The organism is Streptomyces sp. NBC_01381, assembly GCF_026340305.1.
GTDB lineage: Bacteria > Actinomycetota > Actinomycetes > Streptomycetales > Streptomycetaceae > Streptomyces.
Map to the genome: position 1 here is coordinate 3,190,955 of NZ_JAPEPI010000001.1, position 115,343 is coordinate 3,306,297.

87 protein-coding genes and 1 pseudogene (2 of these 88 running past the window's edge) are annotated in these 115,343 nt (G+C 69.0%); 49 read left to right on the plus strand and 39 right to left on the minus strand.

What is annotated here, in order from left to right; genetic code table 11:
- Positions 1–1,215, minus strand: partial view of an MFS transporter gene (locus OG453_RS14980; protein ID WP_266868143.1) — the 5' portion only. 123 nt of this gene lie to the left of the window's left edge; 1,215 of the gene's 1,338 nt are visible here — the first part of the coding sequence; it begins with the start codon at positions 1,213–1,215; its stop codon lies off the left edge, out of view.
- Between the two features lie 9 nt (positions 1,216–1,224).
- Positions 1,225–2,241 carry a metallophosphoesterase gene (locus OG453_RS14985; RefSeq protein ID WP_266868144.1) on the minus strand — a complete coding sequence of 339 codons (1,017 nt, stop codon included), beginning with the start codon at positions 2,239–2,241 and terminating at the stop codon, positions 1,225–1,227.
- Between the two features lie 285 nt (positions 2,242–2,526).
- On the opposite strand from OG453_RS14985, the gene OG453_RS14990 reads away from it, so the two are divergent.
- The 4 genes from OG453_RS14990 to OG453_RS15005 all read left to right on the plus strand — a co-directional run bounded on the left by OG453_RS14990 (position 2,527) and on the right by OG453_RS15005 (position 8,579).
- Entirely contained in the window at positions 2,527–5,478 is a 2,952-nt protein-coding gene (locus OG453_RS14990; protein WP_266869869.1) for a DEAD/DEAH box helicase, read from the plus strand.
- A 60-nt stretch (positions 5,479–5,538) separates the two neighbouring features.
- Positions 5,539–5,853: a hypothetical protein gene (locus OG453_RS14995; RefSeq protein ID WP_266868145.1), complete on the plus strand. Its 315-nt coding sequence runs from the start codon at positions 5,539–5,541 to the stop codon at positions 5,851–5,853.
- Positions 5,854–5,987: 134 nt separating this feature from the next.
- Positions 5,988–7,451, plus strand: coding sequence for an SWIM zinc finger family protein (locus tag OG453_RS15000; protein WP_266868146.1), 1,464 nt, complete (start codon positions 5,988–5,990; stop codon positions 7,449–7,451).
- Positions 7,452–7,592: 141 nt separating this feature from the next.
- Positions 7,593–8,579 (plus strand): DUF4073 domain-containing protein, encoded by a 987-nt coding sequence (locus OG453_RS15005; RefSeq protein WP_266868147.1) that lies wholly within the window; start codon positions 7,593–7,595, stop codon positions 8,577–8,579.
- A 300-nt stretch (positions 8,580–8,879) separates the two neighbouring features.
- Here OG453_RS15005 and OG453_RS15010 read toward each other — a convergent pair whose 3' ends face one another.
- Entirely contained in the window at positions 8,880–10,760 is a 1,881-nt protein-coding gene (locus tag OG453_RS15010) for a DUF2075 domain-containing protein (RefSeq protein WP_266868148.1), read from the minus strand.
- A 193-nt stretch (positions 10,761–10,953) separates the two neighbouring features.
- Positions 10,954–11,157 carry a hypothetical protein gene (locus tag OG453_RS15015; protein WP_266868149.1) on the minus strand — a complete coding sequence of 68 codons (204 nt, stop codon included), beginning with the start codon at positions 11,155–11,157 and terminating at the stop codon, positions 10,954–10,956.
- Between the two features lie 501 nt (positions 11,158–11,658).
- Here OG453_RS15015 and pglW point away from each other — a divergent pair.
- From pglW to pglX, 4 genes are all read left to right on the plus strand, one after another.
- Complete coding sequence (pglW, locus tag OG453_RS15020) at positions 11,659–16,095, plus strand: BREX system serine/threonine kinase PglW (protein ID WP_266868150.1); 4,437 nt, start codon at positions 11,659–11,661, stop codon at positions 16,093–16,095.
- 188 nt (positions 16,096–16,283) lie between these two features.
- Positions 16,284–20,951 carry a DUF4011 domain-containing protein gene (locus OG453_RS15025; protein ID WP_266868151.1) on the plus strand — a complete coding sequence of 1,556 codons (4,668 nt, stop codon included), beginning with the start codon at positions 16,284–16,286 and terminating at the stop codon, positions 20,949–20,951.
- Positions 20,952–20,995: 44 nt separating this feature from the next.
- Positions 20,996–23,035, plus strand: coding sequence for a DUF3320 domain-containing protein (locus OG453_RS15030; RefSeq protein WP_266869870.1), 2,040 nt, complete (start codon positions 20,996–20,998; stop codon positions 23,033–23,035).
- A 105-nt stretch (positions 23,036–23,140) separates the two neighbouring features.
- Positions 23,141–26,779, plus strand: a complete 3,639-nt coding sequence (gene pglX, locus OG453_RS15035; RefSeq protein WP_323178632.1) for a BREX-2 system adenine-specific DNA-methyltransferase PglX — start codon at positions 23,141–23,143, stop codon at positions 26,777–26,779.
- Positions 26,780–26,850: 71 nt separating this feature from the next.
- Here pglX and OG453_RS15040 read toward each other — a convergent pair whose 3' ends face one another.
- Together OG453_RS15040 and OG453_RS15045 are read right to left on the minus strand one after the other, a co-directional pair.
- Positions 26,851–27,057, minus strand: coding sequence for a DUF397 domain-containing protein (locus OG453_RS15040; protein WP_266868152.1), 207 nt, complete (start codon positions 27,055–27,057; stop codon positions 26,851–26,853).
- Positions 27,054–27,875, minus strand: a complete 822-nt coding sequence (locus OG453_RS15045; RefSeq protein WP_266869872.1) for a helix-turn-helix transcriptional regulator — start codon at positions 27,873–27,875, stop codon at positions 27,054–27,056. The genes OG453_RS15040 and OG453_RS15045 overlap by 4 nt, the downstream gene beginning before the upstream one ends.
- Before the next feature lie 292 nt (positions 27,876–28,167).
- On the opposite strand from OG453_RS15045, the gene OG453_RS15050 reads away from it, so the two are divergent.
- Both OG453_RS15050 and OG453_RS15055 read left to right on the plus strand, forming a co-directional pair.
- The gene (locus tag OG453_RS15050) at positions 28,168–28,680 is read left to right on the plus strand and encodes an ATP-binding protein (RefSeq protein ID WP_323178653.1); all 513 of its coding nucleotides are present in this window, start codon (positions 28,168–28,170) and stop codon (positions 28,678–28,680) included.
- A gap of 95 nt (positions 28,681–28,775) precedes the next feature.
- Positions 28,776–30,689 (plus strand): ATP-dependent endonuclease, encoded by a 1,914-nt coding sequence (locus OG453_RS15055; protein ID WP_266868154.1) that lies wholly within the window; start codon positions 28,776–28,778, stop codon positions 30,687–30,689.
- Between the two features lie 99 nt (positions 30,690–30,788).
- Here the strand turns inward: OG453_RS15055 and OG453_RS15060 are convergent, their stop codons facing one another.
- The gene (locus OG453_RS15060) at positions 30,789–32,285 is read right to left on the minus strand and encodes a hypothetical protein (protein ID WP_266868155.1); all 1,497 of its coding nucleotides are present in this window, start codon (positions 32,283–32,285) and stop codon (positions 30,789–30,791) included.
- Positions 32,286–32,668: 383 nt separating this feature from the next.
- Here OG453_RS15060 and OG453_RS15065 point away from each other — a divergent pair, with 383 nt between their 5' ends.
- The 6 genes from OG453_RS15065 to OG453_RS15090 all read left to right on the plus strand — a co-directional run bounded on the left by OG453_RS15065 (position 32,669) and on the right by OG453_RS15090 (position 44,900).
- A complete protein-coding gene (locus OG453_RS15065; protein WP_266868156.1) occupies positions 32,669–34,018 on the plus strand; it encodes a PIN-like domain-containing protein in 1,350 nt (449 codons plus the stop codon).
- A 94-nt stretch (positions 34,019–34,112) separates the two neighbouring features.
- Positions 34,113–34,748, plus strand: a complete 636-nt coding sequence (locus tag OG453_RS15070) for a hypothetical protein (protein WP_266868157.1) — start codon at positions 34,113–34,115, stop codon at positions 34,746–34,748.
- A 126-nt stretch (positions 34,749–34,874) separates the two neighbouring features.
- Positions 34,875–38,714, plus strand: coding sequence for a PglY protein (locus OG453_RS15075; protein WP_266868158.1), 3,840 nt, complete (start codon positions 34,875–34,877; stop codon positions 38,712–38,714).
- A complete protein-coding gene (pglZ, locus tag OG453_RS15080) occupies positions 38,714–41,446 on the plus strand; it encodes a BREX-2 system phosphatase PglZ (protein WP_266868159.1) in 2,733 nt (910 codons plus the stop codon). Before OG453_RS15075 ends, pglZ begins: the two co-directional genes overlap by 1 nt.
- Positions 41,443–42,774 carry a BREX system ATP-binding protein BrxD gene (gene brxD, locus OG453_RS15085; protein ID WP_266868160.1) on the plus strand — a complete coding sequence of 444 codons (1,332 nt, stop codon included), beginning with the start codon at positions 41,443–41,445 and terminating at the stop codon, positions 42,772–42,774. The genes pglZ and brxD overlap by 4 nt, the downstream gene beginning before the upstream one ends.
- Positions 42,771–44,900 carry a DEAD/DEAH box helicase gene (locus OG453_RS15090; protein WP_266868161.1) on the plus strand — a complete coding sequence of 710 codons (2,130 nt, stop codon included), beginning with the start codon at positions 42,771–42,773 and terminating at the stop codon, positions 44,898–44,900. Before brxD ends, OG453_RS15090 begins: the two co-directional genes overlap by 4 nt.
- A 187-nt stretch (positions 44,901–45,087) precedes the next feature.
- Here the strand turns inward: OG453_RS15090 and OG453_RS15095 are convergent, their stop codons facing one another.
- Complete coding sequence (locus OG453_RS15095) at positions 45,088–45,591, minus strand: DUF4291 domain-containing protein (RefSeq protein ID WP_266869873.1); 504 nt, start codon at positions 45,589–45,591, stop codon at positions 45,088–45,090.
- 212 nt (positions 45,592–45,803) lie between these two features.
- On the opposite strand from OG453_RS15095, the gene OG453_RS15100 reads away from it, so the two are divergent.
- Positions 45,804–47,864 carry a restriction endonuclease gene (locus tag OG453_RS15100; protein WP_266868162.1) on the plus strand — a complete coding sequence of 687 codons (2,061 nt, stop codon included), beginning with the start codon at positions 45,804–45,806 and terminating at the stop codon, positions 47,862–47,864.
- 70 nt (positions 47,865–47,934) lie between these two features.
- On the opposite strand, the gene OG453_RS15105 is transcribed toward OG453_RS15100, so the two are convergent.
- From OG453_RS15105 to OG453_RS15140, 8 genes are all read right to left on the minus strand, one after another.
- The gene (locus tag OG453_RS15105) at positions 47,935–48,726 is read right to left on the minus strand and encodes a nucleotidyl transferase AbiEii/AbiGii toxin family protein (RefSeq protein ID WP_266868163.1); all 792 of its coding nucleotides are present in this window, start codon (positions 48,724–48,726) and stop codon (positions 47,935–47,937) included.
- The gene (locus OG453_RS15110) at positions 48,710–49,369 is read right to left on the minus strand and encodes a type IV toxin-antitoxin system AbiEi family antitoxin (protein WP_266868164.1); all 660 of its coding nucleotides are present in this window, start codon (positions 49,367–49,369) and stop codon (positions 48,710–48,712) included. The genes OG453_RS15105 and OG453_RS15110 overlap by 17 nt, the downstream gene beginning before the upstream one ends.
- A gap of 151 nt (positions 49,370–49,520) precedes the next feature.
- Positions 49,521–50,018 (minus strand): DUF4291 domain-containing protein, encoded by a 498-nt coding sequence (locus OG453_RS15115; protein ID WP_266868165.1) that lies wholly within the window; start codon positions 50,016–50,018, stop codon positions 49,521–49,523.
- A gap of 98 nt (positions 50,019–50,116) precedes the next feature.
- The gene (fxsT, locus tag OG453_RS15120) at positions 50,117–52,924 is read right to left on the minus strand and encodes an FxSxx-COOH system tetratricopeptide repeat protein (protein WP_266868166.1); all 2,808 of its coding nucleotides are present in this window, start codon (positions 52,922–52,924) and stop codon (positions 50,117–50,119) included.
- Positions 52,921–53,223 (minus strand): hypothetical protein, encoded by a 303-nt coding sequence (locus OG453_RS15125; protein WP_266868167.1) that lies wholly within the window; start codon positions 53,221–53,223, stop codon positions 52,921–52,923. The genes fxsT and OG453_RS15125 overlap by 4 nt, the downstream gene beginning before the upstream one ends.
- 903 nt (positions 53,224–54,126) lie before the next feature.
- Positions 54,127–54,828: a hypothetical protein gene (locus tag OG453_RS15130; RefSeq protein ID WP_266868168.1), complete on the minus strand. Its 702-nt coding sequence runs from the start codon at positions 54,826–54,828 to the stop codon at positions 54,127–54,129.
- Between the two features lie 297 nt (positions 54,829–55,125).
- A complete protein-coding gene (locus OG453_RS15135; protein WP_266868169.1) occupies positions 55,126–57,204 on the minus strand; it encodes a caspase family protein in 2,079 nt (692 codons plus the stop codon).
- A 14-nt stretch (positions 57,205–57,218) separates the two neighbouring features.
- On the minus strand, positions 57,219–57,626 hold the full coding sequence (locus OG453_RS15140) for a hypothetical protein (protein ID WP_266868170.1): 408 nt from the start codon (positions 57,624–57,626) through the stop codon (positions 57,219–57,221).
- 1,058 nt (positions 57,627–58,684) lie between these two features.
- Here OG453_RS15140 and OG453_RS15145 point away from each other — a divergent pair.
- Positions 58,685–59,605, plus strand: coding sequence for a phosphotransferase enzyme family protein (locus tag OG453_RS15145; RefSeq protein ID WP_266868171.1), 921 nt, complete (start codon positions 58,685–58,687; stop codon positions 59,603–59,605).
- A gap of 3 nt (positions 59,606–59,608) precedes the next feature.
- Here the strand turns inward: OG453_RS15145 and OG453_RS15150 are convergent, their stop codons facing one another.
- On the minus strand, positions 59,609–60,979 hold the full coding sequence (locus OG453_RS15150; RefSeq protein WP_266869874.1) for a sporulation protein: 1,371 nt from the start codon (positions 60,977–60,979) through the stop codon (positions 59,609–59,611).
- 297 nt (positions 60,980–61,276) lie between these two features.
- Here OG453_RS15150 and OG453_RS15155 point away from each other — a divergent pair, with 297 nt between their 5' ends.
- On the plus strand, positions 61,277–61,753 hold the full coding sequence (locus tag OG453_RS15155) for an ATP-binding protein (protein WP_266869875.1): 477 nt from the start codon (positions 61,277–61,279) through the stop codon (positions 61,751–61,753).
- Positions 61,754–62,082: 329 nt separating this feature from the next.
- A complete protein-coding gene (locus OG453_RS15160) occupies positions 62,083–62,379 on the plus strand; it encodes a hypothetical protein (protein WP_266868172.1) in 297 nt (98 codons plus the stop codon).
- 406 nt (positions 62,380–62,785) lie between these two features.
- Here the strand turns inward: OG453_RS15160 and OG453_RS15165 are convergent, their stop codons facing one another.
- Complete coding sequence (locus OG453_RS15165) at positions 62,786–63,568, minus strand: GntR family transcriptional regulator (protein ID WP_266868173.1); 783 nt, start codon at positions 63,566–63,568, stop codon at positions 62,786–62,788.
- Between the two features lie 163 nt (positions 63,569–63,731).
- On the opposite strand from OG453_RS15165, the gene OG453_RS15170 reads away from it, so the two are divergent.
- From OG453_RS15170 to OG453_RS15185, 4 genes are all read left to right on the plus strand, one after another.
- Positions 63,732–64,079, plus strand: a complete 348-nt coding sequence (locus OG453_RS15170) for a hypothetical protein (RefSeq protein WP_266868174.1) — start codon at positions 63,732–63,734, stop codon at positions 64,077–64,079.
- A complete protein-coding gene (locus OG453_RS15175) occupies positions 64,079–65,380 on the plus strand; it encodes an FtsK/SpoIIIE domain-containing protein (RefSeq protein ID WP_266869876.1) in 1,302 nt (433 codons plus the stop codon). Before OG453_RS15170 ends, OG453_RS15175 begins: the two co-directional genes overlap by 1 nt.
- Entirely contained in the window at positions 65,377–65,574 is a 198-nt protein-coding gene (locus OG453_RS15180) for a hypothetical protein (RefSeq protein WP_266868175.1), read from the plus strand. Before OG453_RS15175 ends, OG453_RS15180 begins: the two co-directional genes overlap by 4 nt.
- Before the next feature lie 295 nt (positions 65,575–65,869).
- Positions 65,870–67,234: a replication initiator gene (locus OG453_RS15185; RefSeq protein WP_266869877.1), complete on the plus strand. Its 1,365-nt coding sequence runs from the start codon at positions 65,870–65,872 to the stop codon at positions 67,232–67,234.
- Between the two features lie 181 nt (positions 67,235–67,415).
- Here the strand turns inward: OG453_RS15185 and OG453_RS15190 are convergent, their stop codons facing one another.
- Both OG453_RS15190 and OG453_RS15195 read right to left on the minus strand, forming a co-directional pair.
- Complete coding sequence (locus OG453_RS15190) at positions 67,416–68,933, minus strand: recombinase family protein (protein WP_266868176.1); 1,518 nt, start codon at positions 68,931–68,933, stop codon at positions 67,416–67,418.
- Positions 68,934–68,951: 18 nt separating this feature from the next.
- Positions 68,952–69,128: pseudogene (locus tag OG453_RS15195) on the minus strand (DUF4291 family protein); the annotation flags it as partial.
- Positions 69,129–69,246: 118 nt separating this feature from the next.
- On the opposite strand from OG453_RS15195, the gene OG453_RS15200 reads away from it, so the two are divergent.
- Positions 69,247–69,669, plus strand: coding sequence for a hypothetical protein (locus OG453_RS15200; protein WP_266868177.1), 423 nt, complete (start codon positions 69,247–69,249; stop codon positions 69,667–69,669).
- Positions 69,670–69,883: 214 nt separating this feature from the next.
- Positions 69,884–71,743, plus strand: coding sequence for an FUSC family protein (locus OG453_RS15205; RefSeq protein ID WP_266868178.1), 1,860 nt, complete (start codon positions 69,884–69,886; stop codon positions 71,741–71,743).
- A gap of 31 nt (positions 71,744–71,774) precedes the next feature.
- Here OG453_RS15205 and OG453_RS15210 read toward each other — a convergent pair whose 3' ends face one another.
- A complete protein-coding gene (locus OG453_RS15210) occupies positions 71,775–72,269 on the minus strand; it encodes a DUF3574 domain-containing protein (RefSeq protein ID WP_266868179.1) in 495 nt (164 codons plus the stop codon).
- 274 nt (positions 72,270–72,543) lie between these two features.
- Here OG453_RS15210 and OG453_RS15215 point away from each other — a divergent pair, with 274 nt between their 5' ends.
- A complete protein-coding gene (locus OG453_RS15215; RefSeq protein WP_266868180.1) occupies positions 72,544–73,623 on the plus strand; it encodes a phosphatidylinositol-specific phospholipase C domain-containing protein in 1,080 nt (359 codons plus the stop codon).
- A gap of 3 nt (positions 73,624–73,626) precedes the next feature.
- On the opposite strand, the gene OG453_RS15220 is transcribed toward OG453_RS15215, so the two are convergent.
- Positions 73,627–74,121, minus strand: a complete 495-nt coding sequence (locus OG453_RS15220) for a helix-turn-helix domain-containing protein (RefSeq protein ID WP_266868181.1) — start codon at positions 74,119–74,121, stop codon at positions 73,627–73,629.
- 139 nt (positions 74,122–74,260) lie between these two features.
- Between OG453_RS15220 and OG453_RS15225 the strand changes: the two genes are divergently transcribed.
- Complete coding sequence (locus tag OG453_RS15225) at positions 74,261–74,698, plus strand: nuclear transport factor 2 family protein (protein ID WP_266868182.1); 438 nt, start codon at positions 74,261–74,263, stop codon at positions 74,696–74,698.
- Positions 74,699–74,729: 31 nt separating this feature from the next.
- On the opposite strand, the gene OG453_RS15230 is transcribed toward OG453_RS15225, so the two are convergent.
- Complete coding sequence (locus tag OG453_RS15230; RefSeq protein WP_266868183.1) at positions 74,730–75,689, minus strand: endonuclease/exonuclease/phosphatase family protein; 960 nt, start codon at positions 75,687–75,689, stop codon at positions 74,730–74,732.
- A gap of 114 nt (positions 75,690–75,803) precedes the next feature.
- On the opposite strand from OG453_RS15230, the gene OG453_RS15235 reads away from it, so the two are divergent.
- The 4 genes from OG453_RS15235 (at position 75,804) to OG453_RS15250 (ending at position 79,646) form a co-directional block, all read left to right on the plus strand.
- Positions 75,804–77,204, plus strand: a complete 1,401-nt coding sequence (locus OG453_RS15235) for an amidohydrolase (protein ID WP_266868184.1) — start codon at positions 75,804–75,806, stop codon at positions 77,202–77,204.
- 37 nt (positions 77,205–77,241) lie between these two features.
- The gene (locus OG453_RS15240; protein ID WP_266868185.1) at positions 77,242–78,477 is read left to right on the plus strand and encodes a cytochrome P450; all 1,236 of its coding nucleotides are present in this window, start codon (positions 77,242–77,244) and stop codon (positions 78,475–78,477) included.
- 150 nt (positions 78,478–78,627) lie between these two features.
- On the plus strand, positions 78,628–79,317 hold the full coding sequence (locus OG453_RS15245; RefSeq protein WP_266868186.1) for a DUF899 domain-containing protein: 690 nt from the start codon (positions 78,628–78,630) through the stop codon (positions 79,315–79,317).
- Between the two features lie 140 nt (positions 79,318–79,457).
- Complete coding sequence (locus OG453_RS15250) at positions 79,458–79,646, plus strand: hypothetical protein (RefSeq protein ID WP_266868187.1); 189 nt, start codon at positions 79,458–79,460, stop codon at positions 79,644–79,646.
- 3 nt (positions 79,647–79,649) lie between these two features.
- On the opposite strand, the gene OG453_RS15255 is transcribed toward OG453_RS15250, so the two are convergent.
- Positions 79,650–81,587, minus strand: coding sequence for an ABC transporter ATP-binding protein (locus OG453_RS15255; RefSeq protein WP_266869879.1), 1,938 nt, complete (start codon positions 81,585–81,587; stop codon positions 79,650–79,652).
- A 165-nt stretch (positions 81,588–81,752) separates the two neighbouring features.
- On the opposite strand from OG453_RS15255, the gene OG453_RS15260 reads away from it, so the two are divergent.
- Genes OG453_RS15260 through OG453_RS15275 form a run of 4 tightly spaced genes read left to right on the plus strand, consistent with a single transcriptional unit; the run spans position 81,753 to position 84,969 of the window.
- Positions 81,753–82,757, plus strand: coding sequence for a thiamine pyrophosphate-dependent dehydrogenase E1 component subunit alpha (locus OG453_RS15260; protein WP_323178633.1), 1,005 nt, complete (start codon positions 81,753–81,755; stop codon positions 82,755–82,757).
- Between the two features lie 42 nt (positions 82,758–82,799).
- Entirely contained in the window at positions 82,800–83,813 is a 1,014-nt protein-coding gene (locus OG453_RS15265; protein WP_266868188.1) for an alpha-ketoacid dehydrogenase subunit beta, read from the plus strand.
- Positions 83,814–83,824: 11 nt separating this feature from the next.
- Positions 83,825–84,826 carry an acetoin dehydrogenase dihydrolipoyllysine-residue acetyltransferase subunit gene (locus OG453_RS15270; protein ID WP_266868189.1) on the plus strand — a complete coding sequence of 334 codons (1,002 nt, stop codon included), beginning with the start codon at positions 83,825–83,827 and terminating at the stop codon, positions 84,824–84,826.
- A complete protein-coding gene (locus OG453_RS15275) occupies positions 84,805–84,969 on the plus strand; it encodes a hypothetical protein (protein ID WP_266868190.1) in 165 nt (54 codons plus the stop codon). Before OG453_RS15270 ends, OG453_RS15275 begins: the two co-directional genes overlap by 22 nt.
- Positions 84,970–85,308: 339 nt before the next feature.
- On the opposite strand, the gene OG453_RS15280 is transcribed toward OG453_RS15275, so the two are convergent.
- Both OG453_RS15280 and OG453_RS15285 read right to left on the minus strand, forming a co-directional pair.
- Complete coding sequence (locus tag OG453_RS15280; protein WP_266868191.1) at positions 85,309–85,770, minus strand: hypothetical protein; 462 nt, start codon at positions 85,768–85,770, stop codon at positions 85,309–85,311.
- Between the two features lie 111 nt (positions 85,771–85,881).
- Positions 85,882–86,352, minus strand: coding sequence for an ATP-binding protein (locus OG453_RS15285; RefSeq protein WP_266868192.1), 471 nt, complete (start codon positions 86,350–86,352; stop codon positions 85,882–85,884).
- 156 nt (positions 86,353–86,508) lie between these two features.
- On the opposite strand from OG453_RS15285, the gene OG453_RS15290 reads away from it, so the two are divergent.
- Positions 86,509–87,369, plus strand: a complete 861-nt coding sequence (locus OG453_RS15290; RefSeq protein WP_266868193.1) for a helix-turn-helix transcriptional regulator — start codon at positions 86,509–86,511, stop codon at positions 87,367–87,369.
- 93 nt (positions 87,370–87,462) lie between these two features.
- The gene (locus OG453_RS15295) at positions 87,463–87,678 is read left to right on the plus strand and encodes a DUF397 domain-containing protein (RefSeq protein ID WP_266869881.1); all 216 of its coding nucleotides are present in this window, start codon (positions 87,463–87,465) and stop codon (positions 87,676–87,678) included.
- A gap of 30 nt (positions 87,679–87,708) precedes the next feature.
- On the opposite strand, the gene OG453_RS15300 is transcribed toward OG453_RS15295, so the two are convergent.
- From OG453_RS15300 to OG453_RS15325, 6 genes are all read right to left on the minus strand, one after another.
- Complete coding sequence (locus OG453_RS15300; protein ID WP_266868194.1) at positions 87,709–88,419, minus strand: dual specificity protein phosphatase family protein; 711 nt, start codon at positions 88,417–88,419, stop codon at positions 87,709–87,711.
- Between the two features lie 20 nt (positions 88,420–88,439).
- A complete protein-coding gene (locus tag OG453_RS15305) occupies positions 88,440–89,342 on the minus strand; it encodes a hypothetical protein (RefSeq protein WP_266868195.1) in 903 nt (300 codons plus the stop codon).
- The gene (locus OG453_RS15310; protein WP_266868196.1) at positions 89,339–91,483 is read right to left on the minus strand and encodes a PEP/pyruvate-binding domain-containing protein; all 2,145 of its coding nucleotides are present in this window, start codon (positions 91,481–91,483) and stop codon (positions 89,339–89,341) included. The genes OG453_RS15305 and OG453_RS15310 overlap by 4 nt, the downstream gene beginning before the upstream one ends.
- 505 nt (positions 91,484–91,988) lie before the next feature.
- Positions 91,989–93,479 carry a glutamate synthase subunit beta gene (locus OG453_RS15315; protein ID WP_266868197.1) on the minus strand — a complete coding sequence of 497 codons (1,491 nt, stop codon included), beginning with the start codon at positions 93,477–93,479 and terminating at the stop codon, positions 91,989–91,991.
- A gap of 93 nt (positions 93,480–93,572) precedes the next feature.
- Complete coding sequence (locus OG453_RS15320) at positions 93,573–94,052, minus strand: DUF1772 domain-containing protein (protein ID WP_266868198.1); 480 nt, start codon at positions 94,050–94,052, stop codon at positions 93,573–93,575.
- 531 nt (positions 94,053–94,583) lie between these two features.
- Positions 94,584–95,297, minus strand: coding sequence for a DUF2293 domain-containing protein (locus OG453_RS15325; protein ID WP_266868199.1), 714 nt, complete (start codon positions 95,295–95,297; stop codon positions 94,584–94,586).
- A 48-nt stretch (positions 95,298–95,345) separates the two neighbouring features.
- Here OG453_RS15325 and OG453_RS15330 point away from each other — a divergent pair, with 48 nt between their 5' ends.
- The 3 genes from OG453_RS15330 to OG453_RS15340 all read left to right on the plus strand — a co-directional run bounded on the left by OG453_RS15330 (position 95,346) and on the right by OG453_RS15340 (position 96,992).
- The gene (locus tag OG453_RS15330; RefSeq protein ID WP_266868200.1) at positions 95,346–95,987 is read left to right on the plus strand and encodes a uridine kinase; all 642 of its coding nucleotides are present in this window, start codon (positions 95,346–95,348) and stop codon (positions 95,985–95,987) included.
- A 71-nt stretch (positions 95,988–96,058) separates the two neighbouring features.
- Entirely contained in the window at positions 96,059–96,463 is a 405-nt protein-coding gene (locus OG453_RS15335; protein ID WP_266868201.1) for a PPOX class F420-dependent oxidoreductase, read from the plus strand.
- Positions 96,464–96,572: 109 nt separating this feature from the next.
- Positions 96,573–96,992, plus strand: a complete 420-nt coding sequence (locus OG453_RS15340; RefSeq protein WP_266868202.1) for a CBS domain-containing protein — start codon at positions 96,573–96,575, stop codon at positions 96,990–96,992.
- A gap of 24 nt (positions 96,993–97,016) precedes the next feature.
- Here OG453_RS15340 and OG453_RS15345 read toward each other — a convergent pair whose 3' ends face one another.
- Positions 97,017–99,239 (minus strand): PQQ-binding-like beta-propeller repeat protein, encoded by a 2,223-nt coding sequence (locus OG453_RS15345; protein ID WP_266868203.1) that lies wholly within the window; start codon positions 99,237–99,239, stop codon positions 97,017–97,019.
- A gap of 75 nt (positions 99,240–99,314) precedes the next feature.
- The gene (locus OG453_RS15350) at positions 99,315–100,451 is read right to left on the minus strand and encodes a magnesium and cobalt transport protein CorA (protein WP_266868205.1); all 1,137 of its coding nucleotides are present in this window, start codon (positions 100,449–100,451) and stop codon (positions 99,315–99,317) included.
- Positions 100,452–100,599: 148 nt separating this feature from the next.
- Here OG453_RS15350 and OG453_RS15355 point away from each other — a divergent pair, with 148 nt between their 5' ends.
- Entirely contained in the window at positions 100,600–101,412 is an 813-nt protein-coding gene (locus OG453_RS15355; protein WP_266868207.1) for a methyltransferase domain-containing protein, read from the plus strand.
- A 107-nt stretch (positions 101,413–101,519) separates the two neighbouring features.
- Here the strand turns inward: OG453_RS15355 and OG453_RS15360 are convergent, their stop codons facing one another.
- Both OG453_RS15360 and OG453_RS15365 read right to left on the minus strand, forming a co-directional pair.
- Positions 101,520–102,443 (minus strand): carbohydrate kinase family protein, encoded by a 924-nt coding sequence (locus OG453_RS15360; protein ID WP_266868209.1) that lies wholly within the window; start codon positions 102,441–102,443, stop codon positions 101,520–101,522.
- Positions 102,440–103,345, minus strand: coding sequence for a pseudouridine-5'-phosphate glycosidase (locus tag OG453_RS15365; RefSeq protein WP_266868212.1), 906 nt, complete (start codon positions 103,343–103,345; stop codon positions 102,440–102,442). The genes OG453_RS15360 and OG453_RS15365 overlap by 4 nt, the downstream gene beginning before the upstream one ends.
- A 128-nt stretch (positions 103,346–103,473) precedes the next feature.
- Here OG453_RS15365 and OG453_RS15370 point away from each other — a divergent pair, with 128 nt between their 5' ends.
- The gene (locus tag OG453_RS15370; RefSeq protein WP_266868214.1) at positions 103,474–103,839 is read left to right on the plus strand and encodes a cupin domain-containing protein; all 366 of its coding nucleotides are present in this window, start codon (positions 103,474–103,476) and stop codon (positions 103,837–103,839) included.
- Here the strand turns inward: OG453_RS15370 and OG453_RS15375 are convergent.
- From OG453_RS15375 to OG453_RS15385, 3 genes are all read right to left on the minus strand, one after another.
- Complete coding sequence (locus OG453_RS15375) at positions 103,826–105,088, minus strand: MFS transporter (RefSeq protein WP_266868216.1); 1,263 nt, start codon at positions 105,086–105,088, stop codon at positions 103,826–103,828. The genes OG453_RS15370 and OG453_RS15375 overlap by 14 nt on opposite strands.
- 429 nt (positions 105,089–105,517) lie before the next feature.
- Positions 105,518–106,087, minus strand: a complete 570-nt coding sequence (locus tag OG453_RS15380) for a methylated-DNA--[protein]-cysteine S-methyltransferase (protein WP_266868218.1) — start codon at positions 106,085–106,087, stop codon at positions 105,518–105,520.
- Positions 106,088–106,141: 54 nt separating this feature from the next.
- Positions 106,142–107,050, minus strand: coding sequence for a glycerophosphodiester phosphodiesterase family protein (locus tag OG453_RS15385; protein WP_266868220.1), 909 nt, complete (start codon positions 107,048–107,050; stop codon positions 106,142–106,144).
- Between the two features lie 248 nt (positions 107,051–107,298).
- Here OG453_RS15385 and OG453_RS15390 point away from each other — a divergent pair, with 248 nt between their 5' ends.
- The 6 genes from OG453_RS15390 to OG453_RS15415 form a co-directional block, all read left to right on the plus strand.
- The gene (locus OG453_RS15390) at positions 107,299–108,168 is read left to right on the plus strand and encodes an MHYT domain-containing protein (RefSeq protein WP_266868221.1); all 870 of its coding nucleotides are present in this window, start codon (positions 107,299–107,301) and stop codon (positions 108,166–108,168) included.
- Between the two features lie 40 nt (positions 108,169–108,208).
- Entirely contained in the window at positions 108,209–110,347 is a 2,139-nt protein-coding gene (gene uvrB / locus OG453_RS15395) for an excinuclease ABC subunit UvrB (protein WP_266868223.1), read from the plus strand.
- 169 nt (positions 110,348–110,516) lie between these two features.
- Complete coding sequence (locus tag OG453_RS15400) at positions 110,517–111,095, plus strand: TerD family protein (RefSeq protein ID WP_266868225.1); 579 nt, start codon at positions 110,517–110,519, stop codon at positions 111,093–111,095.
- 71 nt (positions 111,096–111,166) lie between these two features.
- Positions 111,167–113,125, plus strand: coding sequence for a TerD family protein (locus OG453_RS15405; RefSeq protein WP_266868227.1), 1,959 nt, complete (start codon positions 111,167–111,169; stop codon positions 113,123–113,125).
- A gap of 298 nt (positions 113,126–113,423) precedes the next feature.
- The gene (locus OG453_RS15410) at positions 113,424–114,413 is read left to right on the plus strand and encodes a TerC family protein (RefSeq protein ID WP_266868229.1); all 990 of its coding nucleotides are present in this window, start codon (positions 113,424–113,426) and stop codon (positions 114,411–114,413) included.
- A 119-nt stretch (positions 114,414–114,532) separates the two neighbouring features.
- A protein-coding gene (locus OG453_RS15415) for a calcium:proton antiporter (protein ID WP_266868231.1) crosses the window boundary here: on the plus strand, positions 114,533–115,343 show its 5' portion. 287 nt of this gene lie beyond the right edge of the window; the window shows 811 of its 1,098 coding nt (coding positions 1–811); it begins with the start codon at positions 114,533–114,535; its stop codon lies beyond the right edge, outside the window.

The following is a 115,343-nucleotide window of genomic DNA, read 5'->3' on the forward strand; positions in this document are numbered from 1 at the left end:
CCACGCCGCGCCGAAGCCGGCCGCGGCGACAAGGCGGGCCAGGGCCTGGCCCGTCTGGAGCACCGCCATGCCGCTCGCCCTGCGCCCCCGCGGCAGCACGGGCGTGGCGAGCGCCATCAGGACGCCGTCGGTGGCGGCGTAGAAGATGCCGAGCAGCAGCAGTACGCCGACGAGCAGAGGCAGGCCGTCGGTGGGGCAGAGCAGCAGGACGTACCCGCCGAGCAGCGCCGCGTGCCCGGCCAGGAACGGGACGCGGCGGCCCACACGGTCGGCGAGCCGCCCCGCGGGCACCGCGAGCAGCAGATAGACGGCGGCGGCGCCCAGGGGCAGCAGCGGGAACCAGCTGACCGCGAAGTCGAGCCGCCGCTGGAGCAGCAGATACAGGAAGGCGTCGCCGATGGTGGCCGCGCCGAGCAGCGCCGCCGCCCCGAGGACGCGCCGGAACGCGGGGATGCGCACGAGGTCAACGACCCTTCCCCGCTTGGTGGTTGAAGGCTCCCGGCGGGTGGCGGCGACGAGGGTGGCGTCGTGCCGCCCCGGTACGAACGCGACCAGCATGAGCACCCCGAGCAGCCCGAAGCAGAAGCTGACCACGAACACGGCGTCGTACGCGTCCGCCGTCGCCCACAGCAGCGCGAACGCGGCGAGCGGACCGAGCAGCGCGCCCGTCGTGTCCATCGCCCGGTGCACGCCGAAGGCGCGGCCGAGGGTGTCCGGCGGGCTGCTGAGCGAGATCAGCGCGTCGCGCGGCGCGGTGCGCACCCCCTTGCCGATGCGGTCCGCCGCGAGCGCCGCGCCGATCCCGGCCGTGGCCCCGCCCGCGAGGAGCAGGCCGAGCCGGGAGAGCGCGGAGAGCGCGTAACCGCCGCCCGCGACGAGCTTGTGCCGTCCGCCGCGGTCGGCGGCGTAACCGCCGAGGAGCCGCACGAAGGCGGTTACGCCGTTGTAGAGGCCGTCGAGGAAGCCGAACTGGAGGGGAGAGAGCCCGAGTTGGAGCACGAAGTAGAGCGGAAGGACCGCCGTGACCATCTCGGAGGAGATGTCGGTGACCAGGCTGACCGCGCCGAGGGCGATGACGGGCCCGGCGACGCGGCCGCGCTTGGCCTTGCCCTCGGCCTTGGCTTCCGCCGCCCCTTCGGGGGCGGCTTCGGCTTCGGCTTCGGGCTTGGTTTTCGCTTTGGCCTTCGCGACCGCGTCGGTGGATGCCAGATACATCCCGCCGGTTCAGTGGCACTCGTAGGACGGGCTGCTGTCCTTCGTCGCGCCGTCCGTGCCGACGAGGTCCCAGGAGAAGCCGGTGTCGGTGAAGTCCAGCTTCACCACGCCGAAGGTCTTGGTCAGCCGCTTCTCGCTGTTGGGCTGCACTTCCTCGATCTTGTACGGGTTGGCGCCGCCCATGCCGCCGAGCAGCTCGACGATGCCGTTCTCGTCGGCCTCGCCGTCCGCGTTCTGCGGGGCGAACCGCTCGTAGTGGTGGTCGTGGCCGTTGAGCACCAGCTCGGCCTTGTTGTCGTACAGGATCTTCCAGATCGGCCTGCTGACCGGGTCGTTGCCGTGCTCGCCGGAGGAGAAGAGCGGATGGTGCCAGTAAGCGGCCACGCACTTCTTGGAGTTGGCGGCGAGGTCGGCCTTGAGCCACTCGATCTGCGCGTCGTCGTCGAAGCTGTTGGAGTCGAGCGCGATGAAGTGCCAGTTGTCCTGGTCGTAGCTGTAGTAGCTCTCGCCCTTGGGGTAGGCCACGTCGCCGAAGTACGACTTGTAGCCGGCGAGCGCGCCTTCCGGGTCGTACGTCTCGTGGTTGCCCGGGGTCGGGCGGGTCTTGTCCTTGAACGCGCCCCAGCTGGTGTCGTAGTACTTCTCGAAGTCCCGCAGCCGGGCGTCGTCGTACTGGTTGTCGCCCATCGTCATCACGAAGGACGGGTTGAGCTTCTCGACGAGCGCGGCGGTCTTGGGGTGCTCGCAGCCGCTGTCGCCCTCGGTGCACTGTTCGGCGATGTCGCCGGCGGCGACCGCGGTGAACGCCGCCTTCGCGCCCTTGCCGGTCGGTGCGGCGTCGGCCTCGTCGGCCGGGGACCAGAGCAGCACCCCGCCGACCAGCGCGAGCGACGCGCCTGCGGCGAGGGGGATGGCCCAACGGGCCTTCTTCGTACGGGTCTTGCTTGTGCGGGCCGTGTTTGTACGGGCCTTGTTTGTACGGGCCTTGTTTGTACGGGTGTTCATGGCGCGGGGGGTGGGCGGCATGTCCGTCTCCTAGATCGGCGTGGGGGCCGTGAGCGGTGTGGGGACCGTTCCGCAGGCATCTTGTCGAGACGACATGTGCGCGTCAATATCGCGGGGCGAACTATTGTTAGGAAAGTTTCCTACCAGCGTTCATCCCGAGGTGGTCGACCTGCTGACTTAGGGTGGCTTTCGGGAATGACGTGAGGGTGGCTGAGGGTGAGCGAGGCGGTGAACGTGAGGGCGGTGCGGGTGCGGGACGCTGCCGCGGGCGCCGGCGACACCCTCGTGCCCCCGGAGGTCCGTGAGCTGCTGAGGTCCTGCGCTGCTGTCTTTCTGCCGGCCGAGGTGCCGCGGGAGGGGCGGATCGCGTTCTGGGCGCCGGAGGGGGAGCTGCCGGTCGGGGGTGCGGGGGCGGGGCTTCCGAGCGGGGGTCTTCCGGCCCCAGGGGTGGACGCGGGCCTGTCCCGCGCAGCCGAGGATGAGATCCGCGTCGTACGCCGACACGGCAAGGGTGTCCGTACGCGCACCGTTCCCGCGCTGATCCTGCCCGTGGCGGACGCGGTGCCGCTGCTCCTGCGGGCCGAGCCGGTGGCCGCGCACCCGCACCCGCACCCGCACCCGTACCCGTACCCGCGCCTGCACCCCGCCGTCGCCTGCTGGGCCGCCGCCGCCCGGCACGCGATGCACCTGGCCGCGCGGGGGCGGCTGCTGCCCGGTCTCACCGGCGGCGATCTCGACGCCTGGCGGGCGGGACCCCTTGACGAGGCCGACGTCACGCAGCTGCGGGCGATCGCCGCGGCCATGCCCGCGCAGGCGCACGCCGTACCGCTGCCCGGCAGCAGGCCCCTCTTGCTGCCCGAGCGGCTCGCCCTGGTCAGGGCCTTCGTCGACGCGGTGGTGGACGCCCTGCCCCGTACGCCCGCCGCGGCGCACGCCGTCGGGGCGCCCTTCGCCGCGCGCGAGCCGCAGCGGCTGCCGGGTGCGCGGGAGTGGGCCGCGGAGGTGGCGGCCGGGATGGACGCCGGGGTGCGGGTGTCGCTGCGGCTCGATCTGCGGGCGCACGAGGTGTTCGACAGGGCGGACCCTGCCGAGGGCGAAGCCTCCGGTGGCGGTGAGGGCGCGGCCGCGGCGGTGGTTCAGGTGCACAGCCTCGCCGACCCCACGCTCGTCGCGGACGCCGCCCAACTCTGGGCGGGGGCCGACCACTTCGGGCCGCGCGCCCGCGTCGACACGCTCCTCGCCGTGCGCCGCGCCGCCCGCGTCTGGCCGCCGCTCGCCCGGCTCCTCGAACGGCCGCTGCCTGACGTACTGCCGCTGAGCGAGGAGGAGTTGTACGAACTGCTCGGCGCGGCCACGGCCCGGCTCGGCGCGGCGGGCGTGGCCGTGCACTGGCCCCGCGAGCTGACGCGTGGCCTGACGGCGACGGCTGTCGTACGCCCCGCGCCCGGAACCGCGGCCGACAACTTCGACTTCTTCAAGACCGAGCAACTCCTCGAATTCCGCTGGCAGTTGGCGCTGGGATCAGAGGGGGCCGACGGAGCAGACGGATCCGGCGGGGCCGGTGATCCGCTCACCGAAGCCGAGATGGACGTCCTCGCGGAGGCGCACCGCCCCGTCGTACGCCTCCGTGACCAATGGGTTCTGGTCGACCCCGAACTCGTACGCAAGGCACGCAAGCGGGACCTGGGCCTGCTCGACCCGGTGGACGCGCTGTCCGTCGCGCTGACGGGCGGCGCCGAGGTGGACGGCGAGCGGGTCGATGCCGTGCCGATCGGCGCGCTCGCCCGGCTGCGCGGACGCCTGACCGACGAGCTGCACCCCGTCCCCCAGCCACCCGCCCTCGCCGCGACCCTGCGCGACTACCAACTCCGGGGCTTGTCCTGGCTGGACCGGATGACATCGCTCGGCCTCGGCGGCTGCCTCGCCGACGACATGGGCCTCGGCAAGACGGTCACCCTGATCGCCCTCCATCTGCACCGCGCCCGCCCCGAGCCGACCTTGGTGATCTGCCCGGCCTCACTGCTCGGCAACTGGCAGCGGGAGATCGAGCGCTTCGCGCCGGGCGTGCCGGTGCGCCGCTTCCACGGCGCGGGCCGCAGCCTCGAAGGCGACCTGGGGGGCGGCTTCGTCCTCACGACGTACGGAACGATGCGTACGAGCGCGTCCGAACTGGCGTCCTGCTCCTGGGGTTTGGTGGTCGCGGACGAGGCCCAGCACGTCAAGAACCCGCACGCGGCGACGGCGAAGGCGCTGCGTACGATCCCCTCGGCGGCGCGCGTCGCCCTGACCGGCACCCCCGTCGAGAACAACCTCTCCGAACTCTGGGCCCTGCTCGACTGGACCACACCGGGCCTGCTCGGCCCGCTCAAGGCGTTCCGCGCGCGCTACGCCCGCCTGGTGGAGGGCGGCGAGACCGCCGAGAACGACGAGGCGCTGGACCGCCTGTCCCGCCTGGTCCGCCCCTTCCTTCTCCGCCGCAAGAAGTCCGACCCGGGCATCGCCCCGGAGCTGCCGCCGAAGACGGAGACGGACCACCCCGTCAGCCTCACCCGCGAACAGGCGTCGCTCTACGAGGCGGTCGTACGCGAGACCCTGGCCCACATCGAGGCGTCGGAGGGCATCGCACGCCGCGGCCTGGTCATGAAGCTGCTCATGGCCCTGAAGCAGATCTGCAACCACCCGGCGCAGTACCTGAAGGACGCCGCGATCATGACCCGCGCAGGCCGCCCGCGCTCGGGCAAACTGGAACTCCTGGACGAACTCCTGGACACGATCCTCTCCGAGGACGGGGCGGTGCTGATCTTCACGCAGTACGTGGAGATGGCCCGCCTCCTCGAATCGCATCTGGCGTCGCGCGGCATCGGCACCCAGTTCCTGCACGGCGGTACGCCGGTGCCGCGGCGCGAGGCGATGGTGGACCGCTTCCAGTCGGGCGAGGCCCCGGTGTTCCTCCTCTCCTTGAAGGCGGCGGGCACGGGCCTGAACCTGACCCGTGCGGGCCATGTCATCCACTACGACCGCTGGTGGAACCCGGCGGTAGAGGACCAGGCAACGGACCGCGCCTACCGCATCGGCCAGACCCAGCCGGTCCAGGTCCACCGCCTGATCGCCGAGGGCACGGTGGAGGACCGCATCGCCGAACTCCTCTCCCACAAGCAGGCGTTGGCGGACGCGGTACTGGGCGGCGGCGAGGCGGCGCTGACGGAGCTGACGGATGCGGAGCTTTCGGATCTGGTGTCGTTGCGGAGGTCGGTGTGAGGGGCGGCGCTGCCGGGGGCGCGGGCGAGGGCGAGGCTGCGGGCGGGGCGAGGGCCGCCGGTGCCGGGGAGGGTCCTGCCGCTGGAGCCGATCGTGCGGGTGCGGGTGTGGGTGCTGATGTGGGCGGCGGTGCGGGCGTGGGCGTACGCGGCGCGGGGGGTGCGGGGGGAGCGCGGGACGCTGCCCGCGCAGGCATCGTGCGGTCTGCCGCTGCCCGCACGGGTGATGGGCGGTCTCCCGGTGCTCGCACGAGTGATGCGCAGTCCCCTGGTGCTCGCACGAGTGATGGGCGGTCTGCTGCCGCCCGCGCGGGGATCGTGCGGTCGGCTGGTGGCGCGGGCTCGGGTGATGGGCGGTCTGCTGCTGTACGGATAGGTGATGCACGGTCTGCCGGCACTGGCACTGGCACCGGCAATGGCACCGGCGCTGGCTCGGGTGAGATGACTGCTGGCCGCTCGGGTGATGCGGGGTCCGCTGGTGGGGCGCGGGATGCTGCGCGCGCAGGGATCGTGCGGTCGGCCGCTGGTCGTTCGGGTGATGCGGGGGCGGCCGGCGCCGGCTCAGGTGATACGCGGTCCGCCGCTGCCCACGCGGGCGACACGCGAGCATCCGCCGTCGGCACGGGCGACACGCGCGCCCCCGCCACCCGCACGGACGCCACGCGCGCCCCCGCCACCCGCGCGGGCGGAGGCACCCGCACCGCCGCCACCCGTACCGGCGGCACCGGCCGGGTCTTCCCCCCACTCCCTCAATACCCCGACCCCCAGGCCCCGTTCGCGACCTCCTGGTGGGGCAACGCCTGGATCGCCGCCCTGGAGGGGACGTCGCTCGACCCGGGCCGGCTCAGTCGCGGCCGTGCCTACGCCCGTGAGGGTCACGTCGACACGATCACCGTCGCACCGGGCCGCATCGTGGCGTACGTACACGGAAGTCGCCCGCGCCCCTACCGCGCCGAGATCCGCATGCGCACGCTCACCCCGGAGGACTGGGACACCTTCCTGGACGCGGTGGCCACGGAACCCGCGCACATCGCGGCGCTGTTGGACAAAGACATGCCGCACGCGCTGGCGGAGGCGGCGGAACGAGCCAACATCCAACTCCTCCCCGGCCCAGGTGACTTGGTCCCATCCTGCAGCTGTCCGGACCACGGCCGCCCCTGCAAGCACGCGGCGGCCCTCACCTACCAGACGGCCAGGCTCCTGGACGCGGACCCCTTCGTACTGCTCCTCCTGCGCGGCGGAGACGAGGCGGCGCTCCTTGACGAACTGGCGCAGCGCAACGCGCACGAGGCGGCCCGCGAGCAGTCCGAAGCGGCGACCGAGGCGGGCCCCGAGAACCTCCCAGGAACCCTGGCCCGAGAGGCCCTCGCCACGGACCACCGCCCCCCGCTCCCACCCCCTCTCGCCGCCCCCGCCCACGCGGGCGACCCCCCGCTCCTCCCCTCCCTCCCCGGCGCCCCCGACCCCACATCCCTGGAGTTCCTGGCAACGGACACGGCGTCCCGAGCCCACGCCTTCCTCACCACAGGCGCGGACCCCTTCGCGGCCGCCGACCCCTGGCACGACGCGGTACGCCTGGCCGCATCACACCCCGGCCTCACTGGCCGCCGCAGCTTCAGCCGCCAATTCACCGAACTGGCAAGGGCGGTGGGCCACACCCCCACCGACCTCTCCCGTGCGGCAGCGGCGTGGCGCCAGGGCGCGGAGGAGGGCTTGTCCGTCCTCGAATCCCCCTGGGACCCCCCGGCGGGCCCCTTCGACCGGGCCCGAGGCGCCCTCATCACGGCAGACCTCCCCCGCATGACCATCCACCGCAACCACCTCACCAACGCCTCCGGCTCCCTCCAACTCCGCTACGGGAGGGACGGCCGCTGGTACCCGTACCGGAGCGAGCCGGGGCGGGACGACTGGTGGCCCGAGGGGGAGCCGGACGAGGATCCGGTGGGGGCGGTGACGGGGATGATCGGGACGTAGGGGAGCGGGCGATCCGCAGGTGCTGGGCACCGCCCGGCCTCGGGGGCGGGAACCGCAACACCCAAAAGATCTCCAACAGTCCAACAAGTGGCCGCGGCGAGTCCAACTCCCCTTCCCTGCACCCCCATTACTCTCCCGGCCATGAAAACTCCCCCCACGTTCCCAGAGGCGAAGCCCCCCTCCCGCAGAACCTTCCTAACCGCCAGCGGCATAGCCCTGGCCACCATCCCCCTCGGCGGCCTCATCGCCGCCGAGGCGCGAGCGGCCGGAAGGGTAAAGGCCCCCGTCACCGCCCTCGACGTCATCTCCGACATCCAGGGCGACCTGGCCGACTTCGGCAACGCGCTGGACGACCTCAACTCCTTCGGCGGCTCCGACGCCCTCGTCATCGCCGGTGACCTCGTGGCGCAGGGCACCGCCCAGCAGTACGACGACCTCTACGCCACGCTCGCCGACCACCCCCACCCGGAGCGGGTCCTCGCCGCGCTCGGCAACCACGAGCAGTACAACGCCGACCCCTTCGACACCCAGGTCAAGCGTTTCCTCGACTACACAGGCATGCCGGACGTCTACTCCCAGACGACGGCGGGCGACCTCCCCCTGCTCTTCATAGGCACCACCGCGCCGGCGGTGAACGGCACCAACCCGCCCTTCGTGACGCTCGGTTCCTCCCAGCTCTCCTGGCTGGACGGCGCCCTCAAGTCCCACGCGGACAAGCCCTACGTACTGATCTTCAGCCACCACGTCCTGCCGGGCTCGGTCTCCGGCACCACGGGGCCGGACGCCGCCCGCTTCTACGACCAGGACTTCGTCGACGAGGCCGACCTGCTCACCATCCTCGGCGCGCACCCGAACGTCGTCTTCTTCTCCGGCCACACCCACTGGGACCTCAACCGCTCGGACTGGGCGGCGAAGAAGATCGTCGAGGGCGGCGACCCGAAGGGGTTCACCGTCGTCAACACGGGCTTCATCCAGACCATGTACGGCCCCGACGGCAACGGCGGCGAGAAGCCGGGCTCGGGCGCGGAGTCGCAGGGCCTGCGCGTACTCCTCGGGAGCGACGGCAAACTCACCGTCGAATCCCGCGACTTCAAGGCCAACAAGCTGATCCGCAGCCTCGCCGTCTGAGCATCCACGGATGCTCCGGCGGACACTGAAGTACTCGGTTTCGACGTTCCCGGCTTGGGGGAGCAACACCTGCGCCGCTCCGGCCGAGCACGACGCACATCTGGTGATCAGCCTGAGAATTGGCTTTATAGGTACACGGGTGAGCGGAATTGCCGCTAACTATATGCGGCACGGCCGGAGTCGGTGGTCAATCTGTCTGGCACCGTCAGGGGCTTGCCCCCTGCCTCAGGCTTGCTTCCAGTTGGAGACCGCAGGTGCGGTCGACTGTGTGCACTGGACTGGTCCCTTCGGCATTCCGCGTCAGCCGGATGGTACGACTGCCTTCGAGGCCCCGACGAGCTCCCGCAGCTTCTCGCGCGTCTCGGCATCGGTCGAGTAGATGACTGTGCCGACCATGCCGCGGGTCAACAGGACCTTGTACGTATTCCGGATCAGCTGGTCCACGTCCTCATCGGGTGTGGACTTCTTGAAGGCAGGATCCTTCGATGCTGTGCGGTCGGTGACCCAGCGGTCTCCTCGCCAGACCAGATCGGGGCCGATGATGACACCGCTCCAGTCGTACTCGAAGCCCTGAGCTGTGTATACGCATCCGACCTGGTCGAAGCCTGCCGGATCAGTGGCCCACAGCGCGGCCGGCGGAGCTCCCGCGACCCCGCGATCGCCGAAGACATTCCACGGCCGCGCCCAGTCGCCGATCGCCACATCCGTAGGCAGGGCCTGCCCGGGTGGATACTTCGTGGTCCACTTCCAGCAGTAGCCGGCCGACATGCGTGCGCTGTAGTCCTGGGCGCGGCGAGCCTGAAGGAAGTCCTCCATCTCCTGCGGGCTGTCTGCGACCAGGAGCTGCATCCTGTCATCGGGAGTCCAGGTCACGGCTCCGCCTGGTTGAAGTCCGAGGAGACGTACCACCCATTGCAGATACGTATCGCTGCCGCCGCTTCTGAACTGGCCCTCCAGGGACACCACTCGGCAGTCGAGTCCCTTTCTCGCCGCGGTCGCCTCGATCTCCTCGACCCTCCCCATTTCTCCGGGCCGTACCACTTGGTGCTCGTCGAGCAAGAAGACCGGCACTCTGGCTGCGTCGACCAGTTCTTCCACTTGGGGCTTGCCCGTTCGGTTCTCGGCGCGCGTGTACCTATTGGCTGACGTGAGCCGGATGCGGTGTGCCTCGTCGCAGATGAGTACGTCCAAGCCGTTCCGCTCGGCCGTGATGAAGCTGTTGAAGTACTTGAACAGATCCTGCACTTCACGCTTCCGGGCGCCTGCGACCTTCCTCATGGTCTTCGTGAACGACTGAGAGCCTGTGGCGTGGAGCGCGGAACGGCCTTGGCGGTACAGCTCGCCGAGCAAGGATAGGGCGATGACGCTCTTGCCGCTGCCGGGGCCGCCGGTGATCACGAGGACTTCCTTGTGGTCGGCTTGCGAGGCCCGGTGTACTGCGCGCATGACGAGCTCATAGGCGACTCGCTGTTCGTCCAGGAGGACGAACTGCTCGCGGTCGCGGATCTCGTTCGCGGCTACGGCGATCAGCTGCTTGGAGGGGCGGGCCTTTCCGGCGAGCAGTTCGTCGGCGGCGATGGCTCCGGAGACAGGCGCCAGCCGTGACTTGAGGAACTCGATGAACAGTCCTCGGCGCTCTTCGCTGAACAACCGACCCCGCTCGCTCTGTTCAACGGCGTAGAGGCCGTTGATGCCGAACTCTGTCGCATTGTGCAGGTACGCGGCGCCGGTGACGCGTTGCGGATGCTCGGCCAGGGCGCCGTTGAACGAGACCAAGTAGTCGCAGTAGCCCCGGACCTGTTCGATCGGGTTCAGTACGGGGCGGGAGTAGGCGTCCACTCGGCACAACAGGGCATCGTCGTCATCCGGTTCGGCCTGGCTCCACTGTTTCAACTCCACGATGACGTAAGACGGTTCGCCGGTGTCGGGATGTACACCGGCGAGTATGACGTCCGTGCGCTTGCTGGTCAGCGGCAGTTGGTATTCGAAGAGCGCGTGGACGTGATCGAGCCCCGCTTCCACCAGTACGTTGAGGAGCGCAGGCAGGCTCTTCTCCCACGACCTGGCTTCCGAGGCGCTGGGCCGGTAGCCGTGATCATTGACGAAATGATCGTGCAGCCGCAGGAAGAGCTGGCTGCTGTGGGCCTGTTCGAGGGCCGTGGAGACGGATTCACGCAGCAAGACGGGCTCCCGGGCAGCACGATATGAGTCGCGCGGGTGAGGGCGTGTCCTGCAGAGGAAGCCCGGCGGGCCGCACCGGTGATCGGCAGAAGCCTATATCGGTGTACATCGGTCTCCTTTCGCCAGGATGGAAGGGGCGCGCGGGGCGGGCCGCCACGCTGAACCCGGCCCGCGTCCCCCCGTCACTACCGGCTTACTTGCGCCGCCAGCGGAACACGGACAAGTGCCGCAGGATGGCGCCGACTTCGTTGAGGATCTGCGCGCGGTCGGCGGAGCGGCTGCCGTCCAGCGCAGCCTTGGCGATCTTGTTGGTGGTGAAGCATGCGAGGGCGTAGCACACAGTCACAGTGAAGGCTGTGGCGATGACGGCGACGATGGTCGCGTCCGAGGTCTGCACGGAAACACCTTCGGGGAAGAGGTGCCGGACAATCGGCGAAGAATCGATTCGCCATAATCCGGGCACGGTTGTCGTCTGGTTGGTCGTGGCCGGATCAGGCCGAGAGGTGGCGTGTGGAGCCACCGACGCAGAAGACGCGGTCTTCCCCGAGTGGGAGCGATGCGGATGAGCCGGGCGCAAGTGGCGCCACGGAAGATGGTGAGCCGCTGAGAACGGGCATGTGAAAGCTCCTGGTACGGGTGGAGGCGTTCCTGAAGCGGACGCCTGGCGGGCCGTAAAGCAGTGCATTCGAACGTTAGCACGGCTGATGTGATCTCTGGCCAGAGGGTTTTGATCTGGCGCTCGCCGGGCTGGAACCGTGTCGTTGGGCGTGGCCTGAACCTGCTTCCCGTGCCGGTCTGAGCAGCGCGGATCTCTGGGCCGTGTGCCTGCTCAGCGATGTAGGGTCAGCCAGGCACAGCACACCCACACGACGGGTCGGAGACCCGTGGAGGTTGGACCGTGACGGCAGCAGGAACGCCCTCGCCCCCCAAGCCGGGCCCACCTCCGCGCAAGCAGCGCTGGTTCCAGCCACGCCGCTCGAGCCATACGTGGGAACAGGAGGGGCTCGAACACATCCGGCAACTGATGCCGGCGAACGAGCCGTATCGAGCCTGGGCGACCTTCTCCTTCACAGCTGCTTCCGGCCGTACGAACGAGTGCGATCTCTTCATCGCGGTGCCGGGCGGCCTCTACCTCCTGGAGCTCAAGGGTCACCCCGGCCGTGTGGCCAACCATGGGGACACCTGGCAGTTCCACGCTGACCGTGTCCGGACCATGAAGAACCCGCTGCACCTCACAGACTTGAAGTGCAAGGAACTCAAGGGCCAGCTGGAACGAGCCGCCCGGGCCGCCGGCGTTGATCCCCGCCGGGTCCCGTTCATCAAGCCCGCAGTCTTCCTCCACGCCTCGGGTCTCGCCAGCGATCTTGACGAGTTCCAGCGCATCAACGTCTACGGGCGGAACGACGGATCCAGTGGTCTCGACAAGGTCTGGGACGACCTGCTCGGCCGGCCGCCTGAGAGGGAGAGCTGGCGGGTCACACCGCAGACCGCCCAGCTCCTTGAGCAACTGATGCAGAAGATCGGCATCAGCCACTCCATCGCCCACCTTCGTTTCGGCGACGACTGGAAGCTCGAGCCGCGCGCCTTGGACGCAGGCCCTGGCTGGGAAGACCGCCTCGCCGCACGCGACGACGGCCTTGTCCAGGAAGAGGGCAGGGTCCGTCTCTACCTCGTCGAGCAGATGGCGACGGAAGCGGCCAAGCAGGCCGCCGACCGCGCAGCCCGCCGTGAGTACCAAGTCCTGCAAGGCATCACCCATCGCGGGATCGCGCAAGCCGTGCAGATCCGCGAGCACCAGGGCGGACCGGCGATCCTCTTCCGGCACCGCCACACAGACCCGCGCCTTGACGCCTACCTCGACGCATACGGAGGCAGGCTCACTCCTGAGATCCGCCTCGACCTGGTCCGCCAACTCGCCGAAGCACTCCGGTACGCCCACAACCGGTCCCTGTACCACCGGGCTCTGGCCGCCCGCTCGGTGTATGTCTCCGCCAAGGAGGACGGCCGCGATCCCGTCGTCTGCATCACCGACTGGCAGACAGCGGCGCGCGACTTCGACACCACGTCGATGCGATCCATCGGCGATACCCCGCTTGATCCGAACCTCATCGAGGACGCCGCTCAGGTGTTCCTCGCCCCGGAGACGGACCGGGAGTTCGCTGATCCGGTGGACCTGGACTTGTTCGGGCTCGGTGCGCTCTCCTATCTCCTGCTCACCGGCGAGCGCCCGGCTGCTCAGCGAAGCGCCCTGATCGAGCGTCTGTCGGCGGAAGGCGGCCTGCACCCCTACGCCGTCGCCGACGGGCTCTCCGACAAGCTGGACGACCTGGTCTTCCAAGCCACTCGGGCCGAGGTGAACGACAGACTTCCGTCGGCAGAGCGCTTCCTGGACCTCCTCGACGAGGCTGAGCAGGACACGGCAATTCCGGAGCGGGCCGCCACCGCGGAGAGCGACCCCCTCACGGCTCTGCCCGGCCAGCCTCTGGATGCCGAGTGGAGCGTCAAGCGCGTCCTCGGTACGGGAGCTACTGCCAGAGCCCTGCTCGTAGAGCGGGTGGTGGACGAACTCGAAGGCCCGGCGGGCGAACCAGCGTACGAGGAGCGGGTCTTCAAGGTCGCGCTCGATCGCGACAAGGACGCGCGCCTGTACGCGGAAGCCCATGCGCTCAAGGCAGTGGGCGGCGGGCGGATCATCCGTCTCCTGGACGAGCCCCGCGAGATCGCGGGCCACGCCATTCTGGAACTGGAGTATGCGGGGGAAAGCTCCCTCGGCGCGCGACTGCGCGGCGAAGGGCGGCTCACCTATGACCAGTTGGAGCGCTACGGCAACGACCTCTTCATTGCCCTGGACCAGCTTTCCGCCAAGGGCATGCGGCACCGCGACATCAAGCCGGACAACCTCGGCCTGCACAAGCGCAGCGACGGCTCATGGCAGCTGATGCTGTTCGACTTCTCCCTTGCTGACGCTTCCGAGCGCGACATCAGCGCCGGGACTCGGGGCTATCTGGACCCCTTCCTCGGCAGCGTCCGCCGCTCCCTCTACGACGATCACGCCGAGCGGTACGCCGCCGCCGTCACGCTTCACGAGATGGCCTCCGGCGAGCGCCCGGTGTGGGGGGACGGACAGACCGATCCGCGCATGAGTGAGGACGTCGGGCTCTATGTCGCTGCCGAGCTGTTCGAGCCCGGACTGCGCGACGGCCTGACGGTGTTCTTCCAGCGCGCGTTGCACCGGGATGTGGACCGTCGCTTCGATACCTTCCAGCAGATGGAAGACGCCTGGCGGCGCATCTTTCGGACGGCGGATTCGGCGAAGCCGGCCACGACCCAGGCCACCGTCGGAGCCGCGGCTGCCACCACGGAGGAGGCACGCGAGACAGCAGCCGCGGCGGCGGAACTCAGCACGGGACTGGAGGCTGCAGGCCTCTCCCTGCGCGCGGTCTCCGTCGCGGGCGGCCTGGGCGCAGGCACCGTCGAGGAACTTCTTGACATCCCTCCGCACACGATCTCCCGCGCGCGTGGCGCCGGCGCCCTGGTCCGCAGGGAGCTGAACCGTCGGCACAAGCAGTGGACGGCGATGCTGTCCCGCCGTGCTGCGGAGCCCGAGCCCTCCGCCCCGTCGACGACGGATAGCCCGGTGTCCGAGACCGCGGATCCGGAGGCCGAGGCGCAGCGCATCGCGCGTGAGTCCGTGGACTCCCTCGCCGCACGGCTCGCCCCGGCCCCGGCTCGCAAGGGAAATCTCCGTCCCGAGGTCGTAAGGCTCACACTTGGTCTCCCACGGTCCAAAGAGGAGGGCGGCGGACTCTCACCACTCGGCCCCTGGCCCCCGCAGACGGCCGTCGCCAAGCACCTCGGCAGCAGTCAGCCGACCGTTTCGCGCCACCATGTGGCCGCGATCGAGGAGTGGAGCGCCACTGGTTGGCTCACCGCAGTCCGTGATGAGCTGGTGCAGACGCTCGTCCAGGCGGGACGCGTGCTCACTGTGCAGGAGGCGGCGGCCGAACTGCGTATCCGGCATGGCGCCGGCGATGACGCTGCAGGTCGAACTCTCGCCAAGGCCTTGGCAGTTGTACGTGCCGCTGTCGACGCGGAAGTCCTCCAGCGCGGAACTGACACCGACCACGAGCCGCGCCTGGCAGTCCTCCGCCGCGGCCCGCGCGTGCTTCTCGCCCTGGAGTCGCTGCCCGGTACCGACGACCCCACTCCGCAGGAGCTCGCCGACTACGCTGCTGCGCTTGGCACGGCTGCCGACCGCCTGGCGGACGAGGATCCTCTGCCGGGTCGGGGCACGGTCGTGCGAACCCTGCGCGCGGTGGCCGCACCGGAGGGCATGGCGCCGCTCGCCGACACCCGCCTGGTGGCCCTGGCAGCGGCGGTCGCACAGGACGCAGCGGCCTCTCCCCGCCTCGAGCTCTACCCTCAGGCTCTGGGCCTCGCCCGTGCTCTGCGCATTTCCCAGGCCGCGGCCGGGGTGCGTCGCGAGACAGGCATCTCGATCACCGAGCTGCTGTCCAGGGTCAACGCACGCTTCCCGTCACTGGCCATCACCGACGCACCCACCCACATCGAGGTGGAGGACGCACTGGCCGAGGCAGGATTCCCGCTCGAATGGGACGCCGGGCGAAAGCGTTTCTTCCCGCCGGCCGTAGAAGGCGCACGCTGGACGAGCTCCACCTATACGCGTACGAGTGTGCTCGTCTCCGAAGCGCAGGCCGCGGTGGCGGCGGGGCGCGATCCGCAGATGGTGCTGCGCGCCAAGCTTGCGACGGCAGCCCAGCGAGGTGGCTTCCTCGCTCTTACGCTCAAGGGTGTCGATCTGCCGGGCGCGGCCGGGATGCTGGCCGCCGAATTCGGCGTGGTTCCGGTGGACCTCAACGCCGAGTTCCTGCATACATTCCGTGTGCTCGCGGGCGAGTTGGGCACGGACTGGTCGAAGGTCCTGAGGGCGGACGCGGTGTTCACAGAGTCGGGCGAGCTGAAGCCCGGACTGCGTTCGTACAGCCAGCGCGTCACGGACAGACTTGCCGAGCGGCTGAGGTCGATGGCGGAGGATTCAGGCCCGAAGGCGGTGCTCTTCGCCCACAACGCGGGCCTGATCAGCCGCTACTACGAAGGCGGCGGACACGACCTCCTGGTCGGCCTGCAGCAGTCTGCCCGCCGCCCCGCTGAGGTCCCGCACGGGCTGTGGTGGCTGTGCCCCATGGAGGACCCGCAGCAGACGCCGTCCTTGGACGGCCGGACGGTCGAGGTCGTGGACCGGGCCACGGAGTGGGCTGTGCTGGACTCGCTCTTCCTCAAGGGACTTCGGACACGCGTGGACGTAACGACCTAGGTGTAGTTGGCACTTCACTCAGTGGAGCGATGGTCGTAGGATTCTACGACTGTGCGGGACCAGCGGGACTTACGCGGCCGGTGTGCGGGATGAAGGTCCCTGGTTGCGGTGATGTCCCGGTCGCACATTGGACGTTGGGGATGTCTGCGCTTCGGCGACCCCAGAGATGACAACAAGCAAGGACGAACGTGACTACTCCGGGCGCCTTTGGTGGCGGCGAAGATCTGGCTCGGCTCAGAGAAGTCCTTGCGGGGTGGCGCACCTCCCTTGTGGACCTCAGTGGACGCAACCGCCTGTTGAACTTCCGGCACACCCGGAGCGCGACCCTCGAGATCTCCTCCCCCTCCGCCGAGGTTCTCGCAGGGGGACTGGACCGCGGATGGGACTTCGCTCCGCTGCCGGACGAAGAGCCTGAGGTGGAGGAGGGGGACGGCGAGCAGGCTCAGCGGCCGGTCGAACGCGTCGACCGCGGTGGCGGGATTGTCACGCAGAAGACCACGAGCCCTGCACTGCACCGTGCGCTGCTCAGCCTGCGCAGCAAGTCGACGCAGTTGTTCAACGACTACGGTCTGTGGACCCTCCACCTCGGTGTCGGCATGCTCCACTGGTGTGAGGACGGGGCCGAGGCAGGCAGCGACGCACCGCTGATCTTGTTGCCGGTCCGGGTCGAACGCACCGCGAACGGCCGCGTCCGGCTCATCGCGAACGATGAAGAGGAACCGAGGCTCAACCCGGCTCTCAAGGTGAAACTGGAGCAGTTTCACATCGACTGGGGTCCAGTCACCGAGCAGGAGCCGACAGACATCGCCGGAGTGCTCAAGGCAGCTGCCAGCACGGTGGCGGGTAAGCAAGGTTGGCATGTTCTGCCCCGAGCGGTTGTGTCGCTGTTCGCTTCTCACAAAGAAGCGATGTACCAGGACCTGCTGGAGAACGAGAACCACGTCCTGGGCAGCGACTTGGTGAAGGCGGTGGCCCTCGGGCCGCGTGCCGGGCTGGCTCCTGACCGTTTCGACTTCGAGGAGATCGAGCTCGACCGGATCGACGAACTGAGTCCACCCGAGGACAGCCCGCTGGTTCTCGACGCAGATGCGTCCCAACGGCAGGCTGTCGCCGCCGCCGTGGCGGGGCAGTCCTTCGTTCTCGATGGCCCCCCTGGAACTGGGAAGAGCCAGACGATCACCAACATGATCGCCGGTCTGATGCATGCGGGCCGCAGCGTGCTCTTCGTCAGTGAGAAGGCCGCCGCCCTCGATGTGGTGCTCGACCGCCTGCGCTCGGTCGGCCTCGATTCGTACGCCCTCGCCCTGCACAGCCACAACACCAGCCGCAGGGCCGTCGCTCAGGAACTCGGGCGCGCGTTGGAGGAGGAGCCGCGTGCACCACAGCTCTCGCAGCAGGCCATCGCCGAGGCGCGGGAGGCGCGCGTGGCCCTCAGCGGTTACGCCGAGGCGATGAATGAGGCTCGTGAACCGCTCGGGCGGAGCCTGCACGATGTGATCGGCCAGGTGGGGCGCCTGTCCGAAGCCCCGGTGGCCTACCTGACGGCATCGACCGAGGACACTGAGCAGCGGGAAGCTTTCCAGGCCGAGCGACTGACCGCCCAGGATCTGCAACTGGTCATCAACGCGACGGAGGCCATCTCCGCTGCGTGGGAAGCGGTCGCCGATCCGTCATTCCCGTGGCGCGACCTGCGTACGGGCATGACACATCCGCGGCCCGCTCTTGATCAGGCCAAGGCTGCGCTTGACGGACTCACCTCAGCAGTGGCCCGCTACCCGGACCTCGCCCCCGACGGCGAACCGGTATCCGACGAGGCAGGCATCAGCAGGCTGAAGGCACTGCTGCGGCTGCTCGACTCACGGAGCGCGGTCCCTCAACACTGGCTGACAACAGACGACTTCGCCGACACGGTGGACAACCCGGTCGATGACTTCACCACAGAGTTGAGGAAGGTCCACCGAACTCAGGCCGCCGCCCGCGCAGCAGCGGGCGAACGGTGGGAAGAGCTGTCGACACGGCTGACGGCCGAGGCGGGCGACGGCGAGAAGGCGCTGCAGGCGCTCTCGCCCTGCGGAGTCGACCCGTTGGCGTTCACCGAGGAAAAGGCAGGGGAGCTCTCGCGGAAGTTCGAAGCCATGGCAGAGGTGCTCGACCGAACACACCAAGGCTTGGCAGGCATCAGCCAGTCTCTCGGGCTCGACGTCCCCAGTGGGTTCGAAGCGGCCCAGGACGTCTGCCATGTTGCCGAGCTGGCAGGCGGCGCGCATCGCCCCTTGGAACGGTGGCTGCATCCGGAGGGTTCGGCCGAGGCCGACCGGGCTGCGGCAGGTGTGGTCGCGGATGCCCTTGGCGCCTTCTTCTCCCGACGTGAACAGGTGCTGTCCGCCCAGGCGCGGGCAACCGCACAGGCTGGTCCCGGGTGGGCGGACCTCGGCCCTGATCTGAGTGCACAACCACCGGCGAGCGAATGCGCGCTTGCTGAACTGCAGCCCGCCGGCATCGATGTGCCGTTGCTGTCGCGACGGCAGGCCGGAGAGCTCGCCGAATGGTTCGGCGGGCTGTCCCGGACAGTGGAGTCGGCCGGACAGCGCGCCGCATCGGTTGCCGCGATGCTCGGCTGCGCGGAACCGGCAACCACAGCCGAGGCCGAGGATCTGGTCGCACTCGTCGAACTGGCCACCGCCCCGGACCGAGCGCTGGCCGACTGGCTCGACCCTCAGACGCTGCTGCTCGTACGGGAAGCAGCCACCGAAATCGAGTCGGCCAAGCGCGAGTTGGCGGAGGCCGAGCTGGCGGCCCGTGACACATTCCGGCCCGAGACGGTCTCTGCTCCTGAACTGGAGGAGACGGTCCAGCGATTGGTGGACGGCTCCAGGGGCATCGGCGGCATGTTGTCCGGCAGCGTCCGTGCGGATCGAAAGGCCATCGCCGGTCTTACGGTCAAGGGCGATTGGCGTGGCGAGCTCTACGAGAAGCTGCCGCTGGCCCTCGCCTGGCACACCGCCTACAGCCGTCTGCGATCGCTCTCCCTCGCCCACGCCCAGTTGCTCGGCCGATATGCGGGAACAGAGCTGCCCGACGACGCCGGACTGCAGGCGGCCCTGGCGCATGCCGAGTCCGTCCATCGACTGGCCCCGCGCGCGGTGGCGAACCCGTACCGCCGTGGTCTGCTCGCGGCCCAGGTGGCGTACGGTCACGCTCCGACTCCTGGACTGCTGGAGCAGGGCAGGGCATTGCGTGGCGAACTCGGTACTTGGCAAGAGGACTTGACCCGTCCGTACTTGTCGGCGTACGCGGCTGAGCTCACGAAGACTCCTCTGGGTGATGCCGCTACCTGGCTGCGCAGCCATCTTGATCCTCTTCGGCAGGCCATCGCTCTCCTTGACACAGTCACGGCCGTAGGCCGTCGCGATGCTCAAGCCGGTGCCGAGCACACGCTGTCCACTGCCCGGAGCGCGATTGCGCTTGCTCACGCGGCTCAGCAGGAATCCGCGGCGTTCGCCGCCCGGCAGACGACGGACCAGCAGCTGCTCGGCCCCTGGTATCAGGGGTTGGACACAGATCCGGCCGGACTGGGCGCCGCCGCACCCGGTGGCGTTGCCGGCTGGGAGTCCGCCCAGGAACTGCTCTACCGTTCCCACGACTTGACCCGCCGGCAGCAGGGTCCGAATGCGACTGAGCAGCAGCGCGAACTGCTGGGACGCTACGTCATCGACGGCTGCCCCGACACGCACGCACTGTGTAGCGCCTTGGATGCGGCGCAGACGGTCGCCCGTCTGGCGCCCGCGACACTCGCCGATCCCGCGCGCCGGACGCGTCTTGCCGAATCCCTCGCTGACGGCCGACCGGCGCCGAGTGAACTGCTGCGTCAAGTGGACGGGTTGCGAACCGAACTGGACGCCTGGAACCAGCAGGCGCGGGAGCCGCATCTCGCAGCGGCGGCGTCCGAGCTCCTCGCGTGCCCTCTCGATGAGGTGGCACGGTGGTTCCGCGCGCACGTCGAGCCTTTTGAGGATGCAGCCGATCTCATCCACTCTGTGACACGTGTGACCGACGGGGGGGTCGGTTTGACCCTCTCCCGGGCCCGTGAAGCGGTGGCGGCGGTCGTGGTCGCGCGTGCCGCAGAGGCGGGCCTTGCGGGGAACGAGGCCGCGCACCGGGAGTTGCTCGGTGACCTCTATCAGGGGGCGGGGACGGATCGTGATCTGGTCCTGGATGCCTTGGACTGGGCACAGAAGGTTCGCCGGACTGTGCAGGGCGGCCGGTCGGCGGCGATGTCCCCCGGAGCCGCGCGCACAATGCTGACCGCGGCTCCCGATGCGTCCGTTGCCCGTCGTCATGGGGAGTGGCTACGGCAGAGCGCCACGCTTGCCGGGTACTTCGATGATCAGCGGGAGGAGGACGTCCGCCGAGAGCTCGCTCGATCAATGCCGTCGGCCGAGGAGTTGCTCTCCCGGCTGGACAACGATCCCTACGGTCCGGAGGCCTGGACTTCCTGCGCCGACGCGCTCGACAGGCTGCGACGATATGGGCTGGACGGGCTGCCGACACAGCTCGCGCAGCGTGACGTGTCCGCGAGGACTTCCCGGCCGCGATGGAGCGTGCGGTCCTCACGGCCTGGGTGGAACACCAGCTGGCCGTCGACGCCCGGCTGCGGCCCATGCGTGCCGTCGAACGCGACCAGCTGGTGGAGCGTTTCCGTACGGCGGACCGTGACCTGGTGGAGGCGGCCCACGCCGACGTCATCGCGGTGTGCAACTCCCGCCGCCCGCGCCGCACTTCGGTCGGACAGGCGGCCATACTCCGGCGTGAGTCGGAGAAGCAGCGCCGGCACATGCCGGTGCGTCGACTCCTGAGCGAGACTCGTGAGGTGACCCGCCTCGTCAAGCCCTGCTTCATGATGAGCCCTTTGACGGTCAGTCAATTCCTGCCGCCCGACTTCCGTTTCGACGTAGTCATCTTCGACGAGGCGTCGCAGGTGCTGCCGCAGGATGCGGTGAACTCCGTCTATCGCGGCAATGCGCTGATCGTCGCAGGCGACCAGAAGCAGCTTCCGCCCACGTCGTTCTTCAGTGCCGCCAGTGAAAGCGACGATGACGACGAGTGGGACGAGGACGGCAGCGACGGCTTCGAGTCCGTTCTCGACGCCTGCAAGGCCAGCGGAGTACTGCGCGGTCTGCCCTTGCTATGGCACTACCGCAGCCGTCACGAGAACCTGATCGCCTTCAGCAACCACGAGTTCTACGACAACTCCATGATGACGTTCCCTGGTGCGCTGGAGCAGAGCCCGGACGTAGGGGTGGAATTCTTCAAGTCGGACGGTGTCTACGACCGCGGCGGGCGCAGCAACAACCCGGGCGAAGCCGCGATGGTGGCCCAACGGGTCATCCACCACTTCGCGACCCGCCCCGGCCGCACACTCGGTGTCGTCGCCCTCTCGAAGGCGCAGGCCGAGGCGATTGAGGAGGCGGTACAGAAGGCGCGAGCAGCCCGCCCCGACCTGGACCGCTTCTTCACCGACGACCGTCTCGACGGCTTCTTCGTGAAGAGCCTCGAGACCGTCCAGGGCGACGAGCGAGACGTCATCATCCTGTCGGTCGGCTATGGCCCCGATCAGCAGGGCAAGTTGCGCTCGACGTTCGGCCCGATCAACAGGGACGGGGGTTGGCGGCGCCTCAATGTCGCCGTCACCCGTGCGCGGCGGAGGATGGAGGTCGTCACCTCGTTCTACGGCGGCGACCTGCCGGACAGCACCAACAAGAGCGTCCAGCATCTCAAGCGCTACTTGCAGTACGCACAGCACGGCCCGCAGATCCTCCAGACCGAGGCGGCCGACTTCGACGCGGAGCCGGAGAGCCCCTTCGAGGAAGAGGTCCTTGCTGTGCTGCGGGACTGGGGATACTCGGTCCAGCCGCAGGTCGGTGTCGCCGGCTTCCGTATCGACATGGCTGTACGTCACCCCGGCGCTCCCGGGACGTACGCCCTGGGTATCGAGTGCGACGGCGCGATGTACCACTCGTCGCGGGCTGCCCGAGACCGTGACCGGCTGCGCGAGTCGGTGCTGCGAGACCTGGGCTGGAAGCTGCACAGGATTTGGGGCACGGACTGGTACCGGAATCGGCGGGACGCGATGGCGCGGCTGAAAGCTGCCGTGGAGGCGGCGTGTACGGAGGATCCGCATGAGGTGAGGGCGGGGGCGGCGGATGCGCCCGTGTCGTCGCCTGAGCCTGTCCTGTTTGGGGAGGGGGCGGCTGAGTCTGGCGTCTTCCCTGCCCCGGCTGCTTCGTCTGCCTCGGTGTCTGTGCCGTCGCCGCGGGTGGAGTTCGTGACGGTGGACGAGGAGCCGTCGGCGTGGAGCCGGGAGTACGAGGAAGCGAAGACCGCCGAGCTGCGCAAGGTGCGGACCGCATCTGCTCGTAGCCGCATGCTGCACAGGATCGAACTGCAGGATCCCGAGGCCGCGGACGTCGTCGCCGATGTCGCCCTGCATGCGATCCAGGTGGAGGGCCCGATCGAGGAGGACCTGATCTTCACGCGGGTTCGCTCGGCGTGGGGCCTTGCCCGTTCTGGGCAGGTCGTCCAGGGCCGCATCCGCCAGGTTCTCCGGGATCTGGTCAGCAAGGGCACGATCGTCCAGATCGGTACGGCGTACGACCGGCCGGGGCGTGCGGTGGAGTTCGCGCGTACGCCGACGCGGTGGTGTGAGCGGAGGGTCGCGCTGGTGCCGGCGGTCGAGCGGCAGCTTGCGCTGCGGAGTGTGGTTGAGGAGCAGCTTGGTGCGCAGCGTGAGGATCTGCTGCGCGAGGTGGCTCGCTTCTTCGGATGGGCTCGCCTGGGGGCGGACATCAGGGAGGTGCTGACAGGCGATGTCGACGAGCTGGTCGAGCAGGGTTTCGTGGTGGAGACGGACGCCGGATTGATGCCCGCGGAGGGTGACTGAGATGTGACCGTGGGTTGTCTCCAGCCGCCCGGAGATGACTCGCTGAGCTGGCACGATTGGGTGAGCAGCCATGCGATGGAACGTGAGCGAAGGTGGGACTCCCCGGTGGACAAGGCCGCACTGCTGAAGGATCTGCGGAAGCAGGTCACCGTGCTGGAAGACGATCTGCGAGAGCGGACCGAGTCGGTCGACGAATTCCGTGCGGATCTTGAGCGGGAGTATGCGGCGGCGCGGGAGGGCAGTCGTACGGCGGCGACGTACGGGGCGTGGCGCGACGAGCGGGTCATTCAGGCTGCTGCTGCGTGGGTCCTTGCGACGGTGTTCGTGCGGTTCTGCGAGGACAACGGGCTGGTCGAGGATCCGTTCATCGCTGGGCCGGGGGAGCGGCTTGCGGATGCGGAGGAGCTGCAGGCGGCGTTCTTCCGGAAGAGTCCTGAGCTGAACGACCGGGACTGGTTGGTGGCGGGTTTTAAGGCGCTGGCCGAGTCGCATGAGGCTGTGGGCGGCCTTTTTGACCGGGAGCACAACCCGCTGTGGGAGTTGACTCCTTCGTACGAGGCGGCGACTCGGCTGCTTGCGTTCTGGCGGGAGCGGGACGCGGACGGTGAGATCCGGTACGACTTCACGGACCGGGAGGAGCTGGATACGCGGTTCCTCGGTGACCTGTATCAGGACCTGAGTGAGCATGCCCGGAAGACGTATGCGCTGCTGCAGACGCCGGAGTTCGTCGAGGAGTTCATCCTTGACCTGACGCTGGAGCCTGCGGTCGAGGAGTTCGGCCTGGACCCGGAGTGGAAGCACAAGCCGCGGGGGTGGGTGGGCGACGAGGCTGTGGTGCGGGGGCTTCGGTGTATTGACCCTGCGTGCGGGTCGGGGCACTTCCTGCTGGGGATGTTCGAGCGGCTACTGAGGAAGTGGCGGGCGGCTGAGCCGGGGACCGAGGACTGGACACTGGTGCGGCGGGCGCTGGACTCCGTCCATGGGTGCGACAAGAATCCGTTCGCAGTGGGGATCGCCCGCTTCCGGTTGCTTGTTGCAGTGTTGAAGGCTTGCGGCGACGAGGAGCGGCGGTTGGCGGTGCTTCCTGGGTTTCCGATCAACGTGGCGGTGGGGGATTCGCTGCTGCACGGGCGCGGGATTGAGTCCGTGACGGAGACGCTGGACACGTTGTTCGCGGGGGACGGGGACGAGCGGACGTTCGCGTATCGGACCGAGGACGTCTGGGACTTTTCGGACGGGGTCGATCTGCTGGGGAGGGACAGCTACCACGTCGTGGTGGGCAATCCGCCGTACATCACGGTGAAGGACAAGCAGGAGAACGCGAACTACCGCAAGGCCTATGGCGCGTGCGCGGGGACGTACGCGTTGTCGGTGCCGTTCGCTCAGCGGATCTTCGAACTGGCCGTGCGTGCAGAGGGGTTGCAGCCTGCGGGGTTCACCGGGCAGATCACGGCGAACTCCTTCATGAAACGGGAGTTCGGCAAGAAGTTGATTGAGGAGTACTTCGTCAGCGACCGTGTGGGTGTGACGCTGACGCATGTTGTCGACACGTCGGGTGCCTACATTCCCGGGCACGGCACGCCGACCGTGATTCTTGCGGGGCGTAACCGCCTGCCCAGCGAGAAGAACACGATCCGCGCGGTGCTGGGAGTTCGCGGCGAGCCGGATCAGCCCACGGTCGCCGCCAAGGGGCGGGTCTGGAAGGCGATCCGTGAGCAGATCGGCGAGCCGGGAAGTGAATCGGAGTGGGTATCGTCGATCGACGCTGCCTGGAAGACGTTCGCGACACATCCCTGGTCGCTGAGCGGTGGCGGTGCCGGTGAGCTGGCTGAGCGGATCACTCGGTCTTGCGAGCCGCTGCGTAACCGCATTGAGAAGCCGATTGGGAGGGCGATCCGGGCGGGTGCGGACGAGGCGTTCATGCGGCCATTGCGGCCGACTCTCCGGACGGTCCTTGATCGGCGGGCTCTCAGGCCGCTGATGGTTGGGGAGGTGGTGCGTGACTGGGCCGCCAGTCCGATGGACGGAATCTGGTATCCGTACGACGGTGTAGTGACGCCTGCGGCGATTGAGGCGGAGCTCTTCCCGTGGCGGACGTTTCTGGCTGCGCGGCGGACGTTTCAGGGGGATATGGCGGCGGCGGGGCTGCGGTGGTGGGAGTACATGCAGCACACGGCTTCGGCGTATGAGACTCCGCTGTCGATCACGTTCGCCGAGGTAGCGACGCACAACCACTTTGTGCTTGATCGGGGCGGGAATGTGTTCAAGCAGACGGCGCCAGTGATCAAGTTGCCGGAGGGGGCGACCGAGGAAGAGTATCTGGAGTTGCTGGGGGTGCTGAACTCGTCGGTGGGGTGTTTCTGGCTCAAGCAGGTGAGTCACGATAAGGGAAGCCAGTCGGGAACTGGTGGCTTCATGCATGACGAGTGGGAGAGGTTCTATCAGTTCAATGCGACCAGATTGCAGGGATTCCCTGTACCTGCCGAACTGCCTCTCGACCTCGGGCGCGGTCTTGGTTCTCTGGTGCAGGAGTTGGCTGCGCACGAGCCATCCGCTGTTGTTACAGAAGGCGCACCCCTCCGGATGGCTCTGGACGAGGCCCGTGCTGCGCACGCCAGCATCCTTTCTCGGATGATCGCTCTCCAAGAAGAGCTGGACTGGACCGTCTATGGTTCGTACAACCTCCTCACCCCTGACGAACTGGCCCGTACAACCCTGTCCAGTACAGCCGAGGTTCCCGAAGTCGCGTTGGGGGAGCGGTCGTTCGAGATCGTGCTGGCCCGCAAGGTGGCTGCGGGCCAGACCAGGACCGTCTGGTTTGACCGGCACGGTTCCGAACCGATCACGGAGATTCCCGCCCACTGGCCGGGCGACTACAGAGCCGTCGTTCAAGCCCGCATCGACGTCATCATGTCCCGTGAGGACATCGCCCTCATCGAGCGCCCCGAGTGTAAGCGCCGATGGGCCTCGGAACCCTGGGAAAAGAGGGAGAAAGGAGCCCTCCGCGCTTGGCTGCTCAACCGGTGCGAAGACGAGAAGCTCTGGTTTGCCCTGCGGGACGGGATGCTCCAGCCCCGCACCTCGACCGTGTCCCAACTTGCCGACGCCCTCCGGCAGGAAGGAGACGTACAGACCGTTGCCGAGCTGTACGCCGCCGATCACCTTGGCAAGCGGGACGCGACCCTTGTGACCGTGCTCGCCGAGGTCCTCTCCAGCGAGCACGTGCCGTACCTCGCCGCGCTTCGTTATAAGGAATCGGGCCTGCGCAAGCGCGAGCAGTGGGAAAACGTGTGGGATCTGCAGCGCCAAGAAGGTGAGCCGGAGGAGACGCTAGGCAACCGTGTACCGCCGAAGTACAGCTCCGGCGACTTCTCAAAGACCTCTTACTGGTCTCGCCGCGGCAAGCTCGACGTCCCGAAGGAGCGGTTCATCTCCTACCCGGACGCATCGTCGGACTCCGACCCCACCCTCCTCCTCGGCTGGGCGGGGTGGGACCACAAGGACCAGGCTCAGGCCCTGGTCAACCTCGTCAACGACCGTACAGAGCAAGCTGCTTGGGATGCGCCGCGCCTCGCTCCGCTGCTGGCTGGCATTCAGGAACTCATGCCCTGGGTGCACCAGTGGCACGGTGAGCACGACGAGGAATGGGGCGGTATCCCGGCAGAGGAGTACCAGACGTTCCTCGACGAGCAGTGCACGAAGCACGGGCTGTCCGCCGACGAGCTCAAGGCGTGGCGCCCCTGACGTCTCCGACCTGACACAGCTTGCGGCTCACCGGGTATCTTCAGTGAGCTGCAAGCTGATGGTCATTCACCTCAATCCTGCGCGGCGAAGCCTATGAAAGTCGTCCAGCCTCGGGGGGAAACGGACAAGGATGGCCGCGCCGTGTCCTTCGAGTCGCGGATGTACACGCCGTTGGAGCAGACCGCCACCTCTATGCATTGGCCACCTTCGGCGCCGCTGTAGCTGCTCTTGACCCACGCCTGTTCATCGAGGGCACGAGTCGTCAGTTCGGCGTTCATAGCTCTCCCAGTAACTTCTCGATGTAGGCCAGCGACTCACTCGGGGTGAGGGCCTGCGCTCGGATGATGCCATAGCGGGCCGAGAGCGCACGTACCTCTTCTCGGTCCGTCACCAGCGTGCCCTTGCCCTGCGCTTCCGTGTACCCGAACTGATTGCCACCCTGCCGTGTCAGGACTGTGAAAGCTCCGTCCACGCCGGCGTTGTCCTCGCGGTCGAGCGGCATGATCTGGATCTCGACGTTGCGCTTCTGGCCGATCAGCAGGATCTGTTCAAGCTGTCCATGCTTTGCGGCTCGTCCTCCTAGCCCGCGTTTCACCACCGACTCCTCCATGACGAAGCTGAGCAACGGTGCGGGCCACTTGTTGAAGACCTCCTGCCGGATCAGTCGAGCCGCGACGCGTTGCTCGATGGTGTCCTCATTCAGCAGAGGTCGGCGCATGCCCAGCAGGGCCCGGGTGTATTCCTCGGACTGTAGGAGGCCGTTGACGATGTGGGTGTCGTACGCACGCAGCTCAACCGCCTCCGCCTCCAACCGCGCCGCATCCCGAAAGAACGCCGGATACTGGGCCCGAGCCACCTCCTCCTTCCCGGCCTTCAACACCCCACCCGCATCCAGCACTTCATCGGCTCTGTCGATGAACTTCGGCGACGAAATCCTCCGCCCCTGCTCAAACGACGCAATAGTCGACGCCGAGTACCCCGTCAACGCCCCGAACTCCGCCCGCTCCATCCCCACCCGCACCCGGAACAACTTCAACTGCCGCCCGAACACGTGCAGAATCCCCGCCCCGAACTCGCTCTCCGCCCCCAAGCCCATGGCGCCCACAGGGCCCTCCGAGTCGAGCTCCGCCCCAGACTCCGCCCGCCCCTGCCCCTGCTCATCCACACCCGACACCTCCCGCACCACCACCGCACCGGAACCCCGAACCCCGCACCTCGCACCTCGCGCGCCCAACGCGGCACGCCGGAGCCGGTCACGCCCCACCCCACGTACAAGCGCACTGCCAATGCGTACAACCCGCACCCGTCAGCGCATTCCTCCTGGTCAAAGCTACGCACACACCGGGACCGTCGACCCCATGAAACAAGCAACTCACTCCGACAGGCATATGCCGCAACAGCCAACACCTGCACGGGAGTTCGCCATGCGCTTCACATCAACCCCACGCGGCGCACGACTCGCCCGACGCCTCGTCTCCCACAGCCTCGACGCCTGGGGCCACCCCTACGACTCCGAGGCGAACACCACCGTCACGCTCATCTCCGCCGAACTCACCGCCAACGCGGTCCGCCACGGCCACGTCCCCGGCCGGGACTTCAACCTCCGCCTGACCGCGACCGACGACTCAGGCGCACCCGACGTCCGGATCCTCCGTACCCTCCGCATCGAAGTCACCGACACCCGAACCGAAAACCAGCCACCCCATGGAGCCCCCAGTGCCCCACCCGACGCAGAAGCGGAGTCCGGCCGAGGTCTGCTCCTCGTCGCCCACCTCGCCACCCGCTGGGGCGTCGAACCTCGACCCGCAGCCCCCGGAAAGACGGTCTGGGCCGAGTGCTCGTTCAGTCAGCCGTCGAATTTCAGACGGGGCGGCTCCGCCCCAAATCCCGTACGTCAATAATGACCTGATAGGTCGTCACCTTCACCACTAGCATCACAGTCGTCACAAGGGGCCCACCGGCCCTCCGTATCGAACTCTCAGGACTTCAGACGACCGTGAAGATCAAGCGCGTACGCATCGAGAATTTCTGCTGTCTACACAAAGTGGACATTGCCTTCGAGGAAATATCCTGCTTCATCGGCCCCACCGGTGTCGGCAAGTCCACCGTGCTGCGCGCACTCGATTGGTTCTTCAACGGCGAAAGGTCCCTCGCGCTCAGTACCGACGACGTCCACTCGGCCGCGGAGAGCGAGCGCATCTCCGTGGAGGTGGAGTTCGACGGGCTCACCGACGAGGACCGTGAGGCTCTGCAGCGGTACGCGCCCCAGGGCGCCGAGAGCATGAGTATCTGGCGGACCTGGCAGGACGGCGAGGACAAGATCACCGGCAAGGCTCTGGCCTACGCTCCCTTCGAGGAGGTCCGTCGGCACGAGAAGGCCATGGACCTGCGCCGCGCCTACAAGGAGCTCATGGAGAGCGACCCGAGCCTCGGCCTCAGGTCGGTCGGCAGCGCGGCCGCCGCCGAGGAGTCGATGCGCGTCTGGGAGTTGGCGCACCGCGACCAGCTCACCGAGACGGAGATCGAGGGCACCCACTTCTTCGGCTTCGCCGGCCAGAGCAAGCTCGCCGAGCTGATCGACTTCGTCTTCATCTCCGCCGACCTGCGTGCACACGAGGAGGCCGACGACCGCAAGAAGTCGGCGCTCGCCCGGATCCTCGACCACACCGTGGACCGCACGGAGGCGAACGAGCAGCTCGAGGCCATCGAGGAGAACGCGCACCAGGAGCGTCTCGACGTGCACTCCAAGGTGTACGGGCCCGTACTGGAGGACATTTCCGCCGCCCTGTCACGGGAGGTGGCCCAGTTCACCGTCGGACGCGAGATCGTCGTGTCGCCTGTCGTGCAGGCGCCGAAGCTCGCCCGGACAACCTTCCAGATCAGTGTCCAGGATGGGGCCGCGCAGACCTCCGTCCACCGGCAGGGGCACGGATTCCAGCGTGCTCTGATCATCGCCGCGCTCAAGCTGCTCGCCGAGCGTCGGCGTCCGGGCGGTGTGACGCGGACGCTGTGCCTCGCCATCGAGGAGCCGGAGCTCTTCCAGCACCCGCCGCAGGCGAGGGTCTTTGCCGAGGTGTTGCGCGGTCTCGTGGTATCCCCGGCCGGCCGGACCCAGGTGATGTACGCGACGCACCACCCCGTCTTCATCGAGTCGCGCAGCTACCACGAGGTCCGCCGGCTCAGCCGCGACGGTGGTACGGAGCATCCGGTCACCCGGGTGTCGCAGGTGTCCGAGGCCGAGCTGTGCCGGGACCTCTCGGAGCTGGTGAGTGAGGCGTCCATCCGGCGCAAGGCGGGCATCATGTGCGCCGGTACCTTGGCCGAGGGATTCTTCGCGCGAGCGGTGGTGCTCGTCGAGGGCAACACCGACGGGGCCGTCCTGACCGGCTGCGCTGAGCGGATGGGGCTGAGCCTCGGTGCGCAGGGCGTGAGTGTCATCGACGTCGGAGGCAAGAGCAACATCTTCCTCTGCCATGCGATTCTCACCGCCTTGGGCGTGCCCACCTACGTCGTCTTCGACGGGGATGCGGGCAAGGCAGAGCGCAGCAGGTCAGGGGTGCAGCAGCTTCCGGAGCCGGAGCGGCTTACCAAGGAGGCCAAGATCGAGGAGCAGACGCGCAAGGACGCCGAGGAGAACGCCAACCTCCTGGGGTACTTGGGTGCTCCGCGGACGCCCTGGCCTGCGACCGCCTCCGCTGCCACGCACGCAGTCTTTGAGGACACCTTGGAGGTCTTCCTCAACGACGCGTGGCCGTCTTGGGGCAGTAGGCGTCGGGAGCTGATCGACTCGGGGCACGGCTTCGGCGCAAAGAACACCGCCACCTATCGGGAGGCGGCGTTGAAGGCCGACTCCGGGCCTCCGTTCGAGCTGATCGCGATGCTTGAGAACGTGACGGCGATGGCTGGGTGACGGACTGGCGGCGGCGCCAGGTCAGTGGGGGATGACCATCACTGACCTGGCACCGTCATCGGTACACAACGCGTGAGCGCAACTGGGGCTGCGCTCGCTTCAGCGGCAGTTGCGTCCCGTCGATTCGCTGATCACTACGTCCTCCAGTCGAACGGAAAGTGATTCCGCTCGCCGTGGATCCCAGAGCCACACCCGGTCGCCGGACGGCCCAAAGGTGAGCAGAGACCTCTTGCTGTCCATCGGGCCGTTGAAGACAGAGAACTTCTTCTCCAAAGGCTCGACGCACACAAGCTTCCCCTCAAGCCCGTAGTACGTCGCTGGATTCGTCCCCGAGCGGGCGGCCACCCAGGCGCGTCCCGCGGCGTTTTGCGCGCCGGCCATTCCTGCGAGCATGGACATGCCGACGATGAAGATCGCCATCAATGGGACTCCGACCTTCACCATGCCCCGCGAGTGAACCAACTGGTGGTAGTGGCGCATCCACCCGGCAATGGCGAGGACGAGCAGTGCGAAGGCGAAGGCAGCGCCAAGAGGTTTGAGGGAGGCGGCATATCGCCAGTAGAGCGACGCTGGTGCAGCATCCGCGGGCATGCCGAAGCCGGTCCTGAGATAGACGGTGTGCAGCAGGCCCCCGAACCATGGCAACGCCAGAGCGAGCGCGGGGACCAGCGCCGGGATGGCCCAGTTGGCATTCCGGCTGAACCAGGAGTGGACCAGGGCGTATGCCAACCCATAGAGAACGAAGGCGAGAACTGTTATGCCCATCGCTGCGTATGTCAGGACGCGCGCTGCCTGAGCCGGTGGCCCAGGTGCAGAGATGGCCAGGAGGAAGCCAGAGGCTGTAGCCGCGCCGACGGCCATTGCTCCCCAGGCTAGTTGGGTCCGGAATGGCCTGGGACCGCGCGTAGCAAGGAGAGTGCGGCCAACCGGCCAGATGAGTACCAAGGTCATGATGAGCGGCAGCAGAATGCGTACGCCGTCGAACGCGGCGAGAGCGAAGCCGCAGCCGAGGGACAGTATCTCGCCTGTCAGAAGTGGCAGCGCGATGCGCCACCTCGCAGAGACCGGATCGGGCGGAGAGGCATCCGTGTCCCGCCCCTCCAGGCCAGTGGGGATGTGCAGTTGGAGCCTATCCGGGTCATACGGACGCCCGGTGAGTGCTCCGCTTTCCAGCCGCTCGGCGACAGACTCAGCGTCGGGCCGTCCGGGCTGCTTGACGATACGGAGTACGGTCACAGAATTGAGAAGGGCGCGTAGGCCGAAGAGCCGCGTCGGCGCATTTGTTTCCTTCTCGCGTGCGTGGAACACCGTCCGGTAGTCGTGTTCGAGGTCGTGCTCGATCAGCGCCGCGTCCACGACCCACAGTCCCGCCTGATGCAGACGGGCCAGGTTCTCGATTTCTCCAACAGCGGCCTGCACTGCACCGAAACGTGCGCCATGTAGCCGGACTTCTACGAGAAGTCCACGTCTGCCGGCTCCGATCGGCTCGGAATGCGGAGCCTCCCGTGACCGGACGGACCAGCCTCGCCCCTCGAGCAGTTGGGTGGCGAGGCTGATCTCGTCCGGTGCGTCGATGGCGGCGACGAGCACCTCCACCCGCCGGTTGAACGGCTCCGCAGGCAGTGATGCCGCTGCTGTCTCATCCGTCGTCGGAGATGGTGCGGATCCGTTTCTGGGTGGTGGGACCAACCCAGGCGGATTCCTTCGTGGCGGGCGCAGCATTCGCGGCATTTCGGCGATCCTTGGGGTCGTGCCGGTGTCGGCGAGAGCGGTGTGTCGAAGTGCCCAACGATACGAATGGCTATGGAGAGTTGGCTGATACCTGACTCTCGCCAGAGGGCCTCCGAGCTGGAAGAATGCCCGCACGCCCGCAGGAGCTACGGGGTCGCGCACGGGGAGCAGCACACACCATGTCGTACACAGGACCGACTGACGACCAGCCGGAGCCGGTCGCCCCGGAGCGAGGCATCTTCGACTGTGTGGAAGCCCACCGCAGTCCATTGCCCGGGGACTATGAACGGGTCTTCCAGACAGGCATGGTCGTCCTCGACACGAACGTGCTTCTCAATCTCTATCGCTCCAACGAGCGGACCCGCCTCGACACCCTCGCCGTCCTGAACAAGCTGCGCGACCGGATCTGGGTGCCGCATCAGGTGCTCACCGAGTTCTGGCGCAACCGAGAGTCCAAGTCGGTACGCCATCATCACAGCACCAAGGCGAAAGAAGTCAGCGTTGCCCTCGACCGCGTGCGGCGGTCGGTGGGAGACGCAGTCGACCGCTGGGTCAAGGATGTGCGACTGAAGCCCGACGAAGACGTCACCCAGCGGATCCAGGAAGGGCTGAAGGTCCTGGGCGAGACGATGGACGGGCTGAGGCAGATCGTCGATGGGCAGGCGCAACGCGATGCGCTGTCCGGCACTTCGGCGACGCACACCGACCCGGTCCTTTCTGCACTGGAGCCGTTGTTAAAAGGGCGGATCGGTGAGCCCCTTCCGCAGGCCGACTACGACAAGGCCGTCCAAGACGCACAGAAGAGGGCCGACGACGAAGTTCCGCCCGGGTATGAGGACTTCAGGACGAAGCCGCCAGAGCAGGCTGCCGGTGACTACCTGCTCTGGCTGCAGGTCCTGCAGGAGGCCGAACGCCGCGCATGCGATGTTCTTCTGGTCACGGGTGACGTGAAGAAGGACTGGTGGACCCCGAGGGATGGAGACATCCTGGCGCGGCCAAGGCCGGAGCTGGTGAACGAGATGCGGGACATCGCAGGCACGCGTCTTTACATGCTCACCCCCGGAGAACTGCTCACCACTGCGGAGGGCTTGCTCGAAGGTCTTCAGGTCGACGAGGACTCTGTCAATGATCTTGAACAACTGGGCAGCGCCGACCGAGAGGAAGACGCTCCCGAGGGTGGCTGGACGCGGCAGACGCTCGACCTCTTCATCAAGGAACTACGGCTCCGCTACCAGGCACAGGCCAAGGTGATCATCGCGGCTGCGGCCAACGACGGTTTCGTGGACCGGGCGACGGTGTATGAGCTCGCCGGGTACCCGGGGGACCGGCAGCTCAAGGGGTTCACGCGACCCGTCAGCACCGTGGCCAGAGAACTGGAGGATGAGGGGGAGCTGAGCGGGGAGGAGCCCTTCCTCCTGCACACCATCTACGGCTCAGTGACGGAGCCGTCTTGGGCGACGGGGTTCCGCATTCCTGATGAGACCATTCCGCTGCTGCGCGAGAGTTTCGAAGGCGGGCCGCTCTGGCCAGTCTCGCCCAGGGATGTTGTAGAGCCCGACGACGGTGAGATGAAAGGCCCGGAGCGCGGCGACGAGTAGCCGCCTACCAGCCCACTGGCCGGATCGCATTCTTGCGTCCACTTCCCCTGCCTGTCACACAGAGAGCGGCGGGGTGTGAGACGGGGAGGGCGATGTGAGCGCGTCAGGAGATGGGAACGGGCACGGAAACAGCGGGAGCGGGACCACTTCGTCATGGGCCAGGAAGAAGTTCGGCAAGGACGCGGCGCGGCTGACCGCTGCCGTACCCGAGCGGCTGCACCGGGCACATCTTCGCGCTCAAGCGGGATACAAGGCATCCGGGCTGAAGCGTCCGGGGGCGTCGTACGGCCACACTCTCGGGGATGCCGTACGGGAGGAGCTGGCGCAGGAAGCCGAGGAGCTGGGCGGTCTCGTTCGGTCGCTTCGAGGCAAGGACTACGCGGTCATCAACGACCACGTGCTCTTCCCTTTCAAGTACGACAGCCGTCCGGTCCCTGTGGAGCAGGCACGGATGAAGGACGCGTCAGAGGTGCGGCGTCGGTTGTTCGGTGCGCACGGGCCCGAGGAACAGGACGCCATCTTTCCTGCGGACGAGTACACCACTGAGGAGTACGACCGGCTCCATGAGGCATTCGAGGAACTCGGGCGTACGGCGAAACTCGTTTCTCTCTTCTTCACTTGCGACCCGGAGAACGGCGTCCACTCCATCCACTGGGGAGAAGCCCGGCTCGAACCCGATGGGACCTTCTCCTGGGCTCACCGGGAAGAGCTTCCCGCCGTCGGGGCGTGACATCGGATCTCGCGGCAGCGATGTTCGAATGCCCAGGTTGCCACCTGCTTGGGGCTGGCAAGATTGGGGTGACGTGCGCGCTGCGCGGAACATGTGAATCGCTGACCGAGGGAACGAGAGCTGCTGATGTCCACGACCGATCTCTTCCTGCGAGATGTCATCGACATCAAGGAAGACGTCCACGCCGGCGATTTCAAGGTGGAGCTGACAGGTGGCTTCACTGAGACTGATGCCCGCGTCGCCGAGTATGTGGTCACGGACCAGCTCAAACAGGCCTTTGGCCGTGCGCTCGGGATGGTGCGGGCGGCGGTGCGCAGCGGGAACTCGCACGCCGCGTATCTGCACGGGTCGTTCGGCTCCGGTAAGAGCCACTTCCTCACCGTCCTGCATGCCGTCCTCAACAACGAGCCGTCTGCGCGCGCGAAGCCGCGCCTGCAGGAAGTGATCGCCGAGCACGACGACTGGCTGCGCGGCAAGAAGTTCCTCATGGTGCCGTACCACCTCGTCGGCTCCACCGACCTGGACTCGGCGCTGCTCGGCGGATACGTCGCCACGGTGCGCAGGCTGCATCCAGGGGCGCCGACGCCTCCCGTCTTCCGGGCTGATGCGATGCTCGCGGATGCCGCGAACCTGCGGGCGAGCATCGGGGACGAGTCGTTCGTCAAGCTGCTGCCGGGGGCAGCGGAAGGCGCCGGGAGCGAGGGCGGCGACCTTGACGATCTCGATGTCATCGATGGGTCTGGAAGTGGTTGGACTGCGGGCGAGCTGGACCGGGCTTTCGCAGCGCCCGCCGGGGACGCGTTGCGCGACCGGCTGGTTTCCGCGCTCCTAACGGGGCCCATGGCTTCGTACGCGCAGGGCGCCCGTGGTGACGCACAGGCGTTCCTTCCGTTGGAGAACGGGCTCGCTGTCATCAGCCGGCACGCGAAGTCGCTCGGCTACGACGGCATCGTGCTCTTCCTCGACGAGCTGATCCTTTGGCTGCAGGCTCATATGTCGAACCGGGAGAAGGTCAACTCGGAGGTCAGCAAGCTCGTCAAGCTGATCGAGTCCGGTGACAGCTCGCGGCCGCTGCCGATCGTGTCCTTCATCTCCCGGCAGCGAGACCTTTCTCAGCTCGTCGGCGCGGACGTCGTGGGCGCCGACGTGAAGAACCTGGAACAGCAGGTCGAGTATCTCGCCGGACGCTTCGACGTGATCAGCCTTGAGGACCGCAACCTTCCGGAGATCATCAAGGAGCGCATTCTCAAGCCGAAGAACAACGAGGCCCGTGCCGCCCTCGACGGCGCATTCAGCGCGATCGAGTCCACCAACGCGCAGGTCAAGGACGTCCTCCTGGACGCCAATGGCGCCACACACGCGGACTGGGCCGACTTCCGTGCCGTATATCCGCTCTCTCCGGCGCTGCTGAACGTGCTCGTCGCGCTGTCAGGTGCTTTGCAGCGCGAGCGGACCGGTTTGAAGCTGCTGCAGGAGATGCTGCGCCGACGCCGGGCCGACTTCCAGCTCGGCCAGCTGATTCCTCTGGGTGACCTGTGGGACGTGCTGTCGGACGGAACCGGCGAAGCCTTCACCGACCGGCTGCGCAATGAGGCTGAGGCGGCGCACAACTTCCACGCGAAGGTGCGGGCGTACCTGCTCGAGAAGTACGGATCCGAGACCCATGAGAAGTTCATCGCCGACGAGCGCTTCGTCAAGACACTTCTGCTTGCAGCCCTCGCCCCTGATGTGCCCGCACTCAATCGGCTGACTGGTACCCGCCTCGCGGCCCTCAACCATGGCTCGATCCGCTCTCGTACCGTCGCACCGGGATCGATGGTGGTGGGCCGACTTCGGGAGCTGCAAGCCGAGTTCGGCGAGATCCGGGCCGACGGCGATCAGGACCCGGTCTTCACCCTTCACCTGTCCGACCTCGACATCGAGCCGCTCCTCGACATGGTCGCCGACGAGGACCGCACCGGAGCCCGGCGGATCTGGGTCAGGGACCAGCTGTGGAAGGCGCTGGGGCTGAAGGACACCGGTGCGTTCGTCTGCGAGCACGAGATCGTCTGGAAGGGGACGCGGCGCACCGCGGAGTTCGTTTTCGAAAACGTACGAGACAGCGTGCAGCTGCCCGGCGAGCAGTTCAGGCCGGGCGTCGACGGGCGAGTCCGGTTCATCCTGGACTACCCCTTCGATGACGGTCAGCACTGGCCCAGCGACGACGCGCGACGCATTGACGAGTTGCGTGCCGAAGGGCTCATGGCCCCGACGCTTGTCTGGTTGCCGTCCTTCTTCTCGGAGCAGAAGAACGCTCAGCTCGGCCGCCTCATCAAGATCAACTATCTCCTTGAGCGGGACCGGCTCGACGACTACGCCGGGCATCTTGCGTCGGACGACCGGGTGCGAGTCCGCCACCAACTCGCGGCACAGCGAGACACGCTCACCACGCAGCTGTCGGCGACGCTCGGACAGCTGTACGGCATCGCCAAGGCGGAGGAGAGCAGTTTCTCCGTCGAAGTCGATGGCGGAGTGCACGTCCTGTCGCTGCTGCCGGAGTACGGCAGGCCACAGCTGCAGGGTGCCAAGTCGTTCCAGGACAACATGCTTCACCTGGCCGACGGCGTCTTCGGAGCGCTGTACCCCAAGCACCCGGACTTCGACCGGGCGCGGGAGCGCAAGGCGGTGACCCTGTCGGAGCTGAAGACTGCGCTTACCTGGATCACCCGGGCCATGGACGACGGCGGGAAGCGCGTCGAGGTCGACAGCCACCACCTCAAGATCGTTAAGAGGATCGTCGAGCCGCTGGAGCTCGGACAGGTTCACGACGGCCCGCTCGTGCTGCGCAACGACTGGCGTGGCCGGATCAACCAGTGTGCGAATCAGCATCGACCCGGGGAAGAGGACCTCGCTGCCGACGAGATCCGTGAGTGGATCGTCAAGGACCTCGGCTGGAGTGGGCTCGACAAGAACATCAGCAACCTGATCATTGCCACTTATGCGCTCCTTGACGGCAGGGCTTGGCTCTACCACGGCAGCCCTCTGCCGCAGCCGCCCGAACTGGAGCGCATCGGCTCGGGTACGGGGCTACGGGCACAGGAGCTGCCGAGCGAGGAGGAGTACGCAACGGCCCGTGAGAGGGCGGCGAAGATCTTCGGGCTGCCTGTCCAGCACCACCTCTCGGTGGGCAACGTCAGCAAGCTCTATGCTCGTGCACGCGACAAGATCGACACGCTCGAGCAGCCGGTCAACGCCGTTCGCACCTCCCTTGGCAGGCACGCCGCAGCCCTGGGAATCGACCCGAATGCAAGCGCGCGAGTCCGGTCCGGGCGGCATGCCGCGGACCTGCTGGCCCGCCTGGGGCGCCACCGGGATGCGACCGCCCTCGTGCGGGAGCTGGCCGCGCTGTCGTACGACGTGAGTGACGAAATACTCGCCGTGGCGATCAGCTCCGCTCCCGAGGTGCTGAAGGCGCTGGACGGTGCCGACTGGGGGCTGCTGGAGAGCGTGCAGGAATTCGCGGGGCGTCAGGACAGCGTCGGTGAGCGTGCCGATCGGCTTCTCGAGGAGGTTGCCCAGGCTGCCGCGGTCAGCGAGTTCGAGCGGTCACTCATTCCGATCCTGGATGGCATTCGCGGCAAGGCTGTTGCTCTCGTACGGGACGCGGCCAGGCTTGCGCAGGTAGCGGAGCCGGTCACCACTCCGGAGCCCAGTCAGGGCACGGCGGACGACGTCTCCTTGACGCAGCACGGGAATCCTGCCGTGTCCTCCCAGCAGCAAGCCCGGCAGAGCGGCATCGCGTCCACTGCGGCCCATTCCCGCTCCGTACACCTGGAGCCGACCCACCTCGAGATCGAGCTGAACAGTTTGTGGGACGACATCCTTGCCTTCTCCGCAGCCAACCCGGGGATGACTGTGAAGGTCACCTGGCATGCCGTGCCCAAGGATGGCGACGCTGAAATCTCGGACGCTGAGGCACAGCACTGATGGCGGTGCGGCCGCTCGTCAACCGGCGGATCATCGAAGCGCTCCTCGACACCGAGATGCGGCGAGCACGCGACCGCCGGCTGCTCCTGGTCAACGCTCGCTATGACGACTCGGCGCCGACTGATTTCACGGCGCGTGTCGACGGGGCCCAGCGTCGAGTGCACGTCAGCGCCGAGGACTCGGTTCTCGGCATCGTCGACGCTTGGCAGCGGCACCTGGCGGCAGAGGACGGGGACCGGCTGCTGGTCATCGCGAGCGGCGTGTCCGTCACACAGTTGGGATGGGACATTCGCGCCCACGCAGTCGGACGGCGGAGCCTGGGAGTGGACCGGGCGGAGATCGTCAAGCAGCTGTTCGGCGCCACCGACCTCGACCCGCGGATGTACCGCGAGACTTGGCTGCTCGACGCGTTGCTGGAAGCCGAGCCCGCACAAGGGTGGCCGCGTGGTGGAGCGGTACTCACCCGGGATGCTGCGGTGCGGGCTCTTGTCGACGAGCGGCTGAGCCTCTCTGCTTCTGAAGGCCAAGGCCCGTTGGACTTGGACGCCGATGCGCTCCTCGCCTGGTCCCGTACGGTGGCGGGCCCCGCGCGGTTCGCCGAGCTGCCGGAGGCGGAGCGCGCGGGACTCACGGTGTGGCTCACGGGGATCGTCGGCGCTGCCGCTCCCACACTGTTGGCTCTCGTAGCCGACGGTCGTGGACAGGAAGCCATGGCGCTCGGTGTTCTGGGGTCCGTGCTCAGTTCCCCCGAGGCGCCTGCAGGTGCGACCTTTGCGCTGGGCGGTCTCTTCGGGGCCACACTCCGATCGTCCGACGATCTTCCGCCCTTCACCGACGCCGTCACTGGAACCCTCGCCCGCTGGATTGCCCAGGCCGAGAGCAATAGCGCTCTCGGTGCCGAAGCACGCGAGCGTGTCTACGCGGTACTGGACCGAGCCGACGAGCTGGCCGTCACCGCAGGACTCCATCAGGCGCTGCGCGCCGATCCTCTCCTGCCCTCAGGCATGAAGACCCGGCTTCGCGACCTCGCCGCTGCCCTGGACGGTTCCGTGCCCGACGCGGAAAACAGACTCGGGCAAGTTCTCGACCACCAGCTGGCACGCCTGCACCCGGCGAGCTGCGATGCGGCACGCATGGCCATAAGGCTCGTGCGGTGGCTGAACGAGCCGACTTCTGCTGTGGAGTCGGTCGCACAAGCAGTCAGCGAGAACGTCGCCCAATGGGGTTGGGTGGACCGGGCACTTGCTGTTCTGTCTGCTGGTGACCCCATAGGGGATCCGGTGGTGGGGCAGGCGTACCACCGGCTGATCGCTCTGGCGCGCGCGAGGCGCGGTGCCCTGGACGAGCAGTTCGGCAACCGGTTCGCCGCGTGGACGAGGACGGCGGCGACTGCATCGCCTGGTGGTGTGCTGCTCATCGAGGACGTTCTGGCGAAGCTTGTTGTGCCGCTCGCGTCGCAGGCGCCACCGCTTCTGCTGGTACTGGACGGGATGAGCGCGGCGGTCGCGGCGCAATTGAGCGACGAGATCGACCGGCGGGTATGGACGGAAGTAGTCCCCAAGCAGTCCGACTCCACGGCACGGAGATTGGCAGCCGCGTCCATGGTGCCGTCGGTCACCACCATCAGCCGGGCCTCGTTGCTGAGCGGGCAGCCGACCGCGGGAGGGCAGGCAGTCGAGGCAAGCGGCTTTGCGGCGTTCTGGCGGCGGCACCGACGCGCCGGGGTGCTGTTCCACAAGGGGCAGATCGGTGGCGCGGAGGGACACCGGCTTGCTCCCGAACTGCTGGAAGCACTCGCCGGTGAAAGCGTGGTCGGCGTGGTGCTCAACACCATCGACGATGCACTCGATCACGGGCAGGAAGGGGAGCAGACCACGTGGCGGCTGCGGGACATCAGCCATCTTCTGGATCTGTTCAACGCGGCACGTGGCTATGGCAGACCATTGGTTCTTGTCTCCGATCACGGGCATGTACTCGATCGCTCCGAGCCAGGGCAAGGCCCAACGGATGCTCCCGGTGCGAAGCGCGCCAGATGGCGCACTGGCCAGGCATCTGACGGTGAAGTCGAACTGAGCGGTCCGCGTGTTCTGGAAGGCGACGGAACAATCGTCGCGCCGTGGCGCGAGGATATCCGTTACACGCCCCGCAAGGCCGGGTATCACGGCGGGGCATCGCCTGCGGAGGTAACTGTGCCAGTCATCGTGCTGGTGCCCTCGCAGGACCTCAAGCCGGCGAGCTGGACCGTACTGCCGAGCGAGCAGGTCGTACCGCCGTGGTGGCACACGCGTGTGGAGGCCCGCGCGGTTGCAGAGCCGTTGGACGAACCCGTTCGCAAGACGAGCCGCCGACGGCTGACGACGCAGGACGGCGAAGGGCTGTTCGCGGCTACAGAGGTGGCGCAGGAAGCCTCGACACTCGGCGACCGGGTCGTGCGCTCTGACCGGTACAAGGCGCAGAAGGCGTTCGTACGGCGCCCACCGGACGCCAAGGCGGTCGCGGCCGTCATCGACGCGCTCGCGGGAGTCGGGGGCAAACTCACCCCTGATGCCGTCGCGGCCGCGGCTGCCGCGGCGACAGGGCGGTCGCAGCGGAACGCAGAGATCTTCATCACCGTGGTGCAGCGGTTGCTGAACGTCGAAGGCTATGGCGTGATCAACCTGGTGGAGGCCGGACGGATCGTCGAGCTGAACGTGCCCCTCCTGAAAGAGCAGTTCGGAACGGAGGAGCCGTGAGTGGAGTCACTGAGGTAAGTGCTGCACGCCGCCGGGAGGTGATCGATGCTCTGCGGCGCGGGACTGTTCCCCAGGCGGGGCTCGACCTGTTCGCTGTGGGGCTCGACCGGTTCACCGGAGCACTCGACGACGACATCGCCACGGTTGCCGGCAGTGGCTCCGCATTCCACGCCATCCGTGGAGAGTACGGATCCGGCAAGACGTTCTTCGCTCGGTGGTTGGCCGAGCGCGCCAAGCGTGCCGGGCTTGCGACGGCGGAAGTGCAGATCTCCGAGACGGAGACACCACTGCATCGGCTGGAGACCGTCTACCGGAGACTCACGGAGAGGCTGGCCACCGCCACACACCAGCCGAGCGCGATGCGAGCCGTCGTGGACTCGTGGTTCTACACGCTGGAGGAGGAGATCCTCGACGCGGGCGAGGTGGCGGACGACGACGAGAAGGCATTGGCGGAAGCCGTCGATGCGCTGATGGAGCAGCGTCTGGCCGATGTCGCGCGCACCACGCCTGCGTTCGCTGCGGCACTGCGCGGCTACCACCAGGCACGTGCGGCGGGGGACGCTGCCACTGCCGAGGCACTCATTGCCTGGCTGGGCGGGCAGAAATCAGTGGCGGCCTCCGCACGGCGGTCAGCCGGTGTCCGCGGAGACCTCGATCACTTCGCCGCTCTGGGATTCCTGCAAGGTCTTCTCACGGTTCTGCGGGACTGCGGTCATCCCGGCCTGTTGGTGGTCCTCGACGAGATCGAAACGCTTCAGCGGGTGCGCGGTGACGTACGGGAGAAGGGCCTCAACGCGCTGCGGCAGCTGCTTGATGAGATCGACGCCGGCCGTTTTCCCGGCCTGTTCCTCGTCATCACGGGCACGCCCGCCTTCTACGACGGCCAGCAGGGAGCCCAGCGACTGGCCCCGCTCGCCCAGCGTCTCGCGACCGACTTCACCACGGAGCCCCGCTTCGATTCTCCGCGCGCAGTGCAGCTGCGGCTCACCGGCTTTGACCTGGCCAGGCTGGGCGAACTCGGCCGGAATGTCAGGGACTTGTATGCAGGTGCAGCCCGTCACCCCGAGAGGATCGCGGCGCACGTGGACGATGCGTACATCGATGAGCTGGCCACTGCTGTGACCGGAGGACTGGGGGGCAAGGTCGGGGTGGCGCCGCGCCTCTTCTTGCGCAAGCTCATCGCAGACGTACTGGATCGGGTCGATGAATTCGGAGACTTCGACCCGCGTCAGCACTACGCGCTGACCGTCTCCAGCGCAGAGCTGAACGAAGTGGAGCGCAACGCAGCCGCGTCGAATGCCGACGACATCGAACTGGACCTGCCGTGAGCGGCTTTGCCGACCTCGATCCCGTCCTGGCCCATCACATCGTCAACTCCCTGGGCTGGCGCGGACTGCGCCCCCTGCAGGAAGCGGCGATCGGCCCCGTCATGGCCGGCGAGGATGCAGTGCTACTGGCACCGACGGCCGGTGGCAAGACAGAGGCAGCCAGTTTTCCGCTGCTGTCGAGAATGACGGCCGAGCACTGGACCGGGACTTCGCTGCTGTACGTGTGCCCGCTCAAAGCCCTGCTCAACAACCTGCTGCCACGGCTCGAAACGTACAGCGGGTGGCTGGGGCGCTCGGCGGCCCTGTGGCACGGTGATGTGACGGCCTCGAGAAGGAAACGAATCCTGGCTGAGCGGCCGGACATCCTGCTGACCACACCGGAGTCACTGGAGGCAATGCTGGTCAGCGCGCATACCGACCACAAGACATTCTTTGCGGGGCTGCGCGCCGTTGTCGTCGACGAGGTCCATGCCTTTGCCGGTGATGACCGGGGCTGGCATCTGCTCGCCGTACTCGAACGACTGCAGAAGACCGTCGGGCGTCCGGTACAGCGCGTCGGCCTTTCTGCGACGGTGGGCAACCCGGCCGAACTGCTGTACTGGCTCCAGGGTGCGGCAGCCGGACAACGGCCGTCACGGGTCGTTGCTCCGCATCTTGACGAAGCCCCTGTACAGCCGAGTGCGGCAACGCCCATCGCCGATATCCAGCTCGATTACGTCGGTTCGGTCGAAAACGCTGCCACCGTCATCGCTTCCCTCCACCGTGGTGAGAAGCGCCTCGTCTTCTGTGAGTCGCGGCGGTTGGTCGAGGAGCTGGGCGAGAAGTTGCGTCTGAGAGGTGTTGCGACGTATCTCTCGCATGCCTCGCTTTCGGTGGACGAGCGGCGGCGTGCAGAGGAAGCGTTCGCTGAGGCCCGCGACTGTGTCATCGTCTCGACGAGCACGCTTGAACTAGGTATTGACGTGGGCGACTTGGATCGGGTGATCCAGCTCGATGCGCCCGCCACCGTGGCCTCCTTCCTGCAGCGCCTGGGACGTACAGGGCGCAGGGCGGACACCATGCGCAACTGCCTGTTCCTGGCGTTGAGTCGGGATGGGCTACTGGCTGCGGCTGCGCTCCTGCTGCAGTGGTCGAAGGGCTGGGTGGAACCGGTCACGGCTCCGCCCGATCCGCGGCACATCGTGGCCCAGCAGATCATCGCCCTCTGTCTGCAAGAGCATCAGGTGGGTGATCAGCTCTGGGCGGAGTGGTGGAACGGATTCGGCCCCTTTGCAGGGTCAGCCGCCGAGCCGATCGTGCGGCACCTTGTCAGCGAGGGGTATCTGGATCAGGACTCCGGCATGCTGTTCATCGGCCCCGAAGCTGAGCGCCGATTCGGGCACCGGCATTTCATGGGACTCACCGCGGTGTTCACTGCCCCACCTCAGTTCACGGTGATGCAGGGCCGCACCGAGATCGGCAGGACTGACCCGGACCTGCTGACCGAGAACATCGAGGGACCGCGCAAGCTGCTTCTGGCAGGCCGGAGTTGGCTGGTCACCTATATCGACTGGCAGCGGAAGCGCTGCTTCGTGGAGCCGGTCGAGGGGGGAGGCAAAGCCAAGTGGAGCGGATTCGGATTCGAGCGGGTGACGTCCTTCGAGCTGACCCGAGCCGTACGTGAGGTCCTGCTTGGGACGGACCCGGATGTGGTGCTCACCAAGCGTGCCGATGCGGCTCTTGCAGAGGCAAGAGAGCACTTCTTGGACCACGTGCATCCTGGTGGCACGCTGGTCATCCGTGGTTCTGCGGGCTACCTGCAGTGGTGGACCTGGGCGGGACATCGAGCCAATGCCACGCTCGCGGCGTCCCTCGGAGCCATTGCTTCTCCTGCACAACGTGCCAACGACTGCTGGATTCGGTTGAGGGAAGACATCAACCCACAAACTTGGAAGCAGGCCGTTGCAGATGCACTGCAGCAGCTCTGCCTCCCTGCTGTCGATGAACGTGCTGTAAAGGGACTCAAGTTTGCCGAAGCACTGCCACAGCGTCTCGCCCAAGCGACTCTCGCTGCACGGTTCGCCGACTTGGAGGGTGCACATGCTGTCCTCGAGGCGCCTGCGAGGTTTGTCGTCGATTCTGGTTGAGGCTTGCATTGGCTCTTGAGGAGCGTTACGCCGCGGTCGGCGTCGCGACAGGACACCCGCCGAAATTACCCCGTGGGGTGAAGGCCGATCACCTTCCATTCTCAGCACTATGACGGGGGCTCGCCCCCGAACCGGCTATTGCTTCCACTGGAAGAGCACTGCGGTCGCGTTGGGAATCGGGCGCGTGTCACGCATGCAGGTGGGCGAGCAGATCGTCACCCGCCGGGTACGGGCGCTCTACGGGGAGGAGGTCCTCGGCGGTCGCGAGATCGTTCTCGGGTACGAGGGCGTGGACCCGGTGGGCCAGGTCGGTAACGTCCGTGATCGACACCGTCCACTCGTCCGCATAGCGTCGTGCCGCGTCGCCCGCGAGGCCCAGCTGCAGCGAGCGGTGCGGGAGAGGGGCGAGGTGGAGATCGCGCTCCGGGTCCCACTGGACCCGGGTGGGCGCCTGCTTCAAGTCACGCTTCCAGGCGCCGGCGTCGGCATGCACCCCGTGCACGTAGTGCGAGAGGCAGGCGTGACGCAGGGCCCATTCGAAGCCCTCGCGGGTGATCTCGACGGCAAGGACGGTCTGCTGGTCCTCCTTGGTGGCCCAGCCGCAGCGGTACATCATCCAGAGGAAGGACGGCTTGATCCAGGTCAAGCATTGTTCATAGCCCTTTCCGTGGCTGGCACGCCATGAGCAGATTTGACGGACCGAGGGCGACCACTCGGGCGGGCCGTGTGCCGCCCCCTCAGTTGCCTCCAGCGAGTTGACCTGCAGCGTTGGATCTCCACCCAGCCTTTGACGAATGCATATGCGTGGCGGCAGTTGCTGGATAGAGTCGTCTCGTCACAGTTGGTTGTGGGGACAACCGAAGTGTCTTCCGGCTGCCAACGTCCTGGGGAGGGCCTGCAGCAATGAGTCGTCGTTCTACCGGACTTGTCGGCGCGTGGGCTGAGGTGCAACGACAGCAGCAGCGCCAGTCGGCAGCCGAGGCCAGACAGCGGAGACAAGAAGCTCAGCAAGCACGGGCGTACCAGCGCCGAGCTGCCCAAAGCCACCGCGAGTACAGGCAGGCAGACGCGCTGCGCCGCACGGAGGATCTGGACGCAGAGGTAGCGGCACTGCAAAGCCTTCTCGCTTCAGGTTGCGACGCTCCGGCTTTCAGGGTGTCCTCACTCATACGAGCCGAGGATGTTCAGCCCTTCGCTCCAGGTCAGTTGGCGCAGCCGGTGCCCATGCCGGATGCCAGTCAGTACCAAGCCCAGGGTAGCTGGACTGCGAGTCGCCGGGCTCATGCGCAGGCCGATGCGCGGGCGCGTTTCGAGCGGGACCTGCAGGCTGCACAAGCAGCGGAGTCTCACCGCCAACAGCAACTGGCTTCGTATCAGCGTGAGTACCGACAGTGGGTCGACTCCCAGCTGGCCGCGGTACGTGAGCACAACGCCGGCGTGGTCGCGATATCAGAAGGCGTGAGGCGCCGAGATCCCGACTCCGCGGTCGAGTACTTCTCAGCTGCGCTCTACTCCTCAACGGCGTGGCCTGATGGCTTCCCGCGACAGATAGCGGCAGCGTACGACTCCGCCGCCCGACAGCTGGTGCTCGACTGGGAGTTACCTGCCTACGACATCGTCCCTGCGATCAAGTCCGTTCGGTACATGTACGGGACCGACCAGGACAAGGAGACCCCCCGACCGGAAAGTCAGCGTCGGGCCCTGTACAAGGAGGTTCTCGCGCAGTGCATGTTGCTTGTCCTGCACGAGCTCTTCGCCGCGGACGAACAGGGGGCGGTGGAGTCCGTGGCCCTGAACGGGTTCGTCGATGGACATGACCCCACGACGGGTCGACCGGGCCACATCTTCCTTGCGACGGTCATGGCCTCACGCTCCTCGTTCCGTGACCTGCACTTGGCACAGGTGGATGCAGGCAGTTGCCTGGCCGGCGCCCTGAGAGGGCAGCTCTCGACCAGGCCGGACCAGCTCACACCGGTACGGCCGAGCCGTCGGCCACAAGACGTGGGAAATCGCGTTGTCGCCCACGGCAGCGATGAAGAACCGGACCTGTACGACATGGATCCGGTGGAATTCGAGAATCTCGTGGCAGATCTCTTCCGCGCCATGGGGATGCAGGCAGTGACGACCCAGCGCTCTAGCGATGGAGGTGTGGACGTCGACGCGCTGGATCCGACACCGATCCGAGGCGGCAAGATCGTCGTACAGGTGAAGCGCTATCGCAACACGGTGCCGCCCACTGCCGTGCGTGACTTGTACGGGACCGCGCAGGGCGCCGGCGCCAACAAGGGCGTCCTGGTGACGACGTCTGGGTTCGGACCCGGCTCTCATACCTTCGCCAACGGCAAGCCGCTGGAACTCATCTCGGGCACGGAACTCGTCGACCTGCTCCATCGTCACGGACTGCGCGGACGATTAGGAGAGGGCGGTCGCCAAGCCTCACCGCAGCCGACCCCTTCAGACCCGAACACACGGCTCCCCGACGACTACAACGTCCTGGGAATGTCGTGGACCGGAAGCGTTGCCTTGGACGTGTGCGCACTTGTCTGCCGTGGCAATCGCGTCCTCAGCGACGATCACTTCGTCTTCTTCAACAATCCACAGACTCCCGACGGCTCCGTACGCGCCCTTCCCGCGGAGGCGCCTGACAAGGCTGCGATCTGCGTCGCCTTCGACGGGCTGCCGGTGGAGGCTGATCGGTTCGTGCTGGTGGCGGCCATCGATCCGGAGGTCAACCCGGATGCGGATCTCTCCGGTTTCACAGATGCCTGCATCCGGCTGCTCGATCCGGCGATGTCGGAGCTGGGACGGCTTGAGGTCTCTGACGGCCGACCGCTCGAAACCGCCTTGGTACTCGGGTCCTTCCGCCGAAGGGCAAGCGGAGACTGGGAGTTCGTCCTTGGCGGCAAGGGCTACAAGGGCGGCCTGGAGGAACTCGTTCAGGATTACGGCATCGATGTGGAGTAGATCGACCTGGGTGTGGCCGGTCGTACGCGACTGAAATGGGCTCAGGGTGCGGCGTCGGCTACGGCTCTGCTCAGGCGAAGGGGTCGTACGGCTCAGGCCAGGCGAGCGCCTTCGCGAAGGCGTTCCGGACAGTGTCGAGGCACTCCTCCGCGGGAGGGAGATGGCTCGTCTGGTGGGCGAGTTGGGGCTCCCACTCCATGTCCGGCAGCGCGCTGAACATGTGCGGTGCGGGAGCTGTGCCGGTCGCCGTGCGCACGAGTTCCGCCGCGTCGGTGCTGATGGAGCCCGACCGTGCCAGAGCCGCCAGGTCGAAGAGGTCGCGTGGTGCGTGGCGGTCGCAGTACGCGGATACTTTCATGGCGACGAACGCCGCCAACGTCGGAACCCTCAGTGTGGCGGGGCCCGGGACGTCGCGATAGCGCAGTTCGACACTGCGCTGCTCGGTGGGCCAGCGCTTCCATTCCGAGTGGCCGGTGTTCGTGTCGAGGAGCTGGACGCGCAGACGCAGACCGTCGCCGGTCACCAGTTGGGCGGGATCCACCCCACGGACGCCGGAGAGCGCGGGCTCCCACCGCGAACGCGGGAACTCACGTCGAAGCAAGCGGGGGATACGGGAGTCGAGGGCATCGGCAACCGCCGGGCGGTCGTCCGTGTACAGATCGATGTCCTCGGACAGCCGACCGCCGGACGCCGCCGTCGTGAGGTGCGTACGCGAGAGGGCCGTACCTCCGAAGAACACCACCGGCAGATCCAGCGAGGCAAGCGCCCGCAGCACGTGACTGATCAGGTGATCGCGCCGCACCTGCTGCTCGGCGGCGCCGTACTCCGCGCCGATGCGCGCGAGATCACTCCGGTTCAGCATCCGAGTCCCCCTCGATCAGTCGCCGCGCCCGCCGCAGGCCGGCTGTCTTGCGCTGCCCGGCTGCCAGTTCGGTCAGCAGGTCGGTGTCGGCGCGCAGCCAGAGCGCGCGGAGGGCTTCGGTGATGGCTTCGGCGGGCAGGCCGCCAAGTGTAGGGCGGGCCGCGAGGTCCAGCAGGGTCTGTTCAGGTGTGGTCACCCACCCGGGGACCACCTCGGTCTCGATCCGTTCCAGGTCGAGGACAGTCATGTCCCTGCGGACGAAGACGATCTGCCCGAACTCCGTCTCCAGTGAGGGGCGTTGCTTCGGCACGGCAATGAACGTGACGGCGATCTCGCGTGGGACGGCCCCGAACTGGCGTGCAGCCCCGATGCCCATCAGGGCGGCACCGTCCTGGCCGTAGTCGGCCTGGCCGATGCCGAGACCCACTGAGTGGAGGTCTGGACGCCAGGTGTCGTCGCCGAGATGACGGCCGGGTACGAGGAGGTAGTAGCCGGTGGCCAGGTGGCGCGCGGCCCCATTCCGGACCAGGCGCGCCATCTCGGGACGGGGATGGGTGTAGACGTCAGCGGCGTCCTTGGGGCGCAGGACGAGGTTCGTCCTGCGGGCCAGCTCGGGGGGAAGGCCGATCGCTGTCCTCTTCATCAGTACCACCTACGTAGGGTTAAAGCCTACGCCCATCGTAGTGTCTGGTGGATGTACCTGCGAGAGGAGCGGTGTGTGTGGGGGCTGGCACCGGCTGACCTGCCTGCCTGGTGATAGGTCTCGCGGTGCGCCAGGCCGCTGTTCCCCTTCGTCACGCACGCAGGTGAGCGAGCAGATCGTCTCCTGCGGGGTAGGGGCGTTCCACGGGGAGGAGATTCTCGGCGGCCCCTAGGTCGTTCTCGCGTACGAGGGCGTGGACGGCCCGTGCCCGCTCGGTGATGTCAGTGATCGATACCGTCCACTCGTCCGCGTAGCACTGCGCCGCGTCACCCGCGAGGCCTAGCTGGAGGGAGCGGTGCGGGAGTGGGTTCAGGTGCAGGTCGCGTTCCGGATCCCACTGGACCCGGGTCGGAGCACGCCTCAAGTCACGCTTCCACGCGGCCTGGTCGGCGTGCACCCCGTGCGCGAAGTGCGACAGGCACGCGTGACGCAGTGCCCACTCGAAGCCCTCGCGAGTGATCTCCACCGCCAGGACCGTCTCCTGGCCCTCCTTCGTCGCCCAGCCGCAGCGGTACATCATCCAGAGGAAGGACGGCTTGATCCACGTCAAGCCTTGTTCATAGACCTTTACGGGATCTGTGTTGGGCACTTGTCGGCGCCTGGCTGATCACTCGCTCAGCGGGAAGTTGCCCGTGCTGCGCTGGCGGCTAGATCCGATGCAATCGGCTTTGGGCGGGACGCCGTTGGCTACGGCGAGAGTTCGCCTTCGCTGCTTGTGAGCACTTCACGGATGTTGGCGAGGTTGCCCAGGCGCAGGGCGGTGGTGGGGTGGTCGGGTCCGAGGGTGGTTTCGGTGATCTGTAGTGCCCGTTCCTGGAGGGGGAGGGCGTCGGTGTGCCGTCCCAGGTCGCTGTAGGTGGAGGCGAGGTTGCCCAGGCGTAGGGCGGTGTCGGGGTGGTCGGGTCCGAGGGCGGTTTCGGTGATCCGTAGTGCCCGTTCCTGGAGGGGGAGGGCGTCGGTGTGCCGTCCCAGGTCGCTGTAGATGGAGGCGAGGTTGCCCAGGCGTAGGGCGGTGGTGGGGTGGTTGGGTCCGAGGGTGGTTTCGGTGATGTGTAGTGCCTGCTTCTGGAGGGGGAGGGCGTCGGTGTGCCGTCCCAGGTCGCTGTAGGTGGAGGCGAGGTTGTTCAGGCACGTGGCGGTGTCGGGGTGGTTGGGTCCGAGGGCGGTTTCGGTGGTCCGGAGTGCCCGTTCCTTTAGGGGGAGGGCGTCGGTGTGCCGTCCCAGAGCGCTGAGGGTCTCGGCGAGGTTGTTCAGGCACATGGCGGTGGTGGGGTGGTCGGGTCCGAGGGTGGTTTCGGTGATGTGTAGTGCCTGCTTCTGGAGGGGGAGGGCGTCGGTGTGCCGTCCCAGAGCGTTGTAGGTGGAGGCGAGGTTGTTCAGGCACGTGGCGGTGTCGGGGTGGTCGGGTCCGAGGGCGGTTTCGGCGACCTGTAGTGCCCGTTCCTTTAGGGGGAGGGCGTCGGTGTGCCGTCCCAGAGCGCTGTAGGTGGCGGCGAGGTTGTTCAGGCACGTGGCGGTGTCGGGGTGGTCGGGTCCGAGGGCGGTTTCGGTGATGTCTAGTGCCTGCTTCTGGAGGGGGAGGGCGTCGGTGTGCCGTCCCAGAGCGTTGTAGGTGGAGGCGAGGTTGTTCAGGCACGTGGCGGTGTCGGGGTGGTTGGGTCCGAGGGCGGTTTCGGCGACCTGTAGTGCCCGTTCCTTTAGGGGGAGGGCGTCGGTGTGCCGTCCCAGAGCGCTGAGGGTCTCGGCGAGGTTGCCCAGGCACGTGGCGGTGTCGGGGTGGTTGGGTCCGAGGGCGGTTTCGGTGGTCCGGAGTGCCCGTTCCTTTAGGGGGAGGGCGTCGGCGTGCCGTCCCAGAGCGCTGTAGGTGGCGGCGAGGTTGCCCAGGCACGTGGCGGTGGTGGGGTGGTTGGGTCCGAGGGCGGTTTCGGCGACCTGTAGTGCCCGTTCCTTTAGGGGGAGGGCGTCGGTGTGCCGTCCCAGAGCGCTGAGGGTCTCGGCGAGGTTGCCCAGGCACGTGACGGTGTCGGGGTGGTTGGGTCCGAGGGCGGTTTCGGTGAGCTGTAGTGCCCTTTCCTCCAGGGGCAGGGCTTGAGCTGCCTGGCCTCGGGCCCAGAGGTAGAAGGCGGTCCGCCTCAGCAAGGAAGCAAGCTCGGTGGTATCGCGGGTGGATTGCTGATGGGTACTCGTGGCTTGGATGTGGGGCAGCAGGTTTTGCCACGCTGGCCAGGTCGATACATCTCCGGGACTGCCAGGCGGCATGGCTGCGTGGACCAGGGCCAGGGCGGTTCGGCTCGGGTGCGGAGGGGCGGTGGGCTGACTTCGGTGAAGCAGGCGCCTTAAGCCCTTCCGTTGTGGTTGTGGGATTGCTGCTGGGGTGGCGGTGCGCACGACGGTTTGCACGAGGCGGTGGAGGGTGACGGTGGTGTCGGTGAGGGTGATCATGCTGTAGGCGGCCAGGATGCCCAAAGCGTGATCGACAGCCCGGGGTGTGTGTAGGGAGGTGGTCAGGATGTGACGGGGCAGGGGGTCAGGGGCGTAACAGGCCAGGATGCGCAGCAGTTGTACGGCGTGTGGGTTGGTGGTGTGCAGGGTGCTGAGGGTGACGCTCCACAGTTGGGCAATGGTGCGCTGTTGTGGGTCGCCGGGAGGGGTGGCGGCCAGTACTCCGGCGGGATCGGCGCGTAACTCGCTGAGGTAGGTTTCGGTGCTGCTGCGGGTTTGGGCGAGGTAGGCGCCTGCTTGCTGAAGGGCCAGGGGTAGGTAGCCAAGTTCGTCGGCCAAGCTGTCCAGCGCGGCGATGTCGGTGTGGCGGCCGGTGATTTCCTGGAGGACGGCCAGGGAGGCCGCGGGTGTAAGGGTGTCCAGGCGCAGAGAGGCGCCGAGGTCTTGCCAGGCTAGGTCGCGGCGGGTCGTGACCAGAACCTGGCCTGTGCTGAGGCGGCCAAGATAAGGACGTAGATCGGCGGGTTCTTCGGCATTGTCCAGGACCAGCAGCCAACCGGTGTGCCCCTGGAGCCAGGCCAGAGCCCATTTGGCGGCCTCGTCCAGCGGCAGCGCTGCGTGCACCGGATTCAGGGCAGTGGCCAGGGCCGCCAGGTCGGTCGTGATTGCGGCGGCTGATGACGCATCTATCCACCACACTGGCCCACGCTCGGCGTTGAGATGCGAACGAGCGTGGTGCAGAACGAGGGTGCTCTTGCCTATCCCGCCCATGCCTCGCACACTCTGCGCGACGATGCCGGTTCCGGTCGATGGCAGGGCATCTAAGAAGTCGAGGGCGTCGTCGCGGCCTTTGAACACCTGACTGTCTGGCGTGGGCAGATTGTTCAGCCGCGCTACTGCCTCGTCTGACACGGCGGCCCGCAACGCGTCGGCAGGCAGGACCAGGTTCCGTTGATCGATCCGGGCCCGGTCCCCTGTGGCGATGACTCCGGGGTTCTGGCCTGCTGCCGCGGAGCGGCGGCCCGAAGCAGGGGGTGTCTGCGAGTCGGTCATCGCTGAACGTTGCCGTTGTCCCCGGTGATGATGATCCCGGAATTGTCCTGGGTGGCGACCGCCCGCTCACCCGACGCGGTTGGACCGCTCGCCGCCGGTCCAGCGGGTGGGGCGGGGGATCCGATGAGCGAGGACGCCCAAGCCCCGAGAATGCCCGCGACCACGGCGCCGGCACCCGCACCCGTGCTGATGCGCGTCGCCTGGTCCCACGGCAGCAGCAGATCCCCCAGCCACACGCAGAGTGCCAACACAATCAGCGCCACAACAATGGTCAGCAGCCAACGTCCTGATCGGCTCATCTGGTGCCCCCTCACAGATGATTGGACACCCATCCTCCCACCGCGAGACGCCCAGCCCACCGGTTCCGCGTAGGTCGAGAGCACCCAAGTTTGGGATCAGCATCGGCTGAGCCGAGGGCTGTTGAGACTGCCGCGCTTACAAGCGGACGCGTTCGCACATGTCAAGCAGTGTTCCCAGTCCATTCCAAGCCTTGGAGTCCGCTGCGCCTGCTGCCCCCCTGACAGCCGTGGGCGCGCGAGGCAGGTTGAGGCGTAGCCAAGCGAACTTGTAGCACGGAAGGCCGCGGACGATTCCTTAGGGCCAGGGCACCGCACCGACGTTGCTAACCCACCCGCGGGTGCGTGTGAGATCGCGAAAATTGCCGCGATAGCCCAGTGAGTGCAGGATCAACAGGACGAGGTAATTACGGGTCAGGAGCCACGCATCTCGCGGCAGCCCGTCCAAGCGGTACACAGGCTCCTGTGATCCTTGCGGATGAAGAAGCCGGTTACGGACCCATGTCACGACGTCGGCGCCATCAAGATATTTGTTCTCCCTCTGTTTCACGTCGGCAGTGAACTGGGTTGCTGCGGGGAGTAGCTGGGGATCGATCGCGGTGGGGATTTGCGCGCTCCTGAGTACCGTGCGCAGCAGGTCGTGTGCGGGCCGCCTTTTGTACTCACGTTTAGTCACGTGACCACTTAGGACCAGGGCCTGCCACATGAAGTGTTCAAGGCCGGCCGATCCCATGATGATTCGGGCATTGAGTACTGATAGCGGCGATCGCATACATCATCTCAATGCGAAGCGGTGCAAGTGGGGCGCCTCGCATTGCGCCCCGGCACGGAAGAGTAGTGATGGTTGGTGGTTCGACCAAGACCACGTCGCTCTTAGTGACCTTTTGGACCACGTAATCAAGGCATTTACGGACCCGGACAAACCTGTTCCCAGACCACTTGGTGGTCGCTGTTTTGCCCGACGGGGAACATGGGAGCTGCCCAACGACCGAGGGCAAACGACACCCCGACATGCATCGCGGTCAGAACAGGATCTGCCTCTGCGGCAGTGAAGTTGGCGCCATCGATGCGCCGCAACTCCATCACGTGAGTCATCACGTAGACATCGGATTTGTGTAGGTCTTTCCAGACTCGCTGGTGATCATGACGCACGTCGAGGGTGACCTTCCAGCCATTCGACTCATGTACCCAGCGGCCGGACCACTTTAGCTCTCCCCCACTTGCGACCTTCGACACGAGGCGGTGCGGGCCGTGCCAGTTGGGCAAGTTGAACCAGTGCACGACGATCCTCGCAAGGTCGGCCTTAGGACTACCGAATTCGGCACCGTTCGACCACCCACCGTTGATGTCTCGTGCCACACCCTCCATTGACATGTCGCCCTGTGGGCGTCGTAGTACCAAGTGCACTTCATCTCGGTTACCAATGCCTGGCTGTGCGCCAGGGCCGACCTCCCAATCAAGACTGAATCCGGCAGAGCATGAAAGCTCCACGATGCCCGGTACCTCAGCTGCTCCCAGCCCACCGATGAGGCCATCGTGAAGCAGGACAGGCTGGCCTGGCTCGTTGAAGGGGTAGACAGGTGAGATCGGTGAATCTTCCTGGTTCATGTATGGAGTGGCCACAACACCAAGGTAGTGGCTTCACCGTTCGTTCAACTCTGGCGATGGGCCCCACGCATGTGGACACTGAAGGTCGTTGCTGACCCCGCGATAGTCCATCACGCATGCTGTGGCCTGCATCGCCCGAGAACCGGCACGTCGAAGGTTCGATACATCATGCCTGTCGCCCTCCGTCGATAGAGCGGACTGTCTGGGTAGGGCCCGGCGTCAACAAGCGCCCTGTTGGCCCATGTCAGGCCTCCTTCGTAGGCCTTTCTGTAGTTGGGTGGCATCAATCTGTGTGCGTCAGGCTTGGTAGTTGATAGCGAGCCAGTGGAGCCAGGTCGGCAGCGAGTGAAGGATGGTGTCTTTGAGTTCGACATTCACCGAGCAGTTAGCGCTGCCTGCGTTGGGCCCGCGGACCGTCGCCTCGAACGCTATGCCGGCTGGCTTGCCGACGCCGAAGTACTCGATGGTCTTAGATCGGTCCTTGTCGTTCAAGGCCCCCTTGGCGCGGTGCGGGGAGACGTCGCCCTGAGCGGACCGTGCAGCGAAGGAGAACTCCACCCAGGTGCGGTCCTTGTCACAGGTCTCAGAGATTCCGGTCAGCTTGACGACAGCGTGGAGGTAGCGGGGGTCGCGCTCCTTGGTCAGGAATGTGCTGGAGACAGGCGCGGTCCCCGACACCTCGTAGCGCATCGAACGGGCACCGGGCGACTCGCACCAGAAGCAGGAGTCCTTGAGGTGTTTGACCGAGGTCCCAGTGACAGGGTTGACGGCGAGGTTGTGCCGGTGGTCCGTGATAGGCAACCAGATGATGAACGCTGGCACTGCTAGGACGGCGAGGACTGCCACGGCCGGTGCGATCCAGAATAGGAAGTCGAGGACCCGGTCGAGGGCCCGGTCGAGGAGACGGAGCATCCCGGAACGGCGGGCCGCTGGGGTATGGATGGAAGGGCTGCCAGCCACGGGGACGCGCACCTGCGCTGCTGTTGGTGGCTCGTAGCCGGATGAGGGTTTGTCCTTGACGGGCGGCAAGTCGGTATCCTGCTGAGCACGCCTGTCCAATTCCCGCACGGTGTCAGGTTTCGTGAACTTGGGTGCTGCGGGCGGAGGTTTGGTATCTGGTTGGACCGCATCGCCCAGCCGCCCGGACGCCTTGGTCTCTGTCCCGGCCGTTTCCGCAGGCGGAGACTCTGCACGCCACAGCGCCACACGCTTCCGCCTGGCCGTCTTGCGCCGCAGATTCACAGGCTGGGGTTCACCGGTCGTGGACTCCTGGTATACGGGTCCAGATCTCAGACCGGGCCCCTCGGCGGGCGTACGACCGGCGAGCGGAGGTGTGGCAGAGGAAGAAGTTTCTCTAGCTTGACGCTGCTCGTTCTGTTGGTCCACCGGTATCGCCGATACTCCGGGCGTGCCAGCCTCACCGTAGCGGGAAGGCAGTGGCAGCCCTTCTTTCCTTAACCGCTCTACGGCACGTGTGATTACCGAGTTGCTGTCGTCCTCTGCAAGCTCACGCCATGTGTCGATAACGCACCCCTGAACCTTCTCGGTCCCGACCTTGTACAGATGGTCGAGCCCTTCGAAGGCCCCGATCCTCACCTCGACATATGGGCTCGTCAGCGCTGCTACCAGAGGGCCCGGGAGCTTCCAACTGCCGTTGCGGGCGATGAGGATCCGTCCGTCCACGTTGTCCTGCTTTTTCGGCAGCTGGTGACGCCCCTCCGATGCAACTCTGTCACGCACGTACGTATACAACTCGTCGTGTGTGATGCTCCCATCGCCGTCGAGATCGGCCCCACCATTCCGCAATCCCTCCACCAGGTGGTGGGTGAACACGGACTGCGGGGCATCGCCGTACACTTGCCCGCGTTCGAACGAGTACTGGGTAGCGTCAGACGCCGTGAGCACGACGCGCCCCTCACCTCGAAACCGGTCGAGTACGTTGACTTCGGTGCCAGCCTTCTCCAAGCGCTCGGTACGGTACGCCCCGCTGTAGCAGCAATCGAGGATGAGTACCTTCTTACGGGAGACGCACGCGGTCATGGCCCGGTCGATCCGCTCTGTGGCTAGGGCGGTGAACTGAAGGTCGTCCTGACGGGTGTCGTACATCGCCAGGTGCAGTCGGCCATCGTCATCCTTGAGCCCGTGCCCGGTGAAGTACAACAGGGTGAGATCGTCGGGCCGACGGTCGCGGTAGAGGACACCGATGGCCTGCCCGACGACATAGTGCGGCTCATTGATCAGGATTTCGACGTCGAATCCGCCGATCGCCGGATCCTCAAGGACCTCCTTGAGTGACTGCGCGTCGTGAGGCGGCGCGGTCAATCGCCGCAGAGTCGCGTCCTGCGGATAGTCGTATGTGGCGATGAGAAGTGCCACCTTGCGGCCCATCGCTAACTGCCGTTGTCGGTTTGCCGGATTAAGAGGGCGACTAGGGCCGAGCGCTCCTCGTCGGTCGCGTCCGCCAGCTCGACCGAGTTATTGTTGATGGTTATTTTGAGGCCGTGTGGCTGATTCTGTCGTTGCAGCCAGTCACGTGCAGTCTCTATGACCGCTACGAGTGCCCCAGATGTACTCAGAGACACGATAATCGCTCCGAGCGTGAAGGGGTCCCCAGGCTTCGCCCCGTCAGGCGCCGCGACTACAGAGGGGGCGCGACGCACAGCGTCAACGTCCAACTGCATCAATTCAGAACGCAGTTGGCGCGTAATTCGCTCACAGTGCTCGTCGTCGAGATCCGAGTGGGGCGTGATGACGAGCAGTGCATCGAGCCCGCCGCTCAAAGATAGGTTGTTTTGCATGTGTACCCCCCGGCGCACACTCGGTATATGACCTCCCCCATAGTGTGGCGTCCTGAAGGGAACAGCGGCAGCCGTTTGGCAAGAAATCTTCACTCCGCTGCGGCATCGTGCACCTGATTGCCGTACAGGTGTCACAACAGCACACCCTCGCCGCACGAACTCACGGAAGTGTATGCCCTGTTCGGCAGCGCTTGGTAGCTCAACCCAGCGGACTGGTCCTCGTGGCTCCTGGCGTTCGACGACATGAGGAATCGGTCAGCAGCGGTCGACGTGCGGATCGCGCCCCGATATGCCCCGTACTTTCTGCCCCAGCGGGAATCGTGTGTACCTGCCCATGGCGGACTGAGTAGTCAGCACTGGATGGATGGACTCGCGGGTCATGGGGAGTTGCGAGCGGCGTGTAGATGGGCAATGTACAACAGCTAGCACAATGAGGGGGATGTGCCCTGGACGCTGATAGTCGACGAGCCTTGTGCTTAAGTCGAAAGACAACCCCATGAACAATCGTGGTCTCTCAACGTAAATTTCAGCTCTGGCATGACTGAAGGCTGAACCGTTCGCCATTGCGTGATCAAGGTGAGGGCGAATCTCTCCTAACGGATCTAGGTAAGCAGGGGGTTCTGGGTTCCTGGCGGTGACAATGAGACTGGCCTCAACTTCGCGAGCAGTCTGGCGGATCTTGTTCTTTCTGTGCGGGGGTTCTGCTGATCCCGCGAGGCTGGCGCCTGCGGGAATTCGGGCACGTGCTCTTGTGGACGCTACGTTGGCCGGGCTTGGTGCGGTACGCGTCGCCCAGGGTGTGGCGGATGCGCGCGAGGCTTCGGCCGTGCGGCTTGCGTCGCGTACATCGCGGGTGAGGCAACGGCGGCGAGGCTATATCGGGTGTGCTGGCCTTGGGGCTGTTTCCGCGCAGGATGACGCCCCCGGCTCGACTTCCTGGAGGACTCGTCCTCTGCCCCTCGACCTCGGTACCGTCAAGCGGTGTCCGGCGCGCGCGGCTTGGTCAGCCAGAGGCGTGTGCCGGTTGATCGCGCGCGACTAGGGGAGCTGGTACGGGCATGGCGGTTGACGCTGCTCGGGGATCGGGCGAGGGGTTCACGTCGGAACGTGCGGTGCGGGTGATGGCTGCCGCATGCCAGGCTGTGGGACTCGACGACAGAGGGGCGGAGTTGATCCGCCTCGGAGAGAACGCGCTCTTCCGGCTGACCTCCGTGCCGGTGATCGTGCGCATCGCGCGGTCTGTTGAGTACCTGCCGATGTCGCGCAATGAGGTGGCGGTATCGCGCTGGCTGGCAGACGAGGGTTTCCCGGCCGCACGGGTCGTCGATGACCTGGAGCAGCCGTTGCTGATAGACGGGCACCCGGTGACCTTCTGGCATCTGATCGTTGAGGGCGATCGGAAGGCGACCTATGGGGAGCTGGGTGCGATCCTGCGGGATCTGCACTCGATGACGTTGCCGGACGGCTTGGAGCTGCCTCCGTACAGCGTCTTCGGCAAGACGGAACTGCGGCTCGAGCGGCCGGTTGGTGTGCCGCAGGACGACATCGAGTTCCTGCGGAAGCGGGATCGTGAACTGCGGGACAAGTACGAGGAGCTGCGGTTCGAGTCGACCAAGGGTCCGGTGCATGGTGACGCTCACGTGCAGAACCTCATGGTGGACGATCAAGGGCAAGTGATCCTGATCGACTTCGAGAGCTTCGCCTTCGATCATCCCGAGTGGGATCTCATGGTGACGTCCGTGGAGCATCACAGCCTCGGGTGGCAGACCGAAGCGCAGTACGCCGACTTCGTGGCCGCGTACGGGCGTGATCTCTACGACTGGCACGGGTACGACATGGTCCGCGGGATTCAGGAATTCCACATGACGACGTGGCTCATGCAGAACGTCGCTGAGGACGAGAAGACGGCTGCCGAGTACCGGCGCCGTATCGCCGGACTGCGGAACGATGAGGGGCCTCGGGACTGGCGGCCGTGGTAGCGGCTACTCGTCGTCCAGGCGGGCAACCGCGTCCCGCACCTTCTCGTTGAACACGGCGACAGTGGGGTTCGTGGAGTGCTCGCTCACCTCACGCTGGAAGTCGGTTACGTAGCGCTGGAAGCGGGCGGACTGGAGGGTGTCGCCACCGTCGACGGCCAGGCTGGCGGTGGTGACGGCGGCTTCCAACTCGCCGTTCAGTAGCTGGCTCTGGGCGAGCACCATGCGGCAGAAGCCGAGGGTGCGGGCGTACTGCGGATCGGTGTTGTCCACGGCTCGCTGCGCGTGTGTGACGGCTTCGCGGCGCTGCTTGAGGTCTCGGAAGCAATGGCAGAACTCGCCCATGAGCTCGGCGTCGTCGAAGTAGCCGAGCCATTCGGGGTGTTCGGCTGTGTCGGCACGCTCGAAGGATCGCTCGGCCTCGTTCATGGCTCGTCCCGCGCCGATGGGGTCACCGGCGTTGGACAGGGCGCGGGCCTCCATCGCGGAGAACAGAGCCATGGCGCGCGGTGTGGCCTTGCCGTGGGCGCCCTCGACGCCGGCGCGGGCGAGCTGGATGGCCTGGGCGTGGTTGCCGAGGTAGTTTGCCTGGTGGCTGAGGTTGGACAGGATGCGGGCGCCGAACATCCGGTCGTCGACCACCTTCGTCAGGCGGAGCGTGGAGACCAGGTAGCGGTGTGAGAGCTGGTGGTTGCCGGTGTCGTAGGCCGTCCATGCGAGTAGCTGCGAGATCTCGGCCGCTGCTCCGAAGAGGGAGTTGCCGACCCTCTCGCTGTAGCTGGCGTTGAGCAGTGGCAAGACCTCGTGGCGGAAGTAGTGGCGCAGCGCCTTGTGGCCGTGGCCTCCGCCGTAGAGGAAGTCCAGTCGCATGAACATGTCGGCGGCGGTTCGGACAGCTCGTACGTCGCGCATGCCGACTCGCTGGGATGCGGGCTTGTCGGCTTGGATGCCGTCGGGTCGCGCGACCATCCAAGACAGGACGGCTGCGCTCAAGTCTCCGTCGGCCACGATCAACCCATCACTGGTCGCCGATTCCGGGCGCTCCTGGGCGAGGCTGTCGAGCTGGGTCAGTGCGTCGGGTAACGCATGTTGGTAGCCGACGTCCATCGGCCTGGTCTGTTCGGGCTGATCGGCGAATCCGAGGTCGGCCGCGGTGACCCTTCGGCCAAGTTTGGCACTGAGAGCATCTGCCATGATCGTGGCGGTTCGCGTCTGGATGCCTGAGCCAGCTCGCCAGCGCTGTACCGAAACGTGCGTTGTCCCGAGATCAGTTCCGTGCTGCTGCGCAAGGTCACGCATGCGCTTGGCGAGGCCCTTGTTCGAGACCTTGGCTTCGTCCATAGCGGAGATCAATTGCGCGTTCGGCTCTCGGCTCATGCTCCCCTGCCAACCCGAGATTGACGGCTTGTGTTCATCGTGGCACAGGCCACTGACACCAGGGGGGTTCATGGGTGAACCCACTTCCCCTTTGCCGGTGTTCACGTGAACCCCCTGGCGAACGCTCCCGGTTGAGTGGCCCGCGCCGTTCACTATTCGGCACATGGCGGCGGGTTAAGGGGCTCGCCGGGAATCGGGAGGAACGCGGTGGACGCTCGGCGGAGCAAGCGCACAGCGAGCACTCCGGAGGTCGCTCGGGCAGTGGCCCGTCAGCACGAGGCGGCTCCTGCTTTGACCATGGGGCACTTCAGGGCGCTGACGCTCTTCGCCGAGTCGGCGGATACCGTGCGTGCCGCGCGCGACATGACGGCGGCAACGCTCCAGGGATGGGGGCTTGGCCGCATGTCTGAGGATGTTCGGCTCGTCGTCTCAGAGTTGGTCGGCAACGTGGTGCACCACGCGGTGCCGGACGACTGCCTGTCTGAGCCCGGTGCCTCGCGTCGGATCGACGTGTTGCTGAAGATGTGGCCGGACTGGCTGTTCATCGGCGTTGTCGATGAAGACTCAACGCCCCCTGATCTTCCGGTGGGTGAGTTCATCTCCCCGGAATTGGCGGGTGACTTCGGTGAAGCCTTGCTGCCGGATCGGGGGCGCGGACTGCTGATCGTCCAGCGTCTCGCGGATGCCGTGTGGTGGTCGCCGGGGGAGGACGGCGGCAAGACCGTGTGGTGCCGCTTCGACCTCGACGGCGGTGTCATCGCCAGCCCGCCGTAGAGATCGCCGGGTCGTCGTTCCCCTGCAAGCTCCCACGCGATCGGGAGTGTGGGCGGCGGCCCGGTCATCGGCTGGAGTCTGACCACTCCGGCCAAGGGGCGTGGCCTCTCGGACCACTCCGGGGGCTCCCCTCCCGAAAGAGGGGCCGCGCCTCACAACTGAAGACCGAAGACCGGGCCACCCCGTCAGCCGTGGAAAGCGAAGGGTGGCCCGGCAGGGGACGCAGCGGTCCCCGGTGCCTGATGGTACCGGGGCCGCTGCGCTGCGTTTCTGCCTCGGACTAAGGAAGTTGACGATCCGTTACCTAGATCAGGGAAGAGGCGGACAGAATGACTGGCGCGGGTGAGGACTGGCTGAGCGATGGTCTCGGCGTTGCGGGCGCGGACTTCGGTCTGTGGGTGTCCGGCGTCGACTACGTGGCGGGCTGGCGTGATGCGCGGGAGGCTGCGGACCGGCTGAACCGAGCGCTCCTCGGGGCGGGGTTCGAGCTGTCGCAGGTGCGGGCGGTCGCCTCGACGGATGAGGGCGGGCGCGGGGTCGTGCGGGTGGCGGGCTGGCCGGACGCCGTGGACCGGCTCGCTGGGCTCCTGGATGCGGCCGTAGATAGCGGCGGCGGTGCGGCATGAGGCGTCTTTCCCCTGGTGAGCTCCGCGCGTGGGCACGTCGCCGGCCGCAGAGACTTTGGGCGGTAGCTGCCATGGGGCGAGGGAACAGGGGGCCTTACGCTCGCCTGGCGAATCGGGCAGGTACTGGACCTGCCCGCTGGTGTGCCCGATGGGCTCTCTGTTCTTCGAGGCTCGCCCCATGGGAGCGCCTAAAGTCTCGGAGGCCGTCGACCACCAGCCACACGGGCCCCGGCCCGAACCGTGTGGCCGATGCCTCGACTCCTTGGGCGCGATACGGGCCAGGGCGCCGGGCGACCGGCCGGGACCGGCGGCCACGCCGCACGCCCGGCCGGGGCGGCCGAGCTGCCCGGCGCGCCGCAGGCGCGCCCTTGAGGAAGTGAAGAAGGCTTCGACCGATCTACGGCTCTCAGGCGCGGGTGCGCCGCACGGGCTCTTTGTCGGCGGTGATCCGGTAGGCGAGTTCGGCACGGTCCGCACCGGTGCGGAGCTCTTCGAGGAGCAATGGGCGGTCATCGGCGCCGTGCGTGACGCGGGCGACGTGCAGGATCGGGGTCGCGTCCGGCAGTCGCAGAGTGGACCGCTCGTCCGGGAGCGGCATGCGCGCGCGGACCGTTTCGGACCACCACAGCTTGTGCCCGGCCTGCGTCATGATCTCGTACGCGGCTGCTGGGGGCGGGCCCGGCGGCGTCTCGCCGAGTGCCGGGATGTCGGCGGCCACGGAGAGCGGGGTCACGGTGCGATGCATGGCGCGGGTGCCGCTGGCCGGGTCGATGAGCAGCCGGTCGCAGACGAAGAGATCTTCGTCTGCGCCGATGCCGAGCAACTGGCTGTTGGCCCTCGTGGAAAGGGCGCGGTACGGCGTCGGCTCCTCGGCCTCGTCCCAGACGGCGCCGTTGGGCATGACGAACTTCCCGTCGCGGGCGTGGGTGATGCGGCGCTCGATGGTGACCACTGGCTGGCCGTCGGTGCGTACGAAGCTGCCCTTGCCGTGCCGGACCTCGATCAACCCCTCTGCCCGTAGGGCTGCGACGGCGTTGCGGACGGTCGGGCGGGAGACCTGGTAGCGCTGGATGAGCTGGGCCTCGGAGGGGAGCGGGGCGCCGGGCTCGAACTCGCCCGAGAGGATCGCTTCGCGGATCGCGGCGGCAACCTGCTGGTAGAGCGCTCCGGGGCGTTGGATCTCTGTCATCTCAGCACCTTCGCGTTGAGGTTGTAGGCACGTCGCACGCGCGACATCACTCGTCAGCATAAGTACTTGACCCCTCGCCGTACAGGGTCGCATAGTCATCACTCGTCAGGACAAGTGACGTCAGGATGAGCCTGGCGTCTCAACGGCCAAGGAGGCCAACGCAATGCAGTCCATTCCTGTGGACACGGCGCGACTGGGCGTACTGCGGTGCGCCATCGCGCCCGAAGCGAAGATCAGCAACCCCGAGACCAAGGAGGTCAAGAAGGACCGCGACGGCAACACGATCTACACCGTGGCCGTCACGGTGCGGCAGGACCGGCGGCGTATCTCCGTGATCGAAATCGCCGTCACGGGCGAGCCCAAGGGCATCGAGGAAGGGCAGACCGTCAAGGTCACCGGCTTAATGGCGTTCGCCTGGGCGATGGGCGACCGGCACGGAATCAGCTTCCGGGCCGACGCGATCACCCCGGTGCACGGAACCCCTGCTCCTGCCAAGGCCGGTGGGGCGTGATGGGCGCGATCCTGCTCGCCCTCGGGCTCGCCGCGCTCGCCTGGGTGTTCGTCGTCGCCGATCTGCTGCGGCGGCACCGTCCGGCCTGGCACTGGTACGTCACCGGCTACCCGGTCACCGCGTGCCGGGTGCTGTTCACCTGGCGCAAGGTCGCGATGCTCAACGACCTTGCCGTGTCCCGGCGTCCGCCGCGCGGACTCCTCGGGGATGTGGTGGTCAAGGGTGATCCACTGCGGCCGGTGGCGCCGCGCGCCTCGTTCCCGCGTGCTACCCGTCTGGGCCTGACCGTGGTCGTGCGTCTGCACGCGGGCCAGACCCCGGCGACGTACATGAAGGCGGCTGACGCGCTTACCCACGCGTGGAAGGTCCACGCCGTACGTGTCACCTCGCCGGAACGCGGCGTCGTGCTGCTGACGGCGACCGCCAGTGATCCGCTGGCCCGGCCCGGCTTAGCGACGGCTCCCGTCGCGCTGCTGTCTGCGCTCATCGGCGCACTGGAGAGCGGCGGGGCCTGGGTGATGGACCTGCGGACGGTTCCGCACTGGCTCATTGCCGGGGCCACCCGTTCGGGCAAGTCCACGTTGCTGGCCCGGCTGATCACTCAGCTCGCGCCGCAACCCGTCGCCTTGGTCGGCATCGACTGCAAGGGCGGCATGGAACTGGGGTTGTTCTCGGGGAGGTTGAGCGCCCTCACCACGTGCAGGCGTGAGGCGGTCGCCGTGCTGGCGGCGCTCGTCGTCGACATGCAGGACCGTATGCGGGACTGCCGCGCGGCGGGGGTCCGCTCAATCTGGGAGCTGCCCGACAAGCTGCGGCCCGTCCCCGTGGTCGTGATCGTCGACGAGCTGGCGGAGCTGTACCTCTCCGACGGTCGGCGCGAGAGCAAGGCGGAAGCGGAACAGTGCTCGACCCTGCTCCTGCGCCTGGCCCAGCTCGGTGCCGCACTCGGCATGCACCTGGTGGTCGCCGGTCAGCGTGTCGGCTCCGATCTCGGCCCCGGAGTCACCGCGCTGCGGGCCCAACTCGGCGGCCGCATCTGCCACCGCGTCAACGACCCCGGCACGGCTGAAATGACGCTCGGCGATCTCAACAAGGACGCCGTGGCCGTCGCCCAGTCGATCACCCAGGAAGAGAAGGGCGTCGCGGTCTGCACCGGACCGGACGGCGGTTGGGGTCGTGCTCGCTCCCACCTCACGCCGACCGAAGGGGCGGTCACGACGGCCATGAAGTACGCGGCCATGACGCCCGAACTGCCCGCCATAGACCGCGCACTTGCGGCGCTGGGAGGAGACGACAAGTGATCGGCGAAGGCACAGCGTTCACGTTCTCGGTGATCTTCGGGATCATCGCCGTTCTCCTCGTCCGCTCCCGCGACGTACGCGCCTGGGAAGCGGTCTGCATCGGCCTCTGCGGGGTCTACCTCGGCCAGACACCGGTGATCTTCACCATCCATGGCCTCGTGACCTGGCTCATCAACGGCTTCTCCCACCCCTGAACAGGAAGGACAGGACATGCCCATGAGCCGCGTGAGGTGCCCGCACTGCAAAGGCGAAGGAGCCCGCACGACCTGGACCGGACGGCGTCGCCGCTGCCGCATCTGCCGGGGCGCCGGAACCATCCGCTGAACCCCACGCACCACGCCCGACCATGCAAGGAGCGAACCCCATGGCCAACAGCGCGCCACCACCCATCAACCGTGCCGCTTCGGCGGCCCACCCTGGAAGGTCTCCACCATCACCCCGGAATTCACCCCGGCTGACAGGCGCGCCGCTCTCGACCGCGCGGCGCGCCTGCGTCAGCTTCCCGAAGCAGACCGCGACGCCCTCCGCATCGCCCAAGACCCCAAGTTCGCCCGCTGGTTGGACCAGATCACCGTCACGGGCGGCTGCGCCCACCCGATCCACCTCTCAGGCTCGACAACCACGCGGGACGCAGTCACCGGCGAGATCCTGCACCACTACGACACCCGAGATGAACCCGGTGAACGGCTCTCCGTACGCTGCCGCAATAGACGCGCGACCGTCTGCGCACCGTGCTCCCGCCTCCACGCCGGAGACACCTTCCACCTCGTCCGCGCGGGCCTTCTCGGCGGCAAGACCGTCCCGGCATCCGTCCGCGACCGGCCCCGGCTCTTCGCCACCCTCACCGCCCCGTCCTTCGGGCCCGTGCACCGGACCGGCGATCGCTGCCGCCCCCGCCGTGACGGCGGAGAGTGCGAGCATGGGCGCCCCCTCGGCTGTGGCGCTGTCCATGACGCGGAAGACCTCCTCGTTGGCCAACCCCTCTGCCCCGGTTGCTACGACTACCCGGCCCATGCGCTCTGGCACGCGCACGCGGGCAAGCTGTGGGACCGCTTCGTCATCGGCGTCCGCCGGCACCTGGCCTCTTCCGCGGGCCTCGTGCAGTCCCGCTTCCCCGACCATGCACGGCTGTCTTTCGCCCGCGTCGCCGAGTACCAGAAGCGCGCCGCCGTCCACGTCCACGCGGTCGTACGCCTCGACGGCCCGGCCGGACCTGACGACGAACCCCCGGCCTGGGGCACGGTCGACCACCTCGCCGACGCTGTGCGCGCCTCCGCGAGCCGGGTCCTGGTCCGCACCCCGTACAGCCCCGCCATCGGTGAACTCGCCCTCCGCTGGGGCGTCCAGATCGACACCCGCCCCCTGCACTCCGGCGGCACCGGACCGGATGACGATGCCGTGGCCGCGTACGTCGCGAAGTACGTCACCAAGGGCGCGAGCGAGACAGGCGCCGGCACCGACCACAGGCTCACGACCTGGGATGACATCGACGCAGCACCCGTGAGCGGCCACGTGCACACGCTCATGCGGACCTGCTGGCGCCTCGGCTGCCTCCCCGAGTACGAGCCGCTGCACCTGCGAGCGTGGGCCCACACCCTCGGCTACCGCGGCCACATCCTGACCAAGTCCCGTGCCTACTCGACCACTTACGCGGCACTGCGCGCAGACCGGGCCGAACACGTCGGCGTCGCCCTCGATGACCTACCTGGTACCGAGACCGAAAGGAACTGGCGCTACGTCGACTCCGGTCACACTCCGGGGGCCGCCCTCATCGCTGCCGGAATCGCTGACGATCTAGCCCTCAGCCGCGAGATCGCCCGCGAAGAGCGCCACTGGTCCGGGGTGGCCGATTGACGAAACGTGACCGTGAGGCAGAGAGGGCCCACCACCTCGACCGTGTCTGTAGGAAGTTCTCAACCAAGATCGGCCCGGAGTCGGCACGTCGACTGGCTCGCCTCTTGGAACGCCAGCGTGGGGGAAAGATCGAATGAACAGCAAAAGGGGCCTCGTTCGAGGCCCCTTCCACCTGCCGTGCTCAGGTCCAAATGGGGTTTTGCTCAATGTCGATCCTGCCGTAGTCGAACTGGCGGCCCTTCTTTGTCGCCTCCTCGATCTTGACAGCGGCGAACAGGAACCGCACGACCGCGTTCATTCGCTGGTAGTCCTCGGCCTCCTTCAACGCTCCCCAGCTCTGGCGTGCGTGGGGGCCCACAAGGCCGTCCAGGACCTCAGTGGTTGGCCGAACGATCATCTTGCGCTCGACTTCAGCGATGCGGGCCTCAACCGTCTTGCGCATCTCGCGGTACTCCCGCGTCTTCAACTCCTGGCTTTCCCACATGTCTTTGAGATCGTCGAGTTCCTGGCGATCGGCCGCGATGGCTGCCTGATCTTCTTCTGACAGAGCGGAAGGCGTCGGCACTTCAGCGAGATCAAGGCGCTCAAGGAGGTTGATCGCGGCCTCCGTCACGAAGTCCTCCAAGATGGGGGCGGAGACTGCCCTGTTGCAGCGCGGTACATCGAGCCGGTGCGTGTGGTTGCAGACGTACTTGGCCCCGGACCCTCCGGATCCGCCCATGACCTTCCCGCATCCCGTGCAGGTGACCACGCCGCGTAGCAGGTAGAACCTGCCCGGCTGCTTGCCCTTCGCCAGAGCTGCGGCCCGGTAGGCGCGGCGTTCCCGCACCTCCCTCCACATCCCCCGGTCGATGATCGCGGGCCACTCGCCGTCCCCGATCTCCTCGCCCCGGAAGACACGGATTCCGGCAACGTGGCGGTTGTCCAGGACATCGCGCACGCGCGGTGCCGTCCAGTTGCGCCCTTGGGCGGTCTTCTCGCCACGGTCGTACAGCCTCTTGGCCAGTTGGACCGGGCTTTCTCCGTCCAGGAAGCGGGTGAAGATCTCCCGCACGATGGCGGCCTCTTCGGGAACGATCACGGTGCCGGTCTTGTCGTATCCGTAGCGGCGCCTGCCGGTGTGCGGCTTTCCGTCCTGTACTCGGTCGATCATCGAATCGATCAGTCGGCGCGACGTGTCGTCACTGGACCGGCAGGCGTGTGCCACCTCGATGCGCAGAAAGAACCGGTCGTCAGGGTCCGCGAGATCACGCCGGTTCGCCTGCCCGTGCAAGGTGATGTCGTGATCGTCGGCTATCTGCAACAGCTCTTCGAGGTCGCGCGGCTGACGCATCAAGCGGTCCGGGTGGTACGTGAGGACGTGGCGCACACGGCCTTTGCTGGCCTCGGCTAGAAGCGCGTCCCATCCCGGCCGCTTCCGTTTCCGCTGCCACGCCGACCGGTTGTTGTCCACGAAGACTTGATCCTCGGTGACGGTGAGTCCAAGGCGTTCGGCGACGTCTCGGCAGATGCCCTCTTGGCGCTCTACGCCTGTCTGATCGTCATCGTTGGCGTGCGAGATCCGGCAGTAGATTGCGGCGGACTCGCCTGTCCAGTCGGAACGGTGCTTCTTGGTTCGCTGCGTCCCGGCTGCCTGCCTGGCTCGTAAGGCTCGGCGTAAACGGGCGTCTGTCTGCTGGTCCCTGTCGTCTGCGGTCATGGAAAAAGGCTATGAGCGAGGCTTGATCCACGTCATGCGGTCCCGCTTCCAAGCGGCGGGGAACCGTCCGGTGCGCGCCGCGGCCTCGCCGAGCGCGGGTGCGTACGCCTGATAGACGGTGACGGTCGTGTCCGTGTGCAGGGCGCGGATCTGGTGGCTCGGGGGTGCGGTGGTGAGGTCGTCGGTGCCGTTCATGGTCGCCAGCCTGAGGCCGGTCGTCCCTTGTCCGCCAGCGAATTGTCGGTGGCGGGCGTTACCGTGAAGCACGGAATCGGGACGCGTGGTGACGCGCAGGATGGGACGAGGGGGCCTGGTGGACGCTGAGTTGACCGCGTTGGCGGCGGCGGGGGCGACGGCGCTCGTGCAGGGGATGGTGACCGACGGCTGGGGCCAGGTGCGGGACCGGGTCGCCGGGTTCTTCTCGCGGGGGCGTGCGGGGGATGAGGACGTCGTCGCCGGGGAGCTGGAGGAGGCGCGTGCCGAGTTGGCCGCCGCGCGGGACAGCTCGGATGCCGAGGCTGAGGCCGACGTGCTGGCCGAGTGGCGCGGGCGGATGCGGCGCACGCTGCGGGCTGATCCGGTGGCGGCTGCCGAACTGCGTTCGCTTCTTGATGAGTTGATGCCCGGCGGCTCTGAGGGTGAGCGGCGCGGCGATGTGTACAACAACCTCAGCGGGAATGTGCACGGCGGAATAGTGATCCAGAGCGGGTCGATCGGGGAGGTGCGGAACGGGTAGCGGCCAGCAGCTTGGGCCGGCCGCCCCCTCGTCCCCGCCAGCGTCCTTCTCCTCAGTGATCAGACCGCAGCATCACATCTAAGCGTCACATCACGGAAACGCGTTTGTCCCTTTCTCTCCAAGAACGGGGCCTATCGTTTGATCAGCAGTAGAGCCCAGGCCGACGTCGTCCCACGGCATGCACGCCTTCCGACGACGACAGGAGCCCGGACCAGTGAGCCGTCTGACGATCCCGCGCCCGGTCGCCCTTCCGCCCTGGCTCGGGCATGCCCTCCGTATACAGCGCGGTCCCGTTCCGTGGCACGCCGTGCTGCGCGGTGCGCTCGCCGCGGGGCCGTTGCTTCTCGGGGCCGTGGTTGTCGGGCGGCCGTCCATCGGGGTCGTCGCCGCGCTCGGGGCCATGCTCGCCGGGATCAATGACCGGCCAGGGGGTCGGCGGGCCGCTGTTCGGCGGTTGGGGGTGCCCGCCGTCGGTGGCGCGGGTGGGTTGGTCTTCGGGGCGTACGTCGGTGCGTGGGGTGGTGGGGCGTGGCTGCTGCCCGTCCTCTTTGGAGTGCTTGGGCTGCTCGCCGGTGCCTTCAGTGCGGTGGGGCCCGTCGCGTCCGCCGGAGGTACGCAGTTGCTTGTTGCGGCTGCCGTCGGGGCCGGGATGCCGTTGCCCGAACCCGGGTGGCAGCGGGCGTTGTTCTTCCTCGCCGGGGCCGGCTGGCTCATTGCGCTGCGGCTCGTGCTGCCCTCGCCGGGGAAGGGTGACTACCGGTTCGGTGGGGAGCGGGGGGCCGTCGCCGCCGTGTACGAAGCCGTCGCCGCGCTCCTCGCCGCCGCCGGGACACCGCACGCGCCCGCCCGCCGCGCCGCCCTCACCGCCGCTCTCGACCAGGCGCAGGACGCGATCGCCGGGCCACGTCTGCGGCTGTGGCCCGGCCGAGCTGCCGAGCAGCGGATCCATGCGCAGTACCTCGCCGCGCTGCCGCTCGGCGAGGCCGCGACCGCGCTCGCCTGGGCCGGTGAGCCGTTGCCCGCGCGTACGGGGGAGGGGGTGCGGCGCCTCGCGGCCGCCGTCCGTGACGGCCGCCCCTGTGGTCCGCTGCCCGCGCCCGCCCGCTCCGACGCCGGGCTCCGCGCCCTCGACGACGCCCTGCTGCACGCCGCCGACGCCTTCGACAGGGGGACTGCCGAGCCGCCGCCTGCAACGGGGAGCGGCCCCGTCGACGTACTGCGCACGGCAGTTGGTCCCGGCGGGCGTGAGTACGGCGTGCGTGTCGCGCTCTGCTTCGGGGTGAGCGCCGCCGTCGCGCAGGGACTGCACCACGCGCACTGGTACTGGCTGCCCGCCACCGCCGTATTCCTGGTCAAGCCCGATCTGGGGCCGTTGGCGTCTCGTGTGCTGTGCCGTGCGCTCGGTACGGTTCTTGGCGCTGTTCTCTTCGCGGGGCTCGCCGCCCTGTTGCCGGCACCCGCCGGGCTCGTCGCCGTGGTCGCGGTGTGCGGCGCCCTCATTCCCGTCGCCACCCGGCACTTCGCCGCGCAGACCGCCGTCGTGACGGTGCTCGTGCTCTCGCTCGTCATGGTGGGCGGCGAGCCGGCGGCCTCCTGGGGGCGGATCGGCGAGACGCTGCTCGCCTGCGGGATCGTCCTGCTCGTCGGGCATCTGCCGTGGCCGGTGCGGCGCGGCGGCCGCGTACAGGCCAGGCTCGCCACCGCCCGCGAGTCGGCGCACGCGTATCTGCGGCATGTTCTGAGCGGTGTCGAACAAGGCGCAGGCGCAGGAGTGCGCGCAGGTGCCCGTGACCGTGCCCACCGTTGGGCCCTGCGCCGCGAGGCCTATCGGACGCTGGCCGAGGCCCGCGCCGCCATCGACCTGGCGGCCGCCGAACTCCCCGCCCTGGCACGGCACTCCGCCGGCTCGGAGAAGGTGGCGGCCACCCTGGAACGCCTCGTCGACACCACGACGGCCTGCGCGGTCCACGTCGACGACACCGGGCGTTTGCCGAAGCGGCACGAGGAGCGGATCGATGCGCTCCTCGCCGAGCTGGAGCTGGAGCTGGAGCTCCAGCTTGAGACCGTGGCCTGAAAAGCGACCGCGCCAAGAGCGGCCGCCCCCGTCAGAAGTCCACGCGGGTCCGGTCGTCGAGGCGGGCCACCGAATCCTGCGCGTACTGCTTCTCGTAGTCCGAGCGGATCTCCTCGATCTGCGGGTCACGCTTGCGCGCCTCGCTCGTCGGATACAGCAGGATCAGCTCGTACGAACGCTCCCGCTCGATCTTGCCGTTCGAGTCGCGCCACTGGCCGCGGCCGTCCTGCACGGTCAGACCGTCGGGGAACGACGGCGTGACCTCGTCGTCGATGAACGCCATGAACTGCTCGTCGGTCACGTCGGGGCCGCCGTCGGGGCGCTCCGTGCCGAAGAAGAGCCGGGTCTCGGTGTAGGCGTCGCCGCGGGCCACCGTCGCCGTGCTTGCCGTCGTCGCTGTCCGGGCGCGCGTGTCGGATCCGTCCAGCGACGCGTACGCCGCCGGGGCGCCGACCGCGAGGACCGCCGTCGCCGCGGCGGTCACCGCGAGCCGGGTGCGGGAGATACGGGAGAGGGTGAGCGGCATGGCGGCGTGATCCCTTTCTGCGGAGTTCTGCGGAGTTCTACGGGGTTCAGTGAGTTCTACGGGGTTCGGTGAAGTTCTGCGGGGTCGTAGATCAATCAATTACGGTGGCAGACAGTAGCGGACCCGTGACGCCTTCCGCCCGCGCCCGCCGGCGCCGCGGCTGAATATCTCTCCCCTCCCGGATGTGTCCCGTAAGCCGCCGTCTTCCCAATGGACACTCAACTCCCTTACGTTGCCGAAGACTTGACCAGAGCTTCGGCGGAGGACGGTGGGCATGACGGCACGGGTGAGCGGGGCGGGGCTCGCGTTGGCGGTCGCGGCGGCGGGAGCCCTCGCGTTCGGAGCCACCGGAGCCACCGGAGCCACCGGTGGCACCGCGTACGCCGCGAGCGCCGACGATCCGGCGCCCGGCTCGCCGTACTCCTCCACCACCGGCGTCGGCGTCCACAACGCGTACGAGAAGGCGAAGTACCCCTACTTCGCCGACGCGCTCGACTCCGGCGCGGGGATGCTCGAACTCGACGTATGGACCAATGTGTTCGGCAGCGGCTGGCGGGTCTCGCACAGCAACCCGGTCGGCAACGACAACAACTGCGAGAACGCCGCGAGCCCGGCCGAACTGCGCACCAAGGCGCGCAACCAGAGCCTCGCCGGCTGCCTCGCGGACATGAAGAGCTGGCACGACGCCCACCCGGGGCACCGGCCGATCCTGATGAAGGTCGAGCTGAAGGACGGCTTCCAGGCGAAGAACGGGCGCGGGCCCGCCGATCTCGACGCCCTGCTCAAGAGCAAGCTCGGCGACGCCGTCTACCGGCCCGGCGAGCTCGCCGGCGGCCACGCCACCCTCGACGATGCCGTACGCAGTGACGGCTGGCCCCAACGGAGCGCGCTGACGGGGAAGTTCGTGGTCGAGCTCATCCCCGGCACCGTCGAGCAGGGCAACCCCGCGGACACCCTGTGGACCGACCGCGAGTACGCCACCCATCTGCGGGACCTCGCGGCGGCGGGGCGCCTGGGCGAGGCCGCGGCGTTCCCCGCCGTGCTCGGTGCCGAGGCGGGCGATCCGCGCGCACGGTACGCGGACGCGGCGATCAGGCCCTGGTTCGTGCTGTTCGACGGGGACGCTTCCGCGTACGCCGGCGGGAGCATCGACACGCGGTGGTACGCCGACCGGCGCTATCTCGTCGTCATGTCCGACGCCCACAACGTCGCCCCGGCCATCGACGCCGTCAATCCGACCGAGGCGCAGGCCAGGGAGCGGGTCGCGCTGCTCGCGCGGGGCCACGCCAGCATCGTCTCGTCCGACTGGTATCCGCTGCCGGGTGTGCTCTCGACGGTGCTTCCGCGCGGCTGAGGGTCAGCCCTCGGCCAGGACCGTGTGCACCAGTGCCGTCCCCGGAGCCGTCCGGCCGCCAGGCCCCGGCGTGTGCGTCACCGTCTCCGGCGTCAGCACCTCGCCGCAGTGGCCGCACGTCACCCGCGGGTCGGCCGGTCGGCCGCAGGTGTCGTGCACCGGGATCAGGGGCGGGCGTCCCTCGGAGCGGTGGCGGTCGCCCCAGGTCATGAGCGTCAGGACGGTGCCGTACAACTCCTGGCCCGCGGGCGTCAGTACGTACTCGTGGCGCACGGGGCGGTCCTGGTAGGCGCGGCGCTCCACGATGTCCTCCGCGGCCAGCAGGTCCAGGCGGTCCGCCAGGATGTTCGTCGCGATGCCCAGGTCGGCGCGCAGGTCCTCGTAGCGGTTCAGGCCCAGGAACAGATCGCGCAGGATCAGCACCGTCCATCGGTCGGCCATGACGGCCGACGCGCGCGCGACCGAGCAGTGCATGCGTGCGAAACGTTCACCCTTCATGCGGCCACGGTACTCGCTTGTGGTTTGCAAGTGACCCACCTAGGGTGGTCGCCGATGGTCACTTGCGAATTGCAAGTCACTGAGCGATCCAATTGCAAGTCACTGAGCGATCCAACTGAGCGATCCAGCGGAGGTCCCGATGTACCACGCCATCGTCCGCAGCAAGGTCCGAGCCCTGTGGCGCGTCACCGGCGACGGCAGCGGCAACTACCACCCGGCCGTCGCCATGGCCGCCCCCGACCTGCGGTTCCGCTTCATCGGCGACAACATCCTCGGCGCCGAACTGCGCGGCCCCGAAGCCTTCGCCGACTGGTTCGAGCAGGCGGGACGGCGCTTCCCCGGCATGCGCCTCACCCTCACCGACGTCGTCGTCAAGGGCTGGCCCTGGAACACCACCGTCGTCGTCCGGCTGCGCGTCGACGCCACCCTCGCGGACGGCAGTTCGTACGAGAACGAAGGCATCCAGTGGGTCAGGATCCGCTGGGGGCGGATGGTCGAGGACACGGTGCTCGAGGACACGGCGCGGCTCGAAGAGGCCTGGCGGCGCCAGGAGTTGGCCACTTCCGGCGCCGCGTAGCCTCCGCATCGGGCGGATGACCTCAGCCCTCTCAGCGCTCGATCCGTATCCAGACCGGCGCGTGGTCCGAGCCCGGAGCGTCCCTGCGCGCCGCCGGATTCTCGTCGTCGCCGATCGAGGGGAGCGCGGTCGCGGCCGATCCTGGCACTCCGGTCCCCGCCGTCGTGACCAGGTCGAGCAGGCTCTTGCTCACCAGGACGTGGTCGATGAGCTCGCGGCGCCCGGCGTGGATGCGGGAGTAGCGCTGTTCGGCCGGGATGAGCGGGGCCACGTTCCACAGCCGCCGCGCGTCGCCCTTGTCCGGCTTGTCGAAGCCCGGCGTGCCGATCTCCGATCCTGGCGGGCCGAGCAGGATCTGCGTCGTCGCCGCGCTCACCTCGTCGTTGAGGTCGCCGAGCACCACGACCTGGTGCTCGCGGCCGTCGCCGTGCAGCATCCGGTCGGCCAGGGAGCGCACCACGGTCGCCTCCGCCGCGCGCCGGTACAGCGCGTACGCGCCGAAGCGGGCCCGCTCGCCCTCGTCCTCCGGCTGGAAACGGCCGCCGGGATACGACAGGAGCTTGGACTTCAGATGGCAGACGGCCGCCTCGAAGAAGAAGGCGCGCGTCGACACAAGCACCGCGAGCACCCCGCGCCCCGCCCGCGCCACCGGCCTGCCCGAGTCGTCGACCTGCACCGGACGCATCGGCCCGGGGAAGCAGTCCTCGTCGGCGACCACGGACACCGGCAGGTTGCTGAGGAAGCCGACCCGGATGCCCCGGTCGTCCGCGTGCTCGGAGAGCGTCACTTCCCAGCGCTCGCCAAGCATCTCCGCCAGATCCCGCAGGGCTTCGGGGTCGCCGACCTCCTGCACGCCGAGGACGCTGGGCCGCAGGGCCCTGATGGTCGCCGCGAGCGAGGCGAGCTTCGCCTCGTACGCGGCCTTGTCCTTGGGCCCGAACCTGCCGCCGGGCCGGTAGAGGTTCTCCAGGTTCCAGGTGCCTAGGAGCATGGCGGGCTCCAACTTTTCGCGTGGGATCGTCGGTTGAGTCGGTTGACGTCAGCGTGCTCGCGAAACCGGCGACGCGACAGGGCACGGGATGCGCACTCCCCGTACCTTGAAGAGATGACGCCGCCCCCCGCGCACGGCCCCGCCGACCTGGTCATCACGGGCTGCACGGCCCTCGTCCACGACGACGCCACCGGTCACACCACTGGTGACGCCACTGGTGACGCCACCGGTGAAGTCCGCTTCCGCAACGACGCCGCCATCGTCGTACGAGACGGCCTCATCGACAGCGTCACCACGACCGGCGCCGTGGCGGACCTCGCCGCCGCCGAGCGGATCGACGCCCGTGGCCAGGCCGCCCTGCCCGGCCTGATCAACTGCCATACGCACACACCGATGGTGGCCCTGCGCGGCCTCGCCGAGGATCTGCCGGCGCACGAGTGGTTCAACGACTGGATCTGGCCCATCGAGTCCAACCTGACCGAGCGGGTCGTCGCGCTCGGCGCGCGGCTCGCGTGTGCCGAGATGATCCGGGGCGGGGTGACCTGCTTCGCCGACCACTACTTCGCGATGGACGCCGTCGCCGACGCGGTGGCGGACAGCGGCCTGCGCGCCAACCTGGGCGCGGCGTTCTTCTCCTCGCAGGGGCCCGACGGCCGCGCCGCCTCCCTGGAGTTCGCGCTGCGGCAGCGCGGTGCCGCCGACGGGCGGATCAGCACCTCGCTCGCCCCGCACGCGCCGTACACCGTCGACGACGCCGACCTCGCCGCGACCGCCGAACTCGCCCGTGAACACGGCCTGATGGTCCATCTGCACGCCGCGGAGAACGCCGAGCAGACCGACAACAGCCTGGCCAGGCACGGCCGCACCCCCATCGAGGTCCTTCACCGCGCAGGACTCCTCGACGTGGACGTCCTCATCGCGCACGGCACCGGCATCCGCGACCGTGACCTGCCCGTGCTGCGGCAGGCCACGGGACGCGTCGCCGTCGCGTCCGCGCCCCGCGGCTACCTCAAGTTCGGCTGGGACACCACGCCCGTGCGGGCCCTGCGCGGGATCGGCGTCCCCGTCGGCCTCGCCACGGACGGTGCCGCGTCGAACAACTCCCTCGACGTGTGGGAGTCCATGGCGCTCACCGCGCTCGTCCAGAAGTCCACGGAACGCGACCCGTCCTGGCTGACGGCACGTCAGGCGCTGCACCATGCCACGCTGCAGAGCGCGCACGCCGTCGGCCTCGGCGGGCAGATCGGCAGCCTCGCGCCGGGGCGCCGCGCCGACATCGTCCTCGTCGACCTCACCGGACCGCACACCCAGCCGGTGCACGACCTCGCGGCCACGCTCGTGCACAGCGCGCGCTCCGCGGACGTCCGCACGACGATCGTCGACGGGCGGGTCCTGATGCGCGACGGGCGGCTGCTGACCCTCGATGTGCCGGAGATCATCGGGGAGTTGAACGCCGAACTGCCCGCCCTGATCGACCGGAGCCACGGCAAGCGGATCCAGGACTACGAGGGCTGACGGCGGGGCCCGGCAGAGCGCTGCTTAGGCTGAGGGCATGTCACACGCCCCGCACCCGGACCCCGCCGACGACCCTGCCGACGGCCCTGTCGACGACCCTGCCGACGGCCTCATCGACGACCCGTACGCCGTGTACGCGCGGCTGCGTGACACCGCCCCCGTGCACCGCGTCGCAGGACCCGACGGCAGCCCGGCCTGGCTGGTCACGCGGTACGACGACGTGCGCGCGGCGCTCGCCGACCCCCGCCTCTCGCTCGACAAGAGCCATGCCCTGCCCGGAAGTTACCGGGGACTCGGGCTGCCGCCCGCGCTGGACGCGAACATGCTCAACATGGACCCGCCGGACCACACCCGCATCCGCCGCCTGGTCGTCAAGGCCTTCACCTCGCGTCGGGTGGAGAGCCAGCGCGCACCGATCCGGCGCACCGCCGACGAACTCCTCGACGCCGTCGAGCCGTTGGGCCGCGCCGATCTCGTCGCCGCCTATGCCGCACCGCTCCCGATCACCGTCATCTGCGACCTCCTCGGGGTGCCGGACGGCAGCCGGCTGGACTTCCGGGCCTGGACCGACGCTCTGGTCGCGCCCGATCCGGCGCGACCGGGGGCCGCCAAGGAGGCCGTCGTCGCGATGCTCGGCTTCTTCACCCGGCTGCTCGCCGAGAAGCGCGAGAACCCCGCCGACGACCTGCTGTCCGACCTCATCGCCGTACGCGACGAGAGCGAGCAGGGGGATCGCCTCAGCGAGGACGAGCTGATGTCGCTCGCCTTCCTGATCCTCTTCGCCGGATACGAGAACACCGTCCAGCTCATCGGCAACGCGACCCTGGCCCTGCTCCGGCACCCCGACCAGCTCGCGGCCCTGCGCAAGGACCCATCCCAACTTCCGGCCGCTGTCGAGGAGTTCAGCCGCTACGACGGCCCCGTACTGCTCGCCATCCGCCGCTTCCCGCTCCAGGACGTCACCATCGGCGGGGTCACCGTCCCGGCGGGCGAGACCGTGCTGCTCTCCCCGTCCGCCGCCAACCGCGACCCGCGCCGCTTCCCCGCCGCCGACCGCCTCGACATCGCCCGCGACACCACGGGCCACCTCGCCCTCGGTCACGGCATCCACCACTGCGTCGGCGCACCCCTGGCCCGCCTGGAGACGGCCACCGCGCTCGGCGCCCTCATCGAACGCTTCCCCCGGCTCGCCCTCGGCGTACCGGAGGACGAGCTGCGGTGGCGCCCCTCGATGCGGGCCCGCGGGCTGCTCGCGCTGCCGGTGACGTTCTGAGCCCATGGCTGAACTCCCGGGCCGCTGACCAGGCGTAACAGAAAATCTCCAACTTTCTTCGCCGCGACCGATGAGTTCCGGTGAGCCCGCCGGTCACCCCTCGGAGAAGCACGGATCCGAGGCGCGGATCCGCAGGAGGGACTGGGGACCATGGGACTTCCCGACATCGTCACGCGCGAGGAGTGGCTCGCCGCGCGCGCGGAACTGCTCGCCAAGGAGAAGGCGGCGACCCGGGCGCGTGACGCGCTCAACGCCGAGCGGCGCAGGCTCCCCATGGTGGAGATCGAGAAGGAGTATCTGTTCGCCGGTTCCGACGGCAAGGCGACGCTGTTCGACCTCTTCGACGGTCACGCCCAACTCATCGTCCACCACTTCATGTTCGCCCCGGAGTGGGACGCGGGATGCCCCAGCTGCTCGGCGTTCCTCGACCAGATCGGGCACCTCGCCCATCTGCGGGCCCGCGGCACCAACTTCGTCGCCATCTCCCGTGCCCCGTTCACCAAGATCCTGCCGTTCAAGGCACGGATGGGCTGGACGGTGCCGTGGTACTCGTCGAACGGCGACGACTTCAACCACGATTTCCACGCCACCGTCGACGAGGACGGCCAGACCGTCGAAGCACCGGGCCTCAGCTGCTTCCTGCGCGACGGCGACCGCGTCTTCCACACGTACTCGGCGTACGACCGCGGCACCGACTGGGTGGGCTCCTACTCCAGCCTCCTCGACCTCACCGCCCTCGGCCGGCAGGAGGAGTGGGAGCTGCCGAAGGGACGCTCGTCCGCGCTCGGAGCGCCCGCAGGCAGCGGCCTGGTGCGGTATCACGACGAGTACGAGGAGTGAGGGAAGGACTGAGGGACGGACACAACTCGGTGTCAGGTCCGTCACGTTGTGAGCCCTTGCCGCCCCCTGGTGCGTTCTACTTCATGAGAGTTCATGAGAGTCCTTTGCAGGACTGCCGACGGGGGAGCAGGAAGACGATGATGAACAGTCGAGTGGTACTGGAACGCTTTCCGGCCGGCGGGCCGCGCGGATCGTGGCCCGCGGAGGAGTTCGCGCGGGCCCGCCGCATGGAGGGGCAGCAGGCGGAGGTCGTCATGGACCTCGCGTCCGACGCCTTCCTGGTGATCGTGCGCGACACCGAGGTTGCCGAGGTGGCCGCCGCCGCGTGAGGCTCAGCGATCGGCGTGCCCGTTGGGGGACGGGACCTGCGCCGTGAACTGGTCCGCCTGCAGCGCGTACAGCTCCGCGTAGACGCCGCCCGTCCGCAGGAGTTCGTCCGGGGTGCCCGACTCCACCAGGCGCCCCTGGTCCAGGACATGGACCAGATCCGCGTGCCGCACCGACGCCAGGCGGTGGGTGATGAGGATGACCGTCTGGCCCGTCCCGGCCAGCGCCCTGATCTTCTCGAAGACCTCCAGTTCCGCCCGGGCATCGAGCGCCGCCGTCGGCTCGTCCACGATCAGGATGCCGCCGCGCCGGTACGCCGCACGCGCGATGCCGAGCCGCTGCCACTGCCCTCCCGAGAGCTCGTGCCCACCGGTGAACGCCCGGGCGAGCAGGGTGTCGAGCCCGCGCGGCAGATCGGCCACCACGTCACCGGCGCCGGCCTCCGCGACGGACGCGCCGATCCGCTCGTCGGTCAGCGGCACCGACGCACGGCCGATCGCGATGTTCACGCGGGCCGTGAACGGCCACCGCTTGAAGTCCTGCGCCACCATCGCGACGCGCTCGGCAAGCCGGTGCCGGTCCGCCGTCGCCGCGTCCACGTCGCCCCACAGGATCCGGCCCTCCTTCGGCGGGTACAGGCCCGCAAGGAGCTTCACCAGCGTGGTCTTGCCCGAGCCGTTCTCCCCCACAAGGGCGACGATCTTCCCGGTGGGCAGGGTGAGCGAGACATCGCTGAGCGCGTCCCTGCCCGACGTCCCCGGATAGCGGAAGGTGACGTTCTCGAACCGTATCTCCCGTGGATCGGGAGGCAGTTCGGCGCCGCCGACCGGGATCGCGCGCTGCGCCGCCTCCACGAAGAGCCGCTCCAGATCGCCCACGAACAGGGCGTCCTCGTGCAGCGAGTTGACCTCGAGGACGAGCGTGTCCAGGTTCGACGCCCCGGTACGGATCGCGATCACGGCCGTTCCCGCGACGGACAGCGCCATCGCCCCCGCGAGCAGCAGACCGCCGAGCGTCGCGTACGTCGCCACCGTGGCCAGGCCCGTCCACGCCGCCGCGATGAGGCCCGTACGCGCGGCGAGCCGCGCAAGGCGGGCCTGCTCCTCCTCCGCGGCCTCCGACATGGAGCGGAAATGCCGCAGCAGGAAGGGGCCCACGCCGTGCACCCGGATCTCCGGGGCGGCCCGCGCCTCCGTCAGCAGGCTGCCGATCAGACGTCCCGCGCGGGCGTGCTGCACCCAGGCGTGGAAGGAGACATAGCGGCGCCGGGCGATCGTCAGGGCGCTCCACGCGCTGGGCAGGGTCATCGTCACCAGGAGCGGAAGCAGCACCGGGTGCAGCACGGTCAGCACGCCCGCCGCGGCGATCAGCGAGATCATCGCGTTCACCACGCGCGTCGCGATGCCGATCATGCGGCGGGCCGAAGCGGCGCCGTACTGCGCGGTGTCGAGCAGCTTGTGGAACGCGTCGTCCTCGATGGCCGACAGCTCCACCGACGCCGCCTTCTCCAAGTACTGCTCGGTGGCGACCCGTTCGACCTTCGGCTCAAGGCGTCCCGTCGCGTACGTCGAGGCGGCACGCAGCAGCGCGGCGACGAACAGCACGGTCGCCACGGTCACCAGGGCGGGCGCCGCGCCGCGCAGCCGGTCGGCGACGGGCGCGTCCGTCATCAGCCGGCCGAGCACGCTGTTGACCGCGAGCAGGCTCACCGCCTGCGCGAGTCCCCGGCCCACTTCCGCGCCGACGACGATGCGTGTGGCCTGGCGGTCGGCCTGCCGGGCGAGCCGGAAGCTGGCGGCGAGGAGCGCGGGGAGGCGCTTGACCATGGAACGGAACCCCAGCTGGAGGAAGGCCTCTTCGTGCTGGGCCCAGCCGGTGTCGTAGCGCAGCGGGCCGCCGAAGAGCAGCGTCTCCGACGCTGAAGTTCCGCTGCCTGCAGGGATGTTGCTCTGCTTGTTCTGCTTGTCGTTCGTCTGCTTCTCCTTCTCCGGTTGCGTACGTCGTGTGGTGGCTTGCAACCCCGGGCAACTGTTGCCGGTCGGGCCCGGATCGCAGTGCCATACCCCATGCACGCGACTCCGCACCCGCACCGGCAAAGGAGTTATTCCGTGACCGACACTCTCCGGACACCCCGGGCCCCGCACGAACACGGCCTCGACGGACCCGCGTTGCTCGACGCGTACCGCACCATGCGTATGATCCGTGACTTCGAGGAGCGGCTCCACGAGGAGTTCGCGACCGGTGACATCCCCGGCTTCGTCCATCTGTACGCAGGTGAGGAGGCGTCCGCGACCGGGGTGTGCGCGCACCTCGACGACGACCGCGATGTCATCGCGTCCACCCACCGGGGCCACGGCCACTGCATCGCCAAGCATGTCGACGTGAAGTCGATGATGGCCGAGATCTACGGGCGTACGACCGGGGCGTGCCACGGCAAGGGCGGCTCCATGCACATCGCCGACCTCTCCAAGGGCATGCTCGGCGCCAACGGCATCGTCGGCGGCGGGCCGCCCCTCATCTGCGGTGCCGCGCTCGCCGCGAAGGTACGCGGGGACGGCGGCGTCGGCGTGGCCTTCTTCGGCGACGGCGGCAGCAACCAGGGCACCACCCTCGAATCCCTCAACCTCGCCTCCGTCTGGCAGCTGCCCGCGGTCTTCGTCGCCGAGAACAACGGTTATGCGGAGGCCACTTCGGCCGAGTGGTCGGTGGGCGGCGGCTCCATCGCGGCCCGCGCGGCGGCCTTCGGCATGCCCGGTGTCACGGTCGACGGCTTCGACTTCTTCGCGGTGCACGAGGCGGCGGGCGCGGCGATCGACCGGGCGCGTTCGGGCGGCGGTCCCACCCTCATCGAGGTCCGACTCACGCGCTACTACGGCCACTTCGAGGGCGACCAGCAGAAGTACCGGGCGGACGAGGTGCGGCGCGCCCGCGCCGAACTCGACTGCATCAAGCGCTTCCGGCAGCAAGTGGCGGGAACTCTGACGGACGCCCAACTCGACGCGATCGACGCGCAGGTGGCCCGGCTGATCGACGAGGCCGTGTCGGAGGCGCGGGCGGCTCCGCTGCCGACCGGCGCGGATCTGCAGACCGACGTCTACATCTCGTACCTCTGAATCTCGTACCTCTGAATCCTGTTCCTCTGAGGGGAGTCGACCGTGGCACGCAGCATCAGCTATCGCGAGGCGCTGAACGAAGCACTGGCGCAGGAGATGGAGCGCGACCCCTCCGTCATCGTCATGGGCGAGGACAACGCGGGCGGCGCGGGGGCACCCGGCGAATCCGACGCCTGGGGCGGGGTGTTGGGCGTGACCAAGGGGCTCCATCCGCTCTTCCCCGGGCGGGTCCTCGACACGCCCATCTCCGAATCGGCGTTCATCGGCGCGGCGATCGGCGCGGCGACACGCGGCCTGCGGCCGGTCGCCGAGCTCATGTTCATCGACTTCATGGGCGTGTGCTTCGACCAGATCTTCAACCAGGCCGCCAAGTTCCGCTACATGTTCGGCGGCAAGGCCGTCACCCCCGTCGTCATCCGTGCGATGTACGGGGCCGGACTGCGGGCGGCGGCCCAGCACTCCCAGGCGATGTACCCCGCGTTCACGGCCGTGCCCGGACTGAAGGTGGTCCTCCCCTCATCTCCGTACGACGCGAAGGGGCTGATGATCCAGGCCATCAGGGACGACGACCCGGTGATCTTCTGCGAGCACAAGGCGCTGTACGACGTGGTCGGCGAGGTTCCCGCCGAGAGCTACACGATCCCCTTCGGCGAGGCGGGCATCGTGCGCGAGGGCGATGACGTGACGGTGGTGGCGCTGGGGCGGATGGTGTCCGTGGCGTCCGACGCGGCGGCGGACCTGGCCGCGTCGGGGGTGGACTGCGAGGTGATCGACCCGCGCACGACGAGCCCGCTGGACGCCGACACGATCCTGGAGAGCGTCGCGCGGACCGGGCGCCTTGTCGTGGTGGACGAGGCGTCGCCGCGCTGCGGGATGGCCGCCGACATCGCGGCGCTCGTCGCGCGCGAGGCGTTCGGGTCGCTGCGCGCGCCCATCGGGACGGTGACGCCGCCGCATACGCCGGTGCCGTTCAGCCCGGCGCTGGAAGACCTGTACATGCCGGACGCGGGGCGGGTCGCCGCCGCGGTCAAGTCGGCCGTGGACTGGAAGCCGTGAGGACGGAGGGGGTGGCGGAGATATCTGGGATGTCGCTCGTCGAACGGGTCACCATGCCCAAGTGGGGCCTGTCCATGAAGACCGGGAGGATCACCGAGTGGATCGCCAGGGAGGGCGACGAGGTCGAGGAGGGTGACGATCTGGCGGAGATCGACACCGACAAGATCGCGGGGACGCTGGAGGCTCCGTCCGGCGGCGTGCTGCGGCGGATCGTCGCGGAGGCGGGCGGCGAGGCGCCCGTCGGGTGCGTCATCGCGGTCATCGCGCCCGCGGAGGTCCCGGAGGGCGAGATCGAGCGGGTGGCCGCCGAGGCACGGGAGCAACTGGCGCGCGGGGTGCCCGCGGAGGACGAGGGCAGCCCGGTCGGCGGCCTCGCGGAGGTGGCCGGCAGAGCCCTCGCGTACGCGACGTCGGGCGCGGGCCCCGAGGAGATCGTGCTCGTCCACGGCTACGGCGGCGACAAGAACTCCTGGCTCTTCGTGCAGGAGCCGCTCGCGGCGCGGCACACGGTGTACGCGCTTGACCTGCCCGGTCACGGGGAATCGGGCAAGGACGTCGGCGCGGGCGGTCTGGACGCGCTGACGGACGTGGTCGCGGGCTTCCTGGACGCGCTCGGCATCGAGCGGGCGCATCTGGTGGGGCACTCGCTGGGCGGCGCGGTCGTGACGGCGGTCGCGGCGCGGGTCCCGGAGCGGGTGCGCTCGCTGACGCTGATCGCACCCGCCGGGTACGGCCCGGAGGTGGACGCCTCCTACCTGCGGGGCTTCGCGGCGGCCGGTACGCGGCGCGAGCTCCGCCCCCACCTGGGAAAGCTGTTCGCCGACGAGGGGCTCGTCACGCGGCAGTTGGTGGACGACCTGCTCAAGTACAAACGCCTGGACGGCGTGGACGTCGCCCTGCGCACGCTGCTGACCACGCTGCTCGACGAGGACGACGCACCGGCCCTCGACGTGCGGCACCTGTTGCCGGCGGCGCTGCGGGTGGTGGCGGTGTGGGCCGCGACGACCGGGTGATCCCCGCGTCCAACGCGACGTCACTGGCGGGCAGGGCTTCGGTCCGTGTGGTGGACGGGGTGGGGCATCTGGCTCAGATGGAGGCGCCGGGGGAGGTGGTGGCGGCGGTGGAACGGGCGGTGGAACGGGCGGTGTCGGGCTGAGCGGCCAGACCGCCGCTTCGCGGCGAATCTTTCCCGCCCGCCCCCCTGATTGCCCGGCAGCGCGTCCTGTCCGGCGCCTTCGCCGTAGTTGGCCGCGCGTCCGAACCAGGCCGCCCACCCGATTGCCCGGCAGCGCATCCCGTCCGGGCGCCTTCGCCGTCGTTGGCCGCGGGTCCGAATCACGCCGCCGCTTCGCGGCGGATTCTTTCCCGCCCACCCGCCCGAATCTCCGCAGCTGCCCGCCCACCCCTCTAGCCCGCCCGGCGTTTGAGGACGAACTCGGCGGAGCCGGAATTGAATTCGGGTAGGGGTGGGGTTGGGGAAAAGGACCGCCCGAAGCTAGGCCCGTACCGCCCGCGACCACCCCGGCGTAGTCCCCGTCATCCTGCACAACGCCAAGTAGAGAGGAATCGGCGGAGTGTAGGGGACACCGGCGGCAGCGCCCTCCGCCGGCGGGCGGTGGATCAGGGAGGGGGACCGGCGCGCGCCGGGGACGACCGCCCCCGCGGCGTAGTACGCCGGAGCCGGCCACTCCAGAGCGACATCGGAGTCCGCCGGCACGATCCACCACCACCGCGCCCCGTCCACGTCCTCGTACACACACCCCACCCGAGGCAACCGCGTCATCAACCGGGGCCCGATCCCCGCAGGCACCGCCACGGCATCGCACCCCAGCGGCTGGGACATCCCCTCGGGAACGGCGAGCCGCGTGAGCGGCGGAACGGCGGCAGCGGCCCGCCCCCGCTCGAAGCGGACCAGCGTGTTCAGATCCAACGGCCGCCGCACTGTCACCCCGTTCACACGCTCCCCGCCCGCATCGTCGTCACGCCCGGGCCGCCCGCACGCCCAAGCCGTCCTCACGCCCACGCCGAACACCGGCTCAACACCGGCTCACGCCCGAAGCGCACCGGCTCACGCCCGAAGCTCCGCCCACACCGTGCAGCCCACGCCGGGCCCCTCGTCCCGCACCCCCCACGCCCTGCTGACCGCCCCGACGAGGAGCAATCCCCTCCCGTGCTCGTCGTCGGGACCTCGATGGGCGGGACGCGGGGCACCTGACCCCCACCCTTCGTCACGTACCGCTATGCGCAGCGTCCCGGGGCGCGTACAGAGTTCGCAGATGATCCGGTGGCTCGCCGTGTGCACGATGGCGTTGGTGACCAGTTCGGAGACGACGAGGGCGGCGGCATCGCGCGCGTCCTCGTCGATGTCCCAGCCCACGAGTTGGGCGCCCGCAAGCCGTCTGGCCTGCGCGGCAGACCCCGGCCGTGGCGCGAGCGCGAAGCTGACGCAGAGCTCGGCACCGCCCTCGGACCATGCGTCGGCGGTATCGCCAACAGGGGTCTCGGCGGCTGCGGCATGTAACGGCGCGGGCGGAGTCACGCCATCCACTATCGCCCCGCCGGGAACACCTTGGCAAGACCCACTCTGAAAAGTGCACAGTGGCGTGTCCCTCCGAGACGGCGCATGGCACACTGCTCGCAACGGCTCCAGGTGCGGAGTGAGTTGGGGTTATGTGGAGTACGTGGAGGTAGGGACGTGAGCGAACCGCGGTCTGCGCCGACCGTCGGACAGGTCGTTCTCGGTCGCCGCCTGCAGGACCTGCGTGAGCGCGCCGGCCTCAAACGCGAGGAGGCCGCGCGGATCCTGCGCGTCGCCCCGGCCACGGTCCGCCGCATGGAGCTGGCCGAGGTCGCGCTGAAGATCCCGTACCTCCAACTGCTCCTGAAGTCCTACGGCATCACGGACGAAGAGGCCGAGGGCTTCGTGATGCTCGCCGAGGAGGCGAACAAGCCGGGCTGGTGGCAGCGGTTCCACGACATCCTGCCGGGCTGGTTCAGCATGTACGTCAGCCTGGAGGGCGCGGCCAGCCTCATCCGGTCCTACGAACCGCACTTCGTGCCCGGACTGCTCCAGACCGAGGAGTACGCCCGTGGTGTGATGCGCTCCGGGGCGATCGGCCAGACCAACCCCGATGACATCGAGCGGTATGTGGCGCTGCGGATGGAGCGTCAGGCGCTGCTCACCCGCGAGGACGCGCCGCGGCTGTGGATCGTGATGGACGAGACCGCGCTGCGCAGACCCGTGGGCGGTCCCGATGTGATGCGCGAGCAGATCGACAAGCTGCTCGAATCCGTCGAGCTGCCCCATGTGACGCTGCAGATCGCGCCGTTCTCGGCGGGTCCGCACCCCGGCACGTACGGCCCGTTCGTGCTGTTCCGGTTCGCCATGCCGGAGCTGCCGGACATGGTCTACAGCGAGTACCTGACCGGTGCCGTCTATCTGGACGCGCGGGGCGAGGTGGCGACCCACCTGGAGGTCATGGACCGCATGGCGGCGCAAGCCGCGACGGCACATCGCACAAAGGAGATCCTCCGGGATGTCCGCAAGGAGCTGTGAATGGATCGACACCGAGCCGGTACGCGACCCGGGTCAAAGCCCGGAGCCGGGTCCCGCCCCGAGTCCCGGGACGACTCCCGGATATACAACGGCATGCCCGCCCGTGACCTCGGCAACGAGGGCTGGCACAAGCCGTGGAGCGGCGGCAACGGCGGCAACTGCCTGGAGGCCATGAAGCTTTCCGACGGCAGGGTCGCGGTCCGCCAGTCCGCCGATCCGGACGGCCCGGCGCTGATCTACACCCATGGCGAGATCACGGCGTTCATCCAGGGGGCGAAGGCCGGGGAGGCCGACTTTCTCCTGTCGTGACCGCCAGGGTCTTCAGGAGACGCGGGCGTCTCACAGCCGCGACCACATCCGGCGCGGGGCATCCACAAGACGGCTCACCGCGACGACCGGCAGCGGGGGCTGCTGCGCACGGTCGTCGCGGAGCCGCAGCGCGTAGTAGATCTGCTCGACCGAGGGCGGCCCCACCGCGAGATTGCGCCGCACCGCGGCCTGCGACGACCCCTCTCCGGTCCGCACGAGATACGCGGCCGCCATCGCCCCCGTACGCCCGACCCCCGCGCCGCAGTGCACGAACACCGGCCCGGGGGCGGTGCGCACCACGTCGAGGAACCGGCGCACCTGCACCGGCGTCGGCGTCTGGCCGTCGCGGATCGGCAGCCGTACGACGTCGAGTCCGGCGCGCCGCGGTGCGGCGAGCTGGGCCGCGCTCAGGTCCTCGGCGCGCAGATCGACGACCGTGGCGAAGTCGAGCTGCGCGAGCCTGCGGTACCCATCGGGCGAGGGTGCGGCGCCCCGCCACAGCAGTCCTTCGCCGTCCACCGGGCGGAAGTGGTGGATGCCGGGGGTGGTGACGGTGCTTGTGGGGGCCGCCGTCGCGTTCCGCGCCCAGTAGGAGAGCGCGAGGATGCCGAGGGTGCCGGTCGCCCAGAGCGCGAGATAGCCGAGCGCGCACCCGGCGATGACGCGCAGACAGACGCGGCGCAGACGGCGATGGCGGGGGAGCGGTGGCGACGGGGACGGGGCCGTGCGGGTGACGGTCATGGGTGACCAAGGGTCGGGGACTAGGCGTACAGGCAGAGTAACGCACCGTACGTAGAGGGGAGTTGAGGGGCGGTGGGCCTCTGGGCGGTGCCGCTCAGCCGTCGTCCGGATCCGTGTCGCCGATTCCCCGCACCGTCAGACGTGCCTTGTCCAGACCCGTGTCCTCCAGGCAGCCGCGCAGCCGCATACGGTCGTGGTCGGTGAGCGCGGGCCGCACGACACCCGCGTACATGTCGTCGCCCAGCGGCCCGAGCGCGGCATGGCGCAGGGGGACGGAGGTGGAGTCCCGGCAGCGTTCCCAGATCTGATGGGCGGCCAGCGAGCGGCGCTCCGGTGTGGCGTCCGCGCCGCGCATGTCGATCCGCAGGAGCACCGAAGTCGCCGCCCACGGTCGCGGCGGCCAGGAGGCGCACCGTCCCGCGCCGGTCGCGCGGCGCGCCCGGCGGCGGCAGATCCTCCAGGCCGGTGCCGGGCGGGGGCGCCGCGAGGACGGCGAGGCGCCCGGCGAGCCGCTGTTCGGCGGCGGGGCGCGCCGTCGCGGACGCGATGCGCTGCACCGCCCAGGCGAGACCGGACAGGAGCACGCCGGTCACCATCAGGACGGGCACGAAGACGTACGTACGTCCTGCGGGGTCGTCGTCGAGCCAGCGGAAGCGTGCCGTCCGCGAATCGGGGGCGGTGTTCCCGTCCGTACGCAGCCGCGCGAGTACGTCCTCCTGGCGCCGGTCGGCGTCGCGCAGCCGCTCCTCGACGCGGGCGATACGGCCGAGGAGCACCGCGCCGAGCAGCACGATCTCGACGACCAGGAGCAACACCCCGCACAGGATGGCCCGTTGCCACTGCCAGCGGTAGAGATAGACGACCAGGTAGACGGCGGCTCCGGTGGCGGCCGCACCGCCGAAGAAGTAGGCGAGACGCTTCATCGGGGCACCTCGGGATCTGTGGCCTCTGTGCCTTCCGCGTCCGCGTCCGTCTGTACGTCGCCGGTCGTGCCGTCCAGTGTGAGGCGGGAACCCGGCGGGAAGCGCCGTACCGCGTCCGACACACCGACGACCGCCGGGAGGGCGAACTCGCGGGCGAGCACGGCCAGATGGGAGAGCGGGCTGCCGGTCTGGGCGACGAGTCCCGCGAGGCCGGGCAGCAGATGCGCGAGCGCCGGGTCGAGCGTGCGCACCACGAGCACCGCGTCCGGCGGCCGCGCCCCGGTGCCGTCCCACGCCGTCCCCGCGGCCCGCCCGCCGGACACGCCGCGCCCGCCGTCCCCTGCGCCCCGCGCGGGCCGTTCCGCGACCACCGTGCCGCCCTCCGCGATGCGGAACGCGTCCGGCAGCCGGGCCGACGTGGCCCGCGGCAGCCGCTCCCCGGCATCGCCGGGCAGCCGGCCGCCGGTGAGCGCGTCCATCAGCTCCGGCCACCGCAGCAGCCCGACCCGCCCCGGCGCGCCGAGCTCGCCCCGCGCCACAAGGCGCCGCGCCGCCTCGCGCACAAGGCGTACCTGCAGCTCCTGCACCCAGCGGACGCGCAACCTGAGCGCCTCGCGCGGCGGAAGTCCCGGCGCGCCCACGGACGCGGGCGCCGACGTGCTCCCGCCCAGCCCCGCGCTCCCCGGCAGCCGCACCTGCCCCTCCAGGCGGGGCGGAACCAGCGCGAGCAGCACCGGATCCCGCGCCACGGCATGGTCGTCCGACAGCCCCCGTGCCCGTGCCTGCGCGAGCGCGGTGAGCGCCGCACCCGCCGCCGTCGCGGTGTGCCGCTCGGGGAGCAGCGCCCCGCAGAGAGCCTCCTGGGCGTGCAGGGACACCAGGGCGGCGCGGGTCCAGCGGAGTGTGGACACGAGCTCGGGGTAAGGGAGTTGGGCGGTCTGTGCCGTCCCGGCGAGCCCGCGGTCGATGTCCGCGGTGAGGTCCAGGGCGAGGCCGGGGAGCGCCGCGGTCAGCCGGCCGAGCCGCCAGGCCGCGGCGAGCCGGCGGGCGCCCGGCGCCGGGTTGAGCAGCGCGAGCCCGCGGTGCGGGGGCGGGGCGGCGCCCAGAAGACGCAGATCGGCCGCCGCGCGTCCGCCGACCACCGTGACCACGGGCGTCGTCCGCAGCGTGCGGCGCGGCGCGGTGGCCCCGATGTCCAGCGCGGCGGCGAGCCCGCGCGCCATCGGAGCGACCCACAAGTCCTCTTCCAGCGGCTGGAGTTGGTCCGGCAGCGTCTCCGCGACCGGGCCGGGACCGAGCAGCCGGGCCCCGCGCGGCGGCCGGGCCGCCATCGCCGTGATGGGACGACTCTGAAAGAGCCACAGACACCCGTCGCCGTCGAAGCCGAACTCGATGTCCTGCGGCCCGCCGAACACCTTGCGCGCGCGCCGGGCCAGGCGGGTGAGGCGGCGCAGCTCCGCCGGGGTCAACAGCGGTTCCGGCGCCGGGGGTTCGGTGCGCAGGACGCGCCCGCGCGGGCTCAGCAGATAGTTCGTGCCGGGCTGCGCGCCGCTGACGAGCGTGTCGGGACCGCCCCGCACCGCGCTCACCAGCATCCGGTCCCGCCGCCCCTCGACGGGATCCGCGCCGAACAGCACGCCGCCGACGCGGGCGGTGAGCATCGGCTGGATCAGGACCGCCATCGCGGCCGTCGTGCCGTCGGGAAGCCGCGCCGACGTGCGGACGACATCGACGGCCGCACGGAAGGCATCCCACCCCCGCACATCGAGCACGGACGCGAACTGCCCGGCCAGGGACGACTCCTGGGTGTCCTCCTGCGGAGAGGAGGAACGGACGACGAGCGGCAGCGCACCGTCCGCCGAAAGATCGCGCCAGGGGTGGTGCAGGGCGCCGGGGGATTCGTCCGCGCCGTGCGGGACGACGAAGCCGGGCAGTACGGGGAGTCCGGCGCGGGCGGCACGCGCGAGGTGCGCTGCCTTGGAGCCGGCGAGACGGGTCTGTGCGGCCCGCGGGTCATCCAGGGGGACGAGCGGGAGTGCCGTGGCGTGCGCCGCATCCATACCCCGCGGCCCGCCCTTGCCCTCGCCATGACCGTCGCCGTACGTGTCGTCGTATGCGGGGCGTTCGCCGAGCGTCGTCATCAGGCACCCTCCAGGACCGGCCGCCAACAGGGGGGACGCGCGGGGGTGGCCCTGCGCCTGACGGCGGAACGAAGGATCTCGGCATGCCGCCGACGGGTCCGGTACCGGCCGCGGAGCGCATCACAGCTCCCGCCCCGGCGGTCCCCGACGCCGACGTGCCTCCAGTGACAACGATCCCACCAGAGGGCCAATTCCCGGAGCTGGTACGCCGGTTGGCGGTGGCTTGCGGCCAGGGCGGCCGGTGGGTCCGGTGCGTCCGGTGGGGCAACGCGGACGTGAGGGGCGCTTGATGACGGTCGGTCAGGCGGTCTTCGGGTGGTCGTGGGGTCGGATCGGTGCGGTGAGGTGTGTCTGGCGGTCAGTTGCTGGTTCACCGCGGCGGGTGGCTGTGTGGGTCTTGGGCCAGGCGGTCATTGGGCGGTCGTGCGGTTGGATCGGGGCGGTGAGGTGTGTCTGGTCGGTCGGTGGCTGGTTCGCCGGTGTGGGTGGCCGTGCGGGTCTTGGGTCAGGCGGTCATTGGGCGGTCGTGCGGGCTGATCGGGGCCGTGAGGTGTGTCGCGCCGGTCAGCCAGCGGTCCACCGCGGCGGCGGCCCCGCGGCCCTCGGCGATGGCCCAGACGACGAGCGACTGGCCCCGGCCCGCGTCGCCCGCCGCGAAGACGCCCGGCACGTTGGTCGCGAAGCCGGCGTCGCGTGCGAGGGTGCCGCGGGCCTCGACGTCCACGCCGAGCTGGTCGAGCAGGCCGCCGTCCGTCCGCTCGGGGCCCGAGAAGCCGAGCGCGAGGAGTACCAGGTCGGCGGGGAGCGCACAGGTGGTGCCGGGGCGTGGGCGGCGGTCCGTGTCGACCTCGGCCAGGTGCAGGGCGCGTACCCGCCCCGTCGCGTCGCCGGTGAAGCGGAGGGTGGACGCGGCGAAGAGGCGTGCGTCGGCGTCGGCCGCCGGTGCGGTGCCAAGATCCCCGGCCTCCTCGTGGGCGGCGGAGAGCCGGTAGACCTTCGGGTACGTCGGCCAGGGCTCGGCGAGGTCGTCGCGCGCGTCGCCCGGCCGTGCGTAGATGTCCAACTGCGTGACGGACGCGGCCAGTTCGCGCACGGCCGTGCCCAGACAGTCGGCTCCGGTGTCCCCGCCGCCGACGATGACGACATGCTTGCCGGCCGCGGACAGCGGGGAGCGGTCGAGATCGCCCTCGCAGACGCGGTTGGCGAGCGGCAGATACTCCATGGCCTGGTGGATCCCGGCCAACTCCCGCCCCGGCACGTCCAGTTCCCGCCAGGCGGTGGCACCGACCGCGAGGACGACGGCGTCGTGCCTGGCCCGCAGCTCCGCCCCGCCGATGTCCCGGCCCGCATCCGTCGACGTACGGAAGACCGTGCCCTCGGCCCGCATCTGTGCGAGCCGCCGCTCCACATGGTGCTTCTCCATCTTGAACGCGGGGATCCCGTACCGCAGGAGCCCGCCCGCGCGGTCGTCGCGCTCGTACACGGCGACGGTGTGCCCGGCGCGCGTCAGCTGCTGCGCGGCGGCGAGACCAGCGGGGCCCGAGCCGACGACCGCGACGGTACGGCCGGAGTGCCGGCCCGGGGGCCGCGGCGGGGCGAGGCCGTCCTCCCACGCACGGTCGGCGATCGCCGCCTCGACGTTCTTGATGGTCACCGCGGGCTGGTTGATCGCGAGGACGCAGCCCGTCTCGCAGGGAGCGGGGCACAGGCGGCCGGTGAACTCGGGGAAGTTGTTCGTGGCGTGCAGCCGGTCGGCGGCGGCCCGCCAGTCGGCGCGCGATACGAGGTCGTTCCACTCGGGGATCAGATTGCCCAGGGGGCAGGCGTCGTGGCAGAACGGTATGCCGCAGTCCATGCAGCGGTCGGCCTGCCGCTCGATGATGGGCAGCAGTGCGCCGGGGACGTACACCTCGTCCCAGTCACCGACCCGCTCGCCCACGGGGCGGCGCGGCCATTCCTGGCGGGGGGTGGTGAGGAAGCCCTTGGGGTCGGCCATGGCCGTCTCCCTTGGCGTGCTTTCGCAGGCTTTCCGCCACCATACGTCCAGTCGGCCGCCCCGGCACTCGGTCGGTCCGGGGGCCTGGAGCGGTCAGGTCAGCGCCAGGATGAAGGACGCCGCAGAGGCGAGCGACGCGCCGACCCGGATGTGGTTCCACCTGGTCCACTCGCTGACATACGTACGCCACTTCTCCGCGCTCTGCGGAGCCTGGGGGTCGAGCTTGGCCAGGGCGTCGTTGCGGGGGACGTTCGCGGCGATGGTCACCCCGAACGACCCGAACAGATACAGCGCGCTGCCGAGCAGGATCTCCACGGTGCCCTCGTCGGGCCAGAGCACGAACGTGACGACGGCGACGACCGAGCTGAGGCCTGCGGCGCCCATGAAGACGGCCATGAACCCGGGGGTGACCGCGGCGACGTTGATCGACTGCATCGCGGCGATGCCCTGCGCCGGGGGCAGCGCGGCGAGGCCCTTCATCACGAAGGTCGAGAACGCGATGAACGCTCCGGCCACCAGGCCGCTGGCGAGCGCGCCCAGCAGCACGAGTACGAAGTACGGTCCCTCGATCATGACAACTCCCGTGTCGGGTAAGGCGGCCGGGTGGTGGGTGAGCGAGCCGTGAGTCTGCATGGCGGGGTCGCCCACCACAAGTCAATTCCCTGGGCCCGGGGTCCGCCATGCGCACGACGCGCGCCCGCATGCGAGGGCGTCTCGCGGTGCCCCTGCGGGGCCGGCTGTCGCCGGCCCCTTGCCCTATGCCGCCGCTTCGCGGCGATGCGGCGGTCGGATGTGATCTGCCCGCCGGGCCTTGTCTGCCGCTCGGCGGCGATGCGGGAGTGCCGTGCTGGCTGTCATCTGTCCGTCCGCCCTAGCCGCCGCTTCGCGGCGATTTCTCCCGCCCACCCACCCGTTCACCCGGGGTAATCGGGTGGGTGGGCGGGAAAGATCCGCCGCGAAGCGGCGGCTCGAATCCGCGACGACGGTCAGCCAAAGGCCAAGACGACGCCCGACCGCAGGTCAACCAGCGCCCCGGCCCGACCGCAGGTCAAGCCGAAGCCCAGCCCGACCGCAGGTCACCCCGCACCCCAGCCCGACCGCAGGTCAAGCCGAAGCCCGACCGGAGGCCACGCCGCGCCACACGCCCAGCGTGGCCTCGACCGCGGCAGCGATCCGGCGGCGGGCCTCCCCCCGCGGCACCCCGCTCATCAGCAGCCGGTCGTACGGAGTATCCGTATGCCGCACCGCGGCCACCACCGCCGCGGTGACCGCCCCGGAGGACAACGCGCGCCCCGCGGCACTGCGCCCCACCCGCCCACTGCCCCGCACAGACGCATGCGCGGCGATGGCGAGGGCCCGGTCCTCCGGACACCCCGGAAACAGGCGCCGTATCTCGTCCGCGAACGCCCCCGTGAAGCGGACGTCCTCCGCCGCCCTCCGCACCGCGTCCCGCGCCCTCCGCCGCGCCCGCGCCTCCGCGTCCGCGAGGCACCGCTCCTCGGCCCGCGCGAGGGCCGCCTCCTCGACGAGGACGCCCTGCCGCTCGTACCGGCTCCGGCGCCGGTTGAGGCGGACGACCACCGCCGCAAGGCCGCTTCCCTCGCGGGCCCGCCGCGTCAGCGCCGTGTCGCCGCGCGGCAGGAACACCAGATGGCCGAGGTCGGCGCAGTCCAGACAGCGCGGCCCGCCGTCCTCCACGACCAGCAGGGCGAGCGGTCCGCCACGGCACTCCTCGCAGTGCCGCCGCTTCAGCGGCTGGATGGCGACAAGTCCCGGTCCGGTGGGCGGAGTTGGCAGAGGAGGGGCGGTCGGAGCCATGAACCAAGCATTCCCCTCCCCGAGGGGCCCTACCGCGCACCCGGCATCATGGGCCCTGTGCGACTCGAAGCGATCACCTGGGAACGGCTCACCGAAGCCCTCGCCGACCGGCTCGCGGAGCTCAAGACGGCCGACGGGAGCCCCTGGCCCCGCATCGCCTTCGACGGCGCCCCCGCGGGCAGGCCGGGCGAGCTCGCACACCGCGTGGCCGACGCCCTGCGGGTGCGCGGACGGTCCGCCCTGGTGATCGGCACGGAGGATTTCCTGCGCCCGGCCTCCCTGCGCCTGGAGTACGGGCGCGAGGACGTGGAGGCGTACCACAGTGGCTGGTTCGACAGGGGAGCGCTGTGGCGCGAGGTGTTCGGGCCACTGGACCCGGGCGGCACGGGACGCGTACTGCCCGACCTGTGGGACCCGGCCGCGGACCGCGCCACACGCAGCCCGTACGTCGAACTCCCGCCCGGCGCACTCCTGTTGATGCACGGTCCGCTGCTCATCGGCCACTGGTTCCCGTTCGACCTGACGGTCCACGTGCGGCTCTCGCAGGGCGCCCTGCACCGGCGTACCGCACCGGACGAGCAGTGGACGCTGCCGGCCTACGAGCGGTACGAGGCGGAGACGGATCCCGGTGCGGCGGCCGACGTGGTCGTACGCGCCGACGATCCCCGGCATCCGGCGTGGAGCGGCTGAAACTCGACCGATCTCGACCGACCTCGGCCGAAGCCCTTTTATATGCACGTGCATGTAGTTAGAGTCTGGGCATGACAACGGCAGCGATCAATTTCAGCGAATCCGTCCGCGCGCTCCTCGACGGCAAGAACTTCGCCAGTGTGGCGACCCTCGGCCCCGGCGGAGCCCCGCAGAACTCCGTGGTGTGGATCAAACGGGAGGGGGACACCGTGCTGTTCTCCGCCACCGCGGGGCGGCAGAAGGTCCGCAACCTCGAACGTGACCCGCGCATCAGCGTCTCGGTCTTCGACCTGGCGAACCCGTACGCGTCGGCCGAGATCCGCGGCGTCGCGGAGATCCTCCCCGACCCTCAGAAGCGGCTCCCGCACGAGCTCTCGCACAAGTACCTCGGCATCGACCCGCCGGGCGAGAAGGACGGGGAGGACCGAGTGATCATCCGGGTGGTCCCGCGGAAGGTCGTCGGCTTCAACGTCTGAGCCGCGCCGTCCCCGGCGTGCGGACCCCCGCGGGCCCGGCGAGAATGAAGGGCGCCGGGACTAGCGGTGCCTCCGTGCCGCGCCGGCCGTCCGGCAACGGGAGGTACTCATGACCACCGCCGGAGACATCATGCACCGCGGTGCCCAGTGGATCCCCGCCCACGAGACCCTGGACCGGGCCGCGCAGCTCATGCGCCAGCTCGACGTGGGCGCGCTGCCCATCAGCGACGAGAACGAACGCCTCTGCGGCATCCTCACCGACCGCGACATCGTGGTCGGCTGCGTGGCGATGGGGCACGACCCGGCCAAGGTGACCGCCGGTGAGATGGCCAAGGGCACGCCACGCTGGGTCGAGTCGGACGCGGGCGTCGACGCGGTCCTCAACGAGATGCAGGGCCACCAGATCCGCAGGCTCCCGGTCATCGAGAACAAGCGCCTTGTCGGCATGATCAGCGAGGCCGACCTCGCCAAGCACCTCACCGAGGAGCAGCTCGCGGGCTGGGTCGAGAGCGTGTACGCGAAGGGCTGATCGCACACGACTGATCGCGTACGGCTACCCCTTCGCCGCCACCGAGAACGTGCCGTCGTCCGTCACCCCGTACAGCACGCCCCCCAGGGCCAGCGGGGCCACCCCGCTCGGGGAGCGGTCGTCCACCGATCCGCCTCGGTCGGTGTCCTTGAAGGAGGGCGCCGAGCGCCACCGCTCCTTGCCCGTACGGGTGTTGACGGCGATCACGCTGCTGTCCGGCATCGTCGCGTACAGCGTGTCGCCCCGCACCGACGGCTCGCTGAAGATCCGCAGTTCGCGCGAGGTCGTCCACAGCGGCTTGCCGCGCTTGAGATCCAGGGCGAGCACGGTCTCGTTGGCATAGTCGAACAGGTACATGGCGTCGCCGCGCACCAGCGGCGGCGCCTCCGGCTCGACCGCCCAGGGGAAGTCGATCCCGCGGACGTCCCCCGAGGTCAGATCCTGGATGAAGAAGCGCGATGAGACACCCGAGTCGTCCTCCCAGCGGGCGAAGTACCCCTTGCCGTCGTGCACCGTGGCCAGCCAGAGATCGCCCTTCGGCGCCTTGACCGAGCCCAGCTTGCGGCCGGTGCGCGCGTCGAACCGCGTGATGGCCGACGAGGCCGGGGCGGGGTCGCCCTTGCGCGCGGCGGTGCGCAGATCCGCGAAGACCGTGCCGTCCGGACCCGCGTAGAACGCGCCCGCCGAGTCACTGGTCACCTTGTGATGCCACAGCTCGTCGCCGGACCGCGGGTCGTACGCCGTGTACGTCGACGTCCGGGACTCGCTCAACTCGCCCTTGTGCACGACCAGTACGCCGCTCAGGAACTGGAACTCCGCGTGCGGCCCCGGCAGCCGCCACAGCCGCCGGCCGCTCTTCGTGTCGTACGCGTCGACACCCTGGGAGCCCTCCGCGCTGAACGTGAACACCGCCCCGGCGCCCACGACGGGATCGGTGACCGAGTACCCGTTGCTGGACTTGGGGCGGTGCATCGGCTTGGTCCACTTGACCTTGCCCGTCAGGGGATCGAGCCGGGTCAGCGCCGTGGTCGGCGACGCGCAGTAGACGCCGCGCGCGTGCGGGGTGCAAGACTCCGACGACGGCATCATGTCGTCGCCGTCCTTCTCGGTGGCGACCTGCCACGGCCGCCAGCCGTCGGGCAGGCCCGACTTGCCGTCCGTGCCCTGCGCGACGGGATCCGACCCCCCGAGCAGCGCCACGGATACGCCGATGCCGATCACGGCCGCCAAGGCCACCGCCCCGGCGAGGACCACCTTGAACCGCCGCCCCCGGCGCGGGCGTTGGGGTGTGGTCGCGGTCGCCGACAGGGCGAACGTGGCGTCGGAGGCGGGATCCTCCGGGGGCTCCGCCCGTTCCACGGTGGATACGCGCTCCGGTGGCGCACCCGGCTCCCCCTCGTCCGGCAGCGCGGCCAGCGCCTCGAGCACCTGCACCGGAGTGGGCCTGTCCTGCGGGTCCTTGGTGAGGCAGGCGAGGACCAGGGGGCGCAACGACTCGGGCAGCGCGCCCAGTTCGGGGTCGTTGTGCACCGTCTGATAAGCGGCCAGATACGCGTTCTCCGCCTCGAAGGGGCTGCGCCCGGTCGCCGCGTACACCAGCAGCGCGCCAAGGGCGAAGACGTCGACGGGCGGCCCCACGTCGCGCGGGCTGCTGAACTGCTCCGGTGCCATGAACGGCGGTGAGCCCATCACCAGGCCCGTCTGTGTCCGGACATCGCTGTGCGCGGCACGGGAGATGCCGAAGTCGATGACGCGCGTCATCCCGCTGTCGCCGCCGTCACCACCGCCGCCGTCCGTGTCATCGCCGGAGTCGAGCAGCAGTACGTTGCTCGGCTTCAGGTCGCGGTGCACCACCTCGGCGCGGTGGATCTCCCGCAGCGCCTCGGCCAGTTCGCCGCCGAGCCGCTTCAGCCGCGGCCAGTCGAGGGGCCCCTGCTCGGCGACGCGCTGGGCGAGGGTGTCCCCGGGAACGTACGCCGTGGCCATCCAGGGCAGCGCGGCCTCCGGGTCGGCGTCCACGACGGGCGCGGTGAAGGCGCCGCTGACCCGGCGCGCGGCCGTGACCTCCTGGCGGAAGCGCGCGCGGAACTCGGGGTCGTCCGCGTACTGGGTGTGGACGACCTTGACCGCGACCGCGCGGCCCGAAGCGGAGCGTCCGAGATAGACGACGCCCATGCCGCCGGTGCCGATCCGCGACTCGATCCGGTAGCCGCCGATCGACTCGGGATCTCCCTCGCGCAGAGGCATCGGTCACCTTCCCCCGGTGGTTGACATGGCCGTCACAGACTAGACGCCGGTACGTGGCGGGGCCGTGGCCGTGCGTCAGAGCCAGCCATTGCGACGGAATCCGCGGTAGAGCGCGAAACAGACGGTGACGATCAGGCCGAGGACCATGCCGTAGCCGTACTTCCAGTGCAGCTCGGGCATGTGGTCGAAGTTCATGCCGTACAGACCGCAGACCATCGTCGGCACGGCGATCACCGCGGCCCACGCCGTGATCTTCCGCATGTCCTCGTTCTGCGCCACCGTCACCTGTGCGAGATGTGCCTGGAGGATCGAGTTCAGGAGCTCGTCGAAGGCGGCGATCTGCTCGGTGGCCCGCTTCAGATGGTCGTCGACGTCCCGGAAGTAGGCCTGTATCTCCGGGGCGATCACCCTGATCGGCTGGGTGGCCAGGATCTGCAGGGGGCGGCCGAGCGGCACCACGGCCCGCTTCAGCTCGAGCAGTTCACGCTTGAGCTGGTAGATGCGGCCCGGATCGGCGCGCTCGCCCTCCTTGGAGAACACGTCCATCTCGACCTGGTCGATATCGGCCTGCACGGCGTCCGTGGCGGCGAGATAGTCGTCCACGACGTGGTCGGCCAGCGCGTGCAGCACCGCTCCGGGGCCCTTGGCGAGCTGCTCGGGCGCCGATTCGAGCTCCTCGCGCAGCGGACCGAGCGAGCCGTGCCTGCCGTGCCGCACGGTGATCACGAACTCCCGGCCGACGAAGACCATGATCTCGCCGGTGTCCACCACCTCGCTGGTCGCGGTCAGCTCGGCATGGTCCACGTAACAGACCGTCTTGAACACGGCGAACAGCGTCTCGTCGTACCGCTCGACCTTCGGCCGCTGGTGCGCGTGCACCGCGTCCTCCACGGCGAGCGGATGCAGGTCGAAGAGCTCCGCGATGCCCGCGAACTCCTGCTCGGTCGGCTCGTGAAGACCGAGCCAGACAAAACCGTCACCGCTCTTGCGTACGCGCTCGACCTCCTCGACCAGGTCGCGGCCGCCCTCCTGGCGGGTCCCGTCGCGGTACGTCACGCACTTCACCACCGACGAGCCCAGCGGGGAGCGGACGGGATGGCTGAGGTCGACGCGGGTGTGCTTGCGGGTGAGGCGGGCTGCCCGTGCGACTCTCCGCAGGCCGCCCACCTTCCGGAGGTTCCCTACCTTCCGCAGGTTGCCTGCCATCGACATGCGTGGCTCCTCGTTCCGGTGACTTGGCCAGCAAGTCTGCCAGTACGAGGCGACAGTGCGGCCGGGGCCTGTGGGAACGGAAGACTCCGTTCCGGTATGCCCGGTTCAGCCTCCCCAGGCGAAGCCGGACAACTGGGATAATCGCGGCATGACGCTCATTGACGGCTATCTCTCAGGAAATCGACCCGCTCGGGCGGCTGAGGCGGCTGGGGCCACCCAGATCGGCCCGCGCCACGACGCCTTCGCGGCCCTCTTCGATCCCACGACCTTCCGGCACATCGAGCGGCTCGGCATCGGCCCTGGCTGGCGCTGCTGGGAGGTCGGGGCGGGCGGCCCCTCCGTCGTCTCCTGGCTCGCCAAGCGGGTGGGCCCCACCGGGCGGGTCCTCGCGACCGCCACGGACACGTCCTGGCAGACGTCTGCCGCGCGCCCGCCGGTCGAGGTCCGCACCCACGACGTGGGCGCGGACGCGCCGCCCGTAGGGGGCTTCGACCTGGTGCACGCGCGGCTCGTGCTGTCCCGGGTGCCCGACCTGGAGCAGGCGCTGCGGTCGATGATCAGGGCGCTGCGCTCCGGGGGCAGGCTCCTGATCGAGGAGGCCGACCCCGCGCTGCAGCCCCTGCCCTGCCCCGACGAGCACGGCCCCGCGCAGGAGTTGGCGAACCGCCTCAGGCGCGCGCTGCTCACCCAGCGGGGCTCCGACGTCGCGTACGGCCGTGGCCTGCCCCGCCTGCTGCGCGCCGCGGGCCTGCGCCAGGTGGAGGCCGACGCGTACTTCCCCCTGACGGCCCCCGCGTGCGCCGCCCTGGAGACGGTGACGATCCAGCAGTCCCGCACGGCCCTGACCACCGCGGGCCTGGCCACGGACGAGGACATCGCCACCCATCTGGCGAGCGTCGCGACGGGCACGATGGACCTGGCGACGTCACCGCTGATCTCGGCGTGGGGCAGGAAGGGGTGAACGACCGAACCCCGTAAGCGCCCCTGTAAGGGGCGCGGGGAACTGCGCGACAAGCCCCCACAACCCGCAGTCGAAGGCCGGCTCAGCCACCCCAGGGGAGCCTCCGCTCAACAGGCCGTCGAACCGGGCAACGGGGGCCGCCCCCCGACCCGTTCGACGGCCAGGGCCCCCGCCCTGCACCCCTCCGCCGCCGCCTCGCAGAGCCCCGCACCCCCCAGCCGGGAGGCGAGAAACGCGCCGGTGAACGCGTCACCCGCGCCCGTCGAGTCGCGAGGCACGGCCGGCAGCGCGGGGACCGCCGCCCGCACCTCGCCCGACCGGGCGACCAGCGCGCCCGCGGCGCCCCGCTTGACCACCACCGAGGGGAACTGCCGGCTCAGCTTCACGGCCGCGTCCGCCAAGTCGGGCACACCGGTGAGCAGCCGCGCCTCGCCCTCGCTCGGCAGCAGTACGTCCACGCCGTCCGTCGCCGCAAGGAAGCGGTCCACGCCGAGATCGGTGAGGAACCCCGCCGACGCGGGATCCACGCTCACCGGCACTCCACGCGCGCGTGCCGATGCCAGCGCCGCCCCGGCCGCCGCCCGGCTCGCCCCGGCGAAGAAGAGATAGCCCGAAAGGTGCAGCCACCCGACACCGTCCAGGAGCCCGGCCGACCAGTCGTCGGCCGACAGGTGGACGGACGCGCCGCTGTCCGCCAGGAACGTCCGCTCGGCCCCGGCGCCCCCGTCGACCAGACAGATCACCGTCCCCGTCGGCGCCTCAGGGTCGACGACGAGCCGTGGACGTACTCCCGCGCGGGCGAGCGCCTCCTCGTGCCATGCCGCCGAATCGGCCCCGACCCGTCCCAGGATCCGTACGTCCCCGCACCCCCAAGAGGCCGCCCAGGACGCGACATTGGCGCCCGCGCCGCCCGGCACCGCACGGATCGCCGCCGCCGTGTCGGTGCCCGGCGCGAGCGGCGCGCGGTGCCGCGCGACGATGTCGGTGACGACGTCGCCGACGACCAGCAGGGCCCCGCTCCCCGAGCTCACCGCCCGGCCCAGGCCGCCGCGATCCGGCCCGCGAGCCGTACGTTGCCGCGCACCGCCGCGAGGTTGGCGTCGAGCGACGCGCCCCGCGTACGGCGCACCAACTGGTCCAGGAGGAACGGCGTGACCGCCTGCCCCGTGATGCCCCGCTCGGCACACTCCTCCAGCGCCTCGGCGAGCACGCGCGCGTGGAGCGCGGGATCGAGCTGCTCGGACTCGGGGACGGGGTTCGCGACGATCAGCGCGGACTCCGGACCGCCGACCGCGTCCTGGGCCCGCATCACCTGGGCGACCTCCCCGGGCGTACGCAGCGTCCAGTCCACCGGATGCCCGGAGTCGGTGAGGTAGAAGCCGGGGAAGCGGTCAGTGCCGTACCCGGCGACCGCGACGCCCAGCGTCTCCAGGCGCTGCAGCGTCGCCGCCACGTCCAGGATCGACTTCACGCCCGCGCAGACCACGGTGATGCGCGTCCGGGCGAGCAGCCCCAGGTCGGCGGACTCGTCCTGGGTCACCGTCCACTCGCGGTGCACCCCGCCGAGCCCGCCCGTGGCGAACACCCGCACGCCCGCGCGGGCGGCGAGCAGCGCCGTCGCCGACACGGTCGTCGCCCCGCTCGCACCGGCCGCGACCGCGAGCGCCAGATCGCGGTGGCCCAGCTTGCGGATGCCGTCCTCGTTCGCGACCCGCTCCAACTGCTCCTTGTCCAGGCCGACATGGGGGCGCCCGTCAAGGACGGCGATCGTCGCGGGGACGGCACCTTCCGCCCGTACGACGTCCTCCAGTTCGCGTGCCACCTGGAGATTGCGCGGGCGGGGCAGCCCGTGCGCGATGATCGTGGACTCCAGGGCGACGACCGGCCGCCGATCCGCCACCGCCGCCTGTACCTCGTCGGACACCACCAGCACGGGCCTGCCTCCTGACTGTCGGGTCTCCTCTCATCCCTGGCGGGCGGCGCACCCCGCCAAACCCGTCTACGGAGAAGGCGCACCCCTGGCAGGGTCCTGTCGCGGGGGCCCGGCTAGGGTGACCGGCCATGACCACGAAAGATCAAGCTGTCGCGTCGTTTGCCGTGCACATTCCGGATGCCGACCTGGAGGCCGAGCCGCTCGATCCGGCGCAGATCGTCTCCGGCACCCCGGAGGTCACCGGCAAGCTGCTGTGGGAGTCCGCCGACGGCAAGCAGCTGCGCGGCATCTGGCAGATCACGCCCGGAGTGGTCACCGACACCGAGGCCAACGAACTCTTCGTGGTCGTCAGCGGTCGTGCCACGATCGCCGTCGAGGGCGGCGACGTGATCGAGGTCGGCCCCGGCGACGCGGCCGTCCTGCGCGAGGGCGACCGTACGACGTGGACGGTGCACGAGACGCTGCGCAAGGCGTACCACATCACGCTGCCCTGACCGCCCTGCGGACCGCTAGCGCAGCCATCGGCAGCAGCACACAGACGCCGATGAGGTTGAGCCAGCCGTAGCTCGCCTGCGCGACGATCAGGCCGGCCGCCGCGCCGCCGATGCCCGCCGCCGTGTTCATGGTCAGGTCCGAGAGGCCCTGCACGGCGGCCCGGGCGGGCCCCGGCACCGAGTCGGTCAGCAGCGCCGAGCCGGACACCAGGCCCGCGGACCAGCCGAGGCCGAGCACGAAGAGCCCGGCGGCGGTCTGGCCGTGGCTGGGGCCCGCCGTGCCGGCGAGCAGCGCGGCGCAGCACAGCAGTCCGATCGCCAGGCCGATCACGGAGAGCCTGCCGAACCGGTCGGCGAGCCAGCCCATCACCGGCGACAGGGCGTACATGCCCGCGATGTGGCCGCTGATGACCAGACCGACCAGCTGCAGGCTCGCCCCGTGGTGCCCGAGGTCGACCGGCGTCATCACCATGATCGAGACCATCACGGTGTGCGACGCGGCCACCGTCACCAGGGCGAGGCGGGCCATCGGCGACGCGGCCACCGCGGCGACACCGGCCCGCAGCGAGCGGCTCTGCGCGGTGTCGTCCTCCTGTGGGGCCAGGGCGCGCGCGGTGAGCAGCGGGTCGGGCCGAAGCAGCACCGCCACCACCAGACCGGAGACCGCGAAGATCCCGGCGGCGAAGAGGAAGGGGCCGGCCGTCTCGGGGATGGCCGTGTCGGCGAACGCACGGCTGGTCGGGGCGGCGATGTTCGGCCCGAGCACCGAGCCGATGGTGGTGGCCCAGATGACCAGGGAGATGGCGCGGCCGCGCCGCTCGGGCTCGGCGAGATCGGCCGCGGCGAACCGCGCCTGCAGATTCGCCGACGAGCCCGCGCCGAAGCCCGCCATGCCGAGCAGCAGCAGGGGGAAGTTCTCGATGACCGCGGCGAGCACCACGAGCCCCGCGCCGAGCGCGCCGATCAGATAGGCGAGGACGAGCCCCGGCCGCCGTCCGCGCGAGGTCATCAGCGCGGCGAGCGGCAGCGAGAGCAGCGCCGTACCGGCCACTGACGCGGTGGGCGCGAGCCCGGACAGGGCCTCGGTCCCACTCACCTCGGTCGCCAGGACCGGAGCCAGAGCGATGCCGATCGGCACACCGAGCCCGCCCAGTATCTGACTGGCGATCAGCACCGCGGTGGTACGACGGCGAAGGCCGGGCAGCGCCTCAGGGGCGGGTATGTCAGGAGCGTCGACGGTCGAAGTCACTGACGCAGTGTGCCAGGGCGTTCGTACACGCGAAACGGAGTTGCGGCGACCGACTGGACGCCTCGGGCCGACGCGGGGTCGGCTGGCGTCTCGGATCAGCGCACGTCGGCCGCCCAGACGTTTCAGACCGGCGCGCGGTCGGGCGGCGCCTCGGATCAGGGCTCGGTCGGCTGGCACCTCAGATCGGGGCGCGGCCAGCCGGCGCCTCAGATCAGCGCACGCCGACCGGGCGTCTCAGACCGGCGCGGGGCCGGGCGGCCCCTTAGACCAGCGCACGGTCGGCCGGCACCTCAGATCAGCGCCCGGCCAGCCGGCGTCTCAGGCCGGCGCATGCTCGCCCCCCCCTCAGGCCGGCGCATGCTCGCCCCACCTCTCAGGCCGGCGCATGCTCGCCTCGCCCCTCAGACCGGCACACGCTCGCCCCGCCCCTCAGAACAGCGGCTGCGGCAGCACCCCCTCCAGTGCGAGCAGCCGACGCTTGGTTTCCAGGCCGCCTCCGAAGCCGCCGATTCCGCCGTCGCTTTCCACCACGCGGTGGCACGGCACCACGACCGGCAGGGGATTGGCGCCCATTGCCATCCCGACCGCCTGGGCGGCGCCCGGCTGGCCGACGCGGCGGGCCAGGTCGCCGTAGCCGACGACCGCGCCGTACGGAACGGTGGTCAGCTCGCGCAGGACCTGGCGGTTGAACCCGGAGATCAGCGACCAGTCGAGGGGCAGGTCGAAGGCGTGGCGCTCGCCCGCGAAGTAGGCCGCGAGTTGGCGTATGGGCTCGGAGAGGAGTGGCGAGTCGGGAGCCTCGACCGGCTCGGCGCCCAGTCGGGAGCCGAGCCGGTCGAGCGCCTTGTCGCGCACCGCGTCCGTGGCGTGGAAGACGACGGTGACCAGACCCTCGTCGGTCGCGGCCAGCAGCAGGGGGCCGATGTCGCTCGCGACGACGGCCCACACCACCCGCTGCCGGCCTTCCTGTCCCTGCGTGTCCTGCCCGTTGGCGTTCATGTGGACCACCGTACGACCGGGCACTGACAATGCCCGCCGCCGTCGGCTGCCGGGCTACTCGGAGATCGCCTTGCGCACGACGTCCGGCGTGTTCGTGATGATGCCGTCCACCCCGAAGCCCGCCACCCGCTGCGCGCCCGCCGCGTCGTTCACGGTCCACGTGAAGATCTCCAGGGGCTTGCCGTGCGGTCCCTTGAACGAGTGGATCGCGGCGACGTAGCTGTTGGAGATCGAGCCGTGCGTCGAGTTGATCTGGTCGGAGAACTTCGCGTACGCGGGCAGCTCGGCCACGGAGGGCGTCCCGAGGAAGCCCGTCTTGATGTCGGGCCGCAGCGCGTGCACCGTCTTCACGCTGTCCGCACTGAAGCTCTGGATGACGAGCTTGCTGCCGACGTGGTTCCGGTCGAGCCAGCCCTCCTTGCGGAGCACCTCGAGGCCCTGCTTCTCGATGCCCGGGTACAGCTCGGGCTTCTTGAACTCGAAGACGAGCTTCTGGTGGTTGCGCGAGACCCGGTTCATGTACTGCTTGAGCGTCGGCACCCGCTGCCCCGCGTACTTGGGGCTGAACCAGCTGCCCGCGTCCAGCCTGGCGATCTCCGCCGCGGTGAAGTCGGCGACCTTCCACGGCGCACGGTCGGGGAAGAGCTCCTCGACGTTCGTCGTCCGCTTCAGGGTGTCGTCGTGCATGATCACGAGCTCGCCGTCCTTGGTGCGCTGGACGTCGTTCTCGACCCAACGGAACCCCATGTCAGCCGCCTTGTCGATGGCTGAAAGAGTGTTCTCCGGAGCGTAGGCGGAAGCCCCCCGGTGCGCGACGACCAGCGGTCTGTCGTACGCACTGGAGGACTGGGCGGACGGCTGCGCCGAAGTCCGGTCGGAGGCCTGAGCGGTGGCGGAGGGGAGGGCGAGTGCACCGGCTCCAAGAAGAGCGGCGGTGGCGGCAGCGGCAGCGCGTGCGTACAACGGTGACTCCTCGCGATTGCGGTCACGGACCGGATGAGAGTGACAGTCCACGGCCAACGCGAGACAGGTGCAGGATGGCCACAGGTTGAACGGAGACAGCCGGGTTTCTTTCCCGGAAAATCGTTCGTACGTTCCGGAGTGAGCTTTACTCTCTGCGGCAGCCCACGGCCTCTCAGTAGACCGTCGGTTGGGGCCAGATGGGGTTTTTCCCGGGCGAACAGGTACTACAGGCGGAAGGGCTACCGCGAATGCAGGGCACGGTCGACGGTTTCAGCTACGGAGCGGTCACACCCGTAGTGGCGTACCTCATGGCCTGTCTGGGCGGTGCGCTCGGACTGCGCTGCACCACCAGATCGCTTCTTGTCGCGCATTCCTGGCGACCCGGCTGGCTCGCCCTCGGGTCGGCCGCGATCGGGTCCGGCATATGGACCATGCATTTCGTCGCGATGATGGGCTTCACCGTCAAGGAAGCCCCGATCCACTACGACAAGGCGCTGACCTTCGCGAGCCTCGCCGTCGCCATCGTCATGGTCGGCATCGGGATCTTCATCGTCGGCTACCGCGGCGCGACCGGGACGGCCCTGTTCACCGGGGGGACGATCACCGGCCTGGGTGTCGCCTCGATGCACTATCTGGGAATGGCCGGTATGCGTCTGCGCGGAACGCTGGAGTACAACACCTTCACCGTCTCCGCCTCCGTGGTCATCGCCGTCGTCGCCGCCACCGCCGCCCTGTGGGCGGCCGCTCAGGTCAGAGGCTTCCTGTGGAGCCTCGGCGCGAGCCTCGTGATGGGCCTGGCCGTCAGCGGGATGCACTACACGGGAATGGCCGCGCTCAGCGTCCATCTGCACGGCAGCTCGACCGCCGCGCCGACCACCGGTGACTCACCCGCCGAACTCCTCGCGCCCATGATGATCGGCCCGCTCGCCTTCCTGCTCCTCGCGGGCGTGATCGTGATGTTCGACCCGCTGATGGTGATGGGCAAGGAAGACCTCAAGAACGCCGCGCAGGCGGCGCGCGCCCCCTACCCCGTCCCGCGCTCCGGCGACCGGCACGACCCGCGGGCCGGCCGCAGGCCCCCGCCCCGCCCCGGCTCCAAGGCCCCGCAGAGCTGGTGATCCGGCCCCGTTGTCAGTGCGGGGTCGTACGGTGGGTTCCATGCGGCCCGTATCCAAGATCGAACGCACGGTGGCGCCTTTCGAGGTCGTCAGCAACTACACGCCAAGCGGCGACCAGCCGGCGGCCATCGCCGACCTGGAGCGGCGCATCAACGCAGGTGAGAAGGACGTCGTCCTGCTCGGCGCGACCGGCACCGGCAAGTCGGCCACCACCGCGTGGATGATCGAGAAGCTCCAGCGCCCCACGCTCGTGATGGCGCCGAACAAGACGCTGGCCGCCCAGCTGGCCAACGAGTTCCGCGAGCTTCTCCCGAACAACGCGGTCGAGTACTTCGTCTCGTACTACGACTACTACCAGCCCGAGGCGTACGTCCCTCAGTCGGACACGTACATCGAGAAGGACTCCTCGATCAACGAGGAGGTCGAGCGCCTGCGCCACTCGGCGACGAACTCGCTCCTGACCCGCCGTGACGTGATCGTGGTCGCATCCGTCTCCTGCATCTACGGCCTCGGCACGCCGCAGGAGTACGTGGACCGGATGGTCCCGCTCAAGGTCGGCGACGAGATCGACCGCGACCAGCTCCTGCGCCGCTTCGTCGACATCCAGTACACGCGCAACGACGTGGCCTTCGCGCGAGGCACCTTCCGGGTCCGCGGCGACACCATCGAGATCTTCCCGGTCTACGAAGAGCTGGCCGTCCGCATCGAGATGTTCGGCGACGAGATCGAGGCGCTCTCCACGCTGCACCCCCTCACCGGCGAGGTCATCAGCGACGACGACCACCTCTACGTCTTCCCGGCCTCGCACTACGTGGCGGGTCCCGAGCGCATGGAGAAGGCGGTCAACGGCATCGAGAAGGAGCTCGCCGAGCGCCTGACCGAGCTGGAGAAGCAGGGCAAGATGCTGGAGGCCCAGCGCCTTCGAATGCGTACGACGTACGACCTGGAGATGCTCCGCCAGATCGGCTCCTGCTCCGGCGTCGAGAACTACTCGATGCACTTCGACGACCGCGAGCCCGGCTCCGCGCCGAACACCCTCATCGACTACTTCCCCGAGGACTTCCTCCTCGTCATCGACGAGTCGCATGTCACGGTCCCGCAGATCGGCGCCATGTACGAGGGCGACGCCTCCCGCAAGCGGACCCTGGTGGACCACGGCTTCCGGCTGCCGTCCGCGCTGGACAACCGCCCGCTGAAGTGGGAGGAGTTCCTCGGCCGCATCGGCCAGACCGTCTACCTCTCGGCGACCCCGGGCAAGTACGAACTCTCGCGCGGCGACGGCTTCGTCGAGCAGATCATCCGCCCCACCGGCCTCGTCGACCCGGAGGTCGTGGTCAAGCCCACCGAGGGCCAGATCGACGACCTGGTGCACGAGATCCGCACCCGTACGGAGAAGGACGAGCGGGTCCTGGTCACCACCCTCACCAAGAAGATGGCCGAGGACCTCACCGACTACTTCCTCGAACTGGGCATCCAGGTCCGCTATCTGCACAGCGACGTCGACACCCTGCGCCGCGTCGAGCTGCTGCGCGAGCTGCGCGCCGGTGAGTACGACGTGCTGGTCGGCATCAACCTCCTGCGCGAGGGCCTCGACCTGCCCGAGGTCTCCCTGGTGGCGATCCTCGACGCCGACAAGCAGGGCTTCCTGCGCTCCGGCACCTCACTGATCCAGACCATCGGCCGCGCGGCGCGCAACGTCTCGGGCCAGGTCCATATGTACGCGGACAAGATCACCCCGGCGATGGAGCAGGCCATCGACGAGACCAACCGCCGCCGCGAGAAGCAGATCGCGTACAACAAGGAAAAGGGCATCGACCCGCAGCCGCTGCGCAAGAAGATCAACGACATCGTGTCGGCGATCGCGCGCGAGGAGGTCGACACCGAGGAGCTCCTGGGGACCGATTACCGCAAGGCGAAGGAAGGCAAGGACGCCAAGGCGCCCGTGCCCGCGCTCGGCGGGGCCAACGGTAAGGCGGGCAAGGCGGCCAAGGGCAAGACCGCGGCGAAGGTGCCCACCGACCGCCCCGCGGCCGAACTGGCCGAGCAGATCGAGGAGATGACCGCGCGGATGCGCGCGGCCGCCGCCGACCTGCAGTTCGAGATCGCCGCCCGGCTGCGTGACGAGGTGTCGGAGATGAAGAAGGAGCTGCGTCAGATGAAGGAGGCCGGCCAGGCCTAGCGCGGCCGCCGGGGGAGAGGGGACACGCCGGAAACGCCGTACTGGCTGGTGTGTTGCAAGAACGCCACAAAGTGCCGCCCACGGTGCGGCACTGTCAGTGGCTCTGCGTAGGGTGCTGGGCAACCGCACAGACTGGCGGTTGCCCAGGCAGTTCGAGAGGGGACAGCGCGTGACGGTCAACATGACCAAGGGTCAGGCCATCAGCCTGCAGAAGGACGACGGGGGCGCCCTGACCGCGGTGCGCATGGGACTTGGGTGGCAAGCGGCCCCCAGGCGGGGCCTGTTCGGCACGCGCACCCGTGAGGTCGACCTGGACGCTTCGGCGGTGCTCTTCGCCGACAAGCAGCCGGTGGACGTCGTGTTCTTCCGTCACCTCGTCAGCGACGACGGTTCCGTACGGCACACGGGTGACAACCTCGTCGGCGGTGTCGGCCAGGGCGGGGACGACGAGGCGATCCTCGTCGACCTGCAGCGCATCCCGGTCCACATCGACCAGATCGTCTTCACGGTGAACTCGTTCACCGGCCAGACGTTCCAGGAGGTGCAGAACGCGTTCTGCCGCCTGGTCGACGAGACCAACGGCCAGGAGCTGGCCCGCTACACCCTGGACGGCGGCGGTCAGTACACCGCGCAGATCATGGCGAAGGTCCACCGCGCGGGCGCGGGCTGGCAGATGACGGCGCTCGGCAGCCCGGCCAACGGCCGGACGTTCCAGGACCTGATGCCGTCGATCCTGCCGCACCTGTAAGCACGCGGCACGAGTAGGCCGCACCAGTACGCGGCACCAGTACGCACAAGGGCACGAGGGGGACGAAGGCGATGACGGCCGAGCTGGTCCGGGGGCAGAACCACCCGCTTCCCGGGACCCGACTGGAGATCCGCGTCTCGGTCGGCAAGCCGATCGTGGCCGGGGTCACGCTCAGCGACGAGCAGGGCAAGGTGCGCGGCACGGACTGGGTGGCCCATCCGGGCTCGCCCGCCCTGCCCGGGCTCGAAGTGCCCAAGCAGGCAGCCGCCGAGCATCGCCTCGCGGTGGACCTGGACGCCGTGCCGGAGGCCGTGCACCGGGTCAACGTCCTGCTCGCGCTGCCCGTGGGCGTCGGGGGCCCGGTCAGCTTCGCCGCCCTCGCCGCCCCCTTCGTCGCCGTCACCGGACTCGACGGCTCCCAGGTCGCCAGCTACACGATCACCGATCTGGACGCCGAGTCCGCCGTCGTCGCCCTTGAGCTCTACCGCAGGCAGGACGCCTGGAAGGTGCGCGCCGTCGGCCAGGGGTACGCAGGCGGCCTCGCCGACATGCTCACCGACCAGGGCCTGCCGGGGGCCCACGAGTTGGCGGGCACGATCAACGAGGCGGTGGCCCAGGGCCTGGCCCGTTCGGTCGCCGCACCGCCGCCCCGCCCCTCGGACGAGGCGCGCGTGCGGACCACGGGGCAGCCGTCCCCCGGTCCGGGATCGCCGGGTCCGGACGGCGCGGCCGCGGGCCGGCCCGACCCGGCCACGCACCAGCCGGGCGACGCGGGCGCAGGCACGACAGGCGCCGGCACGACGGGCGGCGGCCCCGTCAACTACACGCATCCCGGCCGCCAGACGACCACACCGCCGCCGCCCCCGCCGACCGCGGCCCCGGCCGAGCCCGGCAGGCCCGCCCAGCCCGTGGCGGGCGACGCGACCGGCTGGTCCATGGAGGAGCGGCTCTACAACCAGGTGTGGGGCATGTTCGAGGACCTGGCCCGCACCATGGCGGCGTACCGAAGCGCCGTGGACTTCGCCGATTCCCGCATGGAGCAGGAGCTCGACAAGGTCCTCTCCGACCCCCGCAGCCGCATCGGCAACACGGGCGACGCCGCGCGCGAGGCCGCCCGCGCCAAGCACGGCCTCCTCGTCGACCAGGCGAGGGCCGCCCTCGACCGCGACCTGGGCCAGCTCGCCGCCGAGTCCGAGGTCGTCGAGCCCGCCCTGCCCGCCCCGTACGCGGGCTGGGACAGCCCCGTCTGGCACGGCTACCGCGTCCCCATGGAGATCCCCATGGCGCTGCGCCTGGGCGACCTGCATCTGCCCGAGCGCCCCGACCTGCGGATTCCCATGCTGGTCCGGCTGCCGCTCGAGCGCGGCCTGTGGATCGACAGCGGCCGCTCGTCCGGCACGGACTCCCTGGCCGACGCCGACCAGCTGCGCCGCCTCGCCATGGACAGCGCCGTCGCGCACGCCGCACGGCTGCTCGCTGCCTACCCGCCGAACGAGTTCTCGGTGCACGTCATCGACGCGGCGGGCACGGCGGCCGGCGCCCTCGCCCCGCTGGTCACGTCGGGCGTGCTCGCCGAGCCCCCGGCCTCCGGCGCGGCAGGCGTGTCGGCCGTGCTCGCCAAGCTCACCCAGCGCGTCGACCTGGTGCAGATGGCGATCCGCGCGGGCGCCGCCGACGCGCTGCCGCCGGACCTGGACACCGCCGAGCAGCTCCTGATCGTCAACGACTTCCCGCACGGCTTCGACGACCGCGCCGTCACCCAGCTCCGCTACCTCGCGGACGAGGGCCCGGCGGTCGGCGTGCACCTGATGATGGTCGCCGACCGGGAGGACGCCGCCGAGTACGGCCCGCTGCTCGACCCCCTGTGGCGTGCGCTGCTCCGCGTGACGCCGGTGGCGGACGACCACCTCGCCGACCCGTGGGTCGGCCACGCGTGGACGTACGAACCGCCGATGGCGCCGCCCGGCAGCCAGGTGGTTCAGCAGGTCCTGAACCAGGTGGGGCAGGCGCGCCGCACGGGCGGCCGCTGATCCGCGCGCGCCGCGCGCGGGTCAGCGGGCCAACTGACGGTAAAGCGACTTCTTGACCCGCCTGACCTGGCCTTTTGGCTCTTATTTGCCGTCCCCTTTACCAATCCTTGGTGTTTCGCGTACTCTTCTTCCAGCGGAGGGGAGTACTCCCGAACGCGACGTGCCCGTCAATACGGACCGCCATCGGTCCCGGGGCGTCGGCCCGCGGAGCGGTGAGCCGCCCCGGGTGGAGGAGACCTCCGGCAGCGACGACGCTGATCAGTAGCCGTACGACGCCGGAGGCGCAGTGGACGTTTCAATGACCCTTTGGGTGCTGACCATTCTTGGTCTGTGTGCCCTGATCGCGGTCGACTTCTTCATCGGCCGCAAGCCGCACGACGTATCGATCAAGGAAGCCGGAATCTGGACGGTCGTCTGGATCGTGCTGGCCGCGCTCTTCGGAGTGGGCCTGCTGATCTGGGGCGGTGGCCAGGCGGGCGGCGAGTTCTTCGCGGGCTTCATCACCGAGAAGTCACTCAGCGTCGACAACCTCTTCGTCTTCATCCTGATCATGGCGAAGTTCTCGGTGCCGAGCCACCTCCAGCAGCGGGTGCTGCTGTTCGGTGTGCTGATCGCGCTCGTCCTGCGAGCGATCTTCATCGCCGCCGGCGCCGCGGTCATCGCCAACTTCTCCTGGGTCTTCTACATCTTCGGCGCGTTCCTGATCTACACCGCCTGGAAGCTCATCCAGGAGGCGCGCTCCGGGGACGACGAAGAGGAGTGGGAGGAGAACCGCCTCCTGAAGGCCGCCGAGCGGAAGTTCGGCGTCGCCGACCAGTACCACGGCACCAAGCTGTTCATCCAGAAGAACGGCAAGAAGATCATGACGCCCCTCATGATCGTCATGCTCGCCATCGGCACCACCGATGTGCTCTTCGCGATGGACTCGATCCCCGCGATCTTCGGCCTCACCCAGGACCCGTACATCGTCTTCACGGCGAATGCCTTCGCTCTGATGGGTCTGCGACAGCTGTACTTCCTCATCGGCGGACTGCTCAAGAAGCTGGTCCACCTCAGCTACGGCCTGTCGGTCATCCTGGGCTTCATCGGCGTGAAGCTGGTCCTGCACGCCCTGCACGAGAACGGCGTGCACGTCCCCGAGATCTCCATCCCGGTCTCGCTCGGCGTCATCTGCGGTGTCCTGGTCATCACGACGATCACCAGCCTCATGGCCACCAAGAAGCAGACGGAGAAGGAGGCCGCGGAGAAGGCGGCCGACGAGACTCCGAAGGACAGCATCGAGGCCTGACGGCGTCGGACACAGGAGTCACCAACACGGGAGTGGCCCGCGGCAGTCCGCCGCGGGCCACTCCCGTGCCGTGCTCGTCCCAGTCGCGTGCCCGGTGAGGGCAGGGCAGCATCGAAGGCATGATCACTCGGCTCCGGGAACTCACCACGCGGTGGACCGCGGCCGTACCGGTCCTCGCCGTCGTGCTGCTCGCCCTCACCTGGGGCCGCGATCTGCCGGGCCCGGTGGTCGCCGTGGTGACGCTGGTGCTCGCCGGGGCCGTGCTCGCCGCCGTGCACCACGCCGAGGTGATCGCGCACCGCGTCGGTGAACCCTTCGGCTCCCTCGTCCTTGCGGTCGCCGTCACGATCATCGAGGTCGCGCTGATCGTGACGCTCATGGTGGACGGCGGCGACAAGAGCGCGACGCTGGCCCGCGACACCGTGTTCGCCGCCGTGATGATCACCTGCAACGGCATCGTCGGGATCTGCCTGCTCGCGGGCGCGCTGCGGCACCGCGTCGCCGTCTTCAACCCGGAGGGCACCGGAGCCGCCCTCGCGACCGTCGCCACGCTCGCCACCCTCAGCCTGGTCCTGCCGACCTTCACCACGAGCAAGCGGGGGCCCGAGTTCTCCACGGCGCAGCTCACCTTCGCCGCGCTCGCATCGCTCGTCCTGTACGGCCTGTTCGTGGCGACCCAGACCGTGCGCCACCGCGACTACTTCCTGCCGATCACGCGCAAGGGCGAGGTGATCGACTCCGAGCACGCCGAGGGCCCGACCAACCGCGCCGCGCTGATCAGCGTCGGCCTGCTCGGCCTCGCCCTGATCGGTGTGGTCGGCCTCGCCAAGGGGGTCTCCCCGACGATCGAGTCCGGCGTGGAGAACGCCGGCATGCCGCACGCCGTGGTCGGCGTGATCATCGCGCTGCTCGTGCTGCTCCCGGAGACCA

What these genes read in the sequence shown, in the direction of transcription:
- OG453_RS14985 (WP_266868144.1), bottom strand. Translation starts at nt 2,241, where the DNA reads ATGCCGCCCACCCCCCGCGCCATGAACACCCGTACAAACAAGGCCCGT.
- OG453_RS15005 (WP_266868147.1), top strand. Translation starts at nt 7,593, where the DNA reads ATGAAAACTCCCCCCACGTTCCCAGAGGCGAAGCCCCCCTCCCGCAGA.
- OG453_RS15030 (WP_266869870.1), top strand. Translation starts at nt 20,996, where the DNA reads ATGAGCCCTTTGACGGTCAGTCAATTCCTGCCGCCCGACTTCCGTTTC.
- OG453_RS15040 (WP_266868152.1), bottom strand. Translation starts at nt 27,057, where the DNA reads ATGAACGCCGAACTGACGACTCGTGCCCTCGATGAACAGGCGTGGGTC.
- OG453_RS15045 (WP_266869872.1), bottom strand. Translation starts at nt 27,875, where the DNA reads ATGGGCTTGGGGGCGGAGAGCGAGTTCGGGGCGGGGATTCTGCACGTG.
- OG453_RS15050 (WP_323178653.1), top strand. Translation starts at nt 28,168, where the DNA reads ATGCCGCAACAGCCAACACCTGCACGGGAGTTCGCCATGCGCTTCACA.
- OG453_RS15075 (WP_266868158.1), top strand. Translation starts at nt 34,875, where the DNA reads ATGTCCACGACCGATCTCTTCCTGCGAGATGTCATCGACATCAAGGAA.
- pglZ (WP_266868159.1), top strand. Translation starts at nt 38,714, where the DNA reads ATGGCGGTGCGGCCGCTCGTCAACCGGCGGATCATCGAAGCGCTCCTC.
- OG453_RS15100 (WP_266868162.1), top strand. Translation starts at nt 45,804, where the DNA reads ATGAGTCGTCGTTCTACCGGACTTGTCGGCGCGTGGGCTGAGGTGCAA.
- OG453_RS15105 (WP_266868163.1), bottom strand. Translation starts at nt 48,726, where the DNA reads ATGCTGAACCGGAGTGATCTCGCGCGCATCGGCGCGGAGTACGGCGCC.
- OG453_RS15110 (WP_266868164.1), bottom strand. Translation starts at nt 49,369, where the DNA reads ATGAAGAGGACAGCGATCGGCCTTCCCCCCGAGCTGGCCCGCAGGACG.
- fxsT (WP_266868166.1), bottom strand. Translation starts at nt 52,924, where the DNA reads ATGACCGACTCGCAGACACCCCCTGCTTCGGGCCGCCGCTCCGCGGCA.
- OG453_RS15125 (WP_266868167.1), bottom strand. Translation starts at nt 53,223, where the DNA reads ATGAGCCGATCAGGACGTTGGCTGCTGACCATTGTTGTGGCGCTGATT.
- OG453_RS15130 (WP_266868168.1), bottom strand. Translation starts at nt 54,828, where the DNA reads ATGAACCAGGAAGATTCACCGATCTCACCTGTCTACCCCTTCAACGAG.
- OG453_RS15140 (WP_266868170.1), bottom strand. Translation starts at nt 57,626, where the DNA reads ATGCAAAACAACCTATCTTTGAGCGGCGGGCTCGATGCACTGCTCGTC.
- OG453_RS15145 (WP_266868171.1), top strand. Translation starts at nt 58,685, where the DNA reads ATGGCGGTTGACGCTGCTCGGGGATCGGGCGAGGGGTTCACGTCGGAA.
- OG453_RS15150 (WP_266869874.1), bottom strand. Translation starts at nt 60,979, where the DNA reads ATGAGCCGAGAGCCGAACGCGCAATTGATCTCCGCTATGGACGAAGCC.
- OG453_RS15155 (WP_266869875.1), top strand. Translation starts at nt 61,277, where the DNA reads ATGGGGCACTTCAGGGCGCTGACGCTCTTCGCCGAGTCGGCGGATACC.
- OG453_RS15160 (WP_266868172.1), top strand. Translation starts at nt 62,083, where the DNA reads ATGACTGGCGCGGGTGAGGACTGGCTGAGCGATGGTCTCGGCGTTGCG.
- OG453_RS15165 (WP_266868173.1), bottom strand. Translation starts at nt 63,568, where the DNA reads ATGACAGAGATCCAACGCCCCGGAGCGCTCTACCAGCAGGTTGCCGCC.
- OG453_RS15170 (WP_266868174.1), top strand. Translation starts at nt 63,732, where the DNA reads ATGCAGTCCATTCCTGTGGACACGGCGCGACTGGGCGTACTGCGGTGC.
- OG453_RS15175 (WP_266869876.1), top strand. Translation starts at nt 64,079, where the DNA reads ATGGGCGCGATCCTGCTCGCCCTCGGGCTCGCCGCGCTCGCCTGGGTG.
- OG453_RS15190 (WP_266868176.1), bottom strand. Translation starts at nt 68,933, where the DNA reads ATGACCGCAGACGACAGGGACCAGCAGACAGACGCCCGTTTACGCCGA.
- OG453_RS15210 (WP_266868179.1), bottom strand. Translation starts at nt 72,269, where the DNA reads ATGCCGCTCACCCTCTCCCGTATCTCCCGCACCCGGCTCGCGGTGACC.
- OG453_RS15215 (WP_266868180.1), top strand. Translation starts at nt 72,544, where the DNA reads ATGACGGCACGGGTGAGCGGGGCGGGGCTCGCGTTGGCGGTCGCGGCG.
- OG453_RS15220 (WP_266868181.1), bottom strand. Translation starts at nt 74,121, where the DNA reads ATGAAGGGTGAACGTTTCGCACGCATGCACTGCTCGGTCGCGCGCGCG.
- OG453_RS15225 (WP_266868182.1), top strand. Translation starts at nt 74,261, where the DNA reads ATGTACCACGCCATCGTCCGCAGCAAGGTCCGAGCCCTGTGGCGCGTC.
- OG453_RS15230 (WP_266868183.1), bottom strand. Translation starts at nt 75,689, where the DNA reads ATGCTCCTAGGCACCTGGAACCTGGAGAACCTCTACCGGCCCGGCGGC.
- OG453_RS15235 (WP_266868184.1), top strand. Translation starts at nt 75,804, where the DNA reads ATGACGCCGCCCCCCGCGCACGGCCCCGCCGACCTGGTCATCACGGGC.
- OG453_RS15240 (WP_266868185.1), top strand. Translation starts at nt 77,242, where the DNA reads ATGTCACACGCCCCGCACCCGGACCCCGCCGACGACCCTGCCGACGGC.
- OG453_RS15245 (WP_266868186.1), top strand. Translation starts at nt 78,628, where the DNA reads ATGGGACTTCCCGACATCGTCACGCGCGAGGAGTGGCTCGCCGCGCGC.
- OG453_RS15250 (WP_266868187.1), top strand. Translation starts at nt 79,458, where the DNA reads ATGAACAGTCGAGTGGTACTGGAACGCTTTCCGGCCGGCGGGCCGCGC.
- OG453_RS15295 (WP_266869881.1), top strand. Translation starts at nt 87,463, where the DNA reads ATGCCCGCCCGTGACCTCGGCAACGAGGGCTGGCACAAGCCGTGGAGC.
- OG453_RS15300 (WP_266868194.1), bottom strand. Translation starts at nt 88,419, where the DNA reads ATGACCGTCACCCGCACGGCCCCGTCCCCGTCGCCACCGCTCCCCCGC.
- OG453_RS15305 (WP_266868195.1), bottom strand. Translation starts at nt 89,342, where the DNA reads ATGAAGCGTCTCGCCTACTTCTTCGGCGGTGCGGCCGCCACCGGAGCC.
- OG453_RS15310 (WP_266868196.1), bottom strand. Translation starts at nt 91,483, where the DNA reads ATGACGACGCTCGGCGAACGCCCCGCATACGACGACACGTACGGCGAC.
- OG453_RS15315 (WP_266868197.1), bottom strand. Translation starts at nt 93,479, where the DNA reads ATGGCCGACCCCAAGGGCTTCCTCACCACCCCCCGCCAGGAATGGCCG.
- OG453_RS15320 (WP_266868198.1), bottom strand. Translation starts at nt 94,052, where the DNA reads ATGATCGAGGGACCGTACTTCGTACTCGTGCTGCTGGGCGCGCTCGCC.
- OG453_RS15325 (WP_266868199.1), bottom strand. Translation starts at nt 95,297, where the DNA reads ATGGCTCCGACCGCCCCTCCTCTGCCAACTCCGCCCACCGGACCGGGA.
- OG453_RS15330 (WP_266868200.1), top strand. Translation starts at nt 95,346, where the DNA reads ATGGGCCCTGTGCGACTCGAAGCGATCACCTGGGAACGGCTCACCGAA.
- OG453_RS15335 (WP_266868201.1), top strand. Translation starts at nt 96,059, where the DNA reads ATGACAACGGCAGCGATCAATTTCAGCGAATCCGTCCGCGCGCTCCTC.
- OG453_RS15340 (WP_266868202.1), top strand. Translation starts at nt 96,573, where the DNA reads ATGACCACCGCCGGAGACATCATGCACCGCGGTGCCCAGTGGATCCCC.
- OG453_RS15345 (WP_266868203.1), bottom strand. Translation starts at nt 99,239, where the DNA reads ATGCCTCTGCGCGAGGGAGATCCCGAGTCGATCGGCGGCTACCGGATC.
- OG453_RS15350 (WP_266868205.1), bottom strand. Translation starts at nt 100,451, where the DNA reads ATGTCGATGGCAGGCAACCTGCGGAAGGTAGGGAACCTCCGGAAGGTG.
- OG453_RS15355 (WP_266868207.1), top strand. Translation starts at nt 100,600, where the DNA reads ATGACGCTCATTGACGGCTATCTCTCAGGAAATCGACCCGCTCGGGCG.
- OG453_RS15370 (WP_266868214.1), top strand. Translation starts at nt 103,474, where the DNA reads ATGACCACGAAAGATCAAGCTGTCGCGTCGTTTGCCGTGCACATTCCG.
- OG453_RS15380 (WP_266868218.1), bottom strand. Translation starts at nt 106,087, where the DNA reads ATGAACGCCAACGGGCAGGACACGCAGGGACAGGAAGGCCGGCAGCGG.
- OG453_RS15390 (WP_266868221.1), top strand. Translation starts at nt 107,299, where the DNA reads ATGCAGGGCACGGTCGACGGTTTCAGCTACGGAGCGGTCACACCCGTA.
- uvrB (WP_266868223.1), top strand. Translation starts at nt 108,209, where the DNA reads ATGCGGCCCGTATCCAAGATCGAACGCACGGTGGCGCCTTTCGAGGTC.
- OG453_RS15405 (WP_266868227.1), top strand. Translation starts at nt 111,167, where the DNA reads ATGACGGCCGAGCTGGTCCGGGGGCAGAACCACCCGCTTCCCGGGACC.
- OG453_RS15410 (WP_266868229.1), top strand. Translation starts at nt 113,424, where the DNA reads ATGACCCTTTGGGTGCTGACCATTCTTGGTCTGTGTGCCCTGATCGCG.